This window comes from Streptomyces pallidus (ex Mingjun et al. 2026), from assembly GCF_051550185.1.
Lineage (GTDB): Bacteria > Actinomycetota > Actinomycetes > Streptomycetales > Streptomycetaceae > Streptomyces.
The window spans coordinates 553,901-669,243 of the sequence record NZ_CP196181.1 but is presented as its reverse complement, the minus strand read 5'-3'; the positions used below and the strand labels follow the sequence as shown (position 1 = coordinate 669,243).

At 75.4% G+C, this 115,343-nt stretch carries 21 protein-coding genes and 2 pseudogenes (2 of these 23 running past the window's edge); 16 read left to right on the top strand and 7 right to left on the bottom strand.

All coding sequences use genetic code 11. The features are described 5' to 3' along the window. The 9 genes and pseudogenes from ACSHWO_RS02940 to ACSHWO_RS02900 form a co-directional block, all read left to right on the top strand. Positions 1-16,104, top strand: partial view of a type I polyketide synthase gene (locus tag ACSHWO_RS02940; protein WP_438309923.1) — the 3' portion only. 4,233 nt of this gene lie to the left of the window's left edge; 16,104 of the gene's 20,337 nt are visible here — the last part of the coding sequence; the start codon falls outside the window, past its left edge; its stop codon occupies positions 16,102-16,104. Positions 16,105-16,251: 147 nt separating this feature from the next. After that, positions 16,252-21,270, top strand: coding sequence for a type I polyketide synthase (locus tag ACSHWO_RS02935; RefSeq protein ID WP_438309922.1), 5,019 nt, complete (start codon positions 16,252-16,254; stop codon positions 21,268-21,270). Between the two features lie 265 nt (positions 21,271-21,535). Continuing rightward, entirely contained in the window at positions 21,536-37,153 is a 15,618-nt protein-coding gene (locus ACSHWO_RS02930; protein WP_438309921.1) for a type I polyketide synthase, read from the top strand. An 88-nt stretch (positions 37,154-37,241) separates the two neighbouring features. Then, positions 37,242-53,519, top strand: coding sequence for a type I polyketide synthase (locus ACSHWO_RS02925; protein WP_438318886.1), 16,278 nt, complete (start codon positions 37,242-37,244; stop codon positions 53,517-53,519). Between the two features lie 116 nt (positions 53,520-53,635). Beyond that, positions 53,636-63,316 carry a type I polyketide synthase gene (locus tag ACSHWO_RS02920; RefSeq protein ID WP_438309920.1) on the top strand — a complete coding sequence of 3,227 codons (9,681 nt, stop codon included), beginning with the start codon at positions 53,636-53,638 and terminating at the stop codon, positions 63,314-63,316. A gap of 111 nt (positions 63,317-63,427) precedes the next feature. Further along, a complete protein-coding gene (locus ACSHWO_RS02915) occupies positions 63,428-85,975 on the top strand; it encodes an SDR family NAD(P)-dependent oxidoreductase (RefSeq protein ID WP_438318883.1) in 22,548 nt (7,515 codons plus the stop codon). Positions 85,976-86,051: 76 nt separating this feature from the next. Beyond that, positions 86,052-86,099: pseudogene (locus tag ACSHWO_RS02910) on the top strand (polyketide synthase docking domain-containing protein); the annotation flags it as partial. After that, a pseudogene (locus tag ACSHWO_RS02905) lies at positions 86,088-96,893 on the top strand (SDR family NAD(P)-dependent oxidoreductase); the annotation flags it as partial. The pseudogenes ACSHWO_RS02910 and ACSHWO_RS02905, both read left to right, overlap by 12 nt. A gap of 81 nt (positions 96,894-96,974) precedes the next feature. Further along, entirely contained in the window at positions 96,975-97,781 is an 807-nt protein-coding gene (locus tag ACSHWO_RS02900) for an alpha/beta fold hydrolase (protein WP_438318880.1), read from the top strand. Positions 97,782-97,872: 91 nt separating this feature from the next. Here ACSHWO_RS02900 and ACSHWO_RS02895 read toward each other — a convergent pair whose 3' ends face one another. After that, positions 97,873-98,907, bottom strand: coding sequence for an ACP S-malonyltransferase (locus ACSHWO_RS02895; RefSeq protein WP_438309919.1), 1,035 nt, complete (start codon positions 98,905-98,907; stop codon positions 97,873-97,875). Positions 98,908-99,588: 681 nt separating this feature from the next. Between ACSHWO_RS02895 and ACSHWO_RS02890 the strand changes: the two genes are divergently transcribed. Then, positions 99,589-100,236 (top strand): thioesterase II family protein, encoded by a 648-nt coding sequence (locus ACSHWO_RS02890; protein WP_438309918.1) that lies wholly within the window; start codon positions 99,589-99,591, stop codon positions 100,234-100,236. A 251-nt stretch (positions 100,237-100,487) separates the two neighbouring features. Further along, the gene (locus tag ACSHWO_RS02885) at positions 100,488-101,903 is read left to right on the top strand and encodes a class I adenylate-forming enzyme family protein (protein ID WP_438309917.1); all 1,416 of its coding nucleotides are present in this window, start codon (positions 100,488-100,490) and stop codon (positions 101,901-101,903) included. Positions 101,904-101,972: 69 nt separating this feature from the next. Here ACSHWO_RS02885 and ACSHWO_RS02880 read toward each other — a convergent pair whose 3' ends face one another. The 4 genes from ACSHWO_RS02880 to ACSHWO_RS02865 all read right to left on the bottom strand — a co-directional run bounded on the left by ACSHWO_RS02880 (position 101,973) and on the right by ACSHWO_RS02865 (position 108,374). After that, positions 101,973-103,631, bottom strand: a complete 1,659-nt coding sequence (locus ACSHWO_RS02880) for a flavin monoamine oxidase family protein (protein ID WP_438309916.1) — start codon at positions 103,629-103,631, stop codon at positions 101,973-101,975. A gap of 180 nt (positions 103,632-103,811) precedes the next feature. Further along, entirely contained in the window at positions 103,812-104,582 is a 771-nt protein-coding gene (locus ACSHWO_RS02875; protein ID WP_438309915.1) for a 4'-phosphopantetheinyl transferase family protein, read from the bottom strand. After that, positions 104,582-105,496, bottom strand: coding sequence for a metallophosphoesterase family protein (locus ACSHWO_RS02870; protein WP_385849834.1), 915 nt, complete (start codon positions 105,494-105,496; stop codon positions 104,582-104,584). Before ACSHWO_RS02870 ends, ACSHWO_RS02875 begins: the two co-directional genes overlap by 1 nt. Beyond that, complete coding sequence (locus ACSHWO_RS02865; RefSeq protein WP_438309914.1) at positions 105,477-108,374, bottom strand: LuxR C-terminal-related transcriptional regulator; 2,898 nt, start codon at positions 108,372-108,374, stop codon at positions 105,477-105,479. The genes ACSHWO_RS02870 and ACSHWO_RS02865 overlap by 20 nt, the downstream gene beginning before the upstream one ends. 481 nt (positions 108,375-108,855) lie before the next feature. Here ACSHWO_RS02865 and ACSHWO_RS02860 point away from each other — a divergent pair, with 481 nt between their 5' ends. Both ACSHWO_RS02860 and speB read left to right on the top strand, forming a co-directional pair. Next, complete coding sequence (locus tag ACSHWO_RS02860) at positions 108,856-110,412, top strand: acyl-CoA carboxylase subunit beta (protein WP_438309912.1); 1,557 nt, start codon at positions 108,856-108,858, stop codon at positions 110,410-110,412. Positions 110,413-110,437: 25 nt separating this feature from the next. Further along, positions 110,438-111,427 (top strand): agmatinase, encoded by a 990-nt coding sequence (speB, locus tag ACSHWO_RS02855; protein WP_361101341.1) that lies wholly within the window; start codon positions 110,438-110,440, stop codon positions 111,425-111,427. A 466-nt stretch (positions 111,428-111,893) separates the two neighbouring features. On the opposite strand, the gene ACSHWO_RS02850 is transcribed toward speB, so the two are convergent. Both ACSHWO_RS02850 and ACSHWO_RS02845 read right to left on the bottom strand, forming a co-directional pair. Further along, positions 111,894-112,412 (bottom strand): hypothetical protein, encoded by a 519-nt coding sequence (locus ACSHWO_RS02850; protein WP_438309911.1) that lies wholly within the window; start codon positions 112,410-112,412, stop codon positions 111,894-111,896. Between the two features lie 225 nt (positions 112,413-112,637). Next, positions 112,638-113,276, bottom strand: a complete 639-nt coding sequence (locus tag ACSHWO_RS02845) for a hypothetical protein (RefSeq protein ID WP_438309910.1) — start codon at positions 113,274-113,276, stop codon at positions 112,638-112,640. A gap of 178 nt (positions 113,277-113,454) precedes the next feature. Between ACSHWO_RS02845 and ACSHWO_RS02840 the strand changes: the two genes are divergently transcribed. The 3 genes in view from ACSHWO_RS02840 to ACSHWO_RS02830 are tightly spaced (each overlapping or abutting the next) and all read left to right on the top strand, a layout consistent with a single transcriptional unit that may run on beyond the window. Beyond that, positions 113,455-113,679, top strand: coding sequence for a hypothetical protein (locus tag ACSHWO_RS02840; RefSeq protein ID WP_438309909.1), 225 nt, complete (start codon positions 113,455-113,457; stop codon positions 113,677-113,679). Then, positions 113,676-115,328: a dynamin family protein gene (locus ACSHWO_RS02835; RefSeq protein WP_438309908.1), complete on the top strand. Its 1,653-nt coding sequence runs from the start codon at positions 113,676-113,678 to the stop codon at positions 115,326-115,328. Before ACSHWO_RS02840 ends, ACSHWO_RS02835 begins: the two co-directional genes overlap by 4 nt. Continuing rightward, positions 115,325-115,343: the beginning of a hypothetical protein gene (locus tag ACSHWO_RS02830; RefSeq protein WP_438309907.1), read on the top strand. It continues 206 nt past the right edge of the window; the window shows 19 of its 225 coding nt (coding positions 1-19); its start codon is at positions 115,325-115,327; its stop codon lies off the right edge, out of view. Before ACSHWO_RS02835 ends, ACSHWO_RS02830 begins: the two co-directional genes overlap by 4 nt.

Genomic DNA, 115,343 nt, shown 5'->3' with positions numbered 1-115,343 from the left:
GCCGCCCTCGCCGCAGCCCGGGCCGCCGGCGAGCCGGAACTCGCCCTGCGCGCCGGTACCGCCCTCGCGCCCCGCCTCGCCCGCGTGGCCCGGCACCCCGAGGAAGCGGAGCAGGAACACGAGCACGGGCAGGAGCAGGAGCGGGAGGCGCAGCAGGCCGCCCCCGGCATCCGGTACGCGCCGGAGTCGACCGTGCTGATCACCGGCGCCGGTGGTCTCCTCGGCGGGCTGATCGCCCACCGCCTCGTCGCCGAGCACGGCGTACGGCACCTGCTGCTCGTCGGCCGCCGCGGCGGCTCCACCCCGCAGGCGCAGCGCCTCGCCGACGAACTCACCGCCGCGGGTGCTTCGGTGACCTGGGCCGCCTGCGACGTCGCCGACCGCGACGCGTTGGCCGCCGTACTGGAGGCCGTCCCCGCCGAGCACCCGCTCGGTGCGGTCGTCCACACCGCCGGCGTCCTCGACGACGGCGTGATCACCTCCCTCACCCCCGAGCGCCTGTCGGCCGTCCTGCGACCCAAGGTCGACGCGGCCGTCCACCTGCACGAGCTGACCCGCGACCTCGACCTCTGCGCCTTCCTCCTCTTCTCCTCCATCGGCGGCGTCTTCGGCGGCGCCGGACAGGGCAACTACGCCGCCGCGAACGTCTTCCTCGACGCGCTCGCCCGGCACCGCCGCTCCCTCGGCCTGCCCGCCACCTCCCTGGCCTGGGCCCTGTGGGCCGACGGCTCGGGCATGGCCGGCAGCCTCACCGAAGCCGACGTCAGCCGCATGACCCGCGGCGGACTGCCCCCGCTGACCTCGGCCGAGGGCCTCGACCTGTTCGACCTCGCGCACCGCCTCGACGAGGCCGTCCCCGTCCTGATGCGCATCGACACCGCCGGGCTGCGCCCCCAGGCCCAGGCCGGCACCCTCTCCCCGCTGCTCCGCGGACTCGTCCGGGTCCCCGCCCGCCGGACCGCGGGCGCCGCGTCCGCCGCGACGGGTGCCTCCGGCCTGCGGCAGCGCCTGGCCGCCCTCCCGGCCGCCGAGCAGGAGCGCACGCTCCTCGACCTCGTCCGCAAGCAGGTCGCCACGGCCCTGGGCTACCCGAACGCCGCCGCCGTCGAACCGGGCCGCTCCTTCAAGGAACTGGGCTTCGACTCGCTGACCGCCGTCGAGCTGCGCAACCTGCTCGGCGAGGCAACCGGCCGCCGCCTGCCCGCCACCCTCGTCTTCGACTACCCGACGGCCACCGCCCTCGCCCAGTACCTCCTCGGGGAGCTCGTCGCCGACCTCGCCGACGCCGACGACGCCGCCACCGCGACCGGCACGACCGGCACGACCGGCGCCGGCCGCCTCCCCGCCCGCCGACGGGCCGCCTCCGCGGCCCGCGCCGCCCACGACGCCGACGACGCCGACGACGACCCGATCGCCATCGTCGCGATGAACTGCCGCTTCCCCGGCGGCATCACCTCCCCCGAGGACCTGTGGCGGATGCTCGCCGAGGGCCGCGACGGCATCACCGCCTTCCCCGCCGACCGCGGCTGGGACCTCGACACCCTCTACAGCGACGACCCCGACCGCGAAGGCACCAGCTACGTCCGCGAGGGCGGCTTCCTGCACGAGGCCGCCGACTTCGACTCCGCCTTCTTCGGGATCTCCCCGCGCGAGGCCCTCGCCATGGACCCGCAGCAGCGCCTGCTGCTGGAGACCACCTGGGAGACCTTCGAACGCGCCGGCATAGACCCGACCGCCCTGCGCGGCAGCCGCACCGGCGTGTTCGTCGGCTCCAACGCCCAGGACTACCTCCAGCTCTGGCTCGACGACGCGGGCGCCGCCGACCTCGAAGGCCACCTCGGCACCGGCAACGCGGCCAGCGTCGTCTCCGGCCGCATCTCCTACACCTTCGGCCTGGAGGGCCCGGCCGTCACCATCGACACGGCCTGCTCCTCGTCGCTCGTCACCCTGCACCTCGCCGCCCACGCCCTGCGACGCGGCGAATGCACGATGGCCCTGGCCGGCGCCGTCACCATCATGTCCACGCCCGGCGCGTTCACCGAGTTCAGCCGCCAGCGCGGCCTGGCCGGGGACGGCCGCATCAAGGCGTTCGCCGCGGCCGCCGACGGCACCATCTGGTCCGAAGGCGTCGGCCTGCTCCTCCTGGAGCGGCTCTCCGACGCCCGCCGCAACGGCCACCCGGTCCTCGCCGTGGTCCGCGGTACGGCCGTCAACCAGGACGGCGCGTCCAACGGGCTCACCGCCCCCAACGGCCCCTCCCAGCAGCGCGTCATCCGCGAGGCCCTCGCCGACGCCGGCCTCACCGCCGCCGAAGTCGACGCCGTCGAGGCCCACGGTACGGGCACCCGCCTCGGCGACCCGATCGAGGCGCAGGCCCTCCTCGCCACGTACGGGCAGGACCGCCCGGAGGACCGGCCGCTGTTCCTCGGCTCGGTGAAGTCCAACATCGGGCACACCCAGGCCGTCGCCGGCGCCGCCGGCGTCATCAAGATGGTCATGGCCATGCGGCACGGGCTGCTCCCGCAGACCCTCCACATCGACGAGCCGACCCCCTACGTGGACTGGTCCGCCGGCGACATCGAGCTGCTGACCGAGCAGCGGGCCTGGCCGGAGACCGGCCGCCCGCGCCGGGCCGGCATCTCCTCGTTCGGCTACAGCGGCACCAACGCCCACGCCGTCCTCGAACAGGCCCCGCAGGAGGACGAGGCGCCGACGGCCGCGAAGCCGACCACGCCGACCGGGGCCGGGTCGGTCCCGGCGGTCCTGCCGTGGACCGTCTCCGGCCGCACCGCGGCCGCCCTGCGCGCCCAGGCTGCCCGCCTGCGCCCGGCCGCGGCCGACGCACTCGCCGCGCCCGGCTCCCGGGGCGCCGTGGACCTCGGCCACTCCCTGGCCGTGTACCGGGCCGCCCTGGAGCACCGCGCGGTGGTGTTCGGCGAGCCGTCGGACGGCGACGCACTCCTGGCCCGCCTGGACGCCCTCGCGGCCGGCGAGCAGGCCCCGGGGCTGGTACAGGGCTCGGTGTCGGGCGGCGCCCTGGCCTTCCTGTTCACCGGGCAGGGCAGCCAGCGGCTCGGCATGGGCCGGGAGCTGTACGAGGCGTTCCCCGTGTTCGCCCAGGCCCTCGACGCCGTCTGCGAGAAGCTCGCACTCCCGTTGAAGGACGTGCTGTTCGGTTCCGATGCCGCCGTGCTGGACCGGACGGAGTACACGCAGCCGGCGCTGTTCGCGGTCGAGGTGGCGCTGTTCCGGCTCGTGGAGAGCTGGGGGGTGCGCCCTGACTTCCTCGCCGGTCACTCGATCGGTGAGATCGCGGCCGCGCACGTGGCGGGTGTCTTCTCGCTGGACGACGCGTGCACGCTGGTCGCGGCCCGTGGCCGGCTGATGCAGGCGCTCCCGGCGGGCGGGGTGATGATCGCGGTCCAGGCGTCGGAGGACGAGGTTCTCCCGCTGCTCACCGAGGGCGTGAGCATCGCTGCGGTCAACGGCCCGCTGTCGGTCGTGGTCGCCGGTGACGAGGACGCGGCCGTCGCGATCGCCGAGGTCTTCCGGGACCGGGACCGGAAGACCAAGCGGCTGACGGTCAGTCACGCGTTCCACTCGCCGCACATGGACGGCATGCTGGACGACTTCCGTCAGGTGGTGTCGGGGCTGTCCTTCGCCGCCCCGCGGATCCCGGTCGTGTCCTGCCTGACCGGTGCACTCGTCTCCGACGAGATGGGGTCGGCGGAGTTCTGGGTGCGGCACGTCCGCGAGGCGGTCCGCTTCCTGGACGGCGTCCGGGCCCTGGAAGCCGCCGGGGTCACCACGTTCGTCGAGCTCGGCCCGGACGGGGTGCTGTCCGCCCTCGCCCAGGAGTGCCTGACGGGCACCGCCGACGTCGCCTTCGCCACCGTACTGCGTGCGGGCCGCCCGGAGGCGGAGACGGCGGTGGCCGCCGTCGCCCGCGCCTACGTGCGGGGCGTGGAGGTGGACTGGTCCGCGTTCTTCGCCGGTACCGGCGCGGAGCGCGTCGAGCTGCCTACGTACGCCTTCCAGCGGCAGCGCTACTGGCCCGAGAAGTCCCTGTCGAGCGGCAGCACGGTGCCCGTCGCGGCACCGGGTGCGGTGGACGCCCGCTTCTGGGAGGCGGTGGAGCACGGGGACCTCGCCTCCCTGGCCGCCGAGCTGGAAGTGGACGCCGACGCGCCGTTCAGCGCGCTCGTTCCCGCCCTCTCCGCATGGCGGCGACAGGGCCAGGAGCAGTCCGAGGTGGACCGCTGGCGCTACCGGGTGTCGTGGAAGCCGCTGGCGGATGCCGGGGCCGCCGCGCGCCTGTCCGGGACCTGGCTGGTGGTGGCGCCTGCCGTCGGTGTCGACGGTGCCGCGGCCGTGGTGGACGCCCTGGTCGGGCGTGGTGCCGAGGTCCGGCGGGTCGTGGTCGAGGCTGGTGCCGATCGTGGTGCCGTGGCCGGGCTGCTGGCCGGCGCGGAGTCCGTGGCGGGTGTGGTGTCTCTGCTGGCGCTGGACGAGGCCGCCGGGGTCGTTGCCACGGCCGTGTTGGTGCAGGCGTTGGGTGATGCCGGGGTGGGTGCGCCGGTGTGGTGCCTGACCCGTGGTGCGGTGAGCGTGGGTCGCTCCGACCGGCTGGTGTCGGCCGTACAGGCACAGGTGTGGGGTCTGGGCCGGGTGGCCGCGCTGGAGCTGCCGGAGCGCTGGGGTGGTCTGGTCGACCTGCCCGAGGTGTGGGACGAGCGGGCCATGGCCCGCCTGGTGGGCGTACTGGGCGGCAGCACCGGCGAGGACCAGGTCGCCGTACGGTCCTCCGGTGTCTTCGGACGCCGTTTGGTTCGGGCGGCTCGTGCCGAGGGTTCTGCCTCCTGGGCCCCGTCCGGGACGGTGCTCGTCACCGGTGGTACGGGTGCCCTCGGCCAGCGGGTGGCGCGCTGGCTGGCCGGTGCGGGTGCGGAGCGGCTGGTGCTGACCAGCCGCCGGGGCCCGGATGCTCCGGGTGCCGCCGAGCTGGCGGCGGAGCTCTCGGAACTCGGGGTGGAGGTGTCGGTGGTGGCGTGCGACGCCGCCGACCGGGATGCACTCCGTACGCTGCTGGCGGCCGAGGCCGAGACGCTGACGGCGGTCGTCCACACCGCCGGCATCCTGGACGACGGTGTCCTGGACGCGCTGACGCCCGAGCGCTTCGAGACCGTACTGCGGGCGAAGGCGGCCTCCGCGCTGCACCTGCACGAGCTGACCGGCGAGCTCGGCATCGAGCTGTCCGCGTTCGTGCTGTTCTCCTCCATGAGCGGCACCATCGGTGCGGCCGGGCAGGGCAACTACGCGGCCGCCAACGCCTACCTGGACGCCCTCGCCGAGCAGCGGCGGGCCGCCGGCCTCGCCGCGACCTCCCTGGCGTGGGGCCCGTGGGCCGAGGGCGGCATGGCCGCCGACCAGGCCCTCGAAGCCCGCATGCGCCGGGGCGGCGTACCGCCCATGAACGCCGACCTCGCCCTCACCGCGCTCCGGCAGGCCGTCGGCTCCGACGACGCCGCCCTCACGATCGTCGACTTCGACTGGGCGACCTTCGCGCCGGGCTTCACGGCGGTACGCGCAGGCCGGCTGCTCGGCGACCTGCCCGAGGCCGAGGCCGCCACCGGCGGCGCCCGGGTCGCGGGCGACCGTACCGACCACCGGGGCGCCTCGCTCGCCGCGCACCTCGGGAGCCTGACCGAGAGCGACCGGGAGCCGTTCCTCCTCGACCTCGTCCGCAAGGAGGTCGCCGAGGTCCTCGGCCACTCCGGCGCCGAGGACGTCGAGGCCGGCCGGGCCTTCCGCGAGATCGGCTTCGACTCGCTGACCGCCGTCGAACTCCGCAACCGGCTCGGCGCGGCCACCGGACTCCGGCTCCCGGCCACGCTCGTCTACGACTACCCGACGCCGTCCGCGCTCGCCGCCCACCTGCTTTCCGAACTCCTCGGCACACAGGCCGAGGTGACCGGCCCGGTGGCCGCGGCCGCCGACGACGACCCGATCGCCATCGTCGCGATGAGCTGCCGCTTCCCCGGCGGCGTACGCACCCCCGAGGACCTCTGGCAGCTGCTGGCGTCCGGCACCGACGCGATCTCGGACCTCCCCCTGGACCGTGGTTGGGACCTCGACGCCCTGTACGACGCCGATCCGGGCGCCGAGGGCACCTCGTACACCCGGCAGGGCGGCTTCCTCTACGACGCCGCCGACTTCGACGCCGACTTCTTCGGGATCTCGCCGCGCGAGGCCCTCGCCATGGACCCGCAGCAGCGCCTGCTGCTGGAGACCTCCTGGGAGGCCTTCGAACGGGCCGGCATCGACCCCGAGACCCTGCGCGGCAGCCAGGCCGGCGTGTTCGTCGGCACCAACGGCCAGGACTACCTGTCCGTCCTCCTGGAGGACCCGTCCGGCCTCGAAGGCCACCTGGGCACCGGCAACGCCGCCAGCGTCGTCTCCGGCCGCCTCTCGTACGTGTTCGGCCTCGAAGGCCCGGCCGTGACCGTCGACACGGCCTGCTCCTCGTCGCTGGTCGCCCTGCACTGGGCGATCCAGGCGCTCCGCAACGGCGAATGCGACCTCGCCCTGGCCGGCGGCGTCACCGTGATGTCGACGCCCGGCACCTTCATCGAGTTCAGCCGGCAGCGCGGCCTGGCCGCCGACGGCCGGATCAAGGCCTTCGCGGCGGCCGCAGACGGCACCGGCTGGGGCGAGGGCGTCGGCATGCTGCTCGTCGAACGCCTGTCGGACGCGCAGCGCAAGGGCCACCCGGTGCTGGCGGTCGTCCGCGGCTCGGCCGTCAACCAGGACGGCGCGAGCAACGGCCTGACCGCACCCAACGGGCCCTCCCAGCAGCGCGTCATCCGCGCCGCCCTCGCGAGCGCCGGGCTGGCGGCCGCCGACGTGGACGCCGTCGAGGCCCACGGCACGGGTACGACCCTCGGCGACCCCATCGAGGCGCAGGCGCTGCTCGCCACGTACGGCCGGGACCGCACGGACGGCGAGCCGCTGTTCCTCGGCTCCGTCAAGTCGAACATCGGGCACACGCAGGCCGCGGCGGGCGTCGCGGGCGTCATCAAGATGGTGCTGGCCATGCAGCACGGCGTACTGCCCCAGAGCCTCCACATCGACGAGCCCTCGCCCCAGGTCGACTGGCAGGCCGGCGAGATCGAGCTGCTCACCGAGCGCCGGGAGTGGCCGGAGACCGGCCGCCCGCGCCGGGCCGGCATCTCCTCGTTCGGCTTCAGCGGCACCAACGCCCACACGATCATCGAGCAGGCCCCGCCGGCGCGGGCGACGGCCGAGGCGGAGGAGAACCGCCTGCCGCTGCCGCTGCTGGTCTCCGCTAGGAACGAGGCGGCACTCCGCGCCCAGGCAGAGGGCCTTCGGGCGCGGCTGCTCGCCGACCCCGCACTCCGCCCGACCGACGTCGGCGTGACCCTCGCGACCGGCCGCTCCTCGTTCGAAGAGCGCGCGGCCGTGGTCTCCGCCGACCGGGCGGGCCTGCTCGCAGGCCTCGCCGCGCTGGCGGCGGGCGACCCGGCGGCGGGTGTGGTGACCGGCTCGCCGGTGGGTGGGAAGGTCGCCTTCCTGTTCACCGGGCAGGGCAGCCAGCGCCTCGACATGGGCCGCGAACTGTACGACGCCTTCCCCGTGTTCGCGGACGCGCTGGACGAGGTGTGCGCCCGCTTCGACCTCGACGTGCCGCTGAAGGACGTCCTGTTCGGAACGGACGCCGGCCTGCTGGACCGGACGGAGTACACCCAGCCGGCGCTGTTCGCCGTCGAGGTGGCCCTGTTCCGGCTCGTGGCGAGCTGGGGCCTGGAGCCGGACCTCGTCTCCGGCCACTCCATCGGGGAGATCGCGGCGGCCCACGTTGCCGGGGTCCTCTCCGTGGACGACGCGTGCACGCTGGTCGCGGCCCGTGGCCGACTGATGCAGGCGCTCCCGGCGGGCGGCGTGATGATCGCCGTCCAGGCGTCGGAGGACGAGGTCCTGCCGCTGCTGGCCGACGCCGACGGGGTGTCCGTCGCCGCGGTCAACGGCCCGCTGTCGGTCGTGGTCGCCGGTGACGAGGACGCGGCCGAAGCGATCGCCGAGGCCTTCCGGGACCGGGACCGGAAGACCAAGCGGCTGACGGTCAGTCACGCGTTCCACTCGCCGCACATGGACGGCATGCTGGACGACTTCCGTCAGGTGGTGTCGGGGCTGTCCTTCGCCGCCCCGCGGATCCCGGTCGTGTCCTGCCTGACCGGTGCACCCGTCTCCGACGAGATGGGGTCGGCGGACTTCTGGGTGCGGCACGTCCGCGAGGCGGTCCGCTTCCTCGACGGCGTCCGGGCCCTGGAAGCCGCGGGCGTCACGACGTACGTCGAGCTCGGCCCGGACGGCGTACTGTCCGCCCTCGGCCAGGAGTGCGTCCGCGATACCGGAGCCGTGTTCGTGCCCGCCGTGCGCAGGGGCCGCCCGGAGGCCGAGACGGTCATGGCCGCCCTGGCTCGGAGCCACGTCCGCGGGATCTCCGTCGACTGGCAGGCCGTCTACGGGGCCGGTGCGGTACGGGTCGACCTGCCCACGTACGCCTTCCAGCGCCGCCGGTACTGGCCGGAAGCCTCATTGGTGCAGCGTCGCGTGGCCGCGGGCAGCGGATCGGGCGCGGCCGGCTGGCGCTACCGGGTGTCGTGGAAGCCGCTGGCGGATGCCGGGGCCGCCGCGCGCCTGTCCGGGACCTGGCTGGTGGTGGCGCCTGCCGTCGGTGTCGACGGTGCCGCGGCCGTGGTGGACGCCCTGGTCGGGCGTGGTGCCGAGGTCCGGCGGGTCGTGGTCGAGGCTGGTGCCGACCGTGGTGCCGTGGCCGGGCTGCTGGCCGGCGCGGAGTCCGTGGCGGGTGTGGTGTCGCTGCTGGCGCTGGACGAGGCCGCCGGGGTCGTTGCCACGGCCGTGTTGGTGCAGGCGTTGGGTGATGCCGGGGTGGGTGCGCCGGTGTGGTGCCTGACCCGTGGTGCGGTGAGCGTGGGTCGCTCCGACCGGCTGGTGTCGGCCGTACAGGCCCAGACGTGGGGTCTGGGCCGGGTGGCCGCGCTGGAGCTGCCGGAGCGCTGGGGTGGTCTGGTCGACCTGCCCGAGGTGTGGGACGAGCGGGCCATGGCCCGCCTGGTGGGCGTACTGGGCGGCAGCACCGGCGAGGACCAGGTCGCCGTACGGTCCTCCGGGGTCTTCGGGCGCCGACTGGTCCGTGCCTCCGGCGGCCAGGCCGACCGGGCCTGGGCCCCGTCCGGGACGGTGCTCGTCACCGGTGGTACGGGTGCCCTCGGCCAGCGGGTGGCGCGCTGGCTGGCCGGTGCGGGTGCCGAGCGGCTGGTGCTGACCAGCCGCCGGGGCCCGGATGCTCCGGGCGCCGCCGAGCTGGCGGCCGAGCTCTCGGAACTCGGGGTGGAGGTGTCGGTCGTGGCGTGCGACGCCGCCGACCGGGATGCACTCCGCACGCTGCTGGCGGCCGAGGCCGAGACGCTGACCGCGGTCGTCCACACCGCCGGTGTGCTCGACGACGGTGTCCTGGACGCCCTGACGCCCGAGCGGTTCGAGACCGTACTGCGGGCGAAGGTCGACTCGGCCCGCAACCTGCACGAGCTGACCGTCGAGCTCGGCATCGAGCTGTCCGCCTTCGTGCTGTTCTCATCCGTCACCGGGACCTGGGGAACCGCAGGCCAGGCCAACTACGCCGCCGCCAACGCCTACCTCGACGCGCTCGCCGAGCAGCGCCGGGCGGCCGGCCTGGCCGCGACCTCGATCGCCTGGGGCCCGTGGGCCGAGGGCGGAATGGCCGCCGACCAGGCCCTCGAAGCCCGGATGCGCAAGGGCGGCGTGCCGCCCATGAACGCGGAAGCGGCCGTCGACGCCCTCCAGCGCGCCCTCGACGCGAACGACACCTTCGTCGCCGTCGCGGACGTCGACTGGGAGCGCTTCGCCCCCGGCTTCACCGCGGTCCGCGCCAGCCGCCTCCTCGCCGAACTGCCCGAAGCACACGGAGCCTTCGCCACCCCGATGACCGCCGGCGCAACCCCGGGCGACACGCCCGCGGGCGGCCGGGACTCCCTCGCGCAGCGGCTGGCGGGCCTCTCCGCCGCCGAACGCGACCGGCTGCTGCTCGACCTCGTCCGCAGGGAGGTCGCCGCCGTCCTCGGCCACGCCGGAGCGGAGAGCATCGCCGCGGGACGGGCGTTCAAGGAGCTCGGCTTCGACTCTCTGACCGCCGTCGAACTCCGCAACCGGCTCGGCGCGGCCACCGGGCTGCGCCTCCCCGCCACCCTGATCTACGACTACCCGACCTCCGCCGACCTTGCGGACCACCTGCACCGCGAACTCCTCGGCGCCGGGGCCGAACCGGCCGCTCCCGTCCTCACGGCCCGGGCCGCCGACGACGACCCGATCGCGATCGTCGCGATGAGCTGCCGCTTCCCCGGCGGCGTGCGCACCCCCGAGGAGCTCTGGCAGCTGCTGGCCGCCGGCGGCGACGCCATCGGCGAGTTCCCGGCCGACCGCGGCTGGGACGCCGAGGAACTGTTCGGGTCGCGGTTCGGGCAGGAAGCCTCGTACGCCCGCGAAGGCGGATTCCTGTACGACGTCGCGGAGTTCGATCCCGGCTTCTTCGGGATCTCCCCGCGCGAGGCCCTGGCCATGGACCCGCAGCAGCGGCTCCTGCTGGAGACCTCGTGGGAGGCGTTCGAGCGGGCCGGCGTCGACCCGTCGTCGGTGCGGGGCAGCCAGACCGGCGTGTTCGTCGGCACCAACGGACAGGACTACCTGTCGCTCGTGCTGAACTCCGCCGACGGCGGCGACGGCTTCATGAGCACCGGCAACTCCGCCAGTGTCGTCTCCGGCCGGCTCTCCTACGTGTTCGGGCTGGAAGGCCCGGCCGTGACCGTCGACACCGCCTGCTCGGCGTCCCTCGTGGCGCTGCACCTGGCGGTGCAGGCGCTGCGCAGCGGTGAGTGCTCGATGGCCCTGGCCGGCGGTGTCACCGTGATGTCGACGCCGGGCGCCTTCGTCGAGTTCAGCCGGCAGGGCGGGCTCGCCTCGGACGGCCGGATCAAGGCCTTCGCGGCCGGTGCGGACGGCACCGGCTGGGGTGAGGGCGTCGGCATGCTGCTCGTGGAGCGGCTGTCGGACGCGCAGGCCAACGGGCATCCGGTGCTGGCCGTGGTCCGTGGGTCGGCCGTCAACCAGGACGGTGCGAGCAACGGCCTGACGGCACCCAACGGGCCCTCGCAGCAGCGGGTGATCCGTCAGGCGCTCGCGAGCGCAGGCCTGGCCGCCGCCGACGTCGACGCCGTCGAGGCGCACGGCACCGGCACCAGGCTCGGCGACCCGATCGAGGCCCAGGCCCTGCTGGCGACCTACGGCCAGGACCGGCCCGCCGGGCAGCCGCTGCTGCTCGGTTCGATCAAGTCGAACATCGGGCACACGCAGGCGGCCGCCGGTGTCGCGGGCGTCATCAAGATGGTCATGGCCATGCGCCACGGCCTGCTGCCGCAGACCCTGCACGTCGACGAGCCCACCCCGCACGTCGACTGGACCGCGGGCGACGTCGAGCTCCTCACCGAGCGGCGGGCCTGGCCCGAGACCGGGCGTCCGCGCCGGGCCGGCGTGTCCTCGTTCGGCGTGAGCGGTACGAACGCGCACACCATCCTCGAACAGGCACCGACGGCAGAGGACCCCGAGCCGGCCGGACCCGAGAACCCAGGCCCGTGGCCGTGGATCCTCTCGGGCCGCACCGGGACGGCCCTGCGCGAGCAGGCCGCCCGGCTCCTCGCCCACCTCGACGCGCAGGACGGGCACGGCGCGCACGCCGGGCCGCGGCCGGTGGACGTCGGCCACTCGCTCGCGGCCGGCCGGGCGGTCCTCGACCACCGCGCCGTGATCGTCGCCGGAGCGGGGGAGGAGCGCCGCGAGGCGCTGGCCGCGCTGGCGGCGGGCGACTCCGCCGCCCCGCTCATCCAGGGCGTGGCCCGGGCGGAACGGCAGGTGGCCTTCCTGTTCACCGGCCAGGGCAGCCAGCGCCCCGGCATGGGCCGCGAACTGTACGACACCCACCCGGTGTTCGCGGACGCGCTCGACGCGATCTGCGCCCGCATGGACGCCCACCTCGAACTGCCGCTGAAGGAAGTGCTGTTCGGATCGGACCCGACCCTGCTCGACCGGACCGGGTTCACGCAGCCCGGGCTGTTCGCCCTCGAAGTGGCGCTGTACCGGCTGGTCGAGAGCCTGGGCCTGCGCCCGGACTTCCTGTCCGGCCACTCCATCGGCGAGATCGCCGCCGCACACGTGGCGGGCGTCCTGTCGCTGGACGACGCGTGCACGCTGGTCGCCGCCCGCGGCCGGCTGATGCAGGCCCTCCCGGCCGGCGGCGCCATGATCGCCGTCCAGGCCTCGGAGGACGAGGTCCTCCCGCTGCTCGTCGACACCGACCGGGTGGGCGTCGCTGCCGTCAACGGACCCCGGTCCGTGGTCATCGCCGGTGACGAGGACGCCGCTGCGGCGATCGCCGGGCGCTTCGAGGCGGACGGCCGGAAGACCAAGCGGCTCACCGTCAGCCACGCCTTCCACTCGCCCCACATGGACGGCATGCTGGCGGACTTCCGCAAGGTCGCGGAGCAGCTCACGTACGGGGCCCCGCGCATCCCCGTCGTGTCCAACCTGACCGGCGCCCTCGCCGGCGACGAGATGGCCACGGCCGACTTCTGGGTGCGGCACGTCCGGGAGGCCGTCCGCTTCCTCGACGGCATCCGCGCGCTGGAGGCCGCCGGCGTCACGGCGTACGTCGAGATCGGGCCCGACGGCGTGCTGTCCGCGCTCTCCCAGGACTGCCTGACCGGCGACGGCGACACCGCGGGCACCGTCGGTGCCGACGGCGCCGACCGTGCGGTCTTCGTGCCCGTGCTCCGCAAGGGCCGGCCCGAGGCAGGGACCCTCGCCGCCGCCCTCGGCCGGGCCCACGTCCACGGCGTCGGCGTCGACTGGCCGGCGTACTACTCCGGAGCCGGCGCCCGGCGCGTCGACCTGCCCACCTACGCCTTCCAGCGCGAGCGCTACTGGGTCGACTCCTTCGCCGCGGCCGAGGACGCCGCCTCGCTCGGCCTCGAAGCGGCCGGGCACCCGCTGCTCGGCGCCGCGGTCGAACTGCCCGGCACCGGCGGGTTCCTGTTCACCGGCCGGCTCTCCCGCCGCACGCACCCGTGGCTGGCCGACCACGTCGTCGCCGACTCCACGGTCGTGCCCGGCGCGGCCCTCGTCGAGCTCGCGCTGCGGGCCGGGGACGAGGTCGGCTGCGGCCACCTGGCGGAGCTGACCGCCGAGGAGCCGCTCGTCCTCCCGCAGGACGGGGCCGTACAGCTCCGGCTCACCGTGGGCGGAGCCGACGACACCGGCCGCCGCCAGGTCGGGATCCACAGCCGCACCGAGGCGGGCGACGGCGACGGGCCGTCCGGCGGGGCCTGGTCGCGGCACGCCACCGGGTTCCTCACCGCGGACGCGGCCGAGGACACCGGCGCGACCGCCGGCACCGGCGACGCCGCGTCCTGGCCGCCGGCCGGAGCCGACGAGGTCTCCGTCGACGCGGTCCGCGACCGGCTCGCCGCCGCGGGCCTCTACCACGGACCCGCCCTGCGGACCCTGACCCGGATCTGGGTACGGGGCGAGGAGGTCTTCGCGCAGGCCCGCCTCTCCGACGAACAGGGCTCCTCCGCGAACGGGTTCGTCCTGCACCCGGCCCTGCTCGACGCCGCGGTCCAGGCGCTCGCGGCGACCACCGCGGCCGGCGGTGGCACCGCCGCACGCGAGCCCCTCGCCTGGCGCGGGGTGACCCTGCACGCGGGCGGCGCGGGCGCGCTGCGCCTGCGGATCACCGCACCCGACGGCGCCGGCACGGTGTCCGTCGAACTGGCCGACGAACAGGGCGCACCCGTCGCCTCCGTCCGGGCGCTGGTGACCCGGGAGCTCGACGCCGAGCGGTTCGCGGCGGCCCCGGACGCGGCGTCGCAGGACGGGCTGTTCCGCCTCGACTGGGTGCGCACGGCGACGCCGGCCCGCCCGGCCGCCGCGACGTTCGCGGTCGTCGGCGATACCGCGGGCGACGCCGACGGAGCCCACGCCCGCCTGGCCGCCGTGCTGGGCCGGGCCGGCGTGCCCGCCGCCCGGTACGCCGACCCGGCAGCGCTGGACGAGGCCGTCGCGGCCGGCCGGCAGCCGATGCCCGACACCGTGGTCGTGCCGTTCATGACGTCCGCCACCGCCACCGGCACCACGGCCGTGGACGCCGACCGCCTCGCGCAGGACGTCCGGGAGACCACGCACCGCGTGCTCGCGACCGTGCAGGGCTGGCTGGACGGCGGCCGCTTCACCGGCACCCGCCTGGCCGTCGTCACCCGGGGCGCCGTGGCCGCCCACCAGGACACCGAGGCCGCCGACCTCGCCCACACCCCGGTGTGGGGCCTGCTGCGGGCCGCGCAGACCGAGCACCCGGACCGCTTCGTCCTCGTCGACCTCGACGACGCCGAAGCCTCCGGCCGGGCCCTGCCCGGTGCTCTCGCGTCCGACGAACCCGAACTGGCCGTACGCGGCGGTGCCCTGTACGCACCCCGCCTGGCCCGGGTGGACGCCCGGACGGCGCAGCCCGGCGAACCGGCCGGCCGCATCGACACCCGCGGCACGGTCCTCGTCACCGGGGCCGGCGGCGGACTCGCCGGCCTCCTCGCCCGCCACCTGGTCACCGAGCACGGCGTACGCCACCTGCTGCTCACCGGCCGCAGGGGCGCCGACACCGAGACCGCACCCCGACTGACCGCGCAGCTCACCGCCTTGGGCGCGGAGGTCACCTGGGCGGCCTGCGACGTCGCCGACCGTGACGCGCTGGCCGGGCTCCTGGAGTCCGTACCGGCCGGGCGTCCGCTGACGGCGGTCGTGCACACCGCGGCCGTGCTCGACGACGGCATCGTCGACCTGCTCACGCCCGAGCGCGTCGACCGGGTCCTGCGGCCCAAGGTGGAGGGAGCGCTGAACCTGCACGAGCTCACCCGCCACCTCGACCTGTCGGCGTTCGTCCTGTTCTCCGCGGCCGCCGGCACCCTCGGCTCCGCCGGCCAGGCCAACTACGCCGCGGCGAACGTGTTCCTCGACGCCCTCGCCCGGCACCGACGCGCCCACGGCCTGGCCGCCCTGTCCCTGGTGTGGGGCATGTGGGCCGAGGAACGCGGCATGGCCGGCCGGCTCACGGGGGCGGAGCGGGAGCGCGCCGCCCGCGGCGGCGTCGCCCCGCTGTCGGCGGCGGAGGGCCTCGCCCTCTTCGACGCCGCCCTCGCCGCGGACGACGAGCCGGTCCTGCTGCCGATCGGCCTCGACCTGCCCACCCTGCGGGCCCGGGCCGCGGACGGCGGACTCCTGCCCGTGTTCCGCGGTCTGGTCCGCACCCCGGTGCGGCAGCGGCGGGCGGCCACGCCGGCGTCCGGCGCGCACCGGACGCAGGACACGACTGCGGACGCGCACGCCGGCACCGGTGGCCGGACGCTCACCGAACGCCTCGCCGGGCTGCCGGCGGCCGAGCGGGAGCGGACCGTGGTGGACCTGGTGCGCGGCCAGGTGGCCGCCGTCCTCGGGTACAGGTCGGCGGAAGTCATCGGCGAGGAGCAGGCGTTCAAGGAGCTCGGCTTCGACTCGCTGACCGCCGTCGAACTCCGCAACCGGCTCGGTGCGGCCGCCGGCCTCCGGCTGCCCGCCACGATGGTCTACGACTACCCGACCCCGGCCGCCCTCGCCCGGCACCTGCTGGACGAGGTCGCCCCGGACGGCCCCGCGGAGCGCAAGCTCTCCGTGCTGGAGGAACTCGACCGTCTGGAGAGCACCTTCTCCTCCCTGGACCCGGCGGACCTGGCCGCGGCGGCCGGCGACGACGCGGCGCACGCACGCGTCGCCGTGCGCCTCCAGACGCTGCTGGCCCAGTGGAACGACGCCCGCCGGGTGGACGGTGCGGCGACCACCGCGGACGAGATCGAGGACGCGAGCGACGACGAGCTGTTCGCGCTCATCGACAAGAAGTTCGGCCAGGGCTGAACCCCACCCACCCCCAGGCCGTACCGCCGGAACCCCTGTTCCGGCGGTACGGCCCCCGTCTTCCCGAATTTCCTCAAATATCCTCGGGTCCCCCCCCGGTTCCCTGAACTCCCATGAATTCCCCTGAGTCCTTCCACGGTCTCGACCATGCGAATAGGTGAAGCGCCAGTGGCGAACGAAGCAAAGCTCCGCGAATACCTCAAGAAGGTCACAACGGATCTCGACGAGGCGTACGGTCGCCTGCGGGACATCGAAAGCCAGGCCCACGAGCCGATCGCCATCACGGCAATGGGCTGCCGCTTCCCCGGAGGGGTCCGGACCCCCGAAGCGCTGTGGGAACTCCTCGCCTCCGGCGGCGACGCCCTCACCGAATTCCCCACGGACCGCGGCTGGGACCTGGACCACCTGTTCTCCGACGACCCCGACGAGCAGGGCACCTCGACCACCCGCGAAGGCGGCTTCCTCGACGGCGCCCCCGCCTTCGACGCCGACTTCTTCGGGATCTCCCCGCGCGAGGCCATGGCCATGGACCCGCAGCAGCGGCTGCTGCTGGAGACCTCGTGGGAGGCGTTCGAGCGGGCCGGGATCGACCCGGGCGGCCTGCGTGGCAGCCAGTGCGGCGTGTTCGTCGGCATGAACGGCTCCGACTACCTGACCCCGCTGCTCGAGGCCCCCGAGGACTACGCGGGCCACCTCGGCACCGGCAACGCCTCCAGCGTCCTGTCCGGCCGGCTCTCCTACACCTTCGGCCTCGAAGGCCCCGCCGTCACCGTCGACACCGCCTGCTCCGCTTCGCTCGTCGCCCTGCACCTCGCCGCGCAGGCCCTGCGGGCGGGGGAGTGCAACCTCGCCCTCGCCGGCGGCGTCCACGTGATGTCCACCCCCGGCCTCTTCGTCGAGTTCAGCAAGCAGCGCGGACTGTCCGCGGACGGCCGCTGCAAGGCCTTCGCGGCCCGCGCCGACGGCTTCGGCCCCGCCGAGGGCGTGGGCGTACTGCTGCTGGAACGCCTCTCCGACGCACGCAGGAACGGCCGCCCGGTCCTGGCCCTGGTCCGAGGGTCGGCCGTCAACCAGGACGGCGCCTCCAACGGCCTGACCGCCCCCAACGGGCCCTCGCAGCAGCGCGTCATCCGCCAGGCCCTCGCCAACGCCCGGCTCTCCGCCGACCAGGTCGACGCGGTCGAGGCCCACGGCACGGGAACCTCGCTCGGCGACCCCATCGAGGCCCAGGCCCTGCTCGCCACGTACGGCCAGGACCGCCCGACCGACCTGCCGCTGCTGCTCGGGTCGGTCAAGTCCAACATCGGGCACACCCAGGCCGCCGCCGGTGTCGCCGGCGTGATGAAGATGGTCCTGGCCATGCAGCACGGCGTGCTGCCGCAGAGCCTCCACATCGACGAGCCGTCCCCGCACGTGGACTGGGAGTCCGGCGCCGTCGCCCTGCTCACGGAGCGGACGCCGTGGCCCGCGACGACGCACCCCCGGCGTGCGGGCGTGTCGTCGTTCGGGTTCAGCGGCACGAACGCGCACGTGATCGTCGAGCAGGCTCCCGAGGCTGAGGCCGGGGACGCGGCGCAGGCGCCCGAGGGGGAGCCCCGCTCGGTGATGCCGGTGGTGCCGTGGGTGCTGTCCGGCAAGAGCGCGGCGGCCCTGCGGGCGCAGGCGGAACGTCTGGCGGGCTGGCTCGCCGAGGCCGGGAACGTGGTCGACCCGGTGGACGTGGGTTGGTCGCTGGCGTCGACTCGGGCGGCATTGGAGCACCGGGCCGTGGTCCTGGCGGATCACACCGCGGGGGTCGGCGCGGTCGGGTCGGGTGTGATGGCCGCGGGTGTGGTGACCGGTTCCGTGGTTGGTGGGAAGACGGCGTTCGTGTTCCCGGGGCAGGGTTCGCAGTGGGTCGGGATGGCAGCGGAGCTGCTGGAGTCCTCGCCGGAGTTCGCGGCTCGGGTGGGGGAGTGTGCGAAGGCGCTGGAGCCGTTCACCGACTGGTCGTTGGTGGATGTGCTCCGGGGCGTCGAGGGCGCGCCGTCGTTCGATCGGGTGGACGTGGTGCAGCCGGCGTTGTTCGCGGTGATGGTGTCGCTGGCGGAGGTGTGGCGTGCGGCGGGTGTGCGGCCCGGCGCCGTGATCGGGCATTCGCAGGGTGAGATCGCGGCCGCGTGTGTGGCGGGGGTCCTGTCGCTGGAGGATGCGGCGCGGGTGGTGGCGCTGCGCAGCCAGGCCATCGGTCGGGTGCTGGCGGGGTTGGGTGGCATGGTGTCGGTGCCGCTGCCGGCGGGGGAGGTCCGGGAGCGGATCGCGCCGTGGGGTGAGGAGCGGATCTCGGTCGCCGCTGCCAACGGCCCGTCGTCCGTGGTGGTGTCGGGTGAGGCTCAGGCGCTGGACGAGTTCCTGGTCGCGTGCGAGGCCGATGGCGTGCGGGCCAAGCGGATCGCTGTGGACTACGCCTCCCACTCCGCGCAGGTCGACCTGCTGCGCGAGGAGCTGGCCGAACTGCTGGCGCCGATCACGCCCCGGACCGCCGAGCTGCCCTTCCTCTCCACCGTCACCGGCGCGTGGGTCGAGGGCCCGGAGCTCGACGCCGGCTACTGGTTCCGCAACCTGCGCCAGACCGTCGAGCTGGAGCAGGCCACCCGTTCGCTGCTGGAGCAGGGTTTCGGGGTGTTCGTCGAGTCCAGCCCGCATCCGGTGCTGACCGTCGGCATCCAGGAGACCATCGACGACGCGGGCCGCGAGGCGGCCGTCCTCGGCTCCCTGCGTCGGGGCGAAGGCGGTCCGGAGCGGTTCTGGCAGTCCCTGGCCGAGGCGTTCGTCCGTGGTGTGGCCGTGGACTGGGACGCCGTCTTCGCCGGCACCGGAGCCCGCCGCGTGGACCTGCCCACCTACGCCTTCCAGTCCCAGCGGTACTGGCCCGAGGCGGCCCCCGCCGAGCCGGAGGCCCTGCGGGCGGAGAGCGCCACCGACGCCCGGTTCTGGGACGCCGTCGAACGCGAGGACGTCACGGCCCTGGCCGAGGCCCTCGCCTTCGACACCCCCGACGTGGTCCGGTCGCTCGGCACGGTCCTGCCCGGCCTGTCCTCGTGGCGGCGCCAGAGCCGCGAGCAGTCCACGGTCGACGGCTGGCGCTACCGCGTCACGTGGAAGGCCCAGGCGGACGCCGCGGCGACGCCCCGCCTGGCGGGTGCCTGGCTGGTCGTGGTGCCCGAGGCTCCGGCCGGCCCCGCCGCCGACACGGCCGCCGCGGTCCTGCGCACGCTCGCCGACCGCGGCGCCGAGGTCCGTACCGTCACCGTGGCCCCGGACGCTGCCGACCGCGAAACCCTGACCACCGCCGTCAAGAGGGCCACCGACGCGGCGGCCACCGCCCCGGCCGGGGTCCTCTCCCTCCTCGCCCTCGGCGACGGCGACCACTTCGCCGCCGGGCTCGCACTGTCCCAGGCCCTCGGCGACGCCGACGTCGCCGCGCCCCTGTGGTGCCTCACCCGGGGCGCCGTCGCCGCCGGGCGGTCCGACCGGATCGAGGACCCGGCGCAGGCCCTCCTGTGGGGGCTCGGCCGCGTCGCCTCCATGGAGCAGGGCGGCCGCTGGGGCGGCCTCGTCGACCTGCCCCCGCAGGTCGACGACCGCGCCCTCGATCGGCTGGCCGCGGTCCTGGCCGGCGACGGCACCGAGGACCAGGTCGCCGTACGGCCCTCCGGGCTCCTCGTGCGCCGCCTCGTCCGCGCCCGCCTCGACGGCACGCCCGAGGTACGCGACTGGCGTCCGACCGGGACGACCCTGGTCACCGGCGGTACGGGCGCGCTCGGCGCGCACGTCGCCCGCTGGCTCGCCGAGAACGGCGCGGAGCACCTGGTCCTCGCCAGCCGCCGCGGGCCCGACGCGCCCGGCGCGGACGCCCTGCGCGAGGAACTCGCCGCGCTCGGCGCCGAGGTCACCCTGGCCGCCTGCGACGTGGCCGACCGCGACGCCCTCGCCGCGCTCCTCGCGGCCGTCCCCGCCGACCGGCCGCTGACCGCGGTGTTCCACGCCGCCGCGACCGTCGACGACGGGGTCATCGAAACACTCACCCCCGAGCAGGCGGCCGCCGTCCTGCGGGTCAAGGTCGACGCGACCCGGCACCTGCACGAGCTGACGAGGGACCTCGACCTGTCCGCGTTCGTCCTCTTCTCCTCCTTCGCCGCCACCTTCGGCGCCCCCGGCCAGGGCAACCAGGCTCCCGGCAACGCCTTCCTCGACGCCTTCGCCGAGTACCGGCGGGCCGCCGGCCTGCCCGCCACCTCCCTCGCCTGGGGCCCCTGGGACAGCGTGGACGGGGACGACAGCGCGGCGGGCGACCGCATGCGCCGCCACGGCATCCTCGCCATGCGGCCCGAGCGGACCCTGGCGGCGCTCCGGCACGCCCTGGACCGCGACGAGACCACCCTCACCGTGGTCGACATGGACTGGAAGCGGTTCACGCTCGCCTTCACCGCCGACAGGGCCCGGCCGCTGCTCCTCGAACTCCCCGAGGCCCGCAGGGTCATCGAGACCGCGGAGCGGGAGACCGCCGAGGACCTGACCGGGGGCGTGCCGCTCAGCCGGCAGCTCGCCGGGCTGCCCGAGGTCGAGCAGGAGCGCCTGCTGCTCGACCTGGTGCGCACGGCCGTCGCCGCCGTCCTCGGCCACGCCGACCTGACCGCCGTCGAGGCCGGCCGCGCCTTCAAGGAGCTCGGCTTCGACTCCCTCACCTCCGTCGAGCTGCGCAACCGTCTCGGCGCGGTCAGCGGCCTGAAACTGCCGGCCAGCCTGGTCTTCGACCACCCCACCCCGGCCGCCGTCGCCGCCTACCTGCGGGCCGGGATCGTGCCGGACGCGGTGGCCGGCGGGGCCCCGCTGCTGGAGGAGCTCGACCGGCTGGAGCAGGTCCTCGAACAGGGCACCGCCGACAACGTCGTACGGGCCCGGGTGACCATGCGCCTCCAGGCGCTGCTCGCCAAGTGGAACGACAGCGGGGACCCGGCCGGCGTCCAGGCCGGCCCGGCCTCCCCGGACGGCTCCGAGGCCGCTGCCGGGCCCGCGGGCGCGGCCGGCGACGCGGACGACGTCCTCGACGGCGTCGAGCACCTCCAGGACGCGACCGACGAAGAGCTCTTCGCCTTTATCAACAAGGGCCTCGGCCGTTATTGACGGCCTGCCGATTATTGGTGAAGATGGCCAACCCCCTGAGTAATCGGATCTCATCCGACCGGGGGTGACTGCCCCCTGCGCACCCCGCCTCCCAGGGGTGCGTAGGGGGCAGTTAGGGGTTGTCGGGGAGATTCAGCGGCAAATAGCCTGCCGCCGAGCAGTCGCTTCGCTCGATATGCGGAGCACGTGTCATCCGATGTCAATTCTCGGAACTGCTCCCAGTCCTTTCCGATGCCGTCTGCTGCAAATTGGGTGGTTGCGTTACATGGCGAACGAACAAACGCTGCGGGACTACCTGAAGCTGGTCACAGCGGATCTGCACCAGACGCGTCAACGGCTCCGCGACGTCGAGGCGAAGAACCAGGACCCCGTCGCCATCGTCGGCATGGGCTGCCGCTACCCCGGAGGCGCTGCCTCGCCCGAACAGCTGTGGCAGCTGGTCGTCGACGAGGTCGACGCCATCACCGGTTTCCCCGCCGAGCGCGGCTGGGACATGGACACCGTCTACCACCCGGACCCCGAGAACCCCGGCACCAGCTACGCCGACCAGGGCGGCTTCGTCCGGGACATCGCCCGCTTCGACCCGTCGCTCTTCGGGATCTCGCCGCGCGAGGCCCTCGCCATGGACCCGCAGCAGCGCCTCCTGCTGGAGACCTCCTGGGAGGCCTTCGAGCGCGCCGGCATCGACCCGACGTCGATGCGCGGCAAGCAGGTCGGCGTGTTCGTCGGCACCAGCAGCCACGACTACCTGACGGCGCTGCTGAGTTCCTCCGAGAACGTGGAGGGCTACCTCGGCACCGGCAACGCGGCGAGCGTCGCCTCGGGCCGCCTGTCGTACACCTTCGGCCTCGAAGGCCCGGCCGTCACCGTCGACACCGCCTGCTCCTCCTCGCTCGTCGCCCTGCACCTGGCCGTGCAGGCCCTGCGCAACGGCGAGTGCTCGCTCGCCCTCGCCGGCGGCGCCACCCTGATGGCGGCGCCCGGCACGTTCATCGACTACAGCAAGCAGCGCGGCCTCGCCGTCGACGGCCGCTGCAAGGCGTTCTCGCCGGACGCCGACGGCTTCAGCCTCGCCGAAGGCGTCGGCGTCCTCCTCGTCGAGCGGCTCTCCGACGCCCGCCGCAAGGGCCACCACGTCCTCGCCGTCATCCGAGGCACCGCCGTCAACCAGGACGGCGCCTCCAACGGCCTGACCGCCCCCAACGGGCCCTCCCAGCAGCGCGTCATCCTCCAGGCGCTGTCCAACGCCCGCCTCACCCCCGACCAGGTCGACGCCGTCGAGGCACACGGCACGGGAACCGGCCTCGGCGACCCCATCGAAGCCCAGGCGATCATCGCCACGTACGGCCAGGACCGGCCCCACGGCCGCCCGCTCTGGCTGGGCTCGCTCAAGACCAACATCGGCCACGCCCAGGCCGCCGCCGGCGTCGCCGGCGTCATCAAGAGCGTCATGGCCATGCGGCACGGGCTGCTCCCGCGCACGCTGCACGTGTCCGAGCCCACCCCGCACGTCGACTGGTCGGCGGGCGAGGTGTCCCTGCTCACCGAGGCGCGGGCCTGGCCGCGGCACGACGGGCCCCGCCGGATCGGCGTCTCGTCGTTCGGTATGAGCGGCACCAACGCCCACGTCATCCTGGAGAGCGGCGACGAGGCCGCCGCGGACCGGCAGGCGGAGGACCAGCCGGCCGGCGACGGCACGGCCGCCGCCGCGCCGTCGGTCGTGCCGGTCGTCCTGTCCGGCAAGACCGAGGCCGCGCTGCGCGCCCAGGCGGCCGCCCTCCACGCCCACCTCACCGACCGCCCCGGCCTCCGCCTCGACGACGTCGCCCACGCACAGGCACTCACCCGGGCCGCTCTCGACCGCCGCGCCGCGGTCGTCGCCGAGGACCGCGACGGACTGCTGGCCGGCCTCGCCGCACTCGCCGAGGGCCGCCCGTCGGCCGACGTCGTCGAAGGGGCCGCCACCGAGGGCAAGCTGGCGTTCCTGTTCACCGGCCAGGGCAGCCAGCGCCTCGGCATGGGCCGCGAACTGTACGACACCCAGCCGGTGTTCGCGGCCGCCCTGGACGCGGTCTGCGAGCGCATCGACCCGCTCCTCGAACTGCCCCTGAAGGACGTGCTGTTCGGGACCGACGCGGAACTGCTCGACCGCACCGGCCACACCCAGCCCGCGCTGTTCGCCGTCGAGGTCGCACTCTTCCGGCTGGTCGAGTCGTGGGGTCTGAAGCCGGACTTCCTGGCCGGCCACTCCATCGGCGAGATCGCCGCCGCCCACGTGGCCGGTGTGTTCTCCCTCGACGACGCGTGCACCCTGGTCGCCGCCCGCGGCCGGCTGATGCAGGCCCTCCCGGCCGGCGGCGTGATGATCGCCGTCGAGGCCGCGGAGGACGAGGTCCTGCCGCTGCTCACCGACCGCGTCGGCATCGCCGCCGTCAACGGCCCCCGGTCGGTGGTCGTCGCCGGCGACGAGGACGCGGCCGCGGCCGTCGCCGCGCACTTCGACGCGCAGGGCCGCAAGACCAAGCGGCTCACCGTCAGCCACGCCTTCCACTCGCCGCACATGGACGGCATGCTCGACGCCTTCCGGCAGGTGGCCGAGGGGATCGCGTACGACACCCCGCGCATCCCCGTCGTGTCCTGCCTGACCGGCGCCCTCGCCGGCGGCGACATGGCCACGGCCGACTTCTGGGTGCGGCACGTCCGCGAGGCGGTCCGCTTCCTCGACGCCGTCCGCTGGCTGGAGAGCCGCGGCGTCACCGCCTACGTCGAACTCGGCCCCGGCGGCGTCCTCTCCGCCCTCGGCCAGGACTGCCAGACCGCCACCGGCCCCCGCGCCGCCGCCTTCCTGCCCGCCCTGCGCGCCGACCGCTCCGAGGCCCGGTCGCTGACCGCCGCCGTGGCCGGCGCCCACGTCCGCGGGCTCTCCCCCGACTGGGCCGCCCGCTTCGCCGGCACCGGCACCCGCCGCGTCGAGCTGCCGACGTACGCCTTCCAGCGCGAGCCGTACTGGCCCCGGGACCCGTTCACGGACTTCACCGAGCCCGCCGACGGCCACGCACTCGGCGCCACCGACGCCCGGTTCTGGGAGGTCGTCGACAGCGAGGACCTGGCCGCGCTCGCCGACACCCTCGGCGTCGCCGGCGACGAGCCGCTCAGCAGCGTGCTGCCCGCGCTCTCCGCCTGGCACCGCCGCCACCGCGACCGCGACACCGTCGGCGGCTGGCGCTACCGGATCGCCTGGAAGCCGCTCACCGGCACCGAACCCGCCCCCCTGGCCGGCCACTGGCTCCTCGCCGTCCCCGCCGGCCACACCGACGCCCCCTGGGCCGTCGCCGCCGCCGAGGCCCTGACCGCCCGCGGCACCACCGTCAGCACCCTGACCGTCGACACGACGGCCGACGACCGGGCCGCCCTCGCCCACCGGATCGCCGAGACCCTCGCCGGGACGGACGCGCCCGCCGGAGTGCTCTCCCTGCTCGCCCTCGACGAGCAGCCGCACCCCGAGGACCCGGCCCTGACCGCCGGCCTCGCCGCCACCCTCGCCCTCGTCCAGGCCCTCGGCGACGCCGACGTGGACGCCCCGCTGTGGGCCGCCACCCAGGGGGCGGTGGCCACCGGCCGCTCCGACCGGCTCACCGGACCCGCGCAGGCCGCCGTCTGGGGTTTCGGCCGCACCGCCGCCCTCGAACTCCCCGCCCGCTGGGGCGGCCTCGTCGACCTGCCCCCGACCCCCGACGAGCGGTCCGCGGCCCGCCTCACCGACGTCCTGGCCGGCCTCGGCGGAGAGGACCACCTCGCCGTCCGCTCCACCGGCGTCTTCGTCCGCCGACTGGTCCGCGCCGGCCACGAGCAGACCCCCGCCGGCGAGTGGACCACCTCCGGCACCGCCCTGGTCACCGGCGGCACCGGCGCCCTCGGCGGGCACGTGGCCCGCTGGCTCGTCCGCAACGGCGCCGAGCACCTCCTGCTCGTCAGCCGGCGCGGCCCCGAGGCCGACGGCGCGGCCGCACTCGCCGCCGAACTGCGCGACCTGGGCGCCCGGGTCACCGTCGCGGCCTGCGACGTCGCCGACCGCGACGCCGTCGCCGAGCTGCTCGCCGGCATCCCGGCCGACCTGCCGCTCACCACCGTCGTCCACGCCGCCGGCGTCCTCGACGACGGCGTCCTCGACGCGCAGACCCCGCGCCGCCTGGCCGACGTCCTGCGCCCCAAGGCCCACGCCGCCGGCGTCCTGCACGAGCTGACCCGCGACCTGGACCTCTCCGCGTTCGTCCTCTTCTCCTCCGTCGCCGCCGCCTTCGGCGCCGCCGGACAGGCCAACTACGCCGCCGCCAACGCCCTGCTGGACGCCCTCGCCGAGCAGCGCCGCGCCGACGGCCTGCCCGCCACCGTGCTGTCCTGGGGTGCCTGGGCCGAGGGCGGCATGGCCACCGACGAGCTCGTCGCAGACCGACTGCGTGCCGCCGGACTCCCGGCGCTCGCCCCCGACCTCGCCCTGTCGGCCCTGCACACGGCCCTCACCCTCGACGAGACGGCCTCCGTCGTCGCCGACATCGACTGGGACCGGCTGGCGCCCGGCCTCACCGCCGTACGACCCTGCCCGCTGATCGCCGACCTCCCCGAGGCCGTCCGGGCGCTCGCCGCGGCCGACACCGCCGCCAGCGCCACCGCCGGCCAGGCCGCCGACTCCCTCGCCCGGCAGCTGGCCCAGGCCCCGGCCGGCGAACGCGACGCCCTCGCCCTGGAGTTCGTCCGCACCCAGATCGCCGCCGTCCTCGGCTACCCGGGCCCGGCCTCCGTCGACCCCGCCATCGCCTTCCGCGACCTCGGCTTCGACTCCCTCACCGCGGTCGAGATCCGCAACCTCCTCACCGCCCGCACCGGCCTGCGCCTGCCCGCCACCCTCATCTTCGACTACCCCAACTCCCTCGCCCTGGCCGCCTTCCTCCAGGGCGAACTCCTCGGCGACGCGCACCCCGCCGACGGCGCCACCGCCGCGGCCGCCGCCACGGGCACCGCCACCGACGACGACCCCATCGCCATCGTCGCCATGAGCTGCCGCTTCCCAGGCGGCGTGGACACCCCCGAGCAGCTGTGGGAGCTCCTCGTCAACGGTCGCGACGCGATCTCCGGCTTCCCCGCCGACCGCGGCTGGGACCTGGAGGGCCTGTACGACCCGGAGTCCCTGACCGAGAACACCACCTACGTCCGCGAGGGCGGCTTCCTCGCCGACGCCACCGAGTTCGACCCCGCGTTCTTCGGGATCTCCCCGCGCGAGGCACTCGCCATGGACCCGCAGCAGCGCCTGCTGCTGGAGACCTCGTGGGAGGTCCTCGAACGGGCCGGCATCGACCCCGCCGCCGTACGCGGCGAGCGGATCGGCGTGTTCACCGGCACCAACGGCCAGGACTACCTGGACGTCATCCTCGCCGCACCGGACGGCACCGAGGGGTTCCTCGGCACCGGCAACGCGGCGAGCGTCGTCTCCGGACGCGTCAGCTACGTCCTCGGCCTGGAGGGCCCGGCCGTCACCGTCGACACCGCCTGCTCCTCCTCCCTGGTCGCCCTGCACTGGGCGATCCAGGCCCTGCGGGCCGGCGAGTGCACCATGGCCCTGGCCGGCGGTGTGACCGTCATGTCCACGCCCGCCTCCTTCATCGACTTCAGCCGCCAGCGCGGCCTGGCCGCCGACGGCCGGATCAAGGCCTTCGCGGCCGCCGCCGACGGCACCGGCTGGGGCGAGGGCCTCGGCATCCTGCTCGTCGAGCGGCTGTCCGACGCCCGCCGCAACGGCCATCCGGTCCTCGCCCTGGTCCGCGGCTCGGCCGTCAACCAGGACGGCGCCAGCAACGGCCTGACCGCCCCCAACGGCCCCTCCCAGCAGCGCGTCATCCGGCAGGCCCTGGCCGGAGCCGGCCTGTCCGCCACCGAGGTGGACGCCGTCGAGGCCCACGGCACCGGCACGCGGCTCGGCGACCCCATCGAGGCCCAGGCACTGCTCGCAACCTACGGCCAGGAACGCCCCCAGGGACAGCCCCTCCTGCTCGGCTCCATCAAGTCGAACCTCGGCCACACCCAGGCCGCGGCGGGTGTCGCCGGCGTGATGAAGATGGTCCTCGCCATGCAGCACGGCGTCCTCCCGCCGACCCTGCACGTGGACGAGCCCACCCCGCACGTCGACTGGACCGCGGGCGACGTCGCCCTGCTGACCGAGGCCACCGCATGGCCCGAGACCGGACGCCCGCGCCGGGCCGGCATCTCCTCCTTCGGCATCAGCGGCACCAACGCCCACACCATCGTCGAGCAGGCCCCGGAAGCCGAGCCGGCGGGCGAGACCCCGGCCGAGCCCGCCGCCCGCCCGGACGCACCCCTGCCGTGGATCCTGTCGGCCCGGACCCGGGACGCCCTGCGCGACCAGGCCCGCGGCCTGCACGCCTACGCCCTCCGGCACCCCGAACTGCGCCCCGCCGACCTCGGCTTCTCCCTGGCCGCCGGCCGCTCCGCCTTCGAGCACCGGGCCGCCGCGGTGGCCGCCGACCGGGCCTCGCTGCTCGCCGCGCTCCAGACCCTGGCGGAGGGCGGCTCGGCCGCCGCCCTCGTCGAGGGCACGCCGACCGCCGGCAGGACCGCCTTCCTGTTCACCGGGCAGGGCAGCCAGCGCCCCGGCACGGGCCGCGAGCTGTACGAAGCCCACCCGGTGTTCGCGGACGCCCTCGACGCCATCTGCGCCCGCATGGACGCCCACCTCGAACTGCCTCTGAAGGACGTCCTGTTCGGGACGGACACCGCCCTGCTGGACCGGACGGACTACACCCAGCCGGCGCTCTTCGCCATCGAGGTGGCCCTGTTCCGGCTGGTCGAGTCCTGGGGTGTGAAGCCGGACTTCGTGGCCGGTCACTCCATCGGCGAGATCGCCGCCGCCCACGTCGCCGGGGTGTTCTCCCTCGACGACGCGTGCACGCTGGTCGCGGCCCGCGGCCGGCTGATGCAGGCCCTGCCCGCCGGCGGCGTGATGATCGCGGTCCAGGCGGCCGAGGACGAGGTCCTGCCGCTGCTGACCGACGCCGACCGGGTGTCCGTCGCCGCGGTCAACGGACCGCAGTCGGTGGTCGTCGCCGGTGACGAGGACGCGGCCCTCGCGGTCGCCGCGCACTTCGAGGCGCAGGGCCGCAAGACCAAGCGGCTCACCGTCAGCCACGCCTTCCACTCCCCGCACATGGACGGCATGCTCGACGCCTTCCGGCGCGTGGCCGAGGGGATCACGTACGAGACCCCCCGCATCCCGGTCGTGTCGAACCTGACCGGCGCACTCGTCACCGACGAGATGGGGTCGGCGGAGTTCTGGGTGCGGCACGTCCGCGAGGCCGTGCGGTTCCTGGACGGCGTCCGCGCCCTCGAAGCCGCCGGTGTGAGGGCCTACGTGGAACTCGGCCCCGACGGGGTGCTGTCCGCCCTCGCCCAGGACTGCGTCACCGAGGACGCCGTCTTCGTGCCCGTCCTCCGCAAGGGCCGCGACGAGGCCGAGGCCCTCGTGACCGCCCTCGCCCGGGCCCACGCCCACGGCGTCCGCGTCGACTGGCAGGCCTTCTTCGCCGCCACCGCCGCCGGCGCCCTGCGCGTCGACCTGCCCACCTACCCCTTCCAGCGGCAGCGCTACTGGCCCGCGATCTCCTCCGCCCTCCACCTCGGCGACGTCGAGGCGATGGGCCTGGACGGCACCGGCCACCCGCTGCTCACCGCCGGCGTCGCCCTGCCCGAGTCCGACGGCATGGTCTTCGCCGGGCGCCTCGCCCTCGCCACCCACCCCTGGCTGGCCGACCACGCCATCCTCGGCAGCGTCCTGCTGCCCGGCACCGCCTTCGTCGAGCTCGCCACCCGCGCAGGCGACCAGCTCGGCTGCGACCACCTCGAGGAACTCACCCTCGAAGCACCCCTGGTGCTGCCCGAGCGCGGCGGCGTCCAGCTGCGCGTCCGGGTGGGCGCCGCGGACGGCGCCGGCCGCCGGCCGTTCGCGCTGCACTCCCGGGCCGAAGGCCTCGCCGCGGAGGAGCCCTGGACGCGGCACGCCGCCGGTGTCCTCGCCGAGACCGCCCGCCCGGCCGCATCCTTCGACCTGACCTCCTGGCCCCCGGCCGGCGCCGCCGAGCTGCCGCTCGACGGCCGCTACGAGGCCCTCGACACCATCGGCTTCGCCTACGGCCCCGTCTTCCGCGGTCTGCGCACCGCCTGGCAGCTCGACGGCGCCGTGTACGCCGAGGTCCGCCTGCCCGAGGGCACCGAGGACCAGGCCGGCCGGTTCGGCCTGCACCCCGCGCTGCTCGACGCGGCCCTCCACGCGATCGGCCTCGACGGCATCGGCGCCGACGACGGCCAGGGCCGGCTGCCCTTCGCCTGGAGCGGGGTCTCGCTGTACGCGGGCGGGGCCGCCGCCCTGCGCGTCCGCCTCACCCCGGCCGGCGCCGAGGGCGTCCGCCTGGAGATCGCCGACGCAGCCGGCGCCCCGGTCGCGCTCGTCGAGTCGCTCGGCCTGCGTCCGGTCACCGCCGACCAGCTGCGCGCCGCCCGCGCCACGTACCACGACTCCGTGTTCCGCCAGCAGTGGACCGAACTCGCCGGCCCCGGCGCCCCGGAGCAGGCCGCCACGGCCCGGTACGCCGTCCTCGGGGACCCCCGGGCCGACGGACCGCGCCCCGCGGACGCCGAGCACCACGCCGACCTGGCGGCCCTGGCCGCCGCGGTCGACGCGGGAGCACCCGTACCCGACGAGGTCGTCCACGTCCTCGCGCCGACCCCGGCCCCCCTCACCGCCGGGGCCGTGCACGCGGCGGCCCACGACGCCCTGGCCCTCGCCCAGGCGTGGCTGGCCGACGAGCGGTTCGCCGCCGCCCGGCTGGTGTGCGTCACCCGTGGCGCGGTCGCCGCGGCACCCGGCGAGGACGTGACCGACCTCGCCGCCGCCACCGTCTGGGGCCTGCTGCGCTCGGCGCAGACCGAGAACCCGGGCCGTATCGCCCTCGTCGACATCGACGCCGATGCCGACACCGACGCCGAGAACGGGGGCGCGGACGCCCTGCGGGCCGCGCTCGGCTCCGACGAGGAGCGGTTCGCGCTGCGCTCCGGCACCGTCCTCGTCCCGCGCCTCGCCCGGGTCGAAACGGCGGACCAGGACGGCAGCGACACCGACCGCACCCCGGCCTTCGGCCCGGACGGCACGGTCCTGATCACCGGCGCCACCGGCGCCCTGGGCGGGATCATCGCCCGCCACCTGGCCACCACCCACGGGGTACGCCACCTGCTGCTCGCCGGCCGGCGGGGCGCCGACGCCCCCGGTGCGGCCGAACTCGTCGCCGAGCTCGCCGCCTCGGGCGCCACCGCCACCTGGGCGGCCTGCGACGCCGCCGACCGGGACGCCCTCGCCGCCCTCCTCGCCGGCATCCCGCCCGAGCACCCCCTCACCGGCGTCGTCCACACCGCCGGTGTCCTCGACGACGGCATCCTCTCCTCGCTGACCCCCGACCGGCTGTCGGCGGTGCTGCGCCCCAAGGTGGACGCGGCATGGAACCTGCACGAGCTGACCCGGGACCTCGACCTCTCCGCCTTCGTCCTGTTCTCCTCCACCTCCGGCCTGTTCGGCGGACCCGGCCAGGGCAACTACGCCGCGGCCAACTCCTTCCTCGACTCCCTCGCCCAGCACCGCCGGGCGAGGGGCCTTCCGGCCGCAGCGCTCGCCTGGGGCCTGTGGTCCGTCGCCGACGGCATGGCGGGCTCCCTGGACGCCGCCGACGTCAACCGGATGCGCCGGGCCGGACTGCCCCCGCTGACGGCCGCCGACGGCCTGGAGCTGTTCGACACCGCCGTCGGCCTCGACGACGCGGCCGTGGCCCTGATGCGCGTCGACACCGATGCCCTGCGCCCGCAGGCCGCCGCGGGCACCATCGCCCCGCTGCTGCGCGGCCTCGTCCGGGGTGTGGCGCGCCGTTCCGTGGACGCCGCGGCCGTCGCCGCCGGCGGCCAACCGGAGCTGCGGGCCCGGCTGGCCGCCATGACCGCCGCCGAACAGGACCGCGCTCTGCTGGACCTGGTGCGCACGCAGGTCGCCGCGGTCCTCGGACACGCCGGGCCGTCCGCCGTCGAGTCGGGGCGGGCGTTCAAGGAGCTGGGCTTCGACTCGCTCACCGCCGTGGAGCTCCGCAACCGGCTGAACGCGGCCACCGCCCTGCGCCTGCCCGCCACCCTCGTCTTCGACTACCCGGACCCGACCGTCCTGGCCCGCCACCTGCGTGCCGAGCTGATCGGCGACACGGACCCCGGCACGGGCCCGGGCACGGCCGCCGGGTCCGCGGCCCCGTCGGGCACGGTGGCCGCGGCCGACGACGAGCCCATCGCCATCGTCGCGATGAGCTGCCGCTACCCCGGTGACGTCCGCACCCCCGAAGACCTGTGGGCGCTGCTGGCCGCCGGCGAGGACGGCATCACCCGCCTCCCCGAGAACCGCGGCTGGGACACCGAGGCCCTCTACCACCCCGACCCCGAGCACCCGGGCACCTCGTACGCCCGGGAGGGCGGCTTCCTGCACGACGCCGCCGAGTTCGACGCCGCGTTCTTCGGGATCTCCCCGCGCGAGGCCCTCGCCATGGACCCGCAGCAGCGGCTGCTGCTGGAGACCACCTGGGAGGTCTTCGAACGGGCCGGCATCGCCCCGTCGTCGGTGCGCGGCACCCGTACGGGTGTCTTCGCCGGCGTCATGTACCACGACTACGGCGCCCGCCTGCACGCCGTGCCCGACGGCGTCGAGGGCTACCTCGGCACCGGCAGCTCCAGCAGCATCGTCTCCGGCCGCGTCGCGTACACCTTCGGCCTGGAGGGCCCGGCCGTCACCGTCGACACCGCCTGTTCCTCCTCGCTGGTGGCCCTGCACCTCGCCGCGCAGGCCCTGCGGGGCGGCGAGTGCTCGCTGGCCCTGGCCGGCGGCGTCACCGTGATGTTCACGCCGGGCACCTTCATCGAGTTCAGCCGCCAGCGCGGCCTCGCCGCCGACGGCCGCTGCAAGTCCTTCGCCGCGGCCGCCGACGGCACCGGCTGGGGCGAGGGCGCGGGCATGCTCCTGCTGGAGCGGCTCTCCGACGCCCGCCGCAACGGCCACCAGGTGCTGGCCGTGCTCCGCGGCTCCGCCGTCAACCAGGACGGCGCCTCCAACGGCCTCACCGCCCCCAACGGACCCTCCCAGCAGCGGGTCATCCGGCAGGCCCTCGCCAGTGCCCGGCTGTCGGCCGCCGAGGTCGACGTGGTCGAGGCCCACGGCACGGGCACCACCCTCGGCGACCCGATCGAGGCCCAGGCACTCCTGGCCACCTACGGCCGCGAGCACAGCGACGACCGGCCGCTGCTGCTCGGCTCGGTGAAGTCCAACCTGGGACACACCCAGGCCGCCGCCGGTGTCGCCGGCGTCATCAAGATGGTCATGGCGATGCGCCACGGCGTGGTCCCGAAGACCCTGCACGTGGACGAGCCGACCCCGCACGTCGACTGGTCGGCGGGCGCGGTGTCCCTGCTCACCGAGCAGGTGGCCTGGCCCGAGACGGGCCGTCCGCGCCGCGCGGGCGTCTCCTCCTTCGGCATCAGCGGCACCAACGCCCACGCCATCATCGAGGAGGCCCCGCAGCCGGCCGCCGAGCCGCAGCCGGCCGCGCCGGCCGACCGGGCGCCGTTCCTGCCCGTGGTCCTGTCCGCCCGCGGCGAGGACGCCCTGCGCGCCCAGGCCCGCCGCCTCCACACCAGCGTGCACGGCGACACGCGCCTGCGCACCGCCGACCTCGCCCTGTCCCTGGCCGCCGGCCGCTCCGCCCTGGAGCAGCGCGCCGCACTCGTCGCCACGGACCGCGCCGGGCTGCTCCGGGCCCTGGACGCACTGGCCCGCGGCGAGGACACCGCCGGACTGGTCCGGGGCACCGCCCGCGAGAACCAGGTGGCCTTCCTGTTCACCGGGCAGGGCAGCCAGCGCCTCGGCGCGGGGCGTGAGCTGTACGACGCCCACCCCGCCTTCGCCGACGCCCTGGACGAGGTGTGCGCCGAGCTCGACCGGCACCTCGAACTCCCGCTGAAGCAGGTGCTGTTCGGGACCGACGCCGCCTTGCTGGACCGGACCGAGTACACCCAGCCCGCCCTGTTCGCCGTCGAGGTGGCGCTGTTCCGGCTGCTGGACGGCTGGGGCGTGCGGCCCGACGTCCTCGCCGGCCACTCCATCGGCGAGCTCGCCGCCGCGCACGCCGCGGGGGTCCTCTCCCTCCAGGACGCCGCCGAACTGGTCTGCGCCCGCGGCCGGCTGATGCAGGCCCTCCCGGCCGACGGCGCGATGATCGCCGTCCAGGCGGCCGAGGACGAGGTCCTGCCGTTGCTGACCGACCCCGACCGGGTGAGCATCGCCGCGGTCAACGGCCCGCAGTCGGTCGTCGTCGCCGGCGACGAGGACGCGGCGGCCACCATCGCCGCGCACTTCGAGGCGCAGGGCCGCAAGACCAAGCGGCTCCCCGTCAGCCACGCCTTCCACTCGCCCCACATGGACGGCATGCTCGCCGACTTCCGCAAGGTCGCCGAGGGCCTGGCCTACGCGACCCCGCGCATCCCCGTCGTCTCCCTCCTCACCGGCGCCCTCGTCACCGACGAGATGGCCTCGGCCGACTTCTGGGTCCGGCACGTCCGCGAGGCCGTCCGCTTCCTCGACGGCATCCGAGCCCTGGACGCCGCGGGCGTGACCGCGTACGTCGAACTCGGCCCCGACGGCACGCTGTCCGCGCTCGCCCAGGACTGCCTGGCCGACACCGCCGAGCCCGCCCCCTGCGTACCCGTGCTGCGCAAGGACCGCCCCGAGTCCGAGGCCCTGGCCTCGGCCCTCGCCCGGGCCCACGTCCACGGCGTCGCCGTCGACTGGACGGCGTACTTCGCCGGCACCGGCGCCCGGCCCGTCGACCTGCCGACGTACCCCTTCCAGCGCAAGCGCTACTGGCTCGACGTGGGCGTGTCCGTCGAGGACGTGCTGGCCGCCGGCCTCGACACGCCCGACCACCCGCTGCTCGGCGCCACCGTCCCGCTGCCCGCCTCCGACGGCCTGGTCCTCACCGGACGCCTGGCCCTGACCACCCACCCGTGGCTGGCCGACCACACGGTCATGGACACCGTTGTGCTGCCCGGCACCGCCTTCGTCGAACTGGCCCTGCGTGCCGGTGCCGAGGTCGGCTGCGAGACCGTCGACGAGCTGGCCATCGAGGCCCCGCTCACCCTCGCCGACCAGGGCGCCGTCCAGCTCCAGCTGGCCGTCGACGCCGCCGACGACACGGGCCGCCGCACCCTGGCCCTGCACTCGCGGCCGGCCGACGCCCCGGCGGACGAGCCGTGGACCCGGCACGCCACCGGCGTGCTCGCCCCTGCGGGACCGCAGCGCACCGCCGACCTGGCCGCATGGCCGCCGGCCGGCGCCGAACCGGTCCCCACCGACGGCTTCTACCCGGCCGCGGCCGCCGCCGGCCTCGGCTACGGGCCCGTTTTCCAGGGCCTGCGCGCCGCCTGGCGGCGCGACGGCGAACTGTTCGCCGAGGTCGCGCTCGACGAGGCCTACGGGAGCGACGCCACCGGCTACGGCGTGCACCCGGCGCTCCTCGACGCCGCCCTCCAGGCCATCGGCTTGGGCGTCCCCGGCAGCACCGACGGCGAGACCGCCGACGGCGCCCGGCTGCCGTTCGCCTGGACCGGCGTACGGCTGTACGCGGCCGGCGCGGCCGGCCTGCGGGTCCGGATCACCGCCGGCGCGTCCGGCGGCCTGGCCCTGGACGTCGCCGACACCACCGGCGCCCCGGTGGCCTCGGTCGACTCGCTGATCCTGCGCCCCGTCTCCGCGGACGGCCTCGGCGCCGACCGGACCGCCCACCACGAGTCCCTGTTCGGCGTGGAATGGACCACGCTGCCGCTCACCGCCGGCCCGGTCCCGGCCGGCGAACGCTGGGCCGTCCTGGACGCGGACCGGGAGGACTTCCGCATCGGCGGTGAACCGCTCGACGTCCACCCGCACCTCTCCGCGCTGCGCGAGCAGCTCGCCGCCGGCGCCCCCGCACCGGACGTGGTGATCGTCCCGCTGTCCGGCACCACCACCGCCGACGGCCGGGCCACCGCCGCCCGGACCGCCGCGCACCACGCCCTCGCCCTCGTCCAGGAGTGGCTGGCCGAGGAGCGGCTCGACGCCTCCCGGCTGGTCCTGCTCACCCGCGGCACCGTGGCCGCCGTACCCGGCGACCACGTCACCGACCTGGCCCACGCCCCGGTGTGGGGGCTGGTGCGGTCGGCGCAGTCGGAGAACCCCGGCCGGTTCGTCCTCGCCGACACCGACGGGTCCGACGCCTCCCTCGGCGCCCTGCCCGCAGCCCTCGCCGGCGACGAACCGCAGTTCGCGCTGCGTGCGGGCGAGGCGTACGCCTTCCGCCTGCGCCGCACGGCCCGCACCGACGCCGGCCAGGAGCCGGCCCGCCCGGCCCTGCCCGAGCTCGACACCGCCGGCACGGTCCTCCTCACCGGCGCCACCGGCACCCTCGGCAGGCTCTTCGCCCGCCACCTCGCCGACTCCCACGGCGTACGGAACCTGCTGCTGCTCAGCCGCCGCGGAGACGCGGCACCCGGCGCGGCGGACCTGACACGCGAACTGGCCGGCCTGGGCGCCGAGGTCACCTGGGCCGCCTGCGACGCCGCCGACCGGGACGCCCTGGCGGCCGTCCTGGCCGCCGTACCGGCCGACCGGCCGCTGACCGCGGTCGTCCACACGGCCGGCGTCCTCGACGACGGCATCATCGACTCGCTCACCCCGCAACGCCTCGACACGGTCCTGCGGCCCAAGGTCGACGCGGCCTGGAACCTGCACGAGCTGACCGAAGGCCACCAGCTGTCCGCGTTCGTGCTGTTCTCCTCGGTCGCCGGCTCCTTCGGCGCCCCCGGCCAGGGCAACTACGCCGCCGCCAACGCCTTCCTGGACGCCCTCGCCCAGCACCGGGCCGCCCGCGGTCTGGCCGCGAGCTCCCTCGCCTGGGGCCTGTGGGCCACCGCGGACGGCATGGCCGGCGCCCTCGACGAGGCCGACCTGACGCGTATGGCGCGCGCCGGTGTCACCGGGCTCACCCCCGAGGAGGGCCTGGCCCTCTTCGACACCACCCGCACCCTGGACGACGCCGTCCTCGTCCCGATGCGCGTCGAACCGGCCGTCCTACGCGCCCAGGCCGCCGACGGCACCCTGCCGCCGCTGCTGCGCGGACTCGTCCGCACCCCGGCACGCCGGCCGGCCGCCCCCGCGACCCGGGCCGTCCCGCGGACCGCCGCCGAACCGGTGGACACCCTCACGGCGCGGCTGGCGGGCCTGCCGGCAGCAGAACGGCAGCAGGCGCTGGACGAGCTGGTCCGCGGCCAGGTCGCCGCGGTTCTCGGCCACGGCACGGCCGACGACGTCGACGCCGCCCGCGGCTTCCTCGACCTGGGCTTCGACTCGCTGACCGCGGTCGACCTCCGCAACCGGCTCACCGCCGCCTGCGGGCTGCGGCTGCCCGTCACGCTGATCTTCGACTACCCGTCACCGTCGGCGCTCGCCGCGTACATCGGGGAGCGGATCGGCCAGGACGGCCCCGGCCGCCCCTCCGTCCACACGGAACTCGACAAGCTCGAATCCCTCCTCTCGGCGGTCACCCCCGACGACGCCGAACGCGCGGGCATCACCGCCCGGCTGCGAGACCTCCTGGCGAAGTGGAATGACACGCACAGTGCACCGGACAGCGCCGCCGAAGAGCGGGACATCCAGGCCGCCACGGCCGACGAGCTCTTCGACCTCCTCGACGGCGAACTCGGCCTGTCCTGACCACCACCACCGGAACGGGACGGCGATGACCCGTCCGACGACCTTGACGACCCTGACCACTTCGAGCACGGGGATGGCGTAAGACATGGTGAACGAGGAGAAGTACCTCGATTACCTCAAGCGGGCAACGGCCGATCTCCGCGAGGCGCGCCGCAAGCTCCGCGAGGTGGAGGAGCGCGAGCAGGAACCGATCGCGATCGTGGCGATGAGCTGCCGCTACCCCGGGGGAGTCGACACCCCCGAGGCCCTGTGGGAGCTCGTGGCCCGTGGCGGGGACGCCGTCACCGCGTACCCCGCCGACCGCGGCTGGCCCGCCGAGGTCCTCTTCGACCCCGACCCGGACAGCGGCGTCGAGGCGTACGAGCAGGTCGGTGGCTTCCTGCACGAAGCCCACCACTTCGACCCCGGCTTCTTCGGGATCTCCCCGCGCGAGGCCCTGGCCATGGACCCGCAGCAGCGGCTCCTGCTGGAGACCTCCTGGGAGGCCTTCGAACGGGCCGGCATCGACCCCGCCTCGCTGCGCGGCAGCCGCACCGGCGTCTTCGCGGGCCTGATGTACCACGACTACGCCGCCCGCCTGTTCAGCGTCCCGGAGGAGATCGAGGGCTTCCTCGGCAACGGGAGCTCCGGCAGCATCGCCTCCGGCCGGATCGCCTACACCCTCGGCCTCGAAGGCCCCGCCGTCACCGTCGACACGGCGTGCTCGTCCTCCCTCGTCGCCGTCCACCTCGCCGCCCGGGCCCTGCGCAGCGGCGAGTGCACCCTCGCCCTGGCCGGCGGTGTCACCGTCATGTCGACGCCCGGCACCTTCACCGAGTTCAGCCGCCACCGCGGGCTGGCCGGCGACGGCCGCTGCAAGTCCTTCGCGGCCGCCGCCGACGGCACCGGCTGGGGCGAGGGCGCCGGCATGCTCGTCCTGGAACGCCTCTCCGCCGCCCGCGCGAACGGGCACCCCGTGCTCGCCGTCATCCGCGGCACCGCCGTCAACCAGGACGGCGCCAGCAGCGGCCTGACCGCCCCCAACGGCCCCTCCCAGCAGCGCGTCATCCGCGACGCGCTCGCCGGGGCCCGCCTCGCGCCCGCCCAGATCGACGCGGTCGAGGCCCACGGCACCGGCACGACGCTGGGCGACCCGATCGAAGCCCAGGCGCTGCTGGCCACCTACGGCCAGGACCGGCCCGAGGACCGGCCGCTGCTCCTCGGCTCGATCAAGTCCAACATCGGCCACACGCAGGCCGCCGCCGGTGTCGCGGGCATCATCAAGATGGTCATGGCGATGCGCCACGGCGTGCTGCCGCAGACCCTGCACGTCGACGAGCCCACCCCGAACGTGGACTGGACGGAGGGCGCCGTCCGGCTCCTCACCGAGTCCGTGCCGTGGCCCGAGACCGGCGCCCCGCGGCGCGCCGGCGTCTCCTCGTTCGGCATCAGCGGCACCAACGCCCACACCGTCATCGAGCAGGCCCCGGCCCCGGAGGCCGCGGAGCCGGCGGAGCCGTCGGCCGCCCCCGCGGTCCCGGCAGCCCCCGTACCGCCGCTGTGGAACCTCTCGGCCAAGTCACCGACCGCCCTGCGCGCCCAGGCCCAGAAGCTGCACGCGCACCTGACGGCCCACCCCGGGCTGCCCGCCGCCGACGTCGCCCACTCGCTCGTGAGCGGACGCACCGACTTCGAGCACCGGGCGGTCCTCACGGCCGCCGACGAGCCCGGACTCCTCCGCGCGCTGGAGTCCCTCGCCGGCCTCGCGCCGGAGGCGTCCGCCCCCGGCGTCACCCGCGGCCGCCCGGTCGCCGGGAAGCTGGCCTTCCTCTTCACCGGGCAGGGCAGCCAGCGCCCGGGCGCGGGCCGTGAACTGTACGCCGCCCATCCGGCGTTCGCCGTCGCGCTGGACGCGGTCTGCGAGAAGCTCGACCCGCTCCTGGAACGGCCGTTGAAGGACGTGCTGTTCGGGTCGGACGAGGAGCTGCTGGATCGGACGGAGTTCGCGCAGCCGGCGCTGTTCGCGGTCGAGGTGGCGCTGTTCCGGCTCCTCGAATCGTGGGGTGTGCGGCCGGACTTCCTGTCCGGTCACTCGATCGGTGAGATCGCTGCGGCGCATGTGGCGGGTGTCTTCTCGTTGGAGGACGCGTGCACGCTGGTCGCGGCCCGTGGCCGGTTGATGCAGGCGCTGCCGGCCGGCGGTGTGATGATCGCGGTCCAGGCGTCGGAGGACGAGGTCCTGCCCTTGCTGACGGATCGCGTGAGCCTCGCCGCGGTCAATGGTCCGCAGTCGGTGGTCATCGCCGGTGACGAGGACGCGGCGGTCGCCATCGCCGGGTCGTTCGCCGGCCGGAAGGCCAAGCGGCTCAGCGTGAGCCACGCGTTCCACTCGCCGCACATGGACGGCATGCTGGACGACTTCCGGCGCGTGGCCGAGGGGCTGGCGTTCTCCGCTCCGCGGATTCCGGTGGTGTCCAACCTGACGGGTGCCGTGGCGGGCGAGGAGATGGCCTCGGCCGACTTCTGGGTCCGGCACGTCCGCGAGGCGGTCCGCTTCCTCGACGGCATGCGCGCCCTCGCCGCCCGCAACACCGTCCACTTCGTGGAGATCGGCCCGGACGCCGTCCTCTCGGCCCTCGCCCAGGACTGCCTGCCCGACCACACCAACACGGCGGCCTTCGTCCCCGTCCTGCGCACCGGCCGGCCGGAGACCGAGACCCTGACCGGGGCCCTGGCGCGGCTGCACGTCCGCGGCACGGCCGTCGACTGGGCCGCGTACTACGCCGGCACCGGTGCCCGGCGCGTCGACCTCCCCACGTACGCCTTCCAGCGCGAGCCGTACTGGCTCGATGCCGGACGCCCGCCCGCCGACGTCTCCGCGGCCGGCCTGGGCACGGCCGGGCACCCGCTGCTCGGCGCCGCCGTCGCCCTCGCCGACCTCGACGGTTTCCTCTACACGGGCCGGCTCTCGCTCGACACCCACCCCTGGCTCGCGGACCACGCCGTCATGGGTTCGGCCGTGCTCCCCGGCAGCGCCTTCGTGGAGCTGGCGATCCGGGCCGGCGACCAGGTCGGCTGCGACCTCCTGGAGGAACTCACCCTCCACGCCCCGCTCGTCCTGCCCGCGCACGGCGGCGTCCAGGTACAGCTGTGGGTCGGCGCCCCCGACGCCACCGGCCGCCGCTCCCTCGGCGTCCACTCCCGCCCCGAACCCGCCGACGGCGCCGCAGCCGGACCGGACGCGGCCGAGCTGCCGTGGACCCGGCACGCCGACGGCGTCCTCGCGGCGGGCGCCCCGAAGCCCTCCTTCGCCCCCGCCGCCTGGCCGCCGGCCGACGCCACCCCCCTGCCCGTCGACGAGCTGTACGCCGGACTCGCCGCGGCCGGGCTGCACTACGGCCCGGCCTTCCAGGGCGTCCGCGCGGCCTGGACGAGCGGCGACGCGACCTACGTCGAGATCGAACCGGCCGAGGAACTGCAGCCCGAGACCGACCGGTTCGGCCTGCACCCTGCCCTGCTCGACGCCGCCCTGCACACCATCGGCCTCGCCGGACTGGTCGAGGACACCGGCAGCGGCCGGCTGCCGTTCTCCTGGACCGGTGTGTCCCTGCACGCCGTGGGCGCCTCCACCCTGCGCGTACGGCTCTCCCCGGCCGGACCGGACACGGTGTCGCTGGCCCTCGCCGACGGCGCCGGACAGCCCGTAGCCGACATCGCCGCACTGACCCTGCGTACCGTTTCGGCCGAGCAGTTGCACACCGGTACGGGCGGCCCCCAAGACCACCTGTTCCACGTGGAGTGGACGTCGCTCACCCTCCCCGGTGCGGCTGACGGCACCCCCGCTGCCGCCGAGGGGCCCGTTCTCGTCCTCGACGGGCGGGATACCGTCGAGGCGCTGGCAGGAGCCCTCGCCACCGCCACCGACACCGACGCCCCCGTTCCGGACACCGTCCTCGTACGCCTCGCCGCCGCCGCGGAGCTGACCCCCGGGGCCGTCCACTCGGCCCTGCACGACACGCTCCGGCTGCTGCACCACTGGCTCGCCGACGACCGGCTCGCCGACAGCCGCCTCGTCCTCGTCACGCACGGCGCGGTCCCCGTCCACGCCGGCGACGGCGCGGCCGACCCCGTGCACGCCGCCGTCCTGGGCCTGGTGCGCTCCGCGCAGGCCGAGCACCCGGGCCGCTTCGTCCTCGTCGACACCGACGCCCCGCAGGCCGAGCTGCCCCGGTCCGTCCTGGACGCCGTACTGGCCTCCCAGGAGCCGCAGCTCGCCCTGCGGGCGGGCACGGCCCACGCACCCCGCCTCGCCAGGACTCCCGTTGACACCGGAGCCGCAGCAGCGGCCGGGGCGCCCGTGTACGACGCCGAAGGCACCGTCCTGGTCACCGGCGCGGCCGGCACCCTCGGCCGGCTCGTCGCCCGGCACCTCGTGGCCGAGCGCGGCGTACGGCACCTGCTGCTGCTCAGCCGCCGCGGGGACAGCGCACCCGGGGCCGCCGACCTGACGCGCGAACTGGCCGAGCTGGGCGCCGAAGCCACCTGGGCGGCCTGCGACGCCGCCGACCGGGAGGCGCTCGCCGCCGCCCTGGCCGGGATCCCGGCGGAGCACCCGCTGACGGGCGTCGTCCACACGGCCGGCGTCCTCGACGACGGCGTCATCGACTCCCTCACCGCGGAACGCCTCGTCACCGTCCTGCGGCCCAAGGCCGACGCCGCCCTCCACCTGCACGAGCTGACCCGCGACGCCGACCTGTCGGCCTTCGTGCTGTTCTCCTCGGCCGCCGGTGTGTTCGGCGCCCCCGGCCAGGGCAACTACGCCGCCGCCAACTCCTTCCTGGACGCCCTCGCCCAGCTTCGCCGCGCCCACGGCCTCCCGGCCGTCTCCCTGGCCTGGGGACTGTGGGAGGACGCCGACGGCATGGCCGGCGCCCTGGACCGGGCCGATCTGGAACGGATGAGACGGGGCGGCGTGCAGGGGCTCACCGCCGCCGACGGCCTCGCCCTCCTCGACCTCGCCGACACCCTCGCCGCAGCCGGCTCCGACAGTGGCTCCGACGGCGCCGACGGCAGCGCCCGGCAGGACGCCGGGCGGGCCCTGCTCGTGCCGATGCGGCTGACCCCGCCCGCCGCCGGCTCGGGCGTGCCCCCGCTGCTGCGCGGCCTGGTACGCACCCCCGTACGCCGCACCGCGGCCGGGGCAGGTGCCCTCGGCCGCACCCGTACGGCGCCGTCCGCCCTGGAGGGGAGCCTCCGCGGCCTCGACGCCGCCGGGCGGGAGCGGCTGCTCCTCGACCTCGTCCGCGGCCACGTCGCCGACGTCCTCGGCCACGGCAGCCCGGACGCCGTCGAGCCCGAACAGGCCTTCAACGAACTGGGCTTCGACTCCCTCACCGCCGTCGAACTCCGCAACCGGCTCGGCTCGGCCGTCGGCCGCCGCCTGCCCGCCACGCTGATCTTCGACTACCCGACCTCGCTGGTCCTCGCCCGCCACCTGGCCGCCGAACTCGGCGCGGCCGACGACCGGGCGTCCCACGCACCGCACGCACCCGCCACCGGGCGGGGCGGCGCCGCCGGGGCCGACGACCCGATCGCGATCGTGGCCATGAGCTGCCGCTACCCCGGCGGCGTCACCACGCCCGAGGAACTGTGGCGGCTGCTGCAGAGCGGCGGCGACGCCATCACCGGCTTCCCGGCCGACCGCGGCTGGGACGTCGACGGGCTGTACCACCCCGACCCCGACCACCCCGGCACCTCGTACACCCGCCACGGCGGCTTCCTGCACGACGTCGCAGGGTTCGACCCTACATTCTTCGGGATCAGCCCCCGAGAAGCCGTCGGCACCGACCCCCAGCAGCGGCTCCTGCTGGAAACCACCTGGGAGGCGTTCGAGCGGGCCGGTATCGACCCGGCGACCGTGCGCGGCAGCCGCACCGGCGTCTTCGCCGGCGTCATGTACCACGACTACGCCACCCTCCTGGAACGCTCCACCGACGGCGCGGACGGCTCCCTGGGGTCCGGCAGCACCGGCAGCATCGCCTCCGGCCGCATCTCGTACACCTTCGGCCTCGAAGGCCCCGCGGTCACCATCGACACCGCCTGCTCGTCCTCGCTCGTCGCGCTCCACATGGCCGTCCAGGCCCTGCGCAGCGGTGAATGCGACCTGGCCCTCGCGGGCGGCGTCACCGTCATGGCCACCCCGGGCACCTTCGTCGGCTTCAGCCGGCAGCGCGGCCTCTCCGCCGACGGCCGCTGCCGCGCCTTCTCGGCCGACGCCGACGGCACCGGCTGGGGCGAGGGCGTCGGCATGCTGCTCGTCGAGCGACTGTCGGACGCCCGCCGCAACGGCCACCCCGTGCTCGCCGTGGTCCGCGGCTCCGCGATCAACCAGGACGGCGCGAGCAACGGCCTGACCGCGCCGAACGGCCCCTCGCAGCAGCGGGTCATCCGCGCCGCCCTGGCGAGCGCCGGCCTGACGGTCGCCGACGTGGACGCGGTCGAGGCGCACGGCACCGGCACGACGCTGGGCGACCCGATCGAAGCCCAGGCGCTGCTGGCCACCTACGGCCAGGACCGCCCGGCCGACCGGCCGCTGCTCCTCGGCTCCATCAAGTCGAACCTCGGCCACACCCAGGCCGCCGCCGGTGTCGCCGGCGTGATCAAGATGGTGCTGGCCATGCAGCACGGCCTGCTGCCGCAGACGCTCCACGCGGAGCAGCCATCGCTGCACGTCGACTGGTCGGAAGGCGCCGTCAGCCTGCTCACCGAGCCCGTGCCGTGGCCCGAGACGGGCCGGCCGCGGCGCGCCGGTGTCTCCTCGTTCGGCATCAGCGGCACCAACGCGCACACCATCATCGAACAGGCCCCGGACCCCGACGCCGCCCCGGACGCCGCCCCCGAGTCCGCGCCGGTGCCGGCCGTACTGCCCCTGCGGCTTTCCGGCCGCACGGCGGACGCCCTCGCCGCCCAGGCCGGAGCCCTGCGCGCCCATCTGGACGACCGGCCCGACCTCGCACTCGCGGACCTCGCCCACTCCCTGGCCACGACCCGCGCCGCCTTCGACCACCGCGCCGTGGTCGTGGCGACGGACCGCGGCTCGGCCGCCGCCGCCCTCGACGCGCTCGCCGCCGGACGGACCGCCCCCGGGCTGGTCCGGGGCACGGTCGCCAGGAGCGGCAGGACCGCCTTCCTGTTCACCGGGCAGGGCAGCCAGCGCCCGGGCGCGGGCCGTGAACTGTACGCCGCCCATCCGGCGTTCGCCGTCGCGCTGGACGCGGTCTGCGAGAAGCTCGACCCGCTCCTGGAACGGCCGTTGAAGGACGTGCTGTTCGGGTCGGACGAGGAGCTGCTGGATCGGACGGAGTTCGCGCAGCCGGCGCTGTTCGCGGTCGAGGTGGCGCTGTTCCGGCTCCTCGAATCGTGGGGTGTGCGGCCGGACTTCCTGTCCGGTCACTCGATCGGTGAGATCGCTGCGGCGCATGTGGCGGGTGTCTTCTCGTTGGAGGACGCGTGCACGCTGGTCGCGGCCCGTGGCCGGTTGATGCAGGCGCTGCCGGCCGGCGGTGTGATGATCGCGGTCCAGGCGTCGGAGGACGAGGTCCTGCCCTTGCTGACGGATCGCGTGAGCCTCGCCGCGGTCAATGGTCCGCAGTCGGTGGTCATCGCCGGTGACGAGGACGCGGCGGTCGCCATCGCCGGGTCGTTCGCCGGCCGGAAGGCCAAGCGGCTCAGCGTGAGCCACGCGTTCCACTCGCCGCACATGGACGGCATGCTGGACGACTTCCGGCGCGTGGCCGAGGGGCTGGCGTTCTCCGCTCCGCGGATTCCGGTGGTGTCCAACCTGACGGGTGCCGTGGCGGGCGAGGAGATGGCCTCGGCCGACTTCTGGGTCCGGCACGTCCGCGAGGCGGTCCGCTTCCTCGACGGCATGCGCGCCCTCGAAGAGGCGGGCGTGACCACGTACCTCGAACTCGGGCCCGACGGCGTCCTGTCCGCCCTCGCCCAGGACTGCCTCACCGACGGCAGCACCGCAGCCTTCACCCCGACGCTGCGCGCGGACCGCCCCGAGGCGGAGACGCTCACGACCGCGCTCGCCCAGGCCCACTGCCGGGGCGTCGAAGCCGACTGGACCGCCTACTTCACCGGGACGGGCGCGCAGCACGCCGACCTGCCCACGTACGCCTTCCAGCGGGAGCGCTACTGGCCGGAGACCGGCACCCCCCTGCCCGGCGACGCCACCGGGCTCGGCCTCGCGACCGCCGGACACCCGCTCCTGGGCGCGGCGGTGTCCCTCGCCGACGCCGACGGCTGCGTCCTCACCGGCCGGCTCTCGCTGCGCACCCACCCCTGGCTCGCGGACCACGCGGTCATGGGCTCCGTACTCGTCCCGGGCACGGCCTTCGTGGAGCTGGCGCTGCACGCCGGCGAACGCGTCGGCGCCCCGGCGCTGGACGAGCTGACCCTCCAGGCGCCGCTGGTCCTGTCAGAGGCGGGCGAAGCGGTACAGGTCCAGGTAACGGTCGGGGCCCCGGACGCCACCGGCGGCCGCCCGGTCGCCGTGTACTCCCGCCCGGCCTACGCCGAGGACGAGCCGTGGCTGCGGCACGCCGCCGGTCTGCTCACCGACGAGGTCCGCGCGCCCGGCGCCGACCTGGGCGCTTGGCCGCCGGCCGGTGCCACCCCCGTGCCGGTGGACGACGCGTACGAGCAGCTCCACGCCTCCGGGCTCCGCTACGGGCCCCTGTTCCAGGGGCTGCGGGCGGCCTGGCGCACCGGCGGCGCCCTGTTCGCCGAACTCGCCCTGGACGGCCGGGCGCAGACGGACGCGGACGCGTTCGGACTGCACCCGGCCCTGCTGGACTCCGCCCTGCACACCCTGGCACTGGACGGCGACATCCTGGCCTCTCCGGCCGAGGACACCGGCGCCGCTGCGGGCTCCGGTGCCGCGCGACTGCCGTTCGCCTGGAGCGGCGTACGGCTGCACGCCACCGGCGCTGCGGCGGCTCGCGTCCGCCTCGCTCCCGCCGGCCCCGGCGCCGTCTCCCTGGACCTGGCCGACCCGGCCGGTCAGCCCGTCGCGTCCGTGGACGCGCTGGCCCTGCGCGCGGTCTCCGCCGAGCAGATCGGCGCGGCGGCCCGCGACGGCCGCCCGGACTCCCTGTACCGGGTCGAGTGGACGCGGCTCCCCAGCGACCGCGCCGGCACCGCTCCGGCCGGCGAGTCCGGTGTCGTCGTCACCGACCTGCGTACGGACGGCCTGGCCGGGGTGCCCGAAGCGGTGCACGCGGCGACGGCCCGGGTGCTGGGTCTGCTGCAGGAGTGGCTGTCGGAGGACCGGTCCGAGGACGGGCGCCTGGTGTTCGTGACGCGGGGTGCGGTGGAAGCCGTGCCCGGCGAGGGCCTGCCGGATCCGGTGCACGCCGCGGTGTGGGGCCTGGTGCGTTCGGCGCAGTCCGAGGACCCGGGGCGCTTCGTCCTCGTCGACGTCGACGACACCGGTGACGTACAGGACGCCCCGGCGGTCGCCCTGGCCTCCGGCGAGTCCGAGGTGGCCGTGCGCGGAGGCGCGGTGCTCGTGCCGAGGCTGGCCCGCGCCACGGCGCCCACCGGGCGGGCCGCTGCTGCCGCCTGGGACGCCGAGGGCACGGTGCTGCTCACCGGTGCGAGCGGTTCGCTCGGCGCGCTGTTCGCCCGCCATCTCGTCACCGAGCACGGCGTACGGCACCTGCTGCTCGTCAGTCGTCGCGGCGCGGCGGCCGACGGCGCGGCCGACCTGACGGCCGAACTCGCCGCACTGGGCGCCGAGGCCACCTGGGCGGCCTGCGACGTGGCCGACCGGCAGGCACTGGCGTCCGTACTCGCCGGCGTCCCGGCCGAGCACCCGCTGACCGCGGTCGTGCACACCGCCGGTGTCCTGGACGACGGCGTGATCGGCTCCCTGACCGCCGAACGGGTCTCCGCGGTCCTGCGTCCGAAGGTGGACGCGGCGTGGAACCTGCACGAGCTGACCCGAGACCTGGACCTTTCCGCGTTCGTCCTGTTCTCCTCCGCCGCCGGCGTCTTCGGCAACGCCGGCCAGGCCAACTACGCCGCCGGCAACGCCTTCCTGGACGCCCTCGCCGCCCACCGCCGGGCCGCCGGCCTCGCCGGCACCTCGCTGGCCTGGGGCCTGTGGTCCGAAACCGGCGGCGGCATGGGCGCCACCCTGGACGCCGAAGACGTCTCGCGGCTGGGCCGCGGCGGGGCGGACGCCCTGTCCGCCGCCGAGGGCGCGGCCCTGTTCGACGCCGCGTCGGCCGCGGGACAGCCGCCGCTGCTGGTCCCGGTGAAGCTCGACCTCGCGGCGCTGCGCGCCCGGGCCGGCAACGGGACGCTCCCGCCGCTGCTGTCCGGCCTGGTGCGCATGCCCGTACGCCGGGCGGCCGTCGCCGGCGGCCCCGTCGGCGACGCGGGCGGACCCGCGGCCCGGCTCGCCGGGATGGCGGCCGCCGACCAGGAGGCGTTCGTCCTGGACCTGGTGCGCACCCAGGTCGCCTCCGTGCTCGGCTACGCCGGGCCGGACGCGGTCGAGGCCGACCGCTCCTTCCGCGAGCTCGGCTTCGACTCCCTCACCGCCGTCGAACTGCGCAACCTGATCGGCGCCGCGACCGGGCTGCGCCTGCCGGCCACCCTCGTGTTCGACTACCCGACCTCCACCGTCCTGGCCGGCCACCTGCGGTCCGAACTGCTCGGCGCAGCCCCCGCGGCACCGTCGGCGGCGGTCGCCGCCGCGGTCCGCGACGACGAGCCCATCGCCATCGTCGGCGTGGGCTGCCGCTACCCCGGCGACGTGCAGTCGCCCGAGGACCTGTGGCGGCTCGTCCTCGACGGCCGCGACGTCATCTGCGGGTTCCCCGAGGACCGCGGCTGGGACATCGACGGCCTGTTCGCCGACGACCCCGACCAGGAGGGCACCAGCTACGCCCGCGAGGGCGGCTTCCTCTCCGACGCGTCCGCCTTCGACCCGGCCTTCTTCGGGATCTCCCCCCGCGAGGCCGTCGCGATGGACCCGCAGCAGCGGCTCCTGCTGGAAACCTCCTGGGAGGCCTTCGAACGCGCCGGCATCGACCCGCGCGCCCTGCGCGGCACCCAGACCGGTGTCTTCGCCGGCGTCATGTACCACGACTACGCCACCCGGCTCGCCGTCCTCCCGGAGGGCGTGGGGGGCCTCCTCGCCACCGGTACCGCGGCCAGCGTCATCTCCGGCCGGCTGTCGTACACCTTCGGCCTGGAAGGCCCGGCGGTCACCGTCGACACCGCCTGCTCCTCCTCCCTGGTGGCCCTGCACCTGGCCGTGCAGGCGCTGCGCAACGGGGAGTGCTCGCTCGCCCTCGCAGGCGGCGTGACGGTCATGGCGTCCCCCGGGGCGTTCCTGGAGTTCAGCCGACAGCGGGGCCTCGCCGCCGACGGCCGCTGCAAGGCGTTCTCCGCCGACGCCGACGGCACGGGCTGGTCCGAAGGCGCCGGAGTGCTCCTCGTGGAGCGGCTCTCCGACGCCCGCCGCAACGGCCACCCGGTCCTCGCCGTGGTCCGTGGCACCGCCGTCAACCAGGACGGCGCCTCCAACGGGCTCACCGCCCCCAACGGCCCCTCCCAGCAGCGCGTCATCCGGCAGGCCCTCGCCAACGCCGGCCTCACCGCCGCCGACGTGGACGCGGTCGAGGCGCACGGCACCGGCACGACGCTGGGCGACCCGATCGAGGCCCAGGCGCTGCTGGCCACCTACGGGCAGGAGCGCCCCGCCGACCGGCCGCTGCTCCTCGGCTCCGTCAAGTCCAACATGGGGCACACCCAGGCCGCCGCCGGTGTGGCCGGCATCATCAAGATGGTCATGGCCATGCGCCACGGCACGCTGCCCAGGACCCTGCACGTCGACGAGCCCACCCCCCACGTCGACTGGTCGGGCGGAGCAATGACGCTCCTGGACACGGCCACGGCCTGGCCGGAGACGGGACGTCCGCGCCGCGCCGCGGTCTCCTCCTTCGGTTTCAGCGGCACCAACGCCCACGTCGTCATCGAGCAGGCCCCCGAGCCCGCCGACTCCGCCGAGTCCGCGACGCGGCAGCCCGAGCCCACGCGGCCGCCCGGCAACCTGCCGTGGCTGCTGTCGGCGAAGGACCCGCAGGCCCTGCGCGAGCAGGCCGCACGCCTGGCGGCGCACGCGGCCGACCACCCCGAACTGTCCCTCACCGACATCGGCTACTCCCTGGCCACGAGCCGGACCGCCCTCGACCGTCGGGCCGCTGTCGTCGCCGAGGACCGCGACGGTTTCCTGGCCGCCCTCGCCGCACTCGCCGAAGGCAGCCGGCCGGCCGGAGTGCTCGAAGGCGTACCCGTCGCCGGGAAGCTGGCCTTCCTGTTCACCGGGCAGGGCAGCCAGCGCCCGGGTGCGGGCCGTGAACTGTACGCCGCCCATCCGGCGTTCGCCGTCGCGCTGGACGCGGTCTGCGAGAAGCTCGACCCGCTCCTGGAACGGCCGTTGAAGGACGTGCTGTTCGGGTCGGACGAGGAGTTGCTGGATCGGACGGAGTTCGCGCAGCCGGCGCTGTTCGCGGTCGAGGTGGCGCTGTTCCGGCTCCTCGAATCGTGGGGTGTGCGCCCGGACTTCCTGTCCGGTCACTCGATCGGTGAGATCGCTGCGGCGCATGTGGCGGGTGTCTTCTCGTTGGAGGACGCGTGCACGCTGGTCGCGGCCCGTGGCCGGTTGATGCAGGCGCTGCCGGCCGGCGGTGTGATGATCGCGGTCCAGGCGTCGGAGGACGAGGTCCTGCCCTTGCTGACGGATCGCGTGAGCCTCGCCGCGGTCAATGGTCCGCAGTCGGTGGTCATCGCCGGTGACGAGGACGCGGCGGTCGCCATCGCCGGGTCGTTCGCCGGCCGGAAGGCCAAGCGGCTCAGCGTGAGCCACGCGTTCCACTCGCCGCACATGGACGGCATGCTGGACGACTTCCGGCGCGTGGCCGAGGGGCTGGCGTTCTCCGCTCCGCGGATTCCGGTGGTGTCCAACCTGACGGGTGCCGTGGCGGGCGAGGAGATGGCCTCGGCCGACTTCTGGGTCCGGCACGTCCGCGAGGCGGTCCGCTTCCTCGACGGCGTCCGCGCCCTCGAAGAGGCGGGCGTGACCACGTACCTCGAACTCGGGCCCGACGGCGTCCTGTCCGCCCTCGCCCAGGACTGCCTCGTCCGGGACGAGGCCGGCTTCGCCCCGGTGCTGCGCGCGGACCGGTCCGAGGACGCCACCCTCGCCTCCGCCCTCGCCCGGGCCCACCTGCGGGGGATCGCCGTCGACTGGGCGGCGTACTACGCGGGCACCGGCGCCCGCCGGGTCGACCTGCCCACGTACGCCTTCCAGCGGCAGCGGTACTGGCTGGAGGAACCCGCCCACGCCCACACCGGCGACGTCGCGTCCGCCGGGCTCGGCGCGACCGCGCACCCGCTCCTCGGGGCCGCGGTCGACCTGCCCGACTCGGACCGGCTCCTCTTCACCGGGCGGCTCTCGCTGCGCACCCAGCCCTGGCTGGCCGACCACCGCGTCACCGGAACCGTCCTGGTGCCGGGCGCCGCGCTGGTGGAACTGGCCGTCCGGGCCGGCGACCACGCGGGCTGCGGCCGCCTGGACGAGCTCACCCTCGAAGCACCGCTGGTGCTGCCCGAGACCGGCGGCCTCCAGCTGCGGCTGACCGTGGCCGACCCGGACGGGGACGGGCGCCGCGCCTTCCAGGTGTACTCGCGCTCCGAGCAGGCCGCGCCCGACGAGCCGTGGACGCGGCACGCCGACGGCGTCCTCGCGCCCGACGCCGCCCAACCCGAGGGCCGGGCCCTGGAGGAGTGGCCGCCGGCCGGAGCCGTCGAACTCCCCGTGGACGACCTGTACCCGGGCTTCGACGCCATCGGACTGGGCTACGGCCCTGCGTTCCGCAACCTGCGCCGCGCCCACCGGCTCGGGGACGAGGTGTTCGCCGAGGTCTCCCTCGACGAGGGCCGCCTCCCGGAAGCCGCCCCGTACGGGCTGCACCCGGCGCTCCTCGACGCCGCCCTGCACGCGGTCGGGCTCGGGGAGTTCTTCCCCGACGGCCCCGAGGGCGCGCGGCTGCCGTTCTCCTGGGACGGTGTCCGCCTGCACGCCGCAGGCGCCTCCACCCTGCGCGTACGGATGGCGCCGGCCGGCCGGGACGCGGTCGCGCTCACCCTGTGGGACGGCGAGGGCCGGCCGGTCCTCACCGTCGACTCGCTCGTCCTGCGCCCCTTCTCCTCCGACGGCATCGCAGCAGCCGCCGGCCTCGGCGACACCGGCACGGTCCGTGACGCGCTGTTCCAGGTCGACTGGACCGCGCTCGCGCTGCCCCAGGCCCGGCAGGAGACCGGCAGCCGCTGGGCGCTGCTCGGCGGCGACCCGCTCAAGGTGGGCGCGGGCCTGGAACGGACCGGCGTCCTCGACGCCGCCGCCGACCACACCCACCCCGACCTGGGCGCCCTCGCCGAGGCGTTCGACCTGGCCGAGGCCCTCGGCGAGCCGGCACCGGAGACGGTCCTCGTCTCCATGGCCCCCGACCTCGCCACGGCCGGCCGCGGTCCGGCGGTGCCCGCGGCCGCGCACGCCGCGTCCGGGCAGGCCCTGGAGCTGGTGCAGGGGTGGCTGGCGGACGAGCGGTTCGCCGCGTCCCGGCTCGCGGTCCTCACCCGCGGCGCCGTCGCCGCCGACCCCGACGAGGACGTGACGGACCCCGCGCACGCGGCGGTGTGGGGCCTGCTGCGTTCCGCGCAGGCCGAGCACCCGGACCGGTTCGTCCTGGTCGACCTCGACGGCGAGGACGCCTCGCACCGGGCCCTGCCCGCCGCCCTCGCCACCGACGAGACCCAGCTCGCCCTACGGGACGGAGCGGTACGGGCCCCCCGCCTGGCCCGCGCGGTCCTCGCCGCGCCCGCGACCGCCGCCGGCACCCCCGCCGGCCCGGCCCTCGACCCCGGGGGCACGGTCCTGATCACCGGCGCCACCGGCACCCTGGGCGGGCTGCTCGCACGGCACCTCGTGACCGAGCACGGCGTACGGCACCTGCTGCTCACCAGCCGCCGCGGCGCGGCCGCGGCCGGCGCCGGTGAACTCGCGGCCGGGTTGCGGGAGCTGGGCGCCCAGGTCACCTGGGCGGCCTGCGACGCGGCCGACCGGGACGCCCTGGCCGCGCTGCTGGCCGACGTACCGGCCGGGCAGCCGCTGACGGCCGTCGTGCACACCGCCGGCGTCCTCGACGACGGCACCGTCACCGCGCTCACCCCCGAGCGCATCGCGAAGGTGCTCCGGCCCAAGGCCGACGCGGCCTGGAACCTGCACGAGCTGACTCGCGGCCTCGACCTGTCGGCGTTCGTCCTGTTCTCCTCCGCGGCCGGCGTGTTCGGCAACGCCGGCCAGGCCAACTACGCGGCGGGCAACGCCTTCCTCGACGCGCTCGCCCAGCACCGCCGGGCCGAGGACCTGCCGGGCGTCTCCCTCGCCTGGGGCCTGTGGGACGACGAGGCCGGCATGGCCGCGACCCTCGACGAACAGGACCGGCAGCGCCTGAGCCGCGGCAGCATGGACGCCCTGTCCGAAGCGGACGGGCTGGCCCTGTTCGACGCGGCCCTGCGGGCCTCCACGGCCCGCAGGGACGACACCGGGCCCGCGGCAGGGCCGGCGACCGCGAGCCTGCTCGTGCCCGCCCGGCTCGACCTGGCCGCACTCCAGGCCCGGGCCGGCGACGGCGTGACACCCCTGCTGCGGGGCCTGCTCCGTACGCCCGTACGACGCCGGACGAGCGCGGGCGCGGCCGCGGACGCCCCGGGATCGCTCGCGGAGCGGCTGGCCCAACTGCCGCCCGCCGAACGGGACCGGGTGCTCCTCGACACCGTCTGCACCCACGTCGCCCAGGTACTGGGCCACAGCGGCGCCGCGGCCATCGAACCGGGCAGTGCGTTCAAGGAGCTCGGCTTCGACTCGCTGACGGCGGTCGAACTGCGCAACCGGCTCGGCGCGGCCACCGGCCTCCGCCTCCCGGCCACGCTCGTCTTCGACCACCCGACCCCCGAGCTGCTGACCCGCTACCTGCGCTCCGCCCTGCCGCTCGGCACCGACGGACCCACCGTCTTCGGCGAACTCGACCGGCTGGAAGCCGCGTTGGCGTCCACCGACGCCGCGGACGCGGACAGCGTCACCCGCTCGCGGATCACGATGCGCCTCCAGGCCCTCATGGCCAAATGGAGCGCCCGTCAGGAGCCCGGCCGGGCCACCGGCACCGACGAGGACACCGACGAGGACCTCGACTCGGTCACCGACGACGAACTGTTCGACCTGCTCGACGACGAACTCGGCGTCTGAGCGTCCCGAGACCGCCGGGCGGGGCCGCCCCCGCCCCGCCCGGCCCCCGACCACACCACCACCACCACGGTCAGAACGACCCGTACGACCGCCTCTCTGGCATGGAGCCCACGCACATGGTGAACGAGGACAAGCTTCGCGACTACCTCAAGCGGGCGACCGCCGATCTGCGCCAGGCCCGCAGGCGGTTGCGCGAGGTAGAGGAACAGAACCAGGAACCCATCGCGATCGTCGCGATGAGCTGCCGCTACCCGGGCGGCGTCCGCACCCCCGAGGACCTGTGGCGGCTCGTCGCCGACGGCACCGACGCGATCTCCGCGTTCCCCGTGGACCGTGGCTGGGACGTGGAGACGCTCTACGACGCCGACCCCGACAGCGCCGGCTCCAGCTACGTCAGCGAGGGCGGCTTCCTCTACGACGCCGCCCGCTTCGACCCCGCCCCCTTCGGGATCTCCCCGCGCGAGGCCCTCGCGATGGACCCGCAGCAGCGGCTCCTGCTGGAGTCCTCCTGGGAGGCGTTCGAGCGGGCCGGCATCGACCCGACATCCCTGCGCGGCAGCCGTACCGCCGTCTTCGCCGGCGTCATGTACCACGACTACACCGCCCGCCTGGACACCGTCCCCGAGGGCGTCGAGGGCTTCCTCGGCACCGGCAGCTCCGGCAGCATCGCCTCCGGCCGGGTGGCGTACACCTTCGGACTGGAGGGGCCGGCGGTCACCATCGACACCGCCTGCTCGTCCTCCCTGATCGCCCTCCACCTGGCCGTGCAGGCGCTGCGGGCGGGGGAGTGCTCCATGGCCCTCGCCGGCGGAGTCACCGTCATGGCGACCCCCGCCACCTTCACCGAGTTCAGCCGCCAGCGCGGGCTGGCCCCCGACGGACGCTGCAAGCCCTTCGCGGCCGCCGCCGACGGCACCGGCTGGGGCGAGGGCGTCGGCATGCTCCTCGTCGAGAAGCTGTCCGACGCCCAGCGCAACGGGCACCCGGTGCTCGCCGTGATCCGCGGCTCCGCCGTCAACCAGGACGGCGCCTCCAACGGTCTGACCGCCCCCAACGGGCCCTCGCAGCAGCGCGTCATCCACCAGGCGCTCACCAACGCCCGCCTGGCCGCAGCCGACGTGGACGTCGTCGAGGCCCACGGCACGGGAACGACGCTGGGCGACCCCATCGAGGCGCAGGCCCTGCTGGCCGCGTACGGGCAGGACCGCCCCGCCGACCGGCCGCTACTGCTCGGCTCCATCAAGTCCAACATCGGGCACACCCAGGCCGCCGCCGGCGTCGCGAGCGTCATCAAGATGGTCGAGGCGATGCGCCACGGCATCGTGCCCAAGACCCTCCACCTGGACGAGCCGTCCCCGCACGTGGACTGGGAGGCGGGCGCCGTCTCGCTGATCGGCGAGAGCGTCCCCTGGCCGCAGACGGGAGCCCCGCGGCGTGCGGGCGTGTCGTCGTTCGGGTTCAGCGGCACGAACGCGCACGTGATCGTCGAGCAGGCCCCCGAGGCCGAGGCCGGGGACGCGGCGCAGGCGCCCGAGGGGGAGCCCCGCTCGGTGATGCCGGTGGTGCCGTGGGTGCTGTCCGGCAAGAGTGCGGCGGCCCTGCGGGCGCAGGCGGAACGTCTGGCGGGCTGGCTCGCCGAGGCCGGGAACGTGGTCGACCCGGTGGACGTGGGTTGGTCGCTGGCCTCCACTCGGGCGGCATTGGAGCACCGGGCCGTGGTCCTGGCGGATCACACCGGGGGGGTCGGCGCGGTCGGGTCGGGTGTGATGGCCGCGGGTGTGGTGACCGGTTCCGTGGTCGGTGGGAAGACGGCGTTCGTGTTCCCGGGGCAGGGTTCGCAGTGGGTCGGGATGGCAGCGGAGCTGCTGGAGTCCTCGCCGGAGTTCGCGGCTCGGGTGGGGGAGTGTGCGAAGGCGCTGGAGCCGTTCACCGACTGGTCGTTGGTGGATGTGCTCCGGGGCGTCGAGGGCGCGCCGTCGTTCGATCGGGTGGACGTGGTGCAGCCGGCGTTGTTCGCGGTGATGGTGTCGCTGGCGGAGGTGTGGCGTGCGGCGGGTGTGCGGCCCGGCGCCGTGATCGGGCATTCGCAGGGTGAGATCGCGGCCGCGTGTGTGGCGGGGGTCCTGTCGCTGGAGGATGCGGCGCGGGTGGTGGCGCTGCGCAGCCAGGCCATCGGTCGGGTGCTGGCGGGGTTGGGTGGCATGGTGTCGGTGCCGCTGCCGGCGGGGGAGGTCCGGGAGCGGATCGCGCCGTGGGGTGAGGAGCGGATCTCGGTCGCCGCTGCCAACGGGCCGTCGTCCGTGGTGGTGTCGGGTGAGGCTCAGGCGCTGGACGAGTTCCTGGTCGCGTGCGAGGCCGAGGGTGTGCGAGCCAAGCGGATCGCCGTGGACTACGCCTCGCACTCCGCGCAGGTGGACCTGTTGCGCGAGGAGCTGGCCGAGCTGTTGGCGCCGATCGCGCCGCGGGAGGCCGAGGTGCCGTTCCTGTCCACGGTGACCGGCGCGTGGGTCAAGGGCCCGGAGCTCGACGCCGGCTACTGGTTCCGCAACCTGCGCCAGACCGTAGAGCTGGAGAACGCCACCCGCACCCTGCTGGACCAGGGCTTCGGGGTGTTCGTCGAGTCCAGCCCGCACCCGGTGCTGACCGTCGGCATCCAGGAGACCATCGACGACGCGGGCCGTGAGGCGGCCGTCCTCGGCTCCCTGCGTCGGGGCGAAGGCGGTCCGGAGCGGTTCTGGCAGTCCCTGGCCGAGGCGTTCGTCCGTGGTGTGGCCGTGGACTGGGACGCCGTCTTCGCCGGCACCGGAGCCCGTCGCGTGGACCTGCCCACCTACGCCTTCCAGCAGGAGCACTTCTGGCTGGAGAGCGGCACCGCCCAGGCCGCCGAGGCCGCCGCCGTGCACCCGGCCGACACCACCGACGCCCGTTTCTGGGAGGCCGTCGAGGCCAACGACGTGGCCGCTCTCACCGCCGAGCTGGACATCGACGGGGACGAGGCGCTGACGGCGCTGCTCCCCGCCCTGTCCTCCTGGCGCCGGCAGAACCAGGAGCGGTCCACCGTCGACGGCTGGCGCTACCGGATCACCTGGAAGCCCGCCCCCGAGCCGGCCGCCGGCCGCCTGTCCGGCACCTGGCTGGTCGCCGTCCCCGAGACCCCGACCGGGTCCGCCGACGACGTCGTCGCCGAGGCCGTCCTGCGCACCCTCGCCGAACACGGCGCCGACGTACGGCGCACGGCCGTCCCCGGCACCCCCGAGGCGCGGGCCGAGCTGGCCGGCCGGATCCGCGAGTCCCTCGCGGACGGCCCCGGCGTATCGGGCGTGCTCTCCCTGCTGACCTCCGCCGGGACCGACGCGGCCGCCGGTGTCATCGCCACGCTCACCCTCGTCCAGGCCCTGGGCGACAGCGACGTGACCGCCCCGCTGTGGTGCGTCACCCGCGGCGCCGTCGCCGCGGCCCGCTCCGAACAGCACCCCGACCCCGCGCAGGCGCCGATCTGGGGCCTGGGCCGGGTGGCCGCACTGGAGCACGGAGAGCGCTGGGGCGGTCTGATCGACCTGCCCGGCACGGACTCCGTCGACGAGCGGGCACTGGCCCGCCTGGCGGGCGTACTCGCCGGGGACGCCGCCGAGGACCAGGTCGCCGTCCGCCCCGCCGGGACCTTCGTACGGCGCCTCGTCCGCGCCCGCCTGGCAGACACGCCGCCGGTGCGCGCCTGGCGGCCGAGCGGCACGACCCTGGTCACCGGCGGTACGGGCGCGCTCGGCGCGCACGTCGCCCGCTGGCTCGCCGAGAACGGCGCCGAGCACCTGATCCTCACGAGCCGCCGCGGCCCCGAAGCCCCCGGCTCCGCCGCACTGCACGAGGAACTCACCGCTCTCGGCGCCGAGGTCACCCTGGCCGCCTGCGACGTGGCCGACCGCGACGCCCTCGCCGCGCTCCTCGCGGCCGTCCCCGCCGACCGGCCGCTCACCGCCGTCGTGCACACCGCGGCCGTCCTCGACGACGGGGTCATCGAAGCACTGACGCCCGCGCAGATCGAGCGGGTCCTGAAGGTCAAGGTCGACGCGACCCGGCACCTGCACGAGCTGACGAGGGACCTCGACCTGTCCGCGTTCGTCCTCTTCTCCTCCTTCGCCGCCACCTTCGGCGCCCCCGGCCAGGGCAACTACGCGCCGGGCAACGCCTTCCTCGACGCCTTCGCCGAGTACCGGCGGGCCGTCGGCCTGCCCGCCACCTCCCTCGCCTGGGGCCCGTGGGGCGACGGGGGCATGGCCGAAGGCGCCGTCGGCGACCGGATGCGCCGCCACGGCGTGATCGAGATGGCCCCCGGACGGGCCGTCACCGCCCTCCAGCACGCCCTGGACCGCGACGAGACCACCCTGACCGTCGCCGACATGGAGTGGAAGCGCTTCGTCCTCGCCTTCACCTCCGGCCGCGCCCGGCCGCTGCTGCACGACCTGCCCGAGGCGCGCCAGGTCATGGAGAGCGCCCGCACCGAGGCGGCCGAGGACGGCGGCAGCGCCGCCCTGCTCGTCCGGCAGCTCGCCGGGCAGCCGGAGGCCGAGCAGGAGCGGATGCTGCTCGACCTGGTCCGCACGGCCGTCGCCGGAGTCCTCGGCTACGCCGGACCCGACGCCGTCGAAGCCGGCCGGGCCTTCAAGGAGCTGGGCTTCGACTCGCTCACCTCCGTCGAGCTGCGCAACCGGCTGAACGCGGCCGCCGGTCTCAAGCTGCCGCCCACCCTGGTCTTCGACTACCCGACGCCCACCGTCCTCGCCCGGTACCTGCGCGCCGAACTCGCCGGCCGGAGCGCCGCGGCCGCCACCCCGGCACCGACGGCCGCCGGCGGCGGGGGCGACGCCGAACCGATCGCCGTCGTCGCGATGAGCTGCCGTTTCCCCGGCGGCGTCCGCAACCCCGAGGAGCTGTGGCAGCTGCTCGCCTCCGGCGGTGACGCCCTCTCCGGGTTCCCCGCCGACCGCGGCTGGGACGTCGAGGCGCTCTACAACCCCGACCCCGACGCCCAGGGCACCTCCTACACCCGCGAGGGCGGCTTCCTCACCGACGCGGCCGCCTTCGACCCGGCGTTCTTCGGGATCTCCCCGCGCGAGGCCCTGGCCATGGACCCGCAGCAGCGCCTCCTGCTGGAAACCTCCTGGGAGGCCTTCGAGCGGGCCGGCATCACCCCGGAGACCCTCCACGGCAGCCAGTCCGGCGTCTTCGTCGGCACCAACGGCTCCGACTACTCCCACCTCGTCCGCGGCGCCGCCGACGGCCTGGAAGGACACCTGGCCACCGGCAGCGCGGGCAGCGTCGTCTCCGGCCGCATCGCCTACACCTTCGGCCTCGAAGGTCCCGCCGTCACCGTCGACACCGCCTGCTCCGCCTCCCTGGTCGCCCTGCACCTCGCCGTGCAGGCGCTGCGGGCGGGGGAGTGCTCCATGGCCCTCGCCGGCGGTGTCACGGTCATGTCCACGCCCGGCACTTTCATCGAGTTCAGCCGCCAGCGCGGCCTGTCCACCGACGGCCGCTGCAAGGCGTTCTCCGCCGACGCCGACGGCTTCAGCCCGGCCGAGGGCGTCGGCATGCTCCTGGTGGAGCGGCTGTCGGACGCCCGGCGCAACGGGCACCCGGTGCTCGCCGTGATCCGCGGTACGGCCGTCAACCAGGACGGCGCCTCCAACGGCCTCACCGCCCCGAACGGTCCGTCCCAGCAGCGCGTCATCCGCCAGGCCCTCGCCAACGCCCGCCTGACGGCCGCCGACGTGGACGTCGTCGAGGCCCACGGCACGGGAACGACGCTGGGCGACCCCATCGAGGCGCAGGCACTGCTGGCCACGTACGGGCAGAACCGCCCCGCCGACCGGCCGCTGCTGCTCGGCTCCATCAAGTCGAACATCGGCCACGCGCAGGCCGCCGCCGGTGTCGCCGGCGTGATGAAGATGGTCCTGGCCATGCAGCACGGCGTGCTGCCGCAGAGCCTCCACATCACTGAGCCCACCCCGCACGTGGACTGGACCGCGGGCGAGGTGGCCCTGCTCACCGAGCAGCGGGCCTGGCCCGAAACGGGTGGCCGCCCCTGGCGCGCCGGCGTGTCCTCGTTCGGGTTCAGCGGCACCAACGCCCACGCCATCATCGAGCAGGCCCCCGCCGCGCAGGGGTCCGACGGCCAGGGGTCCGACGGGCAGGGGACCCCTGCACCCCTGCACGCCCACCCCCTACTGACCGCGACCACCCCCGACGGCACCGGCGCCGACCCGCGGATCCCGTTGCCCTGGCCGCTGACCGCCAAGACGGACAAGGCGCTGAACCGCCAGGCCGAGCGCCTGCTGAACCACCTCGCCACCCGACCTGACCTGCGGCGTAGCGATATCGGGCACTCCTTGGCCACCACTCGCACGGCACACGAGCGGCGTGCCGTCCTGATCGGCCGGGACCGTGAGGAACACCTCGCGGGCCTCGCCACCCTGGCCGCCGGAGGCACGGCACCCCTGCTCGTGCAGGGGTCGGTCATCGGGGGCAGGACCGCGTTCGTGTTCCCCGGACAGGGGTCGCAATGGGTGGGCATGGCCGAGGCGCTGTTGGACGCTTCACCTGTGTTTGCTGCCCGGGTGGATGAGTGTGCGAAGGCGCTGGAGCCCTTCACCGACTGGTCGTTGGTGGATGTGCTCCGGGGCGCCGACGGCGCGCCCTCGTTCGACCGGGTGGACGTGGTGCAGCCCGCGTTGTTCGCGGTGATGGTGTCGCTGGCGGAGGTCTGGCGTGCGGCGGGTGTGCGGCCCGGCGCCGTGATCGGCCATTCGCAGGGTGAGATCGCCGCCGCGTGCGTGGCGGGGATCCTGTCGCTGGACGACGCGGCCCGGGTGGTGGCGCTGCGCAGCCAGGCCATCGGTCGGGTGCTGGCGGGGCTGGGCGGCATGGTGTCCGTGCCACTGCCGGCCGCGGAGGTCCGGGAGCGGATCGCCGCCTGGGGTGAGGAGCGGATCTCGGTCGCCGCCGCCAACGGCCCGTCGTCCGTGGTGGTGTCGGGTGAGGCCCAGGCGCTGGACGAGTTCCTGACCGCGTGCGAGGCCGACGGCGTGCGGGCGAAGCGGATCGCCGTGGACTACGCCTCCCACTCCGCGCAGGTCGACCTGCTGCGCGAGGAGCTGGCCGAACTGCTGGCGCCGATCACGCCCCGGACCGCCGAGCTGCCCTTCCTCTCCACCGTCACCGGCGCCTGGGTCGAGGGCCCGGAGCTCGACGCCGGCTACTGGTTCCGCAACCTGCGCCAGACCGTCGAGCTGGAGAACGCCACCCGCACCCTGCTGGACCAAGGCTTCGGGGTCTTCATCGAGTCCAGCCCGCACCCGGTGCTCACCGTCGGCATCCAGGAGACGGTGGAGGACTGCGGCCGCGAGGCGGCCGTCCTCGGCTCCCTGCGCCGGGGCGAAGGCGGCCCGGAGCGGTTCTGGCTCTCGCTCGGCGAGGCCTGGGCCCACGGCGTCGGCGTGGACTGGGACGCGGTGTTCGCGGGCACTGGCGCCGAGCGCGCCGAGCTGCCGACCTACGCCTTCCAGTCCCAGCGGTACTGGCCCGAGGCGGCTCCCGCCGAGGCGCCGGCGCCGCAGGCCGAAAGCACCGTCGACGCCCGGTTCTGGGACGCCGTCGAACGCGAGGACCTCGCCGCCCTCACGGCCGAGCTCCACGTCGGCGGCGACCAGCCCCTGACCGCCCTGCTGCCCGCGCTGTCCTCCTGGCGGCGCCAGAGCCGCGAACAGGCCACGGTCGACGGCTGGCGCTACCGCGTCACCTGGAAGCCGCTCGCCGACCCCGCCACCACCCGGCTGTCGGGGACCTGGCTGGTCGTCGTGCCCGAGGCGCTCTCCGGCCCGGCCGGGGACACGGCCGCCGCCGTCCTGCGGGCGCTCGCCGACCGCGGCGCCGAGGTCCGTACCGTCACCGTCGGCCCGGACACGGCCGACCGGGACGCGCTCACCGCCACCCTCAGGGCCGCCACCGACGCGGCGGCCGCCCCGGCCGGCGTCCTCTCCCTCCTCGCCCTCCGCGAGGACACCGACGGCAGCGGCGACAGCGGCGCGCTGCGCGCCCACACCGGGCTGCTCACCACCGCCGCCCTCGTCCAGGCCCTCGGCGACGCCGACGTGTCCGCTCCGCTGTGGTGCGCCACCCGCGGCGCCGTCGCCGTGGCCCGCTCCGAGCGGATCCAGGACCCGACGCAGGCCCTCCTGTGGGGCTTCGGCCGGACCGTCGCCCTGGAACACCCCGACCGCTGGGGCGGTCTGCTCGACCTGCCCCCGCAGGCCGACGACCGGACCCTCGAACGGCTCGTCGGGGTCCTCGCCGGAGACGGCGCCGAGGACCAGGTCGCCGTACGCCCCTCCGGGCTCCACGGCCGGCGCCTGGCCCACGCCCCGCTCGCCGACGCCCCGACCGCTCCGGCCTGGAAGCCGAGCGGTACGGCCCTCGTGACCGGCGGTACGGGCGCGCTCGGCGCGCACGTCGCCCGCTGGCTCGCCGAGAACGGCGCGGAGCACCTGGTCCTCGCCAGCCGCCGCGGGCCCGACGCGCCCGGCGCGGACGCCCTGCGCGAGGAACTCGCCGCGCTCGGCGCCGAGGTCACCCTCGCCGCCTGCGACACGGCCGACCGCGACGCCCTCGCCGCGCTCCTCGCGGCCGTCCCCGCCGACCGGCCGCTGACCGCGGTGTTCCACACGGCCGGCGTCCTGGACGACGGGGTCATCGACGGGCTGACGCCCGAGCGGTTCGCGACCGTACTCGCCCCCAAGGCGGACGCGGCGCTCACCCTGCACGAGCTCACCCGCGACCTGGACCTGTCGGCGTTCGTCCTGTTCTCCGGTGTCGCCGGCACCCTCGGCGACGCCGGCCAGGCCAACTACGCCGCCGCCAACTCCTACCTCGACGCCCTCGCCGAGCAGCGGCACGCCGACGGCCTGCCCGCCACCTCCGTGGCCTGGGGCCGCTGGGGCGAGAGCGGACTGGCCGCGGGCGGCGCCATCGGCGAACGCCTCGACCGCGGCGGCGTCCCCGCCATGGCCCCCGGCGCGGCGATCCGCGCCCTCCAGCAGGCCCTCGACCACGCCGAGCCGGCCGTCGCCGTCGCCGACATCCGCTGGGAGCAGTTCACCCCCGGCTACACGGCCGTACGGCCCAGCCCGTTCCTCGGTGACCTGCCCGAGGTGCGGCGGCTCGCGCAGACCGCCCCCGCCGACGGTGCCGGGCACGGCGCCGGCGCGCAGGGCGCCGCGCCCGGCGAGGCACTGCGGCGGAGGCTGTCGGTGATGCCGCAGGCCGAACAGGCCCTGGCCGTCCTGGAGCTGGTCCGCTCGCACGCGGCGACCGCCCTCGGTCACCCCACCACCGACGAGGTGGGCGCGGGCCGCGCCTTCAAGGAGCTCGGCTTCGACTCCCTGATCGCGCTGGAACTGCGCAACCGCCTGAACGCCGCGACCGGGCTGAAGCTTCCGGCGACGCTGGTCTTCGACCACCCGACGCCGGCCGTCCTGGCCGAGTTCCTGCGCGCCGAGATCGTCCAGGACGGCAGCACCGCTGCCGCCCCGGGCATCGCGGAGCTGGAGAAGCTCGAATCCGCGCTGTCCGTCCTCGACCCCGACGACGGAACGCGCGCCGACATCGCCTCGCGCCTGCAGGCCCTCCTGGCGAAGTGGGGTGAACCGCAGGCCCATTCGAGCGACGGGGCCGTGGCCGAGAAGCTCCAGGAGGCCACGCCCGACGAGCTCTTCGACTTCATCGAGAACGAGCTCGGGATCTAGCACAGCGGACAGCAGGCAGTAGCAGCACAAGGGTTTGTGACGAACATGGGTGAGGTTCCAATGGCGGGTCAGGCGTCGGATCAGGACAAGATCCTCGGCTACTTGAAGCGGGTGACGGCCGATCTGCACCAGACGCGGCAGCGGCTGCGCGAGGTCGAGGCCCAGGAGCCCGAACCCATCGCGATCGTCGGTATGGCCTGCAGGTTCCCCGGCGGCATCGAGTCGCCGGAGGACCTGTGGGACCTGGTCGCGGGAGGCCGGGACGCCATCACCGACTTCCCCACCGACCGCGGCTGGGACCTGGAGTCCCTGTTCGACGCCGACCCCGAGCGGAGCGGCACGTCGTACACCCGCGAGGGCGGGTTCCTCGACCGGGTCGGCGAGTTCGACGCCGCCTTCTTCGGGATCAGCCCGCGCGAGACCCTCGGCATGGACCCGCAGCAGCGCCTGCTGCTGGAAACCTCCTGGGAGACCTTCGAGCGCGCCGGGATCGACCCGGCCACGCTGCGCGGCAGCAAGGCCGGCGTGTTCATCGGCACCAACGGCCAGGACTACCCCGACCTGCTGCGCGACGGGGTCCCCCAGGGGGTCGAGCAGTACCTCCTCACCGGCAACGCCGCGAGCGTCGTCTCCGGCCGCCTGTCCTACACCTTCGGGCTGGAGGGTCCGGCGGTCACCGTCGACACCGCCTGCTCCGCCTCGCTCGTCGCGCTGCACCTCGCGGTGCAGGCCCTGCGGGGCGGCGAGTGCTCCCTGGCCCTCGCCGGCGGCGTCACCGTCATGTCCAGCCCGCGCGCCTTCGTGCAGTTCAGCCGGCAGCGCGGCCTCGCCCCCGACGGCCGGTGCAAGCCGTTCGCCGACGGCGCCGACGGCACCGGCTGGGGCGAGGGCGTCGGCATGCTCCTCGTGGAGAAGCTGTCCGACGCCCGCCGCAACGGGCACCCCGTCCTGGCCGTGGTCCGCGGCAGCGCCATCAACCAGGACGGCGCCTCCAACGGCCTGACCGCCCCCAACGGGCCCTCCCAGCAGCGCGTCATCCGCCAGGCCCTCACCAACGCCGGTCTCACCCCGGCGCAGGTCGACGTGGTCGAGGCGCACGGCACGGGCACCACCCTCGGCGACCCCATCGAGGCGCAGGCCATCCTCGCCACCTACGGCCAGAACCGCGCCGACGGCCGGCCGCTGTGGCTCGGCTCCATCAAGTCCAACCTCGGGCACACCCAGGCCGCCGCCGGCGTCGCGGGCATCATCAAGATGGTCCTGGCGATGCAGCACGGCGTCCTGCCCGAGTCGCTCCACATCGACCAGCCGTCCACCGCCGTCGACTGGTCCACCGGCGACGTCGAACTCCTCACCCGTGCCGTGCCGTGGCCCGAGACCGGCCAGCCGCGCCGCGCCGGCATCTCCTCCTTCGGCGTCAGCGGCACCAACGCCCACACCGTCATCGAGCAGGCACCGCCCGCCGACACCCCGGCGGCGTCGGGGGAGGCCGGCACCGGCACCGCGGACTCCGCCACCACCACCGACGCCGCCGCGGCGGAGGGCGCCACCGGGCCGGTCCCGCTGCCGGTCTCCGGGCACGGCGACGAGGGCCTGCGCGCCCAGGCCGAGCGCCTCGCCGCCCACCTGCGCGCCCAGCCCGAACTGGCCGCGGACCCTGCCGGCCTGGCCGACCTCGGTTTCTCCCTCGCCACCAGCCGCGCCGCGCTGGACCGCCGCGCCGTCCTCTTCGCCGACGGCCGCGAGCAGCTCCTCGCCGACCTCGACGCGCTCGCCGCCGGCGAGCAGCCCGCCACCGCCGTCCTCGGCGCCGTCGGCGAGGGCAACACCGCCTTCCTCTTCACCGGCCAGGGCAGCCAGCGCCCCGGCATGGCCCGCGAGCTGTACGCCACCCACCCGGGGTTCGCCCGCGCCCTGGACGCCGTACGCGACGAACTCGACCGGCACCTCGAACGCCCTCTGTACGACGTCCTGTTCGCCGCCGAGGGCACCCCCGCGGCGGCGCTGCTCGACGAGACCGCCCACACCCAGGCCGCCCTGTTCGCCGTCGAGGTCGCCCTGTTCCGGCAGCTCGAACAGTGGGGGGTGACCGCCGACTTCCTCATCGGGCACTCCATCGGCGAACTCGCCGCCGCCCACGTCTCCGGCGTCCTCACCCTCCCCGACGCGGCGGCCCTGGTCGCCGCCCGCGGCCGGCTGATGCAGGCCCTGCCCTCCGGCGGCGCGATGATCGCCGTCGAGGCCACCGAGGACGAGGTCACCCCGCTCCTCACCGACCGGGTGTCCATCGCCGCCGTCAACGGCCCCCGCTCCGTCGTCGTCTCCGGCGACGAGGACGCCGCCACCGCGGTCGCCGAGGCCCTGCGCGCCCGCGGCCGCCGCACCAAGCGGCTCACCGTCAGCCACGCCTTCCACTCGCCGCTCATGGACGACATGCTCGGCGCGTTCCGCGAGGCCGCCGAAGCCGTCTCCTACGCGCCGCCGGTCATCCCGATCGTCTCCAACCTCACCGGTGCCTCCGTCACCGCCGAGGAGATCTGCACCGCCGACTACTGGGTGCGGCACGTCCGCGAGGCCGTCCGCTTCCTCGACGGCGTACGCGCCCTGGCCGCGCTCGGCGTCACCACCTTCATCGAGGTCGGCCCCGGGGGCGTCCTCACGGCCCTCGCCCAGGACTGCCTCGCCGCACCGGACGGCGAGGACGGCGAGACCGGCCGGGACAGCCTGCGGGACGCCGTGTTCGTACCCGCCCTGCGCGCCGACCGCCCCGAGCCGGCCGCGTTCGCCGCCGCCGTCGCCCGGGCCCACGCCCACGGCGTCGCCGTGGACTGGTCCGCCGTCTTCGCCGGCCGCGGCGCCACCCGCGTCGACCTGCCCACGTACGCCTTCCAGCGGCGCCTCTACTGGCCCGAGCAGCCCACCGCCTGGACCGGCGACGTGGCCGCCGCCGGCATCGGCTCCGCCGACCACCCGCTGCTCGGCGCCGCCATCGCCCTGGCCGACGGCGACGGCTACCTCTTCACCGGCCGCCTCTCCCTGGCCACCCACCCCTGGCTCGCCGACCACACGGTCATGGACACCGTGCTGCTGCCCGGCACCGCCTTCGTCGAACTCGCCCTCCGGGCCGGCGAGCACACCGGCTGCGAACTCCTCGACGAGCTCACCCTCCAGGCACCGCTGGTCCTGCCCCCGCACGGCGGCATCCAGATCCAGCTCGCCGTCGGCGCGCCCGACACCGACGGACGGCGCTCGCTGACCCTGCACTCCCGGCCCGAGGACGCCGCCGACGACACCTGGGGCGAAGGCGCCTGGACCCGGCACGCCACCGGCTTCCTCGCCCCCGCCGCCACCCGGGCCGACCGGGCGACCGGCACCGAGCTGGCCACCTGGCCGCCGCAGGACGCGACCGCCGTCCCCGTCGACGGCCTGTACGAGTACCTCACCGGCAACGGCTTCGCCTACGGGCCCGTCTTCCAGGGCCTGACCGGCGCCTGGCAGCGCGCCGACGAGGTCTTCGCCGAGGTCCGCCTGCCCGAGCAGGCCCACGCCGAGGCCGCCCTGTTCGGCCTGCACCCGGCCCTGCTCGACGCCGCCCTGCACGCCGTCGGCATGGGCTCCCTGCTGGAGGACACCGAGCACGGCCGGCTGCCGTTCTCCTGGAGCGGCGTCGCCCTGCACGCCGTCGGCGCCCGCGCCCTGCGCGTCCGCCTCGCCCCCGCCGGGCAGGACACCGTCCGCGTCGACCTCGCCGACGAGACCGGCGCGCCCGTCGCCTCCGTCGACGCCCTGCTGCTCCGCCCCGTCAGCCCCGACCAGGTCCGCGCCGCCCGCACCGCCTTCCACGACTCGCTGTTCCGCGTCGACTGGACCCCGCTGGCCCTCCCGGCCGCCACCACGGTCGCCCCCGGCCAGTGGGCCCTGCTCGGCGGGGCCGCCGCCGGTGCCCGCTTCACCACCGTCCTGCCCACGGCAGCCGCGTACACGGACCTCACCGCCCTCACCGCGGCCGTCGCGGCCGGCGGCCCGGTCCCCCAGGCCGTCGTCCTCCCCGTGTCCCTCCCCGCCGCCGAGGGCACCCCGGCGACCCCGGTCGACGCCGCGCTGCCCGCCGCCGTCGCCGACGCCCTGCACCACGCCCTGGAACTGGCCCAGGCCTGGCTGGCCGACGACCGCTTCGCCGGCTCCCGCCTGGTGTTCACCACCCACGGCGCCGTCGCCACCACCGCCGGCTCCGACGTGCCCGACCTGGCGCACGCCCCGCTGTGGGGCCTGCTGCGCGCCGCCCAGTCCGAGCACCCCGACCGGTTCGTCCTGCTCGACCTGGACGACCGCGAAGAGTCCCTGCGCGCCCTGCCCGCGGCGCTGGCCACCGGCGAGGCGCAGCTCGCGCTCCGCGAGGGCCGCGCCGTCGTGCCCCGGCTCGCCCGCGTCCCGGCCGTGCCGGCCGCCGAGGGCCGCGAGGCCCGCCCGCTCGACACCGACGGCACCGCCCTGGTCACCGGAGCCACCGGCACCCTCGGCGGGCTCGTCGCCCGCCACCTCGTCACCGCGCACGGCGTCCGCCGGCTGCTGCTGACCAGCCGCCGCGGCGAGGGCGCCGCCGGAGCCCCCGAACTCCTCGCGGAGCTGCGCGCGCTGGGCGCCGAGGTCACCCTCGCCGCCTGCGACGCCGCCGACCGCGACGCGCTCGCCGCGGTGCTGGCCGCCGTACCCGCCGAGCACCCGCTGACCGCCGTCGTGCACACCGCCGGCGTCCTCGACGACGGCATCCTCGAAGCGCTCACCCCCCAGCGGATCGACCACGTCCTGCCCGCCAAGGTCGACGCTGCCGTGAACCTGCACGAGCTGACCCGCGGCCTCGACCTCGCCGCGTTCGTGCTGTTCTCCGCCGCCGCCGGCACCCTCGGCGCGGCCGGCCAGGCCAACTACGCCGCCGCCAACACCTTCCTCGACGCGCTCGCCCAGCGCCGCCGCGCCGAGGGCCTGCCCGCCACCGCGCTCGCCTGGGGCCTGTGGGCCGAACGCAGCGGCATGACCGGTGACCTCGCCGACACCGACCTGGAGCGGATCTCCCGCGCCGGCGTCGCCGCCCTCTCCTCCGCCGAGGGCCTCGCCCTCATGGACACCGCCCGGGAGACCGGAGAGGCCACCGCCGTCCCCATGCACCTCGACCTGGCCGGGCTGCGCCAGGCCGACGCGAGCATGGTCCCGCCGCTGCTGCGCGGACTGGTGCGGCCCGCCGCGCGCCGCACCGCCGCCGCCCAGGGCGCCGCGCCCGCCGACGGCCTCACCGAGCGGCTGCTGCCGCTGACCGCCGTCGAACGCGATCGGCTGCTGCTGGCCACCGTCCGCGTCCAGGTCGCCGCCGTCCTCGGCTTCCCCGGCCCCGACGCCGTCGACCCCGGCCGCGCCTTCAAGGAACTCGGCTTCGACTCGCTCACCGCCGTCGAACTCCGCAACCGCCTCGGCTCCGCCACCGGCGTCCGGCTGCCCGCCACCCTCGTCTTCGACTACCCCACCCCGAACGCGCTCGCCGCCTTCCTGCGCACCGAACTCCTCGGCGACCAGGCCGCGCCCGCGTCCGCCGGCACCACCGGCACCACCGCCCACGGCCCGGCCGCCGCCGACGAGCCCATCGCCATCGTCGCCATGGCCTGCCGCTACCCCGGCGGGGTCACCACCCCCGAGGAACTGTGGCAGCTCGTCGCCGGCTCCGCCGACGCGATCTCCCCGTTCCCCACCGACCGCGGCTGGAACCTGGACGCGCTGTACGACTCCGACCCCGGCCGCGCCGGCACCTCGTACACCCGCGAGGGCGGCTTCCTCCACGACGCCGCCGACTTCGACCCCGACGTCTTCGGCATCAACCCGCGCGAGGCCCTCGCCATGGACCCGCACCAGCGGCTCCTGCTCGAAACCTCCTGGGAGGCGTTCGAACGCGCCGGCATCGCCCCCGCCGCCGTGCGCGGCAGCCGCACCGGCGTCTTCGCCGGCGTCATGTACCACGACTACCTGACCCGGCTCCCGGCCGTCCCCGAGGGCCTGGAGGGCTACCTCGGCACCGGCACCGCCGGCAGCGTCGCCTCCGGCCGCATCTCCTACACCTTCGGCCTCGAAGGCCCCGCCGTCACCATCGACACGGCCTGCTCCTCCTCCCTGGTCGCCCTGCACCTGGCCGCGCAGGCCCTGCGCAGCGGCGAGTGCGACATGGCGCTCGCCGGCGGTGTCACCGTCATGTCCACCCCGGACACCTTCATCGACTTCAGCCGCCAACGCGGCCTGTCCACCGACGGCCGCTGCAAGTCCTTCTCCGCCGACGCCGACGGCACCGGCTGGGCCGAGGGCGCCGGCATGATCCTCGTCGAGCGGCTCTCCGACGCCCGCCGCAACGGCCACCCGGTCCTCGCCGTGGTCCGCGGCACCGCCGTCAACCAGGACGGCGCGTCCAACGGTCTCACCGCCCCCAACGGCCCCTCCCAGCAGCGCGTCATCCGCGAGGCCCTCGCCCACGCCGGCCTCACCGCCGCCGACGTCGACGCCGTCGAGGCCCACGGCACCGGCACGACCCTCGGCGACCCCATCGAGGCGCAGGCCCTGATCGCAACCTACGGTCAGGACCGGCCCGCGGACCAGCCCCTGCGGCTCGGCTCCATCAAGTCGAACATCGGCCACACCCAGGCCGCCGCCGGCGCCGCCGGCATCATCAAGATGGTCCTCGCGATGCGCCACGGCGTCCTGCCGGCCTCGCTGCACATCGGTGAGCCGTCCCCGCACATCGACTGGACCGCCGGCGCGGTCTCCCTCCTCACCGAGCAGACGCAGTGGCCCGAGACGGGCCGCCCGCGCCGCGCGGGCATCTCCTCCTTCGGCGTCAGCGGCACCAACGCGCACGTCATCATCGAGCAGCCGCCCGCGGACGAGGACACCGCCACCGGCACCGGTACGCCCGACGGCGCCTCCGCCGCCCTCCCGGCCGGCACCCCGCTGCCGTTCGTCCTCTCCGGCCGCACCCCCGACGCACTGCGCGCCCAGGCCGCCCGGCTCGCCGCCCACCTCACCGAACGGCCCGGCGCGGCACTCGCCGACGTGGCCTACTCCCTGGCCACCGGCCGCACCGCCCTGGACCGCCGGGCCGCCGTCGTCGCCGCCGACCACGAGGAACTGCTGACCGGGCTCGCCGCGCTCGCCGAGGGCCGCGACCACGCCCGGACCGTGCGGCTCGACGCCGGCGACGGCCGGCTCGCCGTCCTCTTCACCGGCCAGGGCAGCCAGCGCCCCGGCATGGGCCGCGAACTGTACGCCGCACACCCCGTGTTCGCCGCCGCCCTGGACGAGGCCTGCGCCGCCCTGGACCCGCACCTCGAACGGCCCCTCAAGGACGTGCTGTTCGCCGAGGACGGCGGGGACGGCGAGGGCGGTGCACTCCTCGACCGGACCGGCACCACCCAGCCCGCCCTGTTCGCGCTGGAGACCGCGCTCTACCGGCTCGTCGAATCCTGGGGCGTGCGTCCCGACTTCGTCGCCGGCCACTCCATCGGAGAGATCACCGCCGCGCACGTCGCCGGCGTCCTGACCCTGCCCGACGCGGCCGCCCTCGTCGCCGCCCGCGGCCGACTGATGGAGCAGCTGCCCGAGGGCGGCGCGATGATCGCGCTCGCCGCCACCGAGGACGAGGTCCGGCCGCTGCTGGCCGGCCGCGACGACCGGATCGGCCTCGCCGCCGTCAACTCCGTCTCCGCCGTGGTCGTCTCCGGCGACGAGGACCTCGCGCTGGAGATCGCCGCCGAGTTCGAGTCCCGCGGCCGCCGCACCAAGCGGCTCACCGTCAGCCACGCCTTCCACTCCCCGCTGATGGACGGCATGCTCGACGAGTTCCGCGAGGTCGCCGCCTCCCTCACGTACCACGCGCCCGTCATCCCCGTCGTCACGAACCTCACCGGCGAACTCGCCGGCGACGCGCTGCGCACCCCCGAGCACTGGGTCGCCCACGTCCGCGAGGCCGTCCGCTTCCTCGACGGCATCCGCACCCTGGACGCCGAGCGCGTCACCACCTACCTCGAACTCGGCCCGCAGGGCGTGCTGTCCGGCCTCGGCCGCGACTGCCTCACCGACACGGACAGCCGGACCGACGCCGTGTTCGTCCCCGCCCTGCGCCGCGACCGCGGCGAGGCCGAGGCGCTGGCCGCCGCGATCGCCGCCGTCCACGCCCGGACCGTCCCGGTCGACTGGACCGCGTACTTCGCCGCGACCGGTGCCCGCCGCACCGACCTGCCCACGTACGCCTTCCAGCGCCGCCGGTTCTGGCTGGAGGCCCCCGCCGGATTCATCGGGGACGTCGAGTCGGCCGGCCTGGGCGCCGCCCACCACCCGCTGCTCGGCGCCGCCGTGCCGCTCGCCGACGGCGAGGGCTTCCTGTTCACCGGCCGCCTCTCCCTCGACACCCACCCCTGGCTGGCCGACCACGCCGTCATGGGCACCGTCCTCCTCCCCGGCACCGCCTTCGTCGAGCTGGCCGTCCGGGCCGGCGACCAGGCCGGCTGCGACCTGCTGGAGGAGCTCACCCTCGAAGCCCCGCTGGTCCTGGCCCCGCACGCCGCGGTCCGCCTGCAGATCGTGGTCGGCGCCCCCGACCGCGACGGCCGCCGCACCCTGGACCTGTACTCCGGCGACCCGGACGCCGCCGACGACGAGCCGTGGACCCGCCACGCCACCGGCATCCTCGCCACCGGCGCCCCGCGACCCGCGTTCGACCTCACCGCCTGGCCGCCGGCCGGCGCCGAGGCCGTCACCGTCGACGGCCTGTACGAGCACCTCGGCCGGGGCGGCTTCGCCTACGGCCCGGTCTTCCAGGGCCTGCGGGCCGCCTGGACCCTCGGTGACGACGTCTACGCCGAGGTCGCCCTGCCCGAGGACCGGCAGGCCGACGCCGCCCGGTTCGGCCTGCACCCGGCCCTCCTCGACGCCGCCCTGCACGCCACCTTCGTCCAGCCGTCCCCCGAAGGGGACCGCCAGGCCGGGCTGCCGTTCTCCTGGCGCGGCGTGTCCCTGCACGCCGTCGGCGCGGCCGCGCTGCGCGTCCGCCTCACCACGGGCGGCGAGGACGCCCTCTCCCTCCAGGTCGCCGACACCGCCGGTGCGCCGGTCGCCGCCGTCGAGCGCCTGATGGTGCGGCCCGTCTCCGCCGACCGGCTGGCCGGCGCCGCCCGCACCGCGCACCACGAGTCGCTGTTCCGCGTGGACTGGGCCACCCTGCCGCTGCCGTCCGGCACCCCGGACGCGCAGCCCGCCGGCACCTGGGCCGTCCTCGGCGCCGGCACCGGCCTGCCCGGCCGCACCCACGCCGACCTGGCGGCCCTGGCCGCCGCCGTCGACGCGGGCGCCCCGGCCCCCAGGTACGTCCTGGCCCCCTGCCCGGCCGCCGAAGGTGAGGGTGTGCTCGGCCCGGACGCCGTCCGCGCCGCCACCCACCGGGCCCTCGCCCTCGTCCAGGGCTGGCTCGCCGACGACCGGTTCGCCGACTCCCGCCTGGTCTTCGTCACCCGCGGCGCCGTCGCCACCCCGGGCGACTGGGACCTCGCCGACCTCGTCCACGCCCCCGTCTGGGGCCTGGTCCGCACCGCACAGGCGGAGAACCCCGACCGGTTCGTCCTCGCCGACCTCGACACCCCCGGCAGCGACGAGACCCTGCCCGGCCTCCTCGACGCCGCCCTCGCCACCGGAGAGCCGCAGTTCGCGGTCCGCCGCGGCACCGTCCACGCCCCCCGCCTCGCCCGGGTCCCGGCGGCCACCCCGCTGACCCCGCCCGCCGACGGCTCGGCCTGGCGCATGGACATCGAGGACAAGGGCACCCTCGACCACCTCACCCTGCTCCCCAGCCCCGAGTCCGAGGCCCCCCTGGAGCCCGGCCAGGTCCGCGTCGCCGTCCGCGCCGCAGGCCTCAACTTCCGCGACGTCCTCAACGCCCTCGGCATGTACCCCGGCGACCCCGGCCTGATGGGCTCCGAAGGCGCCGGCACCGTCCTGGAGACCGGGCCGGGCGTCACCGACCTCGCCCCCGGCGACCGCGTCATGGGCATGCTGCCCGGCGCCTTCGGCCCGCTCGCCGTCGTCGACCGCCGCATGATCGCCCCGATGCCCGAGGGCTGGACCTACGCCGAGGCCGCGGCCGTACCGATCGTCTTCATGACGGCGTACTACGCCCTCCACGACCTCGCCGGCCTCCAGGGCGGCGAGACCCTCCTGGTGCACGCCGCCGCCGGCGGCGTCGGCATGGCCGCCGTCCAACTGGCCCGCCACTGGGGCGCCGAGGTCTACGCCACCGCCAGCCCCGCCAAGTGGGACACCCTGCGCGGACTCGGCCTGACCGACGACCGGATCGCCTCCTCCCGCACCCTCGACTTCGAGGACACCTTCCGCACCGCGACCGGCGGCGCGGGCGTCGACGTCGTCCTGGACTCCCTGGCCCGCGAGTTCGTCGACGCCTCGCTGCGGCTGCTGCCGCGCGGCGGACGCTTCGTCGAGATGGGCAAGACCGACGTCCGCGACCCGCAGGACGTCGCCGCCGCCCACCCCGGCGTCACGTACCAGGCCTTCGACCTCACCGAGGCCGGTCTCGACCGCATCCAGGAGATGCTCACCGCCCTCCTCGGCCTCTTCGAGTCCGGAGCCCTGCGCCCGATCCCGGTCTCGTCGTGGGACCTGCGCCAGGCCCCCGAGGCCTTCCGCTACCTCAGCCAGGCCCGCCACACCGGCAAGATCGTCCTCACCGTGCCCGCCGAGTGGAACCCCGAGGGCACCGTCCTCATCACCGGCGGCACCGGCACCCTGGGCGCCCTCGTCGCCCGGCACGCCGTCACCGTCCGCGGCGCCCGCCGCCTGATCCTGACCAGCCGCCGCGGCGAGGCCGCCGCCGGCGCCGCCGAACTCGCCGCGGAACTGCGCGCCCTGGGCGCCGAGGTCACCGTCGCCGCCTGCGACGCCGCCGACCGCGACGCCCTCGCCGACCTGCTGGCCGGCATCCCGGCCGCGCACCCGCTGACCGCCGTCGTCCACACCGCCGGCGTCCTCGACGACGGCATCACCACGGCCCTCACCCCCGAGCGGATCGACCGCGTCCTGCGCCCCAAGGCCGACGCCGCGCTCCACCTGCACGAGCTGACCCGCCGCCTCGACCTGGCCGACTTCGTCCTGTTCTCCTCCGCCGCCGGCACCTTCGGCGGCGCCGGCCAGGCCAACTACGCCGCCGCGAACGTCTTCCTCGACGCCCTCGCCCGCCACCGCCAGGCCCGCGGCCTGCCCGGCACCTCCCTCGGCTGGGGCCTGTGGGCCGAGGCCAGCGGCATGACCGGCGAGCTGGACACCGCCGACAAGGACCGCATGACCCGGTCCGGCGTCCTCGGCCTCTCCTCCGAGGAGGGCCTGGGCCTGCTCGACACCGCCCACCGCACCGGCGACGCCCACCTCGTCCCCATGCAGCTCGACCTCGTGCCGCTGCGCCAGGCCGACGCGAGCATGGTCCCCGCCCTGCTGCGCGGCCTCGTGCGCACCCCGGCCCGCAGGGCCGTCGAGGCCACCGCCGCCGGAGGCGGAACCCCGCTGGTGGAGCAGCTCGTCCGGCTCCCCGGGACCGAGCGCGACGCACTCCTCCTGGACCTGGTCCGCGACCAGGTGGCCGCCGTCCTCGGCCACGCCACCCCGGACGCCGTCGAACCCGGCCGCGCCTTCAAGGACCTCGGCTTCGACTCGCTGACCGCCGTCGAGTTCCGCAACCGGCTCGGCGCCGCCGCCGGCGTCCGCCTGCCCGCCACGCTCGTCTTCGACTACCCCACCCCCACCGCCCTCGCCGGCTTCCTCAAGGACGAGCTCCTCGGCTCCGAGGCCGCCGCCGCGGCCGCCGCCCTCCCGCGCCACCCGGCCGGCGCCGGCGCCGCCGAGACCGACGACCCCATCGCCATCGTCGCCATGAGCTGCCGCTTCCCCGGCGGCGTCCGCAGCCCCGAGGAGCTGTGGGAGCTGCTCGCCGAGGGCCGCGACGGCATCGCCCACCTCCCCGAGGACCGCGGCTGGGACACCGACGCGCTCTACGACCCCGACCCGGACAACCCCGGCACCTCGTACGCCCGGGAAGGCGGCTTCGTCTACGACGCCCACCACTTCGACCCCGCGTTCTTCGGGATCAACCCGCGCGAGGCCCTTGCCATGGACCCGCAGCAGCGACTGCTGCTGGAGACCTCGTGGGAGGCGTTCGAGCGGGCCGGGATCGACCCGACGGGCCTGCGCGGACAGCAGGTCGGCGTGTTCGTCGGCCAGATGCACAACGACTACGTGTCGCGCCTGAACACCGTCCCCGAGGGCGTCGAGGGCTACCTCGGCACCGGCGGCTCCAGCAGCATCGCCTCCGGCCGCGTCTCCTACACCTTCGGCTTCGAGGGCCCGGCCGTCACCGTCGACACCGCCTGCTCCTCGTCGCTCGTCGCCCTGCACCTCGCGGCGCAGGCCCTGCGCTCCGGCGAGTGCTCCCTCGCCCTCGCCGGCGGCGTCACCATCATCACCACCCCCGACGTCTTCACCGAGTTCAGCCGCCAGCGCGGCCTCGCCGCCGACGGCCGCTGCAAGCCGTTCGCGGCCGCCGCCGACGGCACGGCGTGGGGCGAGGGCGTCGGCATGCTCCTCGTGGAGAGGCTCTCCGACGCCCGCCGCCACGGCCACCAGGTCCTCGCCGTCGTCCGCGGTACGGCCGTCAACCAGGACGGCGCCTCCAACGGCCTCACCGCCCCCAACGGCCCCTCCCAGCAGCGCGTCATCCGCCAGGCCCTCGCCAACGCGGGGCTGACCGCCGCCGACGTCGACGCCGTCGAGGCGCACGGCACGGGCACCCGCCTCGGCGACCCGATCGAGGCGCAGGCCCTCCTCGCCACCTACGGCCAGGACCGGCCCGCGGACAGCCCGCTGTGGTTGGGCTCCATCAAGTCCAACTTCGGCCACACGCAGGCCGCCGCCGGCGTGGCCGGCATCATCAAGATGGTCCAGGCGATGCGCCACGGCGTGCTGCCGCAGACCCTGCACGTCGACGAGCCCTCCCCGCACGTCGACTGGTCCGCGGGCGCGGTCTGCCTGCTCACCGAGCAGCGCCCCTGGCCGGAGACCGGCCGCCCGCGCCGCGCCGGCGTCTCCTCCTTCGGCATGAGCGGTACGAACGCCCACGCCATCGTCGAGCTCCCGGCCACCGCGGAAGCAGCGGAGACGACCGACACCGCGAACGCCCCGGCCACCCCGGCCGCCGTCCCGGCCGCGCTTCCGTGGCACCTGACCGCCCGCACCTCCGAGGCCCTGCGCGGCCAGGCCGAGCGGCTCCTCGCCCACCTCGACGCGGACCCGGCGGCCGAGCCCGCCGACATCGGCCACACCCTGGCCACCGCCCGGGCCGTCTTCGAGCAGCGCGCGACCGTCGTCGCGGCGGACCGCGACGGTTTCCGCACCGGCCTGGCCGCCCTCATCGAGGGCCGCTCGGCGGCCGGACTGGTCCGGGGCACCCCCGCGACCGGCGGGAAGCTCGCCTTCCTGTTCACCGGCCAGGGCAGCCAGCGCCTCGGCGCGGGGCGTGAGCTGTACGACGCCCACCCGGTGTTCGCCGCCGCCCTCGACGCGGTGTGCGACCGCATGGACCTGGAACGGCCGCTGAAGGACGTGCTGTTCGGCTCGGACGCGGCGCTCCTGGACGAGACGGCGTACACCCAGCCCGCGCTGTTCGCGGTCGAGGTGGCCCTCTTCCGGCTGCTGGAGTCCTGGGGCGTGAAGCCGGACTTCCTGTCCGGCCACTCCATCGGCGAGATCGCCGCCGCCCACGTGGCCGGGGTCCTCTCGCTGGACGACGCGTGCACGCTGGTCGCGGCCCGCGGCCGGCTGATGCAGGCCCTGCCCGCCGGCGGCGTGATGATCGCCGTCGAGGCCGCGGAGGACGAGGTCCTGCCGCTGCTCACCGACGCCGACCGGGTGTCCGTCGCCGCCGTCAACGGGCCGCGGGCCGTCGTGGTCGCCGGTGACGAGGACGCGGCGGCCGCCGTCGCCGCGCACTTCGAGGCGCAGGGCCGCAAGACCAAGCGGCTCACCGTCAGCCACGCCTTCCACTCGCCGCACATGGACGGCATGCTCGACGCCTTCCGGCGCGTGGCCGAGGGACTGACGTACGCCGCCCCGCGCATCCCGGTCGTGTCCAACCTGACGGGTTCCGTGGCGGGCGAGGAGATGGCCTCGGCCGACTTCTGGGTGCGGCACGTCCGCGAGGCCGTCCGCTTCCTCGACGGCGTCCGCGCCCTGGAAGCCGCCGGCGTCACCACGTACGTCGAACTCGGCCCCGACGGCGTCCTGTCCGCGATGGCCCAGGACTGCCTGACCGACGACACCGGATCCGCCGCGTTCGCCGCCGCCCTGCGCACCGGACGCCCCGAGCCCGAGACCCTGCTCACCGCCCTGTCCACCGCGTACGTCCGCGGCACCTCCGTCGACTGGCGGGCCTTCTACGCCCCGCTCGGGGCCCGGCGCGCCGACCTGCCGACGTACGCCTTCCAGCGCACCCTCTACTGGCTCGACGCCGGTCGTACCGACGGCGACGTCACCGCCGCCGGTCTCGGCTCCGCCGACCACCCGCTGCTCGGCGCCGAGGTCCAGCTGCCCGACTCCGACGGCCACGTCTTCACCGGACGCCTGTCGCTGGCCGGCCACCCCTGGCTCGGCGACCACCGGGTCATGGGCTCCGTGCTGCTGCCGGGCACGGCCTTCGTCGAACTCGCGCTCCAGGCCGGCACGCACGTAGGCTGCGAGCTCGTCGAAGAGCTCACCCTGGAGGCGCCGCTCGTCCTGCCCGAGCAGGGCGGCGTCCAGCTGCGGCTCTCCCTCGGCGCAGCCGACCGCACGGGCGGCCGGCGCAGCCTGTCCCTGCACTCCCGCCCCGAGGGCGCCGACCCGGACACGCCGTGGACGCGGCACGCCGCCGGTGTGCTCGCGCCCGGCACCGGCCAGGCTCCGCAGACCCTCACCGAGTGGCCGCCGGCCGGGGCGGAGTCCCTCCCGGTGGACGGCCTGTACGAGGGCCTCGCGGACTCCGGCTTCGGCTACGGGCCGGTCTTCCGCGGGCTGCGCGCCGCCTGGCGCCACCGGGACGCGTACTACGCCGAGGTCGCCCTGCCCGAGGGCGCTGCCGGCGAGGCCGCCCGCTTCGGCCTGCACCCCGCCCTGCTCGACGCGGCCCTGCACGCGCTGGGACTGGGCGCCGCGGACGCCGGCACCGGCGAAGGCCGCCTGCCGTTCTCCTGGTCCGGCGTGTCCCTGCACGCGGTCGGGGCCGCGGAGCTCCGGGTGCGGCTGACCACGGCCCGGGGCGGCGAGGTGGCCCTGACGATCACCGACGCCACGGGCGCTCCCGTCGCCTCGGTGGCCGGACTGGCCCTGCGCGCGGTGAACCGCGACCAGCTGGCCACGGCACCGGACGCCACCCGCGACTCCCTGTTCCGGGTGGAGTGGACGGAGCTCGCCGCCGGCGGGTCCTTCGAGGACTGGCGGATGCTGGACGGGTCCGACGGGTCCGACGGGTCCGCGGCCGCGCTGGTCGTGCCCTGCACGACGCCGACCGGCACGGACCCGGTGGCCGCGGTGCACGCGGAGACCGCCCGGGTGCTCCGGCTGCTCCAGGACTGGTCGGCGGACGAGAGGTCCGCCGACGCCCGCCTGGTCTTCCTGACCCGCGGCGCGGTGGAGGCCGTACCCGGCGAGGGCGTGGCGGATCCGGCAGCCGCAGGCGTGCGGGGTCTGGTGCGTTCCGCGCAGTCCGAGAACCCGGGCCGCCTGGTGCTGGTGGACGTCGACGCCGACGCGACCGACGGCGACGTCGCCGAGGGGGTCTCGGCCGCGCTCGCCTCGGGCGAGTCCGAGGTGGCGGTGCGCGGGGGCGCGGTGCTGGTGCCGAGGCTGGCCCGCGCCACGGTCGCGGCTGTCGATGCGGCTGCCGGGTGGGACGTCGGGGGCACGGTGCTGGTGACGGGTGCGAGCGGTTCGCTGGGCGGGTTGTTCGCCCGGCACCTGGTGGTCGAGCGGGGTGTGCGGCGCCTGTTGCTGGTGTCCCGCCGTGGTGGGGCGGCCGAGGGTGCTGCGGAGTTGTCGGCGGAGCTGGCGGGTCTGGGTGCCGAGGTGGCCTGGGCGGCGTGTGACGTGGCCGACCGTGGCGCGTTGGCGGCCGTTCTGGCCGGCGTCCCGGCGGAGCACCCGCTGACGGCGGTCGTGCACACGGCCGGTGTGCTGGACGACGGCGTGGTCGGTTCGCTGACGGCCGAGCGGCTGTCGGCGGTGCTGCGTCCGAAGGTGGACGCGGCGTGGAACCTGCACGAGCTGACGCGCGGCCTGGACCTGTCGGCGTTCGTCCTGTTCTCCTCCGCCGCCGGTGTGTTCGGTGGTGCGGGCCAGGCCAACTACGCGGCGGCCAACACCTTCCTGGACGCCCTCGCCGCGCACCGCCGGGCCGCGGGCCTGGCGGGCACCTCGCTGGCCTGGGGCCTGTGGACCGGCGTCGGAGGCATGGGCGGCGAGCTCACCGACGGCGACCGCGAGCGCATCAACCGCGGCGGCATCGGCACCCTCACCCCCGAGACCGGCCTCGCCCTCTTCGACGCGGCCCGGCGCACCGCCGACCCGCTGCTCGTCCCGCTCCCGCTCGACCTGGTGGCCCTGCGCGCCCAGGCCCGCACCGGCATGGTCCCCGACCTGCTGCGCGGCCTGGTCCGCGTACCGGCCCGCCGGGCCGCCGCGGGACAAGGCACCACCGGTGACGGTTCCGCGTTCCGCACCCGGCTGGCCGGGCTGCCCGCCGAGGAGCGGGAGACCGCCCTGCTGGACATGGTCCGGGCCGAGGTGGCCGCCGTACTCGGCCACGCCTCCACCGACGAGGTGCCGGCCGACCGGGCGTTCAAGGAGCTCGGCTTCGACTCCCTGACCTCCGTCGAGCTGCGCAACCGGCTCGGTTCCGCCACAGGCGAGCGGCTCCCCGCCACGCTCGTCTTCGACTACCCGACCCCGAGCGCGCTCGCCGGTTACCTGATGGCCGAGGTCCTGGGCCTGGCCGCGGACGAGCACACGACCGCCGACCCGACGGCGCCGGCCGTCTCCCCGGGCGCCCCGCTGCACGAGGACCCGATCGCGATCGTCGGCATGGGCTGCCGCTACCCCGGCGGGGTCGAGACCCCCGAGGACCTGTGGCGCCTGGTGGCGGGCGGCATCGACGCCATCTCGGAGTTCCCGCAGGGCCGCGGCTGGGACCTGGAGTCGCTGTACGACCCGGACCCGGACGGCAGGGGCACCAGCTACACCCGCTCCGGCGGCTTCCTGCACGACGCGGGCCGCTTCGACCCGGCGTTCTTCGGGATCTCCCCGCGCGAGGCCGTGGCGATGGACCCGCAGCAGCGCCTGCTGCTGGAGACCTCCTGGGAGGCCTTCGAACGGGCCGGCATCGACCCCGCCACCGTGCGCGGCAGCCGGACCGGCGTCTTCGCGGGCATCATGTACCACGACTACGCCACCCGGATCACCTCCGTACCGGACGGCGTCGAGGGCTACCTCGGCACGGGCAACTCCGGCAGCATCGCCTCCGGCCGCGTCTCCTACGCCTTCGGGCTGGAGGGTCCGGCGGTCACCGTCGACACGGCCTGCTCCTCCTCCCTCGTCGCCCTGCACTGGGCGATCCAGGCCCTCCGCAACGGCGAGTGCACCATGGCGCTGGCCGGCGGTGTCACGGTCATGTCGACCCCGGGCACCTTCACCGAGTTCAGCCGTCAGCGCGGTCTGGCCGCCGACGGCCGCATCAAGTCCTTCGCGGCGGCCGCCGACGGCACCAGCTGGGCCGAGGGCGCGGGCATGCTGCTCGTCGAGCGGCTGTCGGACGCCCGCCGCAACGGCCACCCGGTGCTCGCCGTGGTCCGCGGGTCCGCGATCAACCAGGACGGGGCGAGCAACGGCCTCACCGCCCCCAACGGCCCGTCCCAGCAGCGCGTCATCCGGCAGGCCCTCGCCTCCGCCGGGCTGAGCAGCGACCGGATCGACGTGGTCGAGGCGCACGGTACGGGCACCACCCTCGGCGACCCGATCGAGGCGCAGGCCCTGCTCGCCACCTACGGCCGGGAGCGCGATGCCGACGAGCCGCTGTGGCTGGGCTCCATCAAGTCCAACATGGGCCACACGCAGGCCGCCGCCGGTGTCGCCGGCATCATCAAGATGATCATGGCGATGCGGCACGGGGTCCTGCCGAAGACCCTGCACGTGGACGAGCCGACCCCGCACGTGGACTGGGAGGACGGCGCCGTCTCGCTGCTGACCGAGTCCGTGCCGTGGCCCGAGACCGGCCGCCCGCGCCGCGCCGGTGTGTCGTCCTTCGGCATCAGCGGCACCAACGCCCACACGATCATCGAGCAGGCCCCGGAGGACCTCGTCCCGGCCGCGGCGGACGACCGTCCGGCGCCCGTGCTGCCGTACCTGCTGTCCGCGAAGTCGGCGGACGCGCTGCGCGGCCAGGCGGCCCGCCTCCGCGCCCACCTGGAGGGCACGCCCGAGACGGGAACCGTCGACACGGCCTACTCGCTGGCCACCCGCCGCGCCGCCTTCGACCACCGCGCGGTGGTCGTGGCCGCCGACCGGGCCGAGCTGCTGCGCGGCCTCGCCGCCCTCGCGGACGGCGACCCGGCCCCGGCCGGGGTCACGCGGGACACCGTGGGCGCCGCCGGCGCCGGGAGGCTCGCCTTCCTGTTCACCGGGCAGGGCAGCCAGCGCCTCGGCGCCGGCCGGGAGCTGTACGCCACCCACCCGGTGTTCGCTGCCGCCCTGGACGCGGTGTGCGCCGAGCTCGACCCGAGGATCGAACTCCCCCTGAAGGACGTGCTGTTCGGCGACGACGCGGCCCTCCTCGACCGTACGGAGTACACCCAGCCGGCGCTGTTCGCCGTCGAGGTGGCCCTCTTCCGGCTGCTGGAGTCCTGGGGTGTGAAGCCGGACTTCCTGTCCGGGCACTCCATCGGCGAGATCGCCGCCGCCCACGTGGCGGGCGTGTTCCCGCTGGCCGACGCCTGCGAACTGGTCGCCGCCCGCGGCCGGTTGATGCAGGCCCTCCCGGCCGGCGGTGCGATGGTCGCGGTCCAGGCCGCGGAGGACGAGGTCCTGCCGCTGCTCACCGAGGCCGACCGGGTGTCCATCGCCGCGGTCAACGGCCCGCAGTCGGTCGTGGTCGCGGGCGACGGGGACGCGGCGGCCGCCGTGGCCGCGCACTTCGAGGCGCAGGGCCGCAAGACCAAGCGGCTCACCGTCAGCCACGCCTTCCACTCGCCGCACATGGACGGCATGCTGGCCGACTTCCGGAAGGTCGCCGAGGGGCTGTCGTACGCCGCCCCGCGCATCCCGGTCGTGTCCAACCTGACGGGCGCCCTCGTCACCGACGAGATGGCATCCGCCGACTTCTGGGTCCGGCACGTCCGCGAGGCCGTCCGCTTCCTCGACGGCGTCCGCGCCCTGGAAGCCGCCGGCGTCACCACGTACCTCGAACTGGGCCCCGACGGGGTGCTCTCGGCGATGGCCCAGGACTGCCTCACCGAGGAGGGCACGGCCGGCTTCGCGCCCGCGCTCCGCGCCGGCCGCCCCGAGCCCGAGACCCTGGCCACCGCCCTCGCCCGGGCCCACGCCCGCGGCACCGCCGTGGACTGGGAGGCGTACTTCGCGCCGACCGGCGCCCGCCAGGCCGAACTGCCCACCTACGCCTTCCAGCGCGACTGGTACTGGCTCGACTCCGCCGTCGGCGCGCAGCACGCCCCGGGCGACGCCGCGGGCTTCGGCCTCGGCACCACCGACCACCCGCTGCTCGGCGCGGCCGTCGAACTGCCCGACTCCGACGGCCACCTCTTCACCGGCCGGCTGTCGACGGCCACCCAGCCCTGGCTCGCGGACCATGCCGTCCTCGGCTCGGTCCTCCTGCCCGGCACCGCCTTCGTGGAGCTCGCGGTCCGCGCCGGCGACCAGGTCGGCTGCGCGGTCCTGGAGGAGCTGACCCTGGAGGCCCCGCTGGTCCTGCCCGAGCGCGGCGGCGTCCAGCTGCGGCTCTCCGTCGCCGCGGCCGACGACTCCGGACGGCGCACCCTGTCCCTGCACTCCCGTGACGAGGACAGCGCCGCCGACCAGCCGTGGACGCGGCACGCCACCGGCGTCCTCGCCCCCGGCACCACCGACCCCGCGACCCCGGCGGCCGACCTCACGGCCTGGCCGCCGGCCGGAGCCGAAGCGGTGGACCTGGACGGCCTCTACGAGGGCCTCGCCGCCGCCGGCTTCGACTACGGCCCCGCCTTCCAGGGCCTGCGCTCCGCCTGGCTGCACGGCGACGCCGTGTACGCCGAGGTGGGCCTCGACGAGGAGACCGCCGGCACGGCCGACTGGTTCGGCCTCCACCCGGCCCTCCTCGACGCCACCCTCCACGCGGCCGGCCTCGGCTCCCTCGTCGAGAACACCGGCCAGGGGCGGCTGCCCTTCGCCTGGAGCGGAGTCCGGCTGCACGCCGCCGGCGCCTCCGCGGTACGGGTCCGGCTGGCCCCGGCCGGCCGCGACGCGGTCGCACTGGAGCTCGCCGACCCGACGGGCGCCCCCGTCGCCTCGGTCGCCTCGCTGGCGCTGCGCGCGGTCTCGCCCGAGCAGATCGGCGCGGCCCGCGGCGGCCGCCAGGAGTCGCTGTTCCACGTGGAGTGGACGACCGTACCGGTCACCCCGGTCTCCGCGGCCGAACAGCGCCCCTGGGCCCTGCTCGGGGACGGCCACCCGGGCCTGGACGCCGTCGGCGTCCGCTACGAGGCCCACGACTCCCTCGCCACCCCCGCGGACCCGGCCGTGGTGTGCGTCCCGATGACCCCGGCCACCGGCACGGAGGACGTCGCGGCTGCGGTGCACGCCGGGACCGGACGGGTGCTGGCACTGCTCCAGCAGTGGCTGTCCGACGAGCGGTTCGCCGACTCCCGCCTGCTGGTCCTGACGCAGGGCGCGGTGGCCGCCGTACCGGGCGAGGGCCCTGCGGACCTGGTGCACGCCGCGGCGTGGGGCCTGCTGCGGTCGGCGCAGTCCGAGAACCCGGGCCGGATCGTCCTGGCCGACACCGACGGCAGTGACGCGTCCCACCGCGCACTTCCCGCCGTACTGGCCTCGGGCGAGACCGAGGTGGCGGTGCGCGGGGGCGCGGTGCTGGTGCCGAGGCTGGCCCGCGCCACGGTCGCGGCTGTCGATGCGGCTGCCGGGTGGGACGTCGGGGGCACGGTGTTGGTGACGGGTGCGAGCGGTTCGCTGGGCGGGTTGTTCGCCCGGCACCTGGTGGTCGAGCGGGGTGTGCGGCGCCTGTTGCTGGTGTCCCGCCGTGGTGGGGCGGCCGAGGGTGCTGCGGAGTTGTCGGCGGAGCTGGCGGGTCTGGGTGCCGAGGTGGCCTGGGCGGCGTGTGACGTGGCCGACCGTGGCGCGTTGGCGGCCGTTCTGGCCGGTGTCCCGGCGGAGCACCCGCTGACGGCGGTCGTGCACACGGCCGGTGTGCTGGACGACGGCGTGGTCGGTTCGCTGACGGCCGAGCGGCTGTCGGCGGTGCTGCGTCCGAAGGTGGACGCGGCGTGGAACCTGCACGAGCTGACGCGCGGCCTGGACCTGTCGGCGTTCGTCCTGTTCTCCTCCGCCGCCGGTGTGTTCGGTGGTGCGGGCCAGGCCAACTACGCGGCGGCCAACACCTTCCTGGACGCCCTCGCCGCGCACCGCCGGGCCGCGGGCCTGGCGGGCACCTCGCTGGCCTGGGGCCTGTGGGCCGAGACCGGCGGCATGGGCGCAACCCTGGCCGCCGAGGACGTCTCGCGCCTGGGCCGCGGCGGTGTCGACGCCATCGGCGCGGCGGAGGGAGCGGCCCTGTTCGATGCCGCCTGCGCCGCCGGGCAGGCGCTGCTGGTCCCGGTGAAGCTGGACCTTGCGGCGCTGCGTGCCCAGGCCGGCAGCGGCATGCTCCCGCCGCTCCTCTCCGGCCTGGTCCGCACCCCCGTACGCCGGACCGCGGGCACCACCGCGGTCGGTGCGGACGGCGGAGCCGAGCTGCGCGAGCGCCTCACCGGGCTCTCGTCGGCAGCGCGGGACGAGGCCCTGCTGGAGCTGGTGTGCGGGTACGTCGCGGGGGTCCTCGGCTTCGCCGGCCCCGAAGCGGTCGACCCGGCGCGCTCGTTCAACGAGGTCGGCTTCGACTCGCTGACGGCGGTCGAACTCCGCAACCGGCTCGGCGCCGCCACCGGCGTCCGCCTGCCCGCCACCCTCGTCTTCGACTACCCGACCCCGACGGCGCTCGTCGCGTTCCTGCGGGACGAGCTCTGGCAGGACGGGGCCGCGGCGGTACCCCCGCTGCTCGCCGAACTGGACCGGCTGGAGAAGACGCTCGTCACCTCCACGCCCGACGACGCAGGCCGCGACCGCATCACCGAGCGGCTCCAGGCCCTGCTGGCGGCCTGGAGCGAGGCCGGGGCGCAGGCCGCCGGGGCCACCGCCGCCGACGGGCCCGATGTCGCCGGGGCTCTGGAGAGCGCGACCGACGACGACCTCTTCGACTTCATCGGCAAGGAGTTCGGCATCTCATGACGCACCCGCTCCGCCCCACCCCTCCCCACCACTCTGACTCTTCCGACTCTCTGGCTTCTGTACGAGGGATGCACGTATGAACGAGGAAAAGCTCCGGTACTTCCTGAAGCGGGTGACGGCCGATCTCCACGAGACGCGCCGCCGGCTCCAGGAAGTCGAGTCGGAGGGGCAGGAGCCGATCGCGATCATCGGGATGAGCTGCCGCTACCCGGGGGACGTCGAGTCCCCCGAGGACCTGTGGCGGCTCGTCGCGGGGGAGACCGACGCCATCTCACCCTTCCCCACCGACCGCGGCTGGGACACGGGAAGCCTGTTCGACGAGGACCCCGACGGGCGAGGCACCAGCTACGTGCAGGAAGGCGGCTTCCTGCACGAGGCCAACCGGTTCGATCCCGCGTTCTTCGGGATCTCGCCCCGCGAGGCCACGGCGATGGACCCGCAGCAGCGCCTGCTCCTGGAGATCTCCTGGGAGGCGTTCGAACGGGCCGGCATCGACCCGACCTCGGTCCGCGGCAGCCGCACCGGCGTGTTCACCGGCGTCATGTACCACGACTACGCCTCCCGGCTGCGGGCCGTGCCGCCGGAGGTCGAGGGCTACCTCGGCACCGGCGCCTCCAGCAGCATCGCCTCCGGCCGCGTCTCGTACACGTTCGGCCTGGAAGGGCCGGCGCTCACCGTCGACACGGCCTGCTCCTCCTCCCTCGTCACCCTGCACCTGGCGATGCAGGCACTCCGCAAGGGCGAGTGCTCGCTCGCCCTCGCGGGCGGCGTCACCGTCATGCCGACGCCGGGCACCTTCACCGAGTTCAGCAAGCAGCGCGGCCTGTCCTTCGACGGGCGCTGCAAGTCCTTCGCGGACGCCGCCGACGGCACCGGGTGGGGCGAGGGCGCGGGCATGGTGCTCGTGGAGCGGCTGTCCGACGCCCGCCGCAACGGCCACCGCGTGCTGGCGGTCGTCCGCGGCTCCGCCGTGAACCAGGACGGCGCCTCCAACGGCCTCACCGCCCCCAACGGCCCCTCCCAGCAGCGGGTCATCCGCCAGGCCCTGGCCGACGCCCGGCTCACCGCGGCCGACGTCGACGTCGTGGAGGCCCACGGCACCGGCACCACCCTCGGCGACCCCATCGAGGCGCAGGCCCTGCTCGCCACCTACGGCCGGGAGCACACCGACGAGCTCCCCCTGTGGCTGGGCTCCGTCAAGTCCAACATCGGCCACACCCAGGCCGCCGCCGGTGTCGCCGGCGTCATCAAGATGGTCATGGCGATCCGGCACGGCCGGATCCCGAAGACCCTCCACGTGGACGAGCCGTCGACCAAGGTCGACTGGTCCGCGGGCGCGGTGTCGCTGCTGCGCGAGACCGTGGACTGGCCGGACACCGGCCGCCCGCGCCGCGCCGCCGTGTCCTCGTTCGGCATCAGCGGCACCAACGCGCACACCATCATCGAGCAGGCGCCGCCCGCGGCGCCCGCCGCACCCGTCCCCGCCGACACCGACACCGACGGCGATGCGGGCGGCGACGTCGACGCCCCGGCTGCCGCCGCCGGCACCGAGCCCGCCGACACCACCGGGTCCGGCCCCGGGCCGCGTCCGGTCGTCGTGCCCCCGGTCCTGCCGTGGCCGGTCTCGGCCCGCACGGACGAGGCCCTGCGCGCCCAGGCCGAGCGCCTGCTCACCCACCTGCGCGCCCACCCCGAACAGACGCCGCAGGACATCAGCCTGACCCTGGCCACCGGGCGCGCCGCCCTCGAACACCGCGCCGTCATCGTGGCCGGCGACCGGGACGAGGCCCTCACCGACGTCGCCGCGCTCGCCTCGGGCGGCACCACCTCCTCCCGGGTCGTCCTGGGCGAGGCCGGAGCCCGCGGCAGGACCGCGTTCCTGTTCACCGGGCAGGGCAGCCAGCGCCTCGGCATGGGCCGCGAACTGTACGACGCCCATCCGGCGTTCGCCGACGCCCTCGACGAGGTCTGCGCCGCCCTGGATCCCCACCTCGGCAACCCGCTGAAGGACGTGGTCTTCGGTACGGACGCGGCCGTGCTGGACCGCACCGAGTACGCGCAGCCGGCGCTGTTCGCGGTGGAAGTGGCCCTGTTCCGGCTGCTGGAGTCCTGGGGTGTCAAGCCCGACTTCCTGTCCGGGCACTCCGTCGGCGAGATCACCGCCGCCCACGTGGCCGGCGTGCTCTCCCTGCCGGACGCGTGCACCCTGGTGGCCGCCCGCGGCCGGCTGATGCAGGCACTCCCGGCCGGCGGCGTGATGATCGCCGTGGAGGCCGCGGAGGACGAGGTCCTGCCGCTGCTCACCGACCGGGTGAGCATCGCCGCGGTCAACGGCCCCCGGTCCGTCGTGATCGCCGGCGACGAGGACGCGGCGGCCACGGTCGCCGACTCCTTCGACGGCCGGAAGACCAAGCGCCTGACGGTCAGCCACGCCTTCCACTCCCCGCACATGGACGGCATGCTCGACGACTTCCGCCGGGCCCTGGAGGGCATCGCCTTCGAGGCCCCCCGCATCCCCGTCGTCTCCAACCTCACCGGCGCCCTCGTCACCGACGAGATGGGCTCCGTCGAGTTCTGGGTCCGGCACGTCCGCGAGGCCGTCCGCTTCCTCGACGGCGTCCGCGCCCTGGAGGCCGCCGGCGTGACGACGTACGTCGAACTCGGCCCGGACGGCGTGCTGTCCGCCCTCGCCCAGGCCTGCCTGACCGGCGACGCCGACGCCGCCGTCTTCACCCCCACCCTCCGCAACGGGAACCCCGAAGCGCGGACGGTCACCACCGCCCTCGCCCGGCTCCACGTCCGCGGCACCACCGTCGACTGGCACGCGTTCCACTCCGCCACCGGGGCCGAGCACGTGGACCTGCCCACCTACGCCTTCCAGCGCGAGCACTACTGGCTCGACGCCGGCACCCTCGGCGGCGACGTCACCACCGCCGGCCTCCGCTCCGCCGACCACCCGCTGCTCGGCGCCTCCGTCACCCTGGCCGACGCCGACGGACTCCTCCTCACCGGCCGGCTGTCCCTCGCCACCCACCCCTGGCTCGCCGACCACCGCGTCGCCGGCGCCGCACTGCTGCCCGGCACGGCCTTCGTCGAGCTGGCGCTCCAGGCCGGCGAGAAGGCCGGCTGCGACCTGGTGGACGACCTCACCCTCGCCGCACCGCTCGTCCTGCCCGAGGAGGGCGGGGTCGAGCTGCAGATCACGGTCGCGGCCCCCGACGAGTCGGGCCGCCGGTCCGTCCTCTTCCACTCCCGCGACGGCTTCGCCGCCGACGACGAGCCGTGGGTGCGCAACGCCACCGCGGTGCTGGCAGCGGCAGCGGAGCAGGTTCCGGCGTACGACCTGACCGCCTGGCCGCCCGCCGGCGCCGAAACCGTCGACGTCGACGCGCTGTACGACGCACTCGCGGACTCCGGCTTCGGGTACGGGCCGGTGTTCCAGGGGCTGCGCGCCGCCTGGCGGCAGGGCGACGACGTGTACGCCGAGGTCGGCCTCGGCTCCGAAACCCAGCCCGGCGCCGAGCAGTTCACCATCCACCCGGCGCTCCTCGACTCCGTCCTGCACGCCATCAACCTGGGCTCGCTGGTCGAGGACACCGGCCGGGCACGGCTGCCGTTCTCCTGGTCCGGGGTCACGGTCCACTCCGCCGGGGCGGACGCCCTGCGCGTACGGCTCTCCCGGGCCGGCCGGGACGCGGTCCGGCTGGAGATCGCCGACGCGGCGGGCGCGCCCGTCGCAACCGTCGACAGCCTCGCGCTGCGCGCCTTCTCACCCGACCAGCTCGGAGACCGGGCGCACGGCCACCGCGACTCCCTGTTCCGCGTGGACTGGGTCGAGGCCGCCGCTGCCGCGGGCGGGTCCTGCGACGACTGGATGCTGCTCGGCGAGGGCACGCAGGCCTTCGCGGACCTCGCCGGGCTGGGCGTCGCGGTCGTCGAGGGCGGCCGGATCCCCGCGGCGCTGGTCGTGCCCTGCACCGAACCCGCCGGCGACGACGTCGCCGGTGCGGTGCACGCGGCGACGGGCCGGGTCCTGTCGCTGGTCAAGGAGTGGCTGGCCGACGGCCGGTTCGCGGACGGGCGCCTCGTCCTCCTGACGCGCGGTGCGATCGCCGCCGTACCGGGCGAGGGCCCGACGGACCTGGTGCACGCCCCGGTGTGGGGTCTGGTGCGGTCGGCCCGGTCGGAGAACCCGGGCCGGATCGTCCTGGTCGACCTCGACGCCGACGGCGACGTCGCCGAGGGGGTCTCGGCCGCGCTCGCCTCGGGCGAGTCCGAGGTGGCGGTGCGCGGGGGCGCGGTGCTGGTGCCGAGGCTGGCCCGCGCCACGGTCGCGGCCGCTGACGCGGCTGCCGGGTGGGACGTCGGGGGCACGGTGTTGGTGACGGGTGCGAGCGGTTCGCTGGGCGGGTTGTTCGCCCGGCACCTGGTGGTCGAGCGGGGTGTGCGGCGCCTGTTGCTGGTGTCCCGCCGTGGTGGGGCGGCCGAGGGTGCTGCGGAGTTGTCGGCGGAGCTGGCGGGTCTGGGTGCCGAGGTGGCCTGGGCGGCGTGTGACGTGGCCGACCGTGGCGCGTTGGCGGCCGTCCTGGCCGGCGTCCCGGCGGAGCACCCGCTGACGGCGGTCGTGCACACGGCCGGTGTGCTGGACGACGGCGTGGTCGGTTCGCTGACGGCCGAGCGGCTGTCGGCGGTGCTGCGTCCGAAGGTGGACGCGGCGTGGAACCTGCACGAGCTGACGCGCGGCCTGGACCTGTCGGCGTTCGTCCTGTTCTCCTCCGCCGCCGGTGTGTTCGGTGGTGCGGGCCAGGCCAACTACGCGGCGGCCAACACCTTCCTGGACGCCCTCGCCGCGCACCGCCGGGCCGCGGGCCAGGCGGCGACCTCGCTGGCCTGGGGCCTGTGGGCCGAGACCGGCGGCATGGGCGCAACCCTGGCCGCCGAGGACGTCTCGCGCCTGGGCCGCGGCGGTGTCGACGCCATCGGCGCGGCGGAGGGAGCGGCCCTGTTCGATGCCGCCTGCGCCGCCGGGCAGGCGCTGCTGGTCCCGGTGAAGCTGGACCTTGCGGCGCTGCGTGCCCAGGCCGGCAGCGGCATGCTCCCGCCGCTCCTCTCCGGTCTCGTGCGGATGCCCGTACGCCGTGCCGCCCGGGGTGCCGGGGGCGCGTTCGCCCGGCAGCTGGCCGCGCTCCCGCAGGACCAGCAGCAGGACGCCGTGGTCGAGCTGGTCCGCGGCCAGGTCGCCGCCGTCCTCGGTTTCGCCGGCCCCGAGGCGGTCGACCCCGCGCGTTCGTTCAACGAGGTCGGCTTCGACTCGCTGACGGCGGTCGAGCTGCGCAACCGCCTCGGTGCGGCCACGGGCGTCCGCCTGCCCGCCACCCTCGTCTTCGACTACCCGACCCCCGCCGCCCTGGCGGAGTACCTCTACGCCGAGCTGCTCGGCAGCCAGGAGGCGGCAGCGGCCGCAGCCCCTGCCGCCGTCACCGTCCACGACGACGAGCCGATCGCCATCGTGGCGATGTCCTGCCGGTTCCCCGGCGACGTGCGCTCGCCCGAGGACCTGTGGCAGCTCGTGCTGGACGGTCGCGACGCGATCTCGGACATGCCGGACGACCGGGGCTGGGACCTCGCCGGCCTGTTCAGCGCGGACCCAGACCAGGCCGGCACCAGCTACAGCACCGCCGGTGGCTTCCTCCACGACGCCCACCACTTCGACCCGGTGTTCTTCGGGATGTCGCCGCGCGAGGCGCTCGCCACCGACCCCCAGCAGCGCCTGCTGCTGGAGGCGTCGTGGGAGGCGTTCGAGCGGGCCGGTATCGACCCGGCGACCGTGCGCGGCAGCCGCACCGGCGTCTTCGCCGGCGTCATGTACAACGACTACGGCACGCTCCTGCACCGCGCCCCCGCCGGCCTGGAGGGCTACATGGGGACGTCCAGCTCCGGCAGCGTCGCCTCGGGCCGCGTCTCCTACACCTTCGGCCTCGAAGGCCCCGCGGTCACGGTCGACACCGCCTGCTCCTCCTCCCTCGTGACCCTGCACCTGGCCGCCCAGGCCCTGCGCAACGGGGAATGCGACCTGGCGCTGGCCGGCGGTGTGACCGTGATGGCCACCCCCGGTACGTTCATCGCGTTCAGTCGGCAGCGCGGCCTGGCCACGGACGGCCGCTGCAAGCCCTTCGCGGCCGCGGCCGACGGCACCGCGTGGGGCGAGGGCGTCGGCATGCTGCTGGTGGAGCGCCTCTCGGACGCCCGCCGCAACGGCCACCCCGTGCTGGCGGTGGTCCGCGGCTCGGCGATCAACCAGGACGGTGCGAGCAACGGCCTCACCGCCCCCAACGGCCCCTCCCAGCAGCGGGTCATCCGGCAGGCCCTCGCCAACGCCGGCCTGAGCGCCGCGGAGGTGGACGTCGTCGAGGCCCACGGCACCGGCACCACCCTCGGGGACCCCATCGAGGCACAGGCCCTGCTCGCCACCTACGGCCGCGAACGCGCAGCCGAGGCGCCCCTGTGGCTCGGGTCGATCAAGTCGAACATGGGCCACACGCAGGCCGCCGCCGGTGTCGCCGGCATCATCAAGATGGTCCAGGCGATGCGCCACGGCATCCTGCCGAAGACCCTGCACGTCGACGAGCCCACCCCGCACGTCGACTGGTCCGAAGGCGCCGTCTCGCTCCTCACGGACACCGTCGCCTGGCCGGAGACCGGCCGCCCGCGCCGCGCCGCCGTGTCCTCCTTCGGCATCAGCGGCACCAACGCCCACACCATCATCGAGCAGGCCCCGGACGAGACGGCCACCCCCGCCGCCTCCCCGGCGGCGGACGGCGCGGCACCGACCGCGCCCCCGCTCCCGCTCCCGTACCTGGTGTCCGCGAAGTCGGACGAGGCGCTGCGCGCCCAGGCGGCCCGCCTGCGAGCCCACCTGGAGGACGCGCCCGACGCGGCTGCGGTGGACGTCGCCTGGTCACTGGCCACCCGCCGGGCCGCCTTCGACCACCGTGCGGTGGTCGTCGCCGGCGACCGGGCCGAGCTGCTGCGCGGCCTGACCGCACTGGCGGACGGCGACCCCGCCGCCGCCCCCGGCGTCACGGTCGGCACCGTCGGCACCGCAGGGGCCGGGAAGCTGGCCTTCCTGTTCACCGGGCAGGGCAGTCAGCGCCCCGGGACGGGACGCGAACTGTACGCCGCCCAGCCGGTGTTCGCAGCCGCGTTGGACGCCGTCTGCGAGGAGCTGGACGCCCGCCTCGAACTGCCGCTGAAGGAGGTGCTGTTCGGGACCGACGCCGCCGTGCTGGACCGCACGGAGTACGCGCAGCCGGCGCTGTTCGCGGTCGAGGTGGCCCTCTTCCGGCTGCTGGAGTCGTGGGGCGTGAAGCCGGACTTCCTGTCCGGGCACTCCGTCGGCGAGATCGCCGCCGCCCACGTCGCCGGTGTCCTGTCCCTCCAGGACGCGTGCACGCTCGTGGCCGCCCGCGGCCGGCTGATGCAGGCCCTCCCGGCCGGCGGCGTGATGATCGCCGTCCAGGCCGCGGAGGACGAGGTCCTGCCCCTGCTCACCGACCGGGTGAGCATCGCCGCCGTCAACGGCCCGCGGGCCGTCGTGATCGCCGGCGACGAGGACGCGGCCGTCGCCGTCGCGGAGGCCCTCCCGGACCGCAAGAGCACCCGCCTCACGGTCAGCCACGCCTTCCACTCGCCCCACATGGACGGCATGCTGGACGACTTCCGGAAGGTCGCGGAGAGGCTGTCGTACGCCGCCCCGCGCATCCCGGTCGTCTCCAACCTGACCGGCGCCCCCGTCACCGACGAGATGGGCTCCGCAGAGTTCTGGGTCCGGCACGTCCGCGAGGCCGTCCGCTTCCTCGACGGCGTCCGCGCCCTGGAAGCCGCCGGCGTGACCACCTACCTCGAACTCGGGCCCGACGGCGTGCTGTCCGCCCTCGCCCAGGCCTGCCTGACCGACGGCGCCGCAACCGCGGCCTTCGCCCCGGCCCTGCGCAAGCGCCGGCCCGAGACCGACACCCTCACGGCCGCCGTCGCACGGGCCCACGCCCGGGGTGCCCGTGTCGACTGGGCGGCGTACTTCGCCGGCACCGGCGCCCGGGACACCGACCTGCCGACGTACGCCTTCCAGCGCGACCGCTACTGGATCGAGGTGCAGGACGGCGCGTACGGCGGCGACATGGCCTCCGCCGGCCTGGGCTCCGCCGCGCACCCGCTGCTCGGTGCGGCCGTCGAACTGCCCGACTCCGAAGGGTTCCTGTTCACCGGCCGCCTCTCGCTCCAGACGCACCCCTGGCTGGCCGACCACCGGGCCGCGGGCGCCGTCATGCTGCCCGGCACCGCCTTCGTCGAGCTCGCGCTGCACGCCGGCCGGCGCGCCGGCACCGCCGTCCTGGAGGAGCTGACCCTGGAGGCCCCGCTGGTGCTCCCCGAGCCCGGCGCCCTCCAGCTCCGGGTCTCGGTGGCCGCACCCGACGACACGGGCCGCCGCACCCTCCAGGTGCACTCGCGCACCGAGACCGCGGCCGACGAGAACGGTCCCGGCCAGGACGAGCCGTGGACGCGGCACGCCACCGGCGTGCTCGGCGCCACGGACACCCCGGCCGCCCTCCCGGCCGCCGGCCCGCAGGTCTGGCCTCCCGCCGGGGCCGAACAGCTCGACGTGGCCGACCTGTACGAGCTGTTCGCCGCCGCCGGCTACGCGTACGGCCCGGCCTTCCGCAACCTGCGGTCCGCGTGGCGGCACGGCGACGAACTGTTCGCCGAACTCGCGCTCGCCGACGGCCCGCGGGCCGACGCCGCGCACTTCGGCGTGCACCCGGCCCTGCTGGACGCCGGACTGCACGGCCTCGCCCTCGGCTCCTTCTTCGCCGCGGACGACGGGGCGCCGGACGCGGACGTCCGGATGCGGCTGCCCTTCTCCTTCACCGGTGTCGGCCTGCACGCCGTCGGCGCCGGAGCACTGCGGGTACGGCTCGCCCCGGCGGGGCCGGCCGCCGTGTCCCTCACGGCCTTCGACGAGCAGGGCGAACCGGTCGTGTCGGTCGAGTCGCTGCTGCTGCGGGAGCTCGACCCGACCCGCGTGCAGTCGGCCCGGCCCGTCTTCCACGAGTCGCTGTTCCGACTCGAATGGCCCGCCCTGCCGGCCGACTCCGCCGCCCCGGGCGGACGCTGGGCCGTGGTCGGCACCGACACCCTCGGTCTTGAGGCCGCGTTGCACGGGGCGGGCGTCACCGCCGACGTCTACGCCGACCTCGACGCCCTCGCGGGCGTGGTGGTCGCCGGCAAGCCGCTGCCCGGCACCGTGCTCGTCCCGTACGCGGCGCCGGCCGCGGAGACCGCCGGCGCCGGCGCCGGGGCCATCGCCGCGGACACCCGGCGGGCGGCCCACGAGGCCCTGGCGCTCGTCCAGGACTGGCTGGCCGAGGAGACCTTCGCCGACGCCCGCCTCGCCGTGGTCACCCGTGGCGCGGTCGAGGCGCTGCCGGGCGAGGGCGTCACCGACCTGGCGCGCGCCTCGGTGTGGGGTCTGCTGAGGTCCGTCCAGTCGGAGAACCCCGGCCGGTTCCAGATCCTCGACCTCGACGCGCACCACGGCGGCGACGGCACCGGCGGCGCTCCGGCGGCGGACCTCGGCGTGCTGGTCGCGGCCGCCGTGGCGAGCGGTGAACCGCAGCTGGCAGTCCGCGGCGGAGCCCTGCACGCCGCCCGACTGGCGAAGGTGCCCGCGGACCGCCCCGCACCGCAGACCCCGGAGGGGACCACGGGGCCCGACGGCGGGACGGCGGCGGGCCGGGCACCGGCCGGGGCCGCCCCGGACCCGGACGGCACCGTCCTGATCACCGGCGGCACCGGCGCGCTCGGCAGCCTGCTCGCCCGCCACCTGGTGACCGAGCACGGCGTCCGGCACCTGCTGCTGACCAGCCGGCGCGGCCCCGGCGCCGCCGGCGCCGCCGAACTCGTCGCCGAACTCGCCGGACTGGGCGCGGAGGCCGCCGTCGTCGCCTGCGACGCCTCCGACCGGGAGGCGCTCGCCGCACTGCTGGCCGGCATCCCGGCCGAGCGGCCGCTGACCGCCGTCGTCCACACCGCGGGCCACCTCGACGACGGGCTCGTACCGTCCCTGACCCCGGAGCGGATCGACGCGGTCCTGCGGCCCAAGGCCGATGCGGCCCTGCACCTGCACGAGCTGACCCGCGACCTGGACCTCGGCGCGTTCGTGCTGTTCTCCTCGGCGGGCGGCACGCTCGGCAACCCCGGCCAGGCCAACTACGCGGCGGCCAACGCCTTCCTCGACGCCCTCGCCCAGAGCCGGCGGGCGGACGGCCTGCCCGCCGTGTCGCTGGCCTGGGGACCGTGGGAGCAGCGCAGCGGGATGACCGGCGACCTCACGGACGCCGACGTCCAGCGGATGGCGCGGTCCGGACTGGCCCCGCTGTCGTCCGCGGAGGGCCTGGCCCTCTTCGACACGGCGTCCGCACTGACCGGGGGCAGCGTGTTCGTCGCCATGCACCTCGACACGGCGCCGCTGCGCGCGCAGGCGGAGTCCGGCGCCCTCCCGCCGCTCTTCCGCGCCATGGTGCGCGGCGGACTGCGCAAGGCCGCCTCCGGTCCCGCCGACGCGGCGGTGTCCGCCGCCGCGTGGCAGCTCCAGGGCCTGTCCGGGTTGCCGGAGGAGGAGCAGGAGCGGGTGCTGCTGGACCTCGTCCGGGCCCAGGTGGCCGCCGTGCTGGCCTACCCCTCGCCCGATGCGGTGGGGGAGTCCCAGGAGTTCCTGGAGCTCGGCCTGGACTCGCTGACCGCGGTCGAGCTGCGCAACCAGCTGAACGCCGTCACGGGCCTGCGCCTGCCCGCCACCCTGCTCTTCGACCAGCCGACCCCGCTGCTCGTCGCCCGGCGACTGCGCACCGAGCTCGCCGGATCCGGGGCCGCGGGCGGCCCCGCCGGTCCGGACGGCGCCGTGGAGCACGGCGGGGAGGAGACCTCCGGGGTCCTCGGGGCGATGCTCCGGGAGGCCGGGACGCAGGGCACCTCCGGCGAGTTCATGGATCTGCTCATGCAGGCGTCCCGCTTCCGGCCGTCGTTCGCGTCGCCCGCCGGGCTCCGCAAGGCGCCGAGCCTGGTACGGCTCTCCCGCGGCGCGACGGGTGCCGGCCTGATCTGCTTCTCCTCGATCCTGTCCATCTCCGGGCCGCACCAGTACTCCCGGTTCGCGTCCGCGTTCCGCGGCCGGCGCGACGTCCACGCGATGGCCGCACCCGGTTTCGTGCGCGGCGAGCAGCTGCCCTCGACCACCGAGGCGGTCGTCGAGGCGAAGGCCGAGGCCGTGCTGCGGCACGCGGACGGGGCGCCGTTCGTGCTCCTCGGACACTCCTCGGGCGGCATCTTCGCCCACGCGGTGGCCGGGAAGCTGGAAGAGGCAGGGGTCTTCCCGGAGGCCGTGGTCCTGATCGACATCTACTCGCACGACGACGACGCCATCCTCGGCATCCAGCCGGGGCTGTCGGCAGGGGTGGACGAGCGGCAGGACACCTACGTCCCGGTCGACGACAACCGGCTGCTGGCGATGGGCGCCTACTTCCGGCTGTTCGCCGGCTGGAAGCCGGAGGCGGTCAAGACGCCCACCCTGCTGGTCCGCGCCCAGGAGCAGTTCTTCGACTGGACCCGCGCCACGGACGGCGACTGGCGCTCGTACTGGGACCTGGAGCACACCGCCCTGGACGTGCCCGGCAACCACTTCACGATGATGGAGCAGCACGCCCGGACGACGGCGCTGGCCGTCGAGGAGTGGCTCGACGCCCGCCCCTGAGACGGGCGGTCGGACCGGTGAGGAAGGGGCCGGGCCCCACCCCCCAGGGGGTGGGGCCCGGCCCCTTTCCGTACGTCCTCCTCCGGCCTTCTCAGACCCCGGAGGAGGCGCGCCGGGCCCGCGCGGCCCGGGACCGCTCCAGGGCCTGCTTCCGCTCGCGCTCGCGGTCCCGCTTCCTGGGCAGGCCCACCGGGACGACCTCGAAGTTCTCCTTGGTGGTGTCCAGCCGGTGGAACAGGTTGTCGGGGCCGGTCACGTACAGCGTGCCGACACCGAGGCCCTTCAGCGACTCCACCATGCGCGGCCAGTGGATCGGCCGGTCGAAGGTGTCCAGCATCATCGTGCGGATGCCCGCGGCGTCCCGGACGACCGTGCCGTCGTGGTCGACGACCACGGGCAGGGACGGGTCGGCGAACTCGTACCCGGCGAAGACCTCCTCCTCCGCCTTGCGGCGCAGCGCGGAGAAGGCCGCCGCGTGCACCGGCGGCCGCATCGAGTACATGGAGTAGCCTCCGGCCGCGCTGATCCCGGCCGAGAGCGCGTCGAGGTCCCCCTCCCGCAGTGACAGCATGTGGAAGCCGGCGTCCAGCCGGCCGGACAGGTCGTACCAGGCGCCGCGGTCGTCGAACCCGGCGAGGATCTCGTCGAGGCGGTCCTGCGGGGTCCGGACGAAGCAGTGCGTGACCACGTCCTCGTACACGCCGGAGAAGTAGTCCTCCTCGCAGGCGGCCAGGTCCGCCGTCATCCGGACGACGTCCGCGAAGGACAGCGACCCGACGAACGCGGCGGTCGCCTTCTGGCCGAAGCTGGGACCCGCACAGACGGTGGGGGAGACGCCGAGGGTGTCGACGGCCCGGTCCGCCATCGCCATCGAGGCCACCAGGAAGACGAGCTGGGAATACACCGAATAGTCGTCCTCGGCGTCACGGAACCGGTCGAACACCGAATATCCGAGGGCCTCGTCCGCCTCCGCGAGGCGCACCCGTCCGTACGGGTCGAGCAGCAGGAAGCGGCCTATCTCGGCGAAGGAAGCGGGCCCCATGCCGGGAAATACGATCGCGGTTCCGGTCCGGGAGGCGGAAGGGCCGGCCGTGTTCTCGGCGGGAATCGCATCGGAAAGAGTCATGGTGCGTGAATACCTTTGCTTCCGGGATGGTGTGGCAGTGGACGGTTGTTTTCCGGTGCCGTCGACGAGAAAAGACCCCGTACCCGGGCGGCGCGGGCGCGCCGGTCCGGTTACGGGGCCGGGAGGTGGAGAGGGGAGGGGAAGGGCGGAGGGCGGGGTCAGTTCAGGGCCCCACCGGTCCGTCGACCGCGGTTGCGGGAGTCCTCGGATCGTTCGTGTTTCATTTGTTCCTGCGAATCGAGTGCGACACGGAAACGGGGGTCCTGCGCATCCGCGCGGATGACTGGGACGGGGCATGTCTAGCACGCGGAGCCCCGCATCGGTCCTGTTGCGACCCCTCCTAGGGGGGAAGCGGGAAGGGTTAGGGGGAAATAGGGGTGATCATCTATTGCGGTCCTGTCGAACAACCTCATAGCATCCCCGGGTGACCGTGTCGGATCGTCCCCGCTCGCTCACCAATTCCGCGAGGAGACCCCGTGAAAGAACTCGTCCGGTCCGGGGAATCCGGCACCCGACCGCGCCCCCTGCGCATCGTCGCCGAGCAGTCCCGCACGGTGGCCGACACCGCCGGCGGCCATGGCGCGGCCCGGACTTGTTTATGAAGGCCCTCCGCTGCGGAGGCGCCGGCCGCATGCCCGACGACGCGTCAGTGGGCACCATCCGAGGCGGAGTTCCAAGGGCATGACCCATGTGCACGAAAGGCCCGACGGCGGGGAGACCTCCCCCGACGAGGTCGGGCTGATCCAGATCCGGCAGCCGTGGCTCCCGAGCACCTACCGCATGATCTGCTTCCCGAGCTCACGGAACTCGGCGCTCTGCTACCTGGCCATGGCCGATCTGCTGCTGCCCACCGTGGAACTGCTCATCGTCCAGTACCCGTCGTCCACGCCCTTCGAGGACGACCCCGACCCGGCGGCGGGCAAGGAGCTCGCCGACAAGGTGTTCGAGTCGGTGCGGGGGTGGGCCGACCGCCCGTTCGCCCTCTTCGGACACCGCCTGGGCGCCCAACTGGCCTACGAGGTGGGCTGCCGTCTGGAGCGGGAGACCACCGGGGCCCCGCTGACCCTCTTCGTCTCCGGGCGGACGGCGCCCGGCCACCGCGGCAACCTCGGCCCGCCGACGCTCAACTGCCGGGTGGTCGCCCTGACGGCCCGCCACGACCCGCACGCCACGTTGGCCGGTGTCCGGGCGTGGCGGCGGTGCACCTCCGGCCGGTTCGACCTGGAGGTCTTCCCCGGGGCCAGCGGCTACCTGAAGTCCTCCCGCCGGGAAGTGGTCAACATCGTGCACGACCAGTTGATCTCGCTCGGCCAACCGGACCCCGACTGAGGGGTCCCCAGGGGGCGGCCAGGGGTACCCGTGCCCCGGTCCGCTGCCTAGCGTGCGGGAGTGGAGGACCGTGTCCACGACACGCCCGCCGCCCGCACGGACCCCGGGGACGGCAGCGGCCGCATCCCCCTTCACCGTGAAGCCCGCGAACCCCGCGATCCACCCCTGAACGGGCCCGACCCACCGCCGGCCCGGCGCACCCTACGCCGCCCGGCCGCATCACGGCCCAGAGGAAGGACTTAGTGCGACCGATGACCGCGAAGATATTTGCAGCCGACTCGGTACGGCCCGTCGAGGAATTCGAACAGGACGCGCTCCGGGTCGCCGAGGCGATCCGCGAACGCGGCGTCGGCCTCGGCGACCGGATCATGCTGAAGGCCGGCAACTCGGCGAGCTACGTGTGCGTGCTCTACGCACTCATGCACGTCGGTGCCTCGATCGTCCTCGTCGACCAGCAGGAGACCGCGGAGGAGACCCGCCGCATCGCCGTCCGCACCGGCGTCAAGGTCACCTTCGTCGACGACGACACGCCCGTCTACCCGGACGCCGACCCCGTCCACCTGTACGAACTCATGGTCGCCGTGGCCGACCACGAGCCCACCGCGGCAGCCCTGTCCTTCGAGGCCTGGGGCGAACTCCCCGACGGCCTCATCATGTGGACCTCCGGCTCCACGGGATCCCCCAAGGGCGTCGTCAAGAGCGGCCGTTCGTTCCTGCGGAACCTCCAGCGCAACGCCGACCAGGTCGGGCACCGTCCCGACGACGTCCTGCTGCCGCTGCTGCCCTTCGCGCACCAGTACGGCCTGTCGATGGTGCTCATCGCCTGGCTCACCCGCTGCTCCCTGGTGATCGCGCCCTACCGACGGCTCGACCGCGCCCTGCGCATGGCCCGCGACGCCGGGGCCACCGTCATCGACGCGACCCCGTCCAGCTACCGCAGCATCCTCAGCCTGGTCAACCGCAAGCCGGTGCTGCGCGACCACCTCGCCGACACCCGCATGTTCTGCGTCGGCGCGGCCCCGCTCGACGCCCCGCTCGTGGCGCAGTACGTGGAGGAGTTCGGGCTGCCGCTGCTGGACAGCTACGGCTCCACCGAGCTCGGCAACGTCTCCTTCGCCACCCTCGACAACCCGGTCGCCTGCGGCCGCGCCATGGAGGGGATCCGGCTGCGGATCGTCGGCGAGGACGGCAACGAACTCCCCGCGGGCGAGACGGGCGAGATCGAGGTCGACACCCCCGACGCCCTCGAAGGGCAGATCGCCGACGACGGCACCGTCGTCCCCGCCCACGCCACCAGCGGCTGGCAGGCCACGGGCGACCTCGGCCACCTCGACGCCGAGGGCAACCTCCACGTCCTGGGCCGCAAGTTCGCCGTGCACCGCATGGGCTACACCCTGTACCCCGAGCTCATCGAGCGGAAGGTCGCCGCGCAGGGCTGCCCCGTCCGGATCGTGCCGGTGCCCGACGAACTGCGCGGCTCGCAGCTGGTGTTCTTCGTCGAGGACGAGGAGCTGGGCGAGTCCGGCCAGTGGCGGGAGCGGCTGTGCGCCCTGCTGCCCACCTTCGAACAGCCCAACAGAGTCGTGGTGCTGGAGCGGTTCCCGCTCAACCGCAACGGCAAGCCCGACAAGAAGAAGCTGGCCGAGATGGCCGCCGACCTGGCATGACCGTCCGGTGACCAGGAGGCGCCCCCGCCGCTGCGGCGGGGGCGCCTGCGTCCGGGTGCCGCGGCCGCGTCAGCCGTCGTAGGGGAGTTCGACGGGGGCCAGCGCCTCGAAGAGGTCACCGGGACCCGGATTGTCCGGGTGGGTGGACCCGCCCAGGTGGTCCAGCACGCCCCACACCGCGTTCAGGGCGGTGGTCACGGCCCCCTCGGCGAACCCGGCCGTCCACGACACGTCGTCGCCGCACAGGAAGAAGCCGCGCCGGTCGGCGGGCAGCCCGCGCTGCACGAACTGCGTGAACAGCCGCCGCTGGTAGCGGTAGTGGCCCGGCAGGTTCGACTTGAACGCGCCCATGAAGTGCGGCTCGGTCTCCCACGTGACGGTCAGCGGCTCGCCGACCACGTGCGAGCGGATGTCCAGCCCCGGGTAGATCGCCGCGAGCTTGTCCAGCAGCACGTCCAGGCGCTCGGCCGCGCTCAGCGTCGCCATCTTCAGGGAGTCGTCGTTCCACGTGTACGACAGGCACATCACCCCGGGGCGTTCCGGGCCGTCGTCGAACAGGTAGACCCCGCGCGGCATCCGGTCGGTGAGGGTCATGCTCATGACCGGCATCCCGGTGTCCGGGTCCACGTCGTGCCAGAACGGCCGGTCGGTGAGGACGAACAGCTTGGACGCGCCCATGTAATGTGTCCGCTCCACCGCCGTCCACTCCGCTGCGCTCAGCAGCGCCGGATCGGCCTCCACGCGGTTGAGCAGCGTCCACAGGTGCGGGGTGTACACCACCGCGGCGAACCGGTCCCGGCGGCCCGCCGTGTCGGTGACGGTGAACGACTCGCCGTCGCGCGTGACGGCGCGCACCCCGGGCCGGGCGGCGCCGCCGTGCAGCGAGGCCAGCGACGTCCCGGCCGGCCAGTGAGCGCACTCGCGCGGCTGGTGCCCCCACAGGCCGCACGGCACCTGCTGGGAGCCGCCGGCGATGGCGACCTGGTCCTCGTCGGCCCCGGTGTAGACGACGCGCAGGATCTCCAGCAGCGAGTTGGGGAAGTCGGTGTCCCAGCCGCCGGTACCGAAGCCCACCTGCCCGAATATCTCCCGGTGGCGGAAGGAGCGGAAGGCCGCGCTGGTGGCGAGGAAGCCGTAGAAGGACTGGTCGTCGAACTCCCGCACCAGCCGGTCCCAGACGTGCTTGAGCGTTTCGACGTCGCGCCGCTGCACGGCGTCGCGCATCGTGGCCAGTTCGGCGCGCTCCTGGAGGGCCTTCTCCCAGGCGGCGGCCACCTCCTGGTAGACGTCGGGCAGTTCGTCGGCGTCCCGCACGGTGTGGCGCACCCCGCCCAGGTCGACGAGGGTGCTCGGGGTGTGCTCCGCGAGCGGGTTGGGGAAGGGGTGGGTCCGCAGCCCCAGCAGGTCGATGTAGTGGAAGAGGGCGCGGGCCGACTGCGGGAACCGCATGGCGCCCATCTCGGCCACGCAGCCGGAGTCCCCGGGGAAGGGCACCGAGCGCATCCGGCCGCCCAGTTGCCCGGCCTCGTAGACGACCGGGCGCAGGCCCAGCCGCATCAGCTCGTAGGCGGCGGTGAGCCCGGCCATCCCGCCGCCCACCACGGCCACGGGTGTCCCCGCGCGGCCCGGTGGCAGCGAGCCCAGGCCGGCCGGATGGCCGAGCCAGCCGTCGTAGGAGAACGGGAAGTCCGGCACGAGCATGGTGGTGGCCGGGCTTGCTGATGTCATCGCGAGTACCTCTCGGGCCGGTGCGGCAGCGCTACCAGGGAGAACCGGAGACGAGCCGGCCGCAGCCGGGAACGCGGCATCGGGAGCGGGCCCGGACGGCGGGGGATCCACGCGCCGTACGCCGTGCACAGTCGGTCCGGTCCTCGCACGCTACGCAGCGGCGCCGGAGCCGGACAACCCCTATCGACCCGGACCCGGGTCACCGACCCCTTCCGGCGCGGTGGCCGCGGCCGGCCGGCGCACGGGCACGGTGATCGCGGTGACGATCAGGCCGCGGTGCACGATCCAGCGGCCTGCGAGGGCCGTCAGCGGGTGCCCGTCCGGAGCGGTCCCCGGACGCAGCACACGGGCCCGGAACGAGCCGGTCCGCGCACCGCCGACCCGTCCGCCAGCCGGTCCGCCGCCCGGAGCGCCGTCGGGGCCGTCCTCGCGGAAGGCGACGACCGCGTCCTCGAAGTCCAGCTCGGTCCCCACCAGCGGGTACCAGGTCTTGTAGACGGCCTCCTTCGCGCTGAACAGCAACCGGTCCCGGTGCAGCGGCGCGGCCCCGGCCGGCGGGGTGCGCACCCAGGCCAGTTCCCGGGGGAGGGCCGTTGACTCCAACACCCCGCGGGGCAGCGGCCGGTGCAGCTCGGCGTCGATCCCGACCGCCATCAGATCGGTGTCCCGGGCGAGGACCGCGGCCCGGTAGCCGGCGCAGTGCGTCATGCTCCCCACCACCCCGGCCGGCCACCGCGGGGCGTTGCGCTTCCCGGGCAGGACGGGAGCCGGCGGCAGCCCGAGGGCCGCCAACGCCCGGCGCGCGCAGCCCCGTACGGTGGTGAACTCCTCGCGCCGCTCGTTCGGCGCGGCGGCGACCAGGGCCGCCTCCTCGGGGTACAGCACCGCGGCGCCGTCCGGGCCGAAGGCCTCGCCCGCGCGGGCCTGCGCGGGTATCAGCGTCTCGATCATCAACTCCGGACCTCCGGGGCGTACGGCAGGATCTGTCGCAGCAGGCCCTTCGGGTGGCCGCGCCGGCGCCACTCGCGGGGGTAGCCGATGGACACCTCTTCGAAGCGCACCCCGTCGTACCAGGTGGTGCGGGGGATGTGGAGGTGCCCGTAGACCACGGCGGCCGTACGGAACCTGCGGTGCCAGTCCGCGGTGAGCACGGTGCCGCACCACTGGGCGAACTCCGGGTGCCACAGCACGTCGGTGGGCTCGCGGACCAGCGGGTAGTGGTTGACGAGGACGAGCGGCACCGCCGGGTCGTGGGCCTCCAGCCGGCGCAGGGTCGGCTCGACCCGGGCCCGGCACCAGGCGTCCCGGCTCGGGTGCGGGTCGGGGTGCAGCAGGTACTCGTCCGTGCAGACGACACCGGCCTCGTGCGCCCGGGCCAGGGACTCCTCCTTGGTCGCGGTCCCCGCCACCCGGAAGGTGTAGTCGTACAGCAGGAACAGCGGGGCGACGGCGACCGGGCCGCCTGGCCCCCGCCAGACGGGCCAGGGGTCCTCGGGCGTGACCACGCCCAGGCTGCGGCACAGGTCGACCAGCCACCGGTAGCGTTCCTCGCCCCGGGACTGGACCGGGTCCTCGCGCGGGGTCCACAGCTCGTGGTTGCCAGGGGCCCACACCACCTTGGCGAAGCGTCCGGCGAGCAGGCGCAGCGCCCACTCGATGTCCTCGCTCAGCTCGCCGACGTCGCCGGCGACGATCAGCCAGTCGTCCGGGTGGGTGGGCCGCAGGGACTCGGTGATGGGCCGGTTGTCGGCCATCCCGACGTGCAGGTCGCTGACGGCGAGCAACCGGGGTCCGGCCCCCGGGCCGGCAGCGGGCCCGACGGCGGTGGCGGCCGGTGCGGCGGGGTCAGGCGGTGTGTGCGACATCGATGTCCCAACTGACCGGCAGGTCCTGCCGACGCGTGATGTTGATCTTCCGGTAGACCCGGGTCAGGTGCTGTTCCACGGTGCTCACCGTGATGAACAGCTTCGCGGAGATCTCCCGGTTGGTGTATCCGTGCGCGGCCAGCGCCGCCACCCGCCGCTCGGCGTCCGTCAGGCTCGACACCGCGGACGACCGCGGCCGCACGGGGCTCGGCGCCGTGCTCGGCTCGGGCTGCGGCGGCGGGCCCTGCGGGGCCGGGGCGGACTGGAGGCGGTGGGACAGGCCCCGGGCGCCGCAGCCCTCGGCGATCCGCCAGGCCCTACGGGTGCAGGTCTTGCCCTGGGTCGCGTCGCCGAGCCGCTCGTACGCCGCTCCGAGGTCGGTCAGGGCCCGGGCCAGCTCGTGCGAGTCGCCCTCGTCCTGGAGCAGGGCCACCGCCCTGTTCAGCAGCGCCGGCCGCTCGGGCAGCGGCCGCGCCCCCGCCAGGACCCGCAGGGCCATGCCGCGCCCCCGCGGCCCGGCGTGCTCGGCCAGCTGTTCCCGGGCGTAGCGCTCCGCCTGGTCACGGTTGCCGAGGGCCAGCGAGGCCTCGGCGACCCCGACCCGCCAGGGCGCCAGCCCCGGCCGGTCCAGGTCCCATTCGCCCATGAGCTTCCCGCAGAGCATGAAGTCGGTGAGCGCGGCGTGGTGCCGTCCGGTGGCGAGCTGGTGCCGTCCCCGCGCGTAGAGGTAGTGCAGGCCGTAGCGCGTCCTCAGCATCTGCTCCGGCACCGGGTGGTCCACCAGGGCGGCCGCCGCCTCGTGGTCGCCCATGGCGGTCCGCGCCTCGATGAGGGCGGACAGCGGCATGCCGATGCCCACGCCCCAACCGTGTGGCGGGAGTTGTTCGAGGGCCTGCTCGGCGAGGTGGCGGGCCCGGGCCAGTTCGCCGCGGCGCAGCGCCATGTGCGCGCGCATGGCCTGCATGACGGCCGTCCACCCGGGGGCGCTGCGCTCGGAGGCCTCCTCCAGCAGCCGGTCGGTCCACAGGGTCGCCGCGCCCAGCCGGTCCGCGTACAGCAGGGCCAGCAGGCAGGCCCGTACGGTGACGTGGCTCTCCTCGGTGAGGCGGGTGCCGGCCAGGATCCGCTCGGCGTGCTCGGTGTGCTCCTCGTCGTCACCGGAGCCCGCACGCAGCACCCCGTGCAGGACCCCCATGGCGGCGATGACGCCGTCCTCCGCGGCGGGTGCCGGGCGCTCCGCGTCGTCCCAGGCCGGGCCCAGCGCACCGTCCATCCGCTCCAGCAGGGTGGGGTACGTGGAGGCCAGCACGGCCCGTACGCCGCGCAGTTCGCCGGCGAGCGTCGGGTCGGGGGTGTCCTCCAGCCCCTCGACGGCGTGCTGTATCGCCGTCGCCGCGTCGTCGAACCAGCCGTTCCACAGCAGGTCGCCGACGAGCTGCAGGGATTCGCTGACCGGCAGCGTGCCCTTGTGCGAGGCGGCGTTCAGCGGGTGGAGCTCGTGCGACCAGGCGGACGGGTTCACCCGCCAGATGAACTTCGCGGTGCTGGCACGTAGTTGCAGGCGCTCGCGCTCGTCGCGGGAGCACTGCTCCGCGAGGCGCAGGCAGCGCACCGCGAACCCGACCTGCTGGGAGGCCAGGGCCGTGTGCGCGGCGTCGCTGAGCACCCCCGGCACCCACTCCTCGTCGGGAACGCCCGGTCCGTGGTCCAGCAGGTGCGTGGCGACGGCCACCGGCGCCGCCCCGGCCTCGTACAGCAGGCGCGCGGCGCGCCGACGCAGCCCTGCCACTTCGTCGTCGTCGAGGCCCTCCAGGACCGCCGCGCGCACCGCGTCGTGCCGGAACCGGGTGCCCTGGAGGATGCCCGCGTCGACGAGGGCGGTCACCAGCTGTTCCACGGCGCCCTCCCCGGCCCGTACCAGCCGGGCGAGCAGCGGGATGCGGCCGGCGTTGCCGAGCAGGGCGATGCCCTGTGCGACCCGCAGCCCGTCGGTGCCGGTGCGGTGCACGCAGATCAGCGCGTTCTGCAGGAACTGCTCGCCCGTGTGGAGGGGGCCGTCGGGCTCCTCGCCGGCCCGCAGCCGCGGGAGGTGGTCGTCGAGGATGCTGTGGACCAGCAGGGGGTTGCCGCCGGTAGCGGTGTGCAGGGAGGCGGCCAGCCGGGGGGAGCGCCACCGGGCTCCGGTGGCGGCGGACGCGGGTGCGGCGTCGGCGGCCCGGTGGGCCAACAGCGCCTCGACGCCGCGCGCGCTGAGCGGGCCGAGCCGGAGGCGGGGTCCTTCCGCCTGGCGGAGGAGTTCGTCCAGGACACGGGGCGGGGAGGTCCCCGCGTCGGGGCCGCGGGTGACCAGCAGGCCGAGGCCCGATCCCGAGGTGCGCGCCCGTTCCAGTGCGTACAGCAGGCAGTGCAGGGACTGCGGATCGGCGTACTGGACGTCGTCGACGGCGATCAGGACGGGCCCGCGGGCCGCGAGGCCGGCCAGTCGGGCGTGGAAGGACACGAGGGTTTCGGCGGGGATGAGGCCGTCGGTGCCGGGCCGCGACCCGTGGAGGGGGAGGGGGCCCGCACCGTCGCGCGTGTCGCGGAGCAGTTCCTCCACCACCCCGAAGGGGATGTCCTGTTCGGCGGCCGAGGTGACGGCGCTGAGGAGCCGGATGCCCGAGTCGGCCGTCCGCTCCAGCACGCGGTGGAGCAGGGCGGTCTTGCCGGAGGCGACCGGGCCGCTGATCACGGCGATCCCGCCGGGTCTGGAGGGGTCGTCGGAGACCGTGCCGTGCCCGGTTCCGCTCCTGTGTCCGTGGGTGCTGCCGGGGGGCCGGGCGGCGCCGGACACCCAGGAGGTCAGCTTGGCGATCTGTTCGTCCCGCTCCACCAACATGTCTGTGGAAGCCTCCCCGATGAGATGCAATATTTCGCATGCCGGTTCCATGGCGCGACATGGTTTTTCATGCGAGTTTCTGCGAGTGCAGGAAGGCGTGCCTGTGGAGCGCATGGAATTCAGCGCTCACCGCAGGTCAAACGGCGGCCCGGTTCTTCCCGTTCGCAGGTTCGATTGAACTGTACCAACTCTCGACCGGTCGACTAACTGAGCTCGTTTGGAATCACGCGTCTTCAACTCGCCGTCCGTTCAACCGAATCGGTCGGCGGGGCGGTACACGGGAAGCCTCAAGGGAGCCTCAAATGCGGGTGCATTGAGCTGTTTCCGTTCTAGGGGTGGCCGGGTCGAGATTAGGGGTCGAGATGGTGGAGGAGCCGTGTCGGCCACTCGTTTAATGGTCCGGTGCGGGCCTTTGGAGCCCGGCGGGAAGCGATGGGCCCGCCCGTGTCGCCGGGCGTGGCGGACGTCGAGAGGGCGGCACATGACGACGAACCTCACCGGGAAGGTGGCCGAGCTGCACTCCCTGCGCGAGCAGGCGCGGCGTGGACCCAGTGACCGGGCGACGGAAGCCCAGCACGCGAAGGGGAAGCTGACGGCGCGCGAGCGCATCGCGCTGCTCCTCGACGAGGGTTCCTTCAAGGAGGTCGAGCAGCTGCGCCGCCACCGGGCGACGGGCTTCGGCCTGGAGGGCAGGAAGCCCTACACGGACGGTGTCGTCACCGGCTGGGGCACGGTCGAGGGCCGGACGGTCTTCGTCTACGCGCACGACTTCCGGATCTTCGGCGGCGCGCTGGGCGAGGCCCACGCCGCGAAGATCCACAAGATCATGGACATGGCCATCGCGGCCGGTGCCCCGCTGGTCTCCCTGAACGACGGCGCCGGCGCCCGTATCCAGGAGGGCGTCTCCGCGCTCGCCGGCTACGGCGGCATCTTCCAGCGCAACACCAGGGCCTCGGGCGTGATCCCGCAGATCTCGGTGATGCTCGGCCCGTGCGCGGGCGGCGCGGCGTACTCGCCGGCGCTGACCGACTTCGTGTTCATGGTCCGTGACACCTCGCAGATGTTCATCACCGGCCCCGACGTCGTGCGCGCCGTCACCGGCGAGGAGATCAGCCAGAACGGGCTGGGCGGCGCGGACGTGCACGCCGAGACCTCCGGCGTGGCGCACTTCGCGTACGACGACGAGGAGACCTGCATCTCCGAGGTGCGCTACCTCATCTCGATGCTCCCCTCCAACAACCGCGAGAACCCGCCGCGGTGCGCCGCCGCCGACCCGGCGGACCGCCGTTCGGAGGCGCTGCTCACGCTCGTGCCGGTCGACGGCAACCGCCCGTACGACATGCTGAAGGTGATCGAGGAACTCGTCGACGACGGCGACGTCCTGGAGATCCACGAGCGCTGGGCCCGCAACATCATCTGCGCCCTGGCGCGCCTGGACGGCCAGGTCGTCGGCATCGTCGCCAACCAGCCGCAGACGCTGGCCGGCGTCCTCGACATCGAGGCCTCCGAGAAGGCCGCGCGCTTCGTCCAGATGTGCGACGCCTTCAACATCCCGATCATCACCCTGCTGGACGTGCCCGGCTTCCTCCCGGGCGTCGACCAGGAGCACGGCGGCATCATCCGCCACGGCGCCAAGCTGCTCTACGCGTACTGCAACGCCACCGTCCCGCGGATCTCGCTGATCCTGCGCAAGGCCTACGGCGGCGCGTACATCGTCATGGACTCCCAGTCCATCGGCGCCGACCTCACCTACGCCTGGCCGACCAACGAGATCGCGGTCATGGGCGCCGAGGGCGCCGCCAACGTCATCTTCCGCAAGCAGATCGCGGAGGCCGAGGACCCCGAGGCCATGCGGGCGCGCATGGTCAAGGAGTACAAGGCCGAGCTGATGCACCCGTACTACGCGGCCGAACGCGGCCTCGTCGACGACGTCATCGACCCCGCCGAGACCCGCGAGACGCTGATCAGCGCCCTCGCGATGCTCCGCAGCAAGCACGCCGACCTGCCGTCCCGCAAGCACGGCAACCCGCCGCAGTGACCCCTGGAAAGGCACAGATCGCACCATGACCGCCCAGCCCAACGGCGTGACCCCGCCGCTGCCGCCGACCGAGACCGACAGGACGCTGCACTTCGCCGGTCAGGCCACGTTCGGCCGGATCCCCCGCCTCGACCAGGTGGAGAAGGCGGACATCGCCGTGGTCGGCGTCCCCTTCGACGGCGGTGTCACCTACCGCCCCGGCGCCCGCTTCGGCGGCAACGCCATCCGCGAGGCGTCCCGCACCCTGCGCCCCTACAACCCGGCGCAGGACGTCTACCCCTTCCACTACAGCCAGGTCGCGGACGCCGGAGACATCAGCGCCAACCCGTTCAACGCGGCCGAGGCGGTGGAGACCATCGAGGCCGCCGCCGACGAGCTGCTCTCCGGCGGGGCCCGGCTGATGACCCTCGGCGGCGACCACACCATCGCCCTGCCGATGCTGCGCTCCGTGGCCAGGAAGCACGGGCCGGTCGCGGTCCTGCACTTCGACGCCCACCTGGACACCTGGGACGACTACTTCGGCCAGCAGTACACCCACGGGATGCCGTTCCGCCGGGCCGTGGAGGAGGGCGTCATCGACACCTCCGCCCTCTGCCACGTCGGAACCCGGGGCCCCATCTACGGCAAGAAGGACCTCGACGAGGACGCCAAGCTCGGCTTCGGCATCGTCACCTCGGCGGACGTGATGCGCCGCGGGGTGGACGAGATAGCCCAGCAGCTGCGCGAGCGCGTCGGCGACCGGCCCCTCTACGTCTCCATCGACATCGACGTCCTGGACCCGGCGCACGCCCCCGGCACCGGCACGCCCGAGGCGGGCGGCATGACCTCCCGCGAACTCCTGGAGATCCTGCGCGGGCTGGCCGACTGCCACCTCGTCTCCGCGGACATCGTGGAGGTCGCGCCCGCGTACGACCACGCGGGCATCACCTCGATCGCGGCCTCGCACGCCGCCTACGAGCTGATCACGATCATGTCGAAGCAGATCGCCCCGGTCCGCTGGGGGATGGGCGGATAAACGTCCTGGGAGGCGCGGCCGGCACCGGTGGTGCCGGCCGCGTCGGCGTTTCGTTAAATCGCCGTTTCGAAGCCGTCAAGGCGTCGTGAACCCGCGCCTTCCGGCCGTACTCTTCCATCGGTACGGACGATGCGCCTGGATAGCCGGCGCGTTGAGTGATTTTCCGTTCCCGGCGCTCCCGTTCGCCTTTCCTCCGCTGCACGCACTCTTCTCGTCGACGAAATGCCCATAAACGCGGCGGGGATTGTCGTGAACACGATAGGAATGGCCGTCGTGAAGGCACGCTGCAGCCGAATTCCGGCCTCGCGCCCGGCCCGGATCCGGGCACCGTGGGGGAGAGCCCGGACCACCCGACCGGGCGCGGCCGGATCTCCGCGCCGCGCGGCCTTCTGGTGGTGATGTCTCCCCAGACGATGCCCGGCGGGGGCGGCCCGGTCATCGTTTCGTTCATAGAGTTCACGGGCCGCTACGGACGGGGATAACGCTCGTGGCCCCAGGCGCAGTAGGCGTACTCGTCGGAGCTGCGGACGATGCCGCAGTGGCGCTCCGGGCAGTGGGCGACCACCGGGCCGGAGTAGGCCTCCCCGAAGTGCAGTCCGCCGTCCGACGGGTGGGGGTCGTACGGGTCCGGGTACGGGTCGTGCGCCTGGGTGCCCTCGGCGTACGCCTCGTGCGCGTACGGGTCGTGCACATACGCGTACGGGTCCCCGCCCGCGCCCCAGCCGGCGCCGGGTCCCGCGTCGGAGCCCCCGCAGTCGCCCCCCAGGGAACCGGTGGCCCCGCCGTACGCGCCGGACGGGTCCATCAGCGCCGCGCCCACGACCGCGCCCGCCAGGGCGCCCGCGACCCCGCCGCAGAGCCGCTGGGCGGCGGTCCGTCCCTCGTCGCTCATCTCGAAGACATCGGCGATCGCGTCGCCGACCGCCACCCCGACCTCGCCGAACATGCGTCCGGCCACCTGGGAAACGGGTGTGGCCCAGGGCATGCTCGCACCTCCTGCGTACACCGTGCTCCTTCGACGGCATGGTCGGGGAACCAGGTGCACGGGGCACGTTCCCCTCGGCTCGCATCCCGCCCCCGAGCCACTCCCGTGGCCCGAACCTGCCCCGAGGACGACCTTCCACCCGCACGTACCCGCACTGCGGCCGCCCCCAGGACCCTGCTCCCGCACGGGTTCTGTCCAAAGCCCACCCCCGCGCCCGCTTCAGGGCTACGCTGATTCCGATGGCCGGATCGCGTGGGGGCGCCCCGGCCGATCCGACATCGGGTGGGGCTTCGGATGACGGAACTCGACGCGCTCCTCCGCCGGATGCCGGCCGCGCGCGGCCGCGCCGACCGGGAGACACTGCAACAGCTCATGCGCCGCATCGCAGGCGCCGGGAGACAGAACCAGGCCACCGCGCGCCGCACCGGCTTCGCCCGGCTGGTCTCCGCCGCCCGCGGCCGCACCGCGCGCGAACAGGCCTTCGCCCAAGGGGATGTGCTGGCCGGTCAGGCCGGACTGGTCCGGCACCTCGAACGGTTGTCGGCGCACGCGGTCGGCGTCGACGCCGACGCCGCGCGGATCGCGGGCCACCTCCGCCGCACCGACACGATCCTCGGCGCAGTCGAGCGGCGCGGCATCGAGACCGCCCGGCTCACCGCCGACCTCGCCGAAGGCCTCGCCGGGCTCGCCGAGTTCGTCGCCTTCCTGGAGACCCGCGCCGAGAAGGAGTGGGGAGCCCTCCGCGGCGCGCCCGGCACCCTCGAACGCCGGGTGGGCGTCCTGGAGGCCGCCGACGCCGCCGACACCGGAGATCCCCGGCGCCGGTCTGCCACCCGGACTCGACGGGCCGCGCGGCCCCCTCACCGCCGCGCTCCGCGCCCGCCTCGCACCCGACGACCCCGCACCGCACGCGCCCCGGACCTGGCTCCCCGCCCGGCTCGACGGCCCCGCCTACCTCCGGCACGCCGTGGACGAACAGGCCGACCACGCACTGCGCGCCCGCCGGAACGCGCACCCGTTCCCCGGAGAGGGGTGAACCGGAATGGACCCGCTCGAAGTGGCCCGCCGGGCCCGGCGGACCGGAGCACGGGCCGCGGCCCTCGCCGCCGGCCCCGAGTGGACCCGCGGCGCCCCGCTGCCCGTCCCGCCGCCGCTGGGCCTGGCGGCCCCCGCCGACGTACGGCGCCGGGCCGGCGTCGGCGACCCGCCCCCCGCCCCCGGCACCGACCGCCCCGGCGACGGCGGCGACGAGGAGAAGCCCCGGTGAACAGCTCCACCCCGGCCCCCGGAACCACCCACCGGGCCGCCACCGCCCCCCGCCCCGCCGCCCACCCCGGATCCACTGCCGCAGCCGGCGCCGGCACTCCCGGCGCCCGCTTCACCGCCGTCCTCCACGAGGCCGCCCGCGCGATCGCCGGCCGGCCCGCCCTGGAACCCGTACGCCACGCGCTCGCCGCAGCCGAGGCCCGACTGGCCGCCCGGATGCGGCTCGCCGTCGTCGGCCGCGTCAGCCAGGGCAAGTCCACCCTCGTCAACGCCCTCATCGGCCGACGTCTCGCACCGACCGGCCGCCTCGAACTGTCCTACACCGTCAACCACATCCGCCACGGCACCCCGCCCTCCCTGACCCTGCACCGCCGCGACGGCACCAGCGTCCCCGCCGACCTCGCCGAACTGGAGCGGTACGCCGTCCGCGCCGCCGAACACCGCGAGTACCTCGCCGCCATCGACCACCTGGAAGTCGTCTGCGACAGCCCCCACCTCGCCGCCTTCGACCTCGTCGACACCGCCGGCCTCGGCTCCGTGTGGCACGAGGACTCCCAGCGCACCCTGGACTTCCTGCGCCGCAGCAAGGACAGCGTCGACGAGGAGACCGCCGCCGCCACCGCCCGCGCGGACGCCCTGATGGTCGTCATGAGCGGGCGCGGCATGGCCGGCGGCGACGCCGAGCTGCTCGCCCGCTTCCTCGGCCCCCACGCCGTCCTGCGCTCCCCGGTCACCGCCGTCGGCGTCCTCACCAAGGTCGAGACGCTGTGGCCGCACGCCCCCGACCCCATGGCCGCCGCCCGCGAACTCCTCGCCCGTACGACCGCGTTCGCCGCCAACCGCCGGCTCGTCTTCGACACGGCCCCGGTGTGCGGACTCCTCGCCGAGACCGCCGCCCTCCTCGACGGGGCCGACCTCGACGCCCTCACCGCCCTCGCCGCCGTCCCCGCCCCCCGGCTGGACCGCGCCCTGCGCAACGCCGTCGTCTTCGGCGGCACCGACGACGACCCCCTGCCCCTGACCGCCGCCGAGCGCCGGGCTCTGTACCGCCGCTTCAGCGGGTACGGACTCCACAGCGCCGTACGCCTCATCCGCGAGGGGGCCACGACCGCAGCCGAACTCCGCACCGCACTCTCCGCCCTCTCCGGCATCGAGGCCCTGCGCCGCACCGTCACCGGCCACTTCGGGCACCGCTCCGAAGCCGTCAAGATCCAGGGCGCCGTGGGAGCCGTCTGCGAAACCGCCCGGGGCCTGCGCCCCACCCTCGACGCCGAGGACCGGCACGCCGCCGACGCGGTGGACCGCCTCCTCACCGGATTCCTCGCCCGTGAACCGGCCCTGGGCGAACTGGACGTGCTGCACCGGCTCGCCACCGGCGCCCTCCGCCTCGGCCCCGAAGACCGCGAACAGGTCCTCGCCCTGGTCGGCGCCCGGGGCCGGGACGTCCACTCCCGCCTCGGCCTGCCGCCCGACACCCCCCTCGACACCGCCCGGCGCCGCGCCCTGGACCTGGCCGCGGCCTGGCTGCCCCGCACCGCCGCCGGCTTCCCCGGCGGGGACAGGGCCGCGGCCCGCCTCCTGCACGCCCGCTGCCAGAACCTCCTCGCCCGCATCGACGCCGCACGAAGCCACCTGGAGGACCCCCGGTGACCCAGCCGTACGAGC

What these genes read in the sequence shown, in the direction of transcription:
- ACSHWO_RS02920 (WP_438309920.1), top strand. Translation starts at nt 53,636, where the DNA reads ATGGTGAACGAGGACAAGCTTCGCGACTACCTCAAGCGGGCGACCGCC.
- ACSHWO_RS02890 (WP_438309918.1), top strand. Translation starts at nt 99,589, where the DNA reads ATGACCCATGTGCACGAAAGGCCCGACGGCGGGGAGACCTCCCCCGAC.
- ACSHWO_RS02935 (WP_438309922.1), top strand. Translation starts at nt 16,252, where the DNA reads ATGCGAATAGGTGAAGCGCCAGTGGCGAACGAAGCAAAGCTCCGCGAA.
- ACSHWO_RS02900 (WP_438318880.1), top strand. Translation starts at nt 96,975, where the DNA reads ATGCTCCGGGAGGCCGGGACGCAGGGCACCTCCGGCGAGTTCATGGAT.
- ACSHWO_RS02875 (WP_438309915.1), bottom strand. Translation starts at nt 104,582, where the DNA reads ATGATCGAGACGCTGATACCCGCGCAGGCCCGCGCGGGCGAGGCCTTC.
- ACSHWO_RS02840 (WP_438309909.1), top strand. Translation starts at nt 113,455, where the DNA reads ATGGACCCGCTCGAAGTGGCCCGCCGGGCCCGGCGGACCGGAGCACGG.
- ACSHWO_RS02885 (WP_438309917.1), top strand. Translation starts at nt 100,488, where the DNA reads ATGACCGCGAAGATATTTGCAGCCGACTCGGTACGGCCCGTCGAGGAA.
- ACSHWO_RS02880 (WP_438309916.1), bottom strand. Translation starts at nt 103,631, where the DNA reads ATGACATCAGCAAGCCCGGCCACCACCATGCTCGTGCCGGACTTCCCG.
- ACSHWO_RS02860 (WP_438309912.1), top strand. Translation starts at nt 108,856, where the DNA reads ATGACGACGAACCTCACCGGGAAGGTGGCCGAGCTGCACTCCCTGCGC.
- ACSHWO_RS02850 (WP_438309911.1), bottom strand. Translation starts at nt 112,412, where the DNA reads ATGCCCTGGGCCACACCCGTTTCCCAGGTGGCCGGACGCATGTTCGGC.
- ACSHWO_RS02895 (WP_438309919.1), bottom strand. Translation starts at nt 98,907, where the DNA reads ATGACTCTTTCCGATGCGATTCCCGCCGAGAACACGGCCGGCCCTTCC.
- speB (WP_361101341.1), top strand. Translation starts at nt 110,438, where the DNA reads ATGACCGCCCAGCCCAACGGCGTGACCCCGCCGCTGCCGCCGACCGAG.
- ACSHWO_RS02865 (WP_438309914.1), bottom strand. Translation starts at nt 108,374, where the DNA reads ATGTTGGTGGAGCGGGACGAACAGATCGCCAAGCTGACCTCCTGGGTG.
- ACSHWO_RS02930 (WP_438309921.1), top strand. Translation starts at nt 21,536, where the DNA reads ATGGCGAACGAACAAACGCTGCGGGACTACCTGAAGCTGGTCACAGCG.
- ACSHWO_RS02870 (WP_385849834.1), bottom strand. Translation starts at nt 105,496, where the DNA reads ATGTCGCACACACCGCCTGACCCCGCCGCACCGGCCGCCACCGCCGTC.